At 53.0% G+C, this 115,343-nt stretch carries 100 protein-coding genes and 1 pseudogene (2 of these 101 only partly in view); 70 read left to right on the top strand and 31 right to left on the bottom strand.

From position 1 onward, the window contains the following. The 4 genes from recN to ACFPMF_RS01420 form a co-directional block, all read left to right on the top strand. Window positions 1-452 carry the 3' end of a DNA repair protein RecN gene (gene recN, locus ACFPMF_RS01435; protein WP_379840643.1) on the top strand. 1,207 nt of this gene lie to the left of the window's left edge, so the window shows 452 of its 1,659 coding nt (coding positions 1,208-1,659); its start codon lies beyond the left edge, outside the window; its stop codon occupies window positions 450-452. Between the two features lie 44 nt (window positions 453-496). Continuing rightward, entirely contained in the window at window positions 497-937 is a 441-nt protein-coding gene (locus ACFPMF_RS01430; protein WP_379840642.1) for a hypothetical protein, read from the top strand. 68 nt (window positions 938-1,005) lie between these two features. Next, window positions 1,006-1,653 carry an SCO family protein gene (locus ACFPMF_RS01425; protein WP_379840641.1) on the top strand — a complete coding sequence of 216 codons (648 nt, stop codon included), beginning with the start codon at window positions 1,006-1,008 and terminating at the stop codon, window positions 1,651-1,653. After that, complete coding sequence (locus tag ACFPMF_RS01420; RefSeq protein ID WP_379840640.1) at window positions 1,650-2,093, top strand: c-type cytochrome; 444 nt, start codon at window positions 1,650-1,652, stop codon at window positions 2,091-2,093. The genes ACFPMF_RS01425 and ACFPMF_RS01420 overlap by 4 nt, the downstream gene beginning before the upstream one ends. Here ACFPMF_RS01420 and lptC read toward each other — a convergent pair. The 3 genes from lptC to ACFPMF_RS01405 all read right to left on the bottom strand — a co-directional run bounded on the left by lptC (window position 2,090) and on the right by ACFPMF_RS01405 (window position 4,716). After that, a complete protein-coding gene (lptC, locus tag ACFPMF_RS01415) occupies window positions 2,090-2,635 on the bottom strand; it encodes an LPS export ABC transporter periplasmic protein LptC (protein WP_379840639.1) in 546 nt (181 codons plus the stop codon). The two genes, ACFPMF_RS01420 and lptC, sit on opposite strands and share 4 nt — an antisense overlap. A gap of 79 nt (window positions 2,636-2,714) precedes the next feature. Beyond that, entirely contained in the window at window positions 2,715-3,941 is a 1,227-nt protein-coding gene (locus tag ACFPMF_RS01410; RefSeq protein WP_379840638.1) for a hypothetical protein, read from the bottom strand. Window positions 3,942-3,984: 43 nt separating this feature from the next. Continuing rightward, window positions 3,985-4,716: a type III pantothenate kinase gene (locus tag ACFPMF_RS01405; RefSeq protein ID WP_379840637.1), complete on the bottom strand. Its 732-nt coding sequence runs from the start codon at window positions 4,714-4,716 to the stop codon at window positions 3,985-3,987. Between the two features lie 69 nt (window positions 4,717-4,785). Here ACFPMF_RS01405 and ACFPMF_RS01400 point away from each other — a divergent pair. Continuing rightward, a pseudogene (locus ACFPMF_RS01400) lies at window positions 4,786-5,844 on the top strand (mechanosensitive ion channel family protein); the annotation flags it as partial. Here ACFPMF_RS01400 and ACFPMF_RS01395 read toward each other — a convergent pair. After that, window positions 5,826-5,933 (bottom strand): hypothetical protein, encoded by a 108-nt coding sequence (locus tag ACFPMF_RS01395; RefSeq protein ID WP_379842734.1) that lies wholly within the window; start codon window positions 5,931-5,933, stop codon window positions 5,826-5,828. The pseudogene ACFPMF_RS01400 and the gene ACFPMF_RS01395 sit on opposite strands and share 19 nt — an antisense overlap. 404 nt (window positions 5,934-6,337) lie before the next feature. Here ACFPMF_RS01395 and rho point away from each other — a divergent pair, with 404 nt between their 5' ends. From rho to ACFPMF_RS01375, 4 genes are all read left to right on the top strand, one after another. Continuing rightward, window positions 6,338-8,365, top strand: a complete 2,028-nt coding sequence (rho, locus tag ACFPMF_RS01390; RefSeq protein WP_379840636.1) for a transcription termination factor Rho — start codon at window positions 6,338-6,340, stop codon at window positions 8,363-8,365. Between the two features lie 198 nt (window positions 8,366-8,563). Continuing rightward, window positions 8,564-9,493: an OmpA family protein gene (locus tag ACFPMF_RS01385; protein WP_379840635.1), complete on the top strand. Its 930-nt coding sequence runs from the start codon at window positions 8,564-8,566 to the stop codon at window positions 9,491-9,493. A gap of 32 nt (window positions 9,494-9,525) precedes the next feature. Then, a complete protein-coding gene (locus ACFPMF_RS01380; protein ID WP_379840634.1) occupies window positions 9,526-10,011 on the top strand; it encodes a hypothetical protein in 486 nt (161 codons plus the stop codon). A gap of 33 nt (window positions 10,012-10,044) precedes the next feature. Next, entirely contained in the window at window positions 10,045-10,587 is a 543-nt protein-coding gene (locus tag ACFPMF_RS01375) for a hypothetical protein (protein WP_379840633.1), read from the top strand. Window positions 10,588-10,668: 81 nt separating this feature from the next. On the opposite strand, the gene htpG is transcribed toward ACFPMF_RS01375, so the two are convergent. Further along, on the bottom strand, window positions 10,669-12,498 hold the full coding sequence (gene htpG / locus ACFPMF_RS01370) for a molecular chaperone HtpG (protein ID WP_379840632.1): 1,830 nt from the start codon (window positions 12,496-12,498) through the stop codon (window positions 10,669-10,671). A gap of 383 nt (window positions 12,499-12,881) precedes the next feature. Between htpG and ACFPMF_RS01365 the strand changes: the two genes are divergently transcribed. Continuing rightward, window positions 12,882-13,190, top strand: coding sequence for a rhodanese-like domain-containing protein (locus tag ACFPMF_RS01365; protein WP_379840631.1), 309 nt, complete (start codon window positions 12,882-12,884; stop codon window positions 13,188-13,190). A 4-nt stretch (window positions 13,191-13,194) separates the two neighbouring features. Here the strand turns inward: ACFPMF_RS01365 and dapF are convergent, their stop codons facing one another. Continuing rightward, window positions 13,195-13,965: a diaminopimelate epimerase gene (dapF, locus tag ACFPMF_RS01360; RefSeq protein ID WP_379842733.1), complete on the bottom strand. Its 771-nt coding sequence runs from the start codon at window positions 13,963-13,965 to the stop codon at window positions 13,195-13,197. A gap of 157 nt (window positions 13,966-14,122) precedes the next feature. Continuing rightward, the gene (gene rplS, locus ACFPMF_RS01355; protein WP_379840630.1) at window positions 14,123-14,494 is read right to left on the bottom strand and encodes a 50S ribosomal protein L19; all 372 of its coding nucleotides are present in this window, start codon (window positions 14,492-14,494) and stop codon (window positions 14,123-14,125) included. Window positions 14,495-14,685: 191 nt separating this feature from the next. Here rplS and ACFPMF_RS01350 point away from each other — a divergent pair, with 191 nt between their 5' ends. Both ACFPMF_RS01350 and ACFPMF_RS01345 read left to right on the top strand, forming a co-directional pair. Beyond that, entirely contained in the window at window positions 14,686-16,185 is a 1,500-nt protein-coding gene (locus ACFPMF_RS01350; protein ID WP_379840629.1) for an NAD(P)H-hydrate dehydratase, read from the top strand. A gap of 468 nt (window positions 16,186-16,653) precedes the next feature. Beyond that, on the top strand, window positions 16,654-16,818 hold the full coding sequence (locus ACFPMF_RS01345) for a hypothetical protein (RefSeq protein ID WP_379840628.1): 165 nt from the start codon (window positions 16,654-16,656) through the stop codon (window positions 16,816-16,818). A gap of 83 nt (window positions 16,819-16,901) precedes the next feature. Here the strand turns inward: ACFPMF_RS01345 and feoB are convergent, their stop codons facing one another. Then, window positions 16,902-19,040: a ferrous iron transport protein B gene (gene feoB / locus ACFPMF_RS01340; RefSeq protein ID WP_379840627.1), complete on the bottom strand. Its 2,139-nt coding sequence runs from the start codon at window positions 19,038-19,040 to the stop codon at window positions 16,902-16,904. Between the two features lie 43 nt (window positions 19,041-19,083). After that, the gene (locus ACFPMF_RS01335) at window positions 19,084-19,329 is read right to left on the bottom strand and encodes a FeoA family protein (protein WP_379840626.1); all 246 of its coding nucleotides are present in this window, start codon (window positions 19,327-19,329) and stop codon (window positions 19,084-19,086) included. A gap of 303 nt (window positions 19,330-19,632) precedes the next feature. Between ACFPMF_RS01335 and ACFPMF_RS01330 the strand changes: the two genes are divergently transcribed. The 8 genes from ACFPMF_RS01330 to ACFPMF_RS01295 all read left to right on the top strand — a co-directional run bounded on the left by ACFPMF_RS01330 (window position 19,633) and on the right by ACFPMF_RS01295 (window position 26,789). Further along, window positions 19,633-20,301, top strand: a complete 669-nt coding sequence (locus tag ACFPMF_RS01330; RefSeq protein WP_379840625.1) for a heme exporter protein CcmB — start codon at window positions 19,633-19,635, stop codon at window positions 20,299-20,301. A gap of 7 nt (window positions 20,302-20,308) precedes the next feature. Beyond that, window positions 20,309-21,007, top strand: coding sequence for a cytochrome c biogenesis protein CcsA (gene ccsA / locus ACFPMF_RS01325; protein ID WP_379840624.1), 699 nt, complete (start codon window positions 20,309-20,311; stop codon window positions 21,005-21,007). 42 nt (window positions 21,008-21,049) lie between these two features. Then, window positions 21,050-21,259 carry a CcmD family protein gene (locus tag ACFPMF_RS01320; protein ID WP_379840623.1) on the top strand — a complete coding sequence of 70 codons (210 nt, stop codon included), beginning with the start codon at window positions 21,050-21,052 and terminating at the stop codon, window positions 21,257-21,259. 80 nt (window positions 21,260-21,339) lie between these two features. Then, window positions 21,340-21,780, top strand: a complete 441-nt coding sequence (locus tag ACFPMF_RS01315; protein WP_379840622.1) for a cytochrome c maturation protein CcmE domain-containing protein — start codon at window positions 21,340-21,342, stop codon at window positions 21,778-21,780. 94 nt (window positions 21,781-21,874) lie between these two features. After that, on the top strand, window positions 21,875-24,523 hold the full coding sequence (locus ACFPMF_RS01310; RefSeq protein ID WP_379840621.1) for a heme lyase CcmF/NrfE family subunit: 2,649 nt from the start codon (window positions 21,875-21,877) through the stop codon (window positions 24,521-24,523). Continuing rightward, the gene (locus ACFPMF_RS01305) at window positions 24,520-24,747 is read left to right on the top strand and encodes a hypothetical protein (protein WP_379840620.1); all 228 of its coding nucleotides are present in this window, start codon (window positions 24,520-24,522) and stop codon (window positions 24,745-24,747) included. Before ACFPMF_RS01310 ends, ACFPMF_RS01305 begins: the two co-directional genes overlap by 4 nt. Before the next feature lie 88 nt (window positions 24,748-24,835). Beyond that, complete coding sequence (locus tag ACFPMF_RS01300; protein ID WP_379840619.1) at window positions 24,836-26,137, top strand: hemolysin family protein; 1,302 nt, start codon at window positions 24,836-24,838, stop codon at window positions 26,135-26,137. Window positions 26,138-26,336: 199 nt separating this feature from the next. Next, window positions 26,337-26,789, top strand: coding sequence for a ferritin-like domain-containing protein (locus tag ACFPMF_RS01295; RefSeq protein WP_379840618.1), 453 nt, complete (start codon window positions 26,337-26,339; stop codon window positions 26,787-26,789). Between the two features lie 97 nt (window positions 26,790-26,886). Here ACFPMF_RS01295 and ACFPMF_RS01290 read toward each other — a convergent pair whose 3' ends face one another. Then, complete coding sequence (locus ACFPMF_RS01290) at window positions 26,887-27,231, bottom strand: hypothetical protein (RefSeq protein ID WP_379840617.1); 345 nt, start codon at window positions 27,229-27,231, stop codon at window positions 26,887-26,889. Between the two features lie 306 nt (window positions 27,232-27,537). On the opposite strand from ACFPMF_RS01290, the gene ACFPMF_RS01285 reads away from it, so the two are divergent. Beyond that, entirely contained in the window at window positions 27,538-27,957 is a 420-nt protein-coding gene (locus ACFPMF_RS01285; RefSeq protein ID WP_379840616.1) for a hypothetical protein, read from the top strand. Window positions 27,958-28,016: 59 nt separating this feature from the next. Here ACFPMF_RS01285 and ACFPMF_RS01280 read toward each other — a convergent pair whose 3' ends face one another. Further along, window positions 28,017-28,790 (bottom strand): hypothetical protein, encoded by a 774-nt coding sequence (locus tag ACFPMF_RS01280; protein WP_379840615.1) that lies wholly within the window; start codon window positions 28,788-28,790, stop codon window positions 28,017-28,019. A gap of 180 nt (window positions 28,791-28,970) precedes the next feature. Here ACFPMF_RS01280 and ACFPMF_RS01275 point away from each other — a divergent pair, with 180 nt between their 5' ends. Next, entirely contained in the window at window positions 28,971-30,227 is a 1,257-nt protein-coding gene (locus ACFPMF_RS01275; RefSeq protein WP_379840614.1) for a GTPase family protein, read from the top strand. Between the two features lie 7 nt (window positions 30,228-30,234). Here ACFPMF_RS01275 and ACFPMF_RS01270 read toward each other — a convergent pair whose 3' ends face one another. The 8 genes from ACFPMF_RS01270 to ACFPMF_RS01235 all read right to left on the bottom strand — a co-directional run bounded on the left by ACFPMF_RS01270 (window position 30,235) and on the right by ACFPMF_RS01235 (window position 42,303). Continuing rightward, a complete protein-coding gene (locus tag ACFPMF_RS01270) occupies window positions 30,235-31,092 on the bottom strand; it encodes a prephenate dehydrogenase (RefSeq protein WP_379840613.1) in 858 nt (285 codons plus the stop codon). Between the two features lie 96 nt (window positions 31,093-31,188). Continuing rightward, window positions 31,189-32,346: a pyridoxal phosphate-dependent aminotransferase gene (locus ACFPMF_RS01265; protein ID WP_379840612.1), complete on the bottom strand. Its 1,158-nt coding sequence runs from the start codon at window positions 32,344-32,346 to the stop codon at window positions 31,189-31,191. Between the two features lie 116 nt (window positions 32,347-32,462). Continuing rightward, the gene (locus ACFPMF_RS01260) at window positions 32,463-33,959 is read right to left on the bottom strand and encodes an FAD/NAD(P)-binding protein (protein ID WP_379840611.1); all 1,497 of its coding nucleotides are present in this window, start codon (window positions 33,957-33,959) and stop codon (window positions 32,463-32,465) included. A gap of 609 nt (window positions 33,960-34,568) precedes the next feature. After that, window positions 34,569-37,229 (bottom strand): ABC transporter permease, encoded by a 2,661-nt coding sequence (locus ACFPMF_RS01255; protein ID WP_379840610.1) that lies wholly within the window; start codon window positions 37,227-37,229, stop codon window positions 34,569-34,571. 143 nt (window positions 37,230-37,372) lie between these two features. After that, entirely contained in the window at window positions 37,373-40,009 is a 2,637-nt protein-coding gene (locus ACFPMF_RS01250; protein ID WP_379840609.1) for an ABC transporter permease, read from the bottom strand. Between the two features lie 39 nt (window positions 40,010-40,048). Further along, window positions 40,049-40,390, bottom strand: a complete 342-nt coding sequence (locus ACFPMF_RS01245; RefSeq protein ID WP_379840608.1) for a PadR family transcriptional regulator — start codon at window positions 40,388-40,390, stop codon at window positions 40,049-40,051. A 162-nt stretch (window positions 40,391-40,552) separates the two neighbouring features. Beyond that, a complete protein-coding gene (locus ACFPMF_RS01240; RefSeq protein WP_379840607.1) occupies window positions 40,553-41,218 on the bottom strand; it encodes a hypothetical protein in 666 nt (221 codons plus the stop codon). Between the two features lie 362 nt (window positions 41,219-41,580). Beyond that, a complete protein-coding gene (locus tag ACFPMF_RS01235; RefSeq protein ID WP_379840606.1) occupies window positions 41,581-42,303 on the bottom strand; it encodes a hypothetical protein in 723 nt (240 codons plus the stop codon). Window positions 42,304-42,721: 418 nt separating this feature from the next. Here ACFPMF_RS01235 and ACFPMF_RS01230 point away from each other — a divergent pair, with 418 nt between their 5' ends. From ACFPMF_RS01230 to ACFPMF_RS01190, 9 genes are all read left to right on the top strand, one after another. Continuing rightward, on the top strand, window positions 42,722-43,780 hold the full coding sequence (locus tag ACFPMF_RS01230; protein WP_379840605.1) for a sulfite exporter TauE/SafE family protein: 1,059 nt from the start codon (window positions 42,722-42,724) through the stop codon (window positions 43,778-43,780). An 85-nt stretch (window positions 43,781-43,865) separates the two neighbouring features. Continuing rightward, window positions 43,866-45,059, top strand: coding sequence for a trans-sulfuration enzyme family protein (locus ACFPMF_RS01225; protein WP_379840604.1), 1,194 nt, complete (start codon window positions 43,866-43,868; stop codon window positions 45,057-45,059). 90 nt (window positions 45,060-45,149) lie between these two features. Next, complete coding sequence (locus ACFPMF_RS01220) at window positions 45,150-46,253, top strand: Gfo/Idh/MocA family protein (RefSeq protein WP_379840603.1); 1,104 nt, start codon at window positions 45,150-45,152, stop codon at window positions 46,251-46,253. 51 nt (window positions 46,254-46,304) lie between these two features. After that, window positions 46,305-47,018: a phosphoadenylyl-sulfate reductase gene (locus ACFPMF_RS01215; protein WP_379840602.1), complete on the top strand. Its 714-nt coding sequence runs from the start codon at window positions 46,305-46,307 to the stop codon at window positions 47,016-47,018. Between the two features lie 95 nt (window positions 47,019-47,113). Further along, window positions 47,114-48,025, top strand: coding sequence for a sulfate adenylyltransferase subunit CysD (cysD, locus tag ACFPMF_RS01210; protein WP_379840601.1), 912 nt, complete (start codon window positions 47,114-47,116; stop codon window positions 48,023-48,025). Window positions 48,026-48,111: 86 nt separating this feature from the next. Next, window positions 48,112-49,365, top strand: a complete 1,254-nt coding sequence (locus ACFPMF_RS01205) for a sulfate adenylyltransferase subunit 1 (protein WP_379840600.1) — start codon at window positions 48,112-48,114, stop codon at window positions 49,363-49,365. Window positions 49,366-49,652: 287 nt separating this feature from the next. Beyond that, window positions 49,653-51,830 carry a nitrite reductase gene (locus ACFPMF_RS01200; RefSeq protein ID WP_379840599.1) on the top strand — a complete coding sequence of 726 codons (2,178 nt, stop codon included), beginning with the start codon at window positions 49,653-49,655 and terminating at the stop codon, window positions 51,828-51,830. 105 nt (window positions 51,831-51,935) lie between these two features. Beyond that, window positions 51,936-52,685, top strand: coding sequence for a uroporphyrinogen-III C-methyltransferase (cobA, locus tag ACFPMF_RS01195; protein ID WP_379840598.1), 750 nt, complete (start codon window positions 51,936-51,938; stop codon window positions 52,683-52,685). 78 nt (window positions 52,686-52,763) lie between these two features. Then, window positions 52,764-53,333, top strand: coding sequence for a precorrin-2 dehydrogenase/sirohydrochlorin ferrochelatase family protein (locus ACFPMF_RS01190; protein ID WP_379840597.1), 570 nt, complete (start codon window positions 52,764-52,766; stop codon window positions 53,331-53,333). Here the strand turns inward: ACFPMF_RS01190 and ACFPMF_RS01185 are convergent. Further along, window positions 53,330-53,665, bottom strand: a complete 336-nt coding sequence (locus tag ACFPMF_RS01185; RefSeq protein WP_379840596.1) for a hypothetical protein — start codon at window positions 53,663-53,665, stop codon at window positions 53,330-53,332. The two genes, ACFPMF_RS01190 and ACFPMF_RS01185, sit on opposite strands and share 4 nt — an antisense overlap. Before the next feature lie 135 nt (window positions 53,666-53,800). Between ACFPMF_RS01185 and ACFPMF_RS01180 the strand changes: the two genes are divergently transcribed. Both ACFPMF_RS01180 and ACFPMF_RS01175 read left to right on the top strand, forming a co-directional pair. Further along, window positions 53,801-54,226 (top strand): OsmC family protein, encoded by a 426-nt coding sequence (locus tag ACFPMF_RS01180; RefSeq protein ID WP_379840595.1) that lies wholly within the window; start codon window positions 53,801-53,803, stop codon window positions 54,224-54,226. Between the two features lie 136 nt (window positions 54,227-54,362). Further along, on the top strand, window positions 54,363-55,157 hold the full coding sequence (locus ACFPMF_RS01175; protein WP_379840594.1) for a thymidylate synthase: 795 nt from the start codon (window positions 54,363-54,365) through the stop codon (window positions 55,155-55,157). Between the two features lie 70 nt (window positions 55,158-55,227). Here ACFPMF_RS01175 and ACFPMF_RS01170 read toward each other — a convergent pair whose 3' ends face one another. Further along, window positions 55,228-55,512, bottom strand: coding sequence for a 2TM domain-containing protein (locus ACFPMF_RS01170; RefSeq protein ID WP_379840593.1), 285 nt, complete (start codon window positions 55,510-55,512; stop codon window positions 55,228-55,230). A gap of 143 nt (window positions 55,513-55,655) precedes the next feature. On the opposite strand from ACFPMF_RS01170, the gene ACFPMF_RS01165 reads away from it, so the two are divergent. From ACFPMF_RS01165 to ACFPMF_RS01045, 25 genes are all read left to right on the top strand, one after another. Then, window positions 55,656-57,353: a helix-hairpin-helix domain-containing protein gene (locus ACFPMF_RS01165; protein ID WP_379840592.1), complete on the top strand. Its 1,698-nt coding sequence runs from the start codon at window positions 55,656-55,658 to the stop codon at window positions 57,351-57,353. 110 nt (window positions 57,354-57,463) lie between these two features. Next, window positions 57,464-59,866: a TonB-dependent receptor gene (locus ACFPMF_RS01160; RefSeq protein WP_379842732.1), complete on the top strand. Its 2,403-nt coding sequence runs from the start codon at window positions 57,464-57,466 to the stop codon at window positions 59,864-59,866. A gap of 15 nt (window positions 59,867-59,881) precedes the next feature. Continuing rightward, complete coding sequence (locus tag ACFPMF_RS01155) at window positions 59,882-60,970, top strand: DUF4249 domain-containing protein (RefSeq protein WP_379840591.1); 1,089 nt, start codon at window positions 59,882-59,884, stop codon at window positions 60,968-60,970. Between the two features lie 11 nt (window positions 60,971-60,981). Further along, window positions 60,982-62,034: a DUF4249 domain-containing protein gene (locus ACFPMF_RS01150; protein WP_379840590.1), complete on the top strand. Its 1,053-nt coding sequence runs from the start codon at window positions 60,982-60,984 to the stop codon at window positions 62,032-62,034. A 28-nt stretch (window positions 62,035-62,062) separates the two neighbouring features. Then, on the top strand, window positions 62,063-63,085 hold the full coding sequence (locus ACFPMF_RS01145; RefSeq protein WP_379840589.1) for a glycosyltransferase family 9 protein: 1,023 nt from the start codon (window positions 62,063-62,065) through the stop codon (window positions 63,083-63,085). A 17-nt stretch (window positions 63,086-63,102) separates the two neighbouring features. Then, window positions 63,103-63,975 (top strand): carbon-nitrogen hydrolase, encoded by an 873-nt coding sequence (locus ACFPMF_RS01140; RefSeq protein WP_379840588.1) that lies wholly within the window; start codon window positions 63,103-63,105, stop codon window positions 63,973-63,975. Between the two features lie 8 nt (window positions 63,976-63,983). Then, on the top strand, window positions 63,984-65,612 hold the full coding sequence (locus tag ACFPMF_RS01135) for a hypothetical protein (protein WP_379840586.1): 1,629 nt from the start codon (window positions 63,984-63,986) through the stop codon (window positions 65,610-65,612). Between the two features lie 190 nt (window positions 65,613-65,802). Next, on the top strand, window positions 65,803-66,519 hold the full coding sequence (locus ACFPMF_RS01130) for a hypothetical protein (RefSeq protein WP_379840585.1): 717 nt from the start codon (window positions 65,803-65,805) through the stop codon (window positions 66,517-66,519). 165 nt (window positions 66,520-66,684) lie between these two features. Beyond that, entirely contained in the window at window positions 66,685-67,710 is a 1,026-nt protein-coding gene (locus tag ACFPMF_RS01125; protein WP_379840584.1) for a hypothetical protein, read from the top strand. Window positions 67,711-67,820: 110 nt separating this feature from the next. Beyond that, a complete protein-coding gene (locus tag ACFPMF_RS01120) occupies window positions 67,821-68,858 on the top strand; it encodes a Ppx/GppA phosphatase family protein (RefSeq protein ID WP_379840583.1) in 1,038 nt (345 codons plus the stop codon). A 118-nt stretch (window positions 68,859-68,976) separates the two neighbouring features. Continuing rightward, the gene (locus ACFPMF_RS01115; protein ID WP_379840581.1) at window positions 68,977-69,480 is read left to right on the top strand and encodes a hypothetical protein; all 504 of its coding nucleotides are present in this window, start codon (window positions 68,977-68,979) and stop codon (window positions 69,478-69,480) included. Between the two features lie 268 nt (window positions 69,481-69,748). Continuing rightward, on the top strand, window positions 69,749-70,828 hold the full coding sequence (locus tag ACFPMF_RS01110) for an agmatine deiminase family protein (RefSeq protein ID WP_379840580.1): 1,080 nt from the start codon (window positions 69,749-69,751) through the stop codon (window positions 70,826-70,828). Continuing rightward, window positions 70,828-71,166 (top strand): avidin-fold protein, encoded by a 339-nt coding sequence (locus tag ACFPMF_RS01105; protein ID WP_379840579.1) that lies wholly within the window; start codon window positions 70,828-70,830, stop codon window positions 71,164-71,166. The genes ACFPMF_RS01110 and ACFPMF_RS01105 overlap by 1 nt, the downstream gene beginning before the upstream one ends. Before the next feature lie 10 nt (window positions 71,167-71,176). Then, complete coding sequence (locus ACFPMF_RS01100) at window positions 71,177-71,860, top strand: hypothetical protein (protein WP_379840578.1); 684 nt, start codon at window positions 71,177-71,179, stop codon at window positions 71,858-71,860. A gap of 140 nt (window positions 71,861-72,000) precedes the next feature. Continuing rightward, window positions 72,001-74,328 carry a peptidylprolyl isomerase gene (locus ACFPMF_RS01095; protein ID WP_379840577.1) on the top strand — a complete coding sequence of 776 codons (2,328 nt, stop codon included), beginning with the start codon at window positions 72,001-72,003 and terminating at the stop codon, window positions 74,326-74,328. Between the two features lie 100 nt (window positions 74,329-74,428). Continuing rightward, window positions 74,429-75,790 carry a peptidylprolyl isomerase gene (locus tag ACFPMF_RS01090; protein ID WP_379840576.1) on the top strand — a complete coding sequence of 454 codons (1,362 nt, stop codon included), beginning with the start codon at window positions 74,429-74,431 and terminating at the stop codon, window positions 75,788-75,790. Window positions 75,791-75,916: 126 nt separating this feature from the next. Beyond that, window positions 75,917-76,882, top strand: coding sequence for an AAA family ATPase (locus ACFPMF_RS01085; RefSeq protein WP_379840575.1), 966 nt, complete (start codon window positions 75,917-75,919; stop codon window positions 76,880-76,882). Between the two features lie 234 nt (window positions 76,883-77,116). Beyond that, window positions 77,117-77,893 (top strand): hypothetical protein, encoded by a 777-nt coding sequence (locus ACFPMF_RS01080; RefSeq protein ID WP_379840574.1) that lies wholly within the window; start codon window positions 77,117-77,119, stop codon window positions 77,891-77,893. A 32-nt stretch (window positions 77,894-77,925) separates the two neighbouring features. Further along, window positions 77,926-80,370, top strand: a complete 2,445-nt coding sequence (locus ACFPMF_RS01075) for a TonB-dependent receptor (protein WP_379840573.1) — start codon at window positions 77,926-77,928, stop codon at window positions 80,368-80,370. Between the two features lie 8 nt (window positions 80,371-80,378). After that, the gene (locus tag ACFPMF_RS01070; RefSeq protein WP_379840571.1) at window positions 80,379-83,231 is read left to right on the top strand and encodes a triple tyrosine motif-containing protein; all 2,853 of its coding nucleotides are present in this window, start codon (window positions 80,379-80,381) and stop codon (window positions 83,229-83,231) included. 166 nt (window positions 83,232-83,397) lie between these two features. Next, window positions 83,398-86,430, top strand: coding sequence for a SusC/RagA family TonB-linked outer membrane protein (locus ACFPMF_RS01065; RefSeq protein WP_379840570.1), 3,033 nt, complete (start codon window positions 83,398-83,400; stop codon window positions 86,428-86,430). Window positions 86,431-86,445: 15 nt separating this feature from the next. After that, window positions 86,446-87,939, top strand: coding sequence for a RagB/SusD family nutrient uptake outer membrane protein (locus ACFPMF_RS01060; RefSeq protein WP_379840569.1), 1,494 nt, complete (start codon window positions 86,446-86,448; stop codon window positions 87,937-87,939). A 28-nt stretch (window positions 87,940-87,967) separates the two neighbouring features. Further along, the gene (locus ACFPMF_RS01055; RefSeq protein WP_379840568.1) at window positions 87,968-88,807 is read left to right on the top strand and encodes a LamG domain-containing protein; all 840 of its coding nucleotides are present in this window, start codon (window positions 87,968-87,970) and stop codon (window positions 88,805-88,807) included. Window positions 88,808-88,892: 85 nt separating this feature from the next. Next, entirely contained in the window at window positions 88,893-90,185 is a 1,293-nt protein-coding gene (locus ACFPMF_RS01050) for a serine hydrolase (RefSeq protein WP_379840566.1), read from the top strand. A gap of 134 nt (window positions 90,186-90,319) precedes the next feature. Further along, window positions 90,320-90,640, top strand: coding sequence for a hypothetical protein (locus ACFPMF_RS01045; protein WP_379840565.1), 321 nt, complete (start codon window positions 90,320-90,322; stop codon window positions 90,638-90,640). A gap of 32 nt (window positions 90,641-90,672) precedes the next feature. Here the strand turns inward: ACFPMF_RS01045 and ACFPMF_RS01040 are convergent, their stop codons facing one another. The 4 genes from ACFPMF_RS01040 to purL all read right to left on the bottom strand — a co-directional run bounded on the left by ACFPMF_RS01040 (window position 90,673) and on the right by purL (window position 95,503). Further along, the gene (locus ACFPMF_RS01040) at window positions 90,673-91,275 is read right to left on the bottom strand and encodes a nucleotidyltransferase family protein (RefSeq protein WP_379840564.1); all 603 of its coding nucleotides are present in this window, start codon (window positions 91,273-91,275) and stop codon (window positions 90,673-90,675) included. Between the two features lie 5 nt (window positions 91,276-91,280). Then, window positions 91,281-92,309, bottom strand: a complete 1,029-nt coding sequence (locus ACFPMF_RS01035) for an XdhC family protein (protein ID WP_379840563.1) — start codon at window positions 92,307-92,309, stop codon at window positions 91,281-91,283. Between the two features lie 75 nt (window positions 92,310-92,384). Continuing rightward, the gene (truA, locus tag ACFPMF_RS01030; RefSeq protein WP_379840562.1) at window positions 92,385-93,146 is read right to left on the bottom strand and encodes a tRNA pseudouridine(38-40) synthase TruA; all 762 of its coding nucleotides are present in this window, start codon (window positions 93,144-93,146) and stop codon (window positions 92,385-92,387) included. A gap of 104 nt (window positions 93,147-93,250) precedes the next feature. Continuing rightward, entirely contained in the window at window positions 93,251-95,503 is a 2,253-nt protein-coding gene (gene purL / locus ACFPMF_RS01025; RefSeq protein ID WP_379840561.1) for a phosphoribosylformylglycinamidine synthase subunit PurL, read from the bottom strand. Window positions 95,504-95,680: 177 nt separating this feature from the next. On the opposite strand from purL, the gene ACFPMF_RS01020 reads away from it, so the two are divergent. Together ACFPMF_RS01020 and ACFPMF_RS01015 are read left to right on the top strand one after the other, a co-directional pair. After that, complete coding sequence (locus ACFPMF_RS01020) at window positions 95,681-96,475, top strand: HipA family kinase (protein ID WP_379840560.1); 795 nt, start codon at window positions 95,681-95,683, stop codon at window positions 96,473-96,475. Continuing rightward, window positions 96,456-96,836 (top strand): DUF3037 domain-containing protein, encoded by a 381-nt coding sequence (locus ACFPMF_RS01015; RefSeq protein WP_379840559.1) that lies wholly within the window; start codon window positions 96,456-96,458, stop codon window positions 96,834-96,836. Before ACFPMF_RS01020 ends, ACFPMF_RS01015 begins: the two co-directional genes overlap by 20 nt. Here the strand turns inward: ACFPMF_RS01015 and ACFPMF_RS01010 are convergent. After that, complete coding sequence (locus ACFPMF_RS01010; protein WP_379840558.1) at window positions 96,833-97,189, bottom strand: hypothetical protein; 357 nt, start codon at window positions 97,187-97,189, stop codon at window positions 96,833-96,835. The genes ACFPMF_RS01015 and ACFPMF_RS01010 overlap by 4 nt on opposite strands. Window positions 97,190-97,282: 93 nt before the next feature. Continuing rightward, a complete protein-coding gene (locus ACFPMF_RS01005; protein ID WP_379840557.1) occupies window positions 97,283-98,140 on the bottom strand; it encodes a hypothetical protein in 858 nt (285 codons plus the stop codon). 234 nt (window positions 98,141-98,374) lie between these two features. On the opposite strand from ACFPMF_RS01005, the gene ACFPMF_RS01000 reads away from it, so the two are divergent. The 8 genes from ACFPMF_RS01000 (at window position 98,375) to ACFPMF_RS00965 (ending at window position 105,933) form a co-directional block, all read left to right on the top strand. Continuing rightward, entirely contained in the window at window positions 98,375-98,584 is a 210-nt protein-coding gene (locus tag ACFPMF_RS01000; RefSeq protein WP_379840556.1) for a hypothetical protein, read from the top strand. Between the two features lie 18 nt (window positions 98,585-98,602). Next, a complete protein-coding gene (locus tag ACFPMF_RS00995; protein ID WP_379840555.1) occupies window positions 98,603-99,301 on the top strand; it encodes a hypothetical protein in 699 nt (232 codons plus the stop codon). Window positions 99,302-99,435: 134 nt separating this feature from the next. Next, complete coding sequence (locus ACFPMF_RS00990; RefSeq protein ID WP_379840554.1) at window positions 99,436-100,935, top strand: glycine--tRNA ligase; 1,500 nt, start codon at window positions 99,436-99,438, stop codon at window positions 100,933-100,935. A 53-nt stretch (window positions 100,936-100,988) separates the two neighbouring features. After that, entirely contained in the window at window positions 100,989-101,426 is a 438-nt protein-coding gene (locus tag ACFPMF_RS00985; protein WP_379840553.1) for an SRPBCC family protein, read from the top strand. A gap of 147 nt (window positions 101,427-101,573) precedes the next feature. Continuing rightward, window positions 101,574-102,827, top strand: coding sequence for a dicarboxylate/amino acid:cation symporter (locus ACFPMF_RS00980; protein WP_379840552.1), 1,254 nt, complete (start codon window positions 101,574-101,576; stop codon window positions 102,825-102,827). A gap of 112 nt (window positions 102,828-102,939) precedes the next feature. After that, a complete protein-coding gene (locus ACFPMF_RS00975) occupies window positions 102,940-103,359 on the top strand; it encodes an RDD family protein (RefSeq protein WP_379840551.1) in 420 nt (139 codons plus the stop codon). Window positions 103,360-103,580: 221 nt separating this feature from the next. Further along, window positions 103,581-104,495, top strand: coding sequence for an ABC transporter ATP-binding protein (locus ACFPMF_RS00970; protein ID WP_379840550.1), 915 nt, complete (start codon window positions 103,581-103,583; stop codon window positions 104,493-104,495). Window positions 104,496-104,598: 103 nt separating this feature from the next. After that, a complete protein-coding gene (locus tag ACFPMF_RS00965) occupies window positions 104,599-105,933 on the top strand; it encodes an ABC transporter permease (protein WP_379840549.1) in 1,335 nt (444 codons plus the stop codon). Window positions 105,934-106,121: 188 nt separating this feature from the next. On the opposite strand, the gene ACFPMF_RS00960 is transcribed toward ACFPMF_RS00965, so the two are convergent. The 3 genes from ACFPMF_RS00960 to ACFPMF_RS00950 are packed head-to-tail and all read right to left on the bottom strand — an operon-like array spanning window position 106,122 to window position 108,711. Next, window positions 106,122-106,895 carry a LytR/AlgR family response regulator transcription factor gene (locus tag ACFPMF_RS00960; RefSeq protein ID WP_379840548.1) on the bottom strand — a complete coding sequence of 258 codons (774 nt, stop codon included), beginning with the start codon at window positions 106,893-106,895 and terminating at the stop codon, window positions 106,122-106,124. A gap of 8 nt (window positions 106,896-106,903) precedes the next feature. Further along, a complete protein-coding gene (locus tag ACFPMF_RS00955; RefSeq protein ID WP_379840547.1) occupies window positions 106,904-107,935 on the bottom strand; it encodes a sensor histidine kinase in 1,032 nt (343 codons plus the stop codon). A gap of 8 nt (window positions 107,936-107,943) precedes the next feature. Beyond that, window positions 107,944-108,711 (bottom strand): GIN domain-containing protein, encoded by a 768-nt coding sequence (locus ACFPMF_RS00950; RefSeq protein WP_379840545.1) that lies wholly within the window; start codon window positions 108,709-108,711, stop codon window positions 107,944-107,946. 260 nt (window positions 108,712-108,971) lie between these two features. Between ACFPMF_RS00950 and ACFPMF_RS00945 the strand changes: the two genes are divergently transcribed. Then, window positions 108,972-109,454 (top strand): DUF4494 domain-containing protein, encoded by a 483-nt coding sequence (locus ACFPMF_RS00945; protein ID WP_379840544.1) that lies wholly within the window; start codon window positions 108,972-108,974, stop codon window positions 109,452-109,454. A gap of 78 nt (window positions 109,455-109,532) precedes the next feature. Here the strand turns inward: ACFPMF_RS00945 and ACFPMF_RS00940 are convergent, their stop codons facing one another. Next, entirely contained in the window at window positions 109,533-113,186 is a 3,654-nt protein-coding gene (locus ACFPMF_RS00940) for a CRTAC1 family protein (RefSeq protein ID WP_465262181.1), read from the bottom strand. 384 nt (window positions 113,187-113,570) lie between these two features. Here ACFPMF_RS00940 and ACFPMF_RS00935 point away from each other — a divergent pair, with 384 nt between their 5' ends. Further along, window positions 113,571-115,343 carry the 5' portion of a SusC/RagA family TonB-linked outer membrane protein gene (locus ACFPMF_RS00935; RefSeq protein WP_379840542.1) on the top strand. It continues 1,485 nt past the right edge of the window, so only the first 1,773 of its 3,258 coding nucleotides appear in the window; the start codon lies at window positions 113,571-113,573; its stop codon lies off the right edge, out of view.

The following is a 115,343-nucleotide window of genomic DNA, read 5'->3' as shown; positions in this document are numbered from 1 at the left end:
GCAACGGCATTGACACGATTTCGTTTCTGTTCAGTGCGAACAAAGGCGTTAAACCGCAGCAATTAAAGAATGTGGCCTCGGGCGGTGAATTTTCCCGGCTGATGATGGCCATCAAATACATCCTGGCCAGCAAACGGTCGCTGCCCACTATCATCTTTGACGAAATCGACGCCGGCGTTTCCGGCGAAATTGCCGTCAAGATGGGTAATATGATGCGGGATATGGCGCAGACGCACCAGATTATTGCCATTACCCACCTGCACCAGATTGCCGCTCAGGGCAAAGCGCATTACTTTGTGTATAAAGACAACTCCGGAAACCGAACGGTCAGCCGGGTGAAAAAACTTACGTTTAACGAACGGGTGCAGGAAATCGCCCAAATGATTGGAGGGAATAATCCCTCCGCCAGCGTCCTGAAAAACGCGAAAGAATTGTTGTCCCAGAAGGTTTAGGCCCGCTCCGACATCTCATTTTTTGTCATAATCCCATTTACACCATGAAACGTTTTTTTAATTCCATTCTCCCCATCGGTTTTGTCATCCTGGGCCTAGGTTGCCAGTCAGCTAACGAGAAGACAAGCATCGAACAACTTCAGGAACAGGTCATGATCGTCCACGATGAAGTGATGCCGAAGGACGAAGTTCTGATGACGCTGAAGGAGAAAATAACGCAGCGTATGGATAGTTTATCCAAAATCACCCCGGCTCCGGCAGACCTGAAGAGCCGCCAGGAAGAAAGTATCGTCATCAATCAGGAATTGACCGATGCCAGTACCCTGATGTACGACTGGATGAATCAATACAAAACGGATACACTCAAAGGCATGGACAATGCACAGGCCAAAGCGTATCTGGATGCCCAATTGCAAAAAATCAACGTCGTGAAGGAGAAAATAAATGGCGGAATTGACCAGGCGGAGAAATTCCTGGCGAACTAAGTGTGTTGAATAAATGAGTCCGATGTCACGATTCAGGTCATGGCCTGTTTCTTAGTCCACTTTTCAGTATGTTTTCAGTTATTAACTATAGTACCCTGGTTCTGATGGCGGTTTTCGTGGCCGCCTGTTCCTCATCCGAAAACCGCCTGCCCATCTACGGTGAACGCGATACGGTTACCAAAGAAGTGGATGGCAAAACCGTTACGGATACGGTTTATTACCAGATTCCGCCTTTCCAGTATACCAATCAGGACAGCCTTCCGGTTTCCGATAAAACGTTTGCCGGCAAAATCTACGTCGCCGATTTCTTCTTTACCTCCTGCCCGACTATCTGCCCCAAAATGAAGACGCAGATGAAGCGGGTTTTCGACAAATTCAAGGGCAATCCAGACATCATGCTGCTGTCGTACACGATTGATCCCCGGCACGACACCCCCGCCGTGCTGAAAGAGTTTGCGACCAGTCTGGGCGTAACCGGCCAGCAATGGCAGTTTGCCACCGGGCCGAAGGAGGAGATTTTCAAAACCGGCAAAAGCTACATGGTCGTGGCGCAGGATGATGCCGGGGCTCCGGGCGGTTTGCTGCATAGCGGCCATTTTGTACTGGTGGATAAGGAGAAACACGTCCGCGGCATGTACGACGGTACCACGGAAGAAGGGGCTGATAGGCTCATGGCCGACCTAAACCGTTTACTGGCCGAATACGAGAAGAAATGAGAAAACGGCCGATCTATTTACTCGTCTTACCCCTGTTTTTGCAATTCGCCTGCCAGAGTCAGTCAGAGTTGAAACAGGAGAAATATTTTGTGGAAGGCTATCAGTTGTATACCCAGCATTGCGCCAACTGTCACCAGGAAGACGGCAAAGGGCTGGAAGCCCTCTATCCGCCCATCAATGGGTCGGATTACCTAAAGAACAAGGAAAAGGTCATTTGCCTGATTCGGTACGGCCAGAACGAACCCATCGTGGTCAACGGACGTCCCTACAACCGGCCCATGCCCGCCAACCGTCAGTTAACCGACATCGACATCGCCGAGATCACGACATACATTTACAATAAATGGGGCGACGAAACGGTCATTACCGACGTAAAAGAAGCCAGTAAAATTCTGGATACGTGCCGGGTGCAACGCGAACGGCAGAAATTACAGCCTTAATTCGTACCGGAAAGCCGGAAAATGCCGGAGGTTTTTCGAATAAAATAGTGCGAAAAGCTCTGGTCCGTGTCGAGTCCAATTCCTTCGAGTCGTTCGTTGGTATTCCTGCTCAGCACTTTAACCGGTTTTTCGGTATACACCTTCTTGGTGGTGGGGTTCCAGTTCAGTTCGGGAGTATAAAGTTCTTCGTTTTTTTTCTTGTTGATCACCACCACATTGCCCATGACGCGGTAAAAGTTCTGGGCGTGAACGTACCGACCGGAATCCGCCCGTAACGTTGTTTCAACCTGTCCGTCCGGGCCGTAAAACTCGATGTTGACGGTTTTCGGGTAAACGCGGTCATTGGTCTGGTACTTATACTGCAACGGCGTTTTCATCTTCACCTTCAGCTGGGCCGCTTCGCTGTAGAGAATCTGGACATTGTTGATTTCTTCCGTTGGCCCTGAATACGGTTTTGTGGCTTTAGCCGCCGGCTCGTCCTTACACGCGATGATTCCGAGACTTAAAGCACTTACAAACAGAATAGATAGGGTACGCTTCATGGTATGTTGTTGGTTACTACTCAGGAAACGCAAGTCCGGTTGGCATGGTTCGCAGCCTTTCGTAAACGGTACGGCGGTTTTAGTCAACCTTATACCGCTGGAACCACTGCTGATTCAGCGACAACCCGAGTCCGATTTTGAAATACCGTTCCCGGATCTGACCGTCGGTGATGGTTCCGCGCTGTCCGCCGATCAGCGAAACCGTCACCGAGTTGACAAACTGCCCGACCGGCAACGAAAGCCCCAGGCTGACGTTGACATCCGTCGGTTGTTTTCCGCCCACGGAATACGGCAACTGGGCGTAATTGAACCCAAGCCGATACGGAATCAGATCCAGGTACCGGGTTGAACGGATTCTGGGCGTGTATTCGAGTCCGGCACCGATGGAATAACTGTCTTTCAACTGCCCTGACGTGCCGTCCAGGGCTTTATACTGTGACCAGGGCTGGTAACCAAACTCGACGCCAACGGCCAGTTTCTGTGATTTTTCGAGCACAATTCCGCCCCGAAACTGCGTCGGGAGCGTCACCGCACCGCCGGTACGGGAGCTCACCGTATCCGGATTGGAAATCAGGCTCCCACTGGCATCGATCTGCTGGTAGGTGTCCAGCGACGTTCCGTTCAGTTTTGTCTTTGGATCAATGGTTGCGCCGACGTTCAGGAACCAGTCTTTGTGCAATTTTGGTCGCCAGGCCGCCCCCAAGCGCCAGACGATGTCGCTATATGACGTCAGGGTGGAGCGTTTCACGGTAATATCGTCACCGCCAATCAGCAGACGCGAATCCGAGTCGTTGGTCGTATTTCCGAAAATAAACGCCCCTTCTACGCCCACAAAAATATTCTTTGTCAGGCTGAATCCATTGGTAAACGTAGCCTTGTTAAGCCCCCCTCGACCGCGGTAAATGTATTCGGACTCGTAAATCGTTCCGGGAACTTTCTGGTATTGGGTGGTCTGGTAGTCGACATAGCTATAGGGCCGCAGGCCAATGCCCGCCGACCAATACCGGGTTACCGGAAACGTGAAGGTCAGGTAGCTGAGGTTGGCCCCGAAATCCTGCTGATTCTGCCCCCGGGAATCGGCCAGCTTCTTGGATTGGCCCAACAGCCCGACTTCAAAAATCGTGTAGCGGTTACGAACCAGCAAAGCCGGGTTGACACTGTTCAGAAAGAAGCTGTTGGCGTAGGCCGTCCCCATGCCCCCCATGCCCAAATTGGTAATGTTACTGCTGCCATAAATTTCACCAACACCCAGTGATGAATAGGGAGAATTGCCAATACCTTGTGCCTGAGCGGTAAACGAAGCCATTCCAAGCAGTAAAAGGCAGGTAACCAAGACGGAATACAATCCGTTACGAGAGATAGACATTATGCTGTAAAATTCGATTCAATCCGATCAGTACCAGTTCGGGAACTGCAAAGATGGGGGGTTTCAGGCTACTTTCAAAAAACGGTGCATCTCCCCCGCAGATTAACACCTTTATTGCCGGATGTTCCCGACGATGAGCGTCGATGATTCCGCCCAGTTCGGCCCGTAAACCGTTGATCACTCCGGCCTGCATTGCCTGGCGGGTATTTTTCCCCAGCAGCGACGGCCGTGGTTCGTCCGGCTCTACCAGGGGTAGCCTTTCAGTAAACGAATGCATCGCCCGGAATCGCATACGAAAACCGGGAGAAATCATTCCGCCGAGAAAAACCGAGTCCGCATCCACATAATCGTACGTCACGCAGGTTCCCAGATCGATCACCAGACAGGCTTCATCCGGAAACAGAACCTTCGCTCCCACCGCCGACGCAATCCGGTCGGTGCCGAGCGTATGGGGCGTATCGTAACGCTTCTCCATCGGAACCGGCGTATAGCCATCGACCGCCAGCCAGTACGTTTCCGGTTTCAACGGCAGTTGTTCCCGCAGCTGTTCTGCCGGTCGGTTCGTCGAAGAAACCACAACCGCCGTCGGTTGTACGGTGAGGACCAGATCCTGTAATTCTTCGATGGTTACCTGCAACCGCGTTTCCAGTAACGTTTCGTTTTCGAATAAACCGGCTTTAAGGGCGCTGTTTCCCCAGTCAATAGCAATGTTCATCACTGCAAAAATTGTAAATCGATCTCAGATTCCTCAATTTTGGTACGTTAAAAATGCTTAAAATGTGGCATGGAATCCGTAAAAATGTGGTTTGAGCAACAATTGATGGGTAACTCCGTCGGAAATCTGCTGGTGTTTGCCCTCCTTATCCTGCTGGGTTTGTGGTTGAAACGCGTGCTGTCGATGACGCTCAGCCGGCTTTTTTACAGGCTGGTACGCCCCGATTCCGGTTCGGTAACCATCAGCGATTTTATACGATTGATGCGCAAACCCATCGAATTTCTGATTCTGCTGATTATGCTTTTCCTGGCCTTCGACCGGCTGGCCATTCCCGAACAATGGGGGTTTGTATCCCGAACCGAATTCGGTTACCGACTGATTATTTTCCGGTTGTATCAGACGACCCTGCTGGGCACGTTGGCCTGGATCGCCATCCGGTTTGTCAAATTTGTCGGGTTGATTTTTCAAAAACGGGCGGAACAGACCGAAACCAAGCTGGATGATCAACTGGTGCCTTTTGTTCGCGACCTGATGATTCTGCTGGTGTTAACCATTGCCTTTTTCGCCACGCTGAGCATTGTTTTCGACATCAACGTAATTGCGCTGGTCACCAGCCTGGGCATCGGAGGGCTGGCCATTGCGCTGGCCGCCCGCGAAACGCTCGAAAATTTATTCGCTTCCTTCGCCATTCTGCTCGACCGACCGTTCATTACCGGCGATACCGTCACGGCCGGGACCGGACCTAATCAGGTAACGGGAACCGTCGAAAAAATCGGTTTTCGCAGTACCCGGCTCCGGACCGACGACGGCAGCCAGATTGCCGTGCCCAACCGGCTGATGATTTCGCAATCGCTGGATAACCTGACCCAGCGGAAGCAACGACGCGCCAAATTTTACCTTCGGATGGCCCTCGACACCCCGTCCGAAACACTCCGGGCGATTGTTAGTGATATTCGCCAGTGGCTTGAAAACCACCCGCAAACCAACCAGAATCCCGCTCTGGTCCAGTTCGATGCCTTCGGTGAAAACTCGCTGGATCTCCTGATTCAATTTTACGTCGCTACCGGTGACTGGCGGGAATTCAACAAAGTAAAGGAGGAAGTGAACTATCAGTTACGGGCCATTGTTGAAAAACATGACGGGCAGTTTGCATTTCCATCCAGTATGGTGTATCTTCGAACCCATCCCGAACACCCGCTCGAAAAACAGTCCTGAATTTTTCAGTTTTTTTTGATAAATTGTAAAACATTCACGGGATTTAGCCGTTCTTGTTGACAAAGCGGGATTTAAATCTTAACATTGCGGTCAAAAGTTCCTGACCGGGTTGACTGGTTTCTGCCAATTTATCCATGTAATCTGAGGCCGCAAGCCAAATTCACCTGAACAACCTGTCTTCCACGAAACCATACCGCGCATCCGCGACGATGAGTTTACGCCCCGAAACAGTTGCTGAAAGTGCATAGGTCAAGCAAGTATCTGACTGTAAATTAATAACTATTTAAGCACGACTTTTCCTCATTTGGATTCATTCATCCACCGTTCACCAGGACTATGGTCCGATGCAGCGACAATTCTCTCACACTTATCAAGTAAAGCCCTCTTAGCTTAACTTAGGCTTTTTATGTACAATAAGGAAGACCTCGATCTGAAACTCTTATCAGAATTGAAAGCGATTGCGGAGTCATTCAGCATTCGTGACATTAGTAAATTAAATAAAAAGGACCTGGTTTACAAGATCTTAGACCAGCAATCCCTCCTGCCTGATCCGGTTCCGGCGGCTTCAGAAAATGGGACCAAAGCTGCCGCCAAAGCCTCCCCGACCGTCTCCCCGGAAGCCCCCCGCCGGGGCCGTCGCACCCGTATGGAAACGCCGGCTCCCGAACCGACACCCAGTACTCCGGAACTTTCCACCCCAGCCCCTGAACCGGTGATTCAGCCCGAAATCCAGTTGCCTCCTCCGGCTGCCGTTACCGAAGAAGTTCCGGTAGCCGTTGAGCGACCGAATCGCGATCTGACTCCCCCCCGAAATGGCCGCGTCCCTGAAAACCAACCGAATCGCCCCCAGAATCGCCGTGGGCCGGATGGCCTGACTCGACCACGTGGCGATCAAGCGGAGCCCAATGATCAGCGTCGGATGCGCCAGCGGATTCGGAAAGATAGCGAGGGCGTTTCGGAGAACCCGGTTCCGGCCAGCGAAAAACCGCAGGAACGAAAACCGGATCAGGACCGGCGTCCGCGCAGTAATGATCCGTTCCGAAACCAGAAACGGGAACTCGAACAACCCGCCCTGGATTTGTCACTGGAGCCCGATACCGACGATTTTTACACGGCTCCCGTTGAAACGGAACCCGAAACAATCGAGGTAACCGCTGTCGCTCCATCGGTGCCCGAAAGCCCGGTGCAACCGGCTCAACCGGAAGTGCCCGCCCTGCCCGCTCCTCCGCAACCGGATCGTCAGCAGCGTGATGTGACGCGGCAGGATGAATATACCAACCGAATTCGCCGGCAGTATAACCAACATGTTCGGGAGTTCGACGGCATTATAGAAAACGAGGGCGTGCTGGAAATTATGTCCGACGGAGGCTACGGTTTTCTGCGCTCGGCGGATTACAATTACCTCGCCAGCCCCGACGACATATATGTATCACCGTCACAAATTAAGTTGTTCGGCCTGAAAACCGGCGACACCGTTCGCGGTCAGATCCGTCCGCCGAAAGAGGGCGAGAAATACTTTGCCCTGTTACGGGTTTCGTCGGTCAACGGTAAGACCACCGAGGAAATTCGCGACCGGATTCCCTTCGAATACCTGACTCCGCTTTTCCCGGAAGAAAAACTGAACCTGAGCTACCGCGCCGACCAGTATTCGACCCGGATTGTCGACCTGTTTGCACCCATCGGTAAAGGGCAGCGCGGGATGATTGTGGCTCAGCCCAAAACCGGTAAAACCGTCTTGCTGAAAGACATTGCCAACGCCATTACGAAAAACCATCCGGAAGTTTACCTCATCATTTTGCTGATCGATGAACGCCCGGAAGAAGTTACCGATATGGCCCGTAGTGTAAACGCAGAGGTCATCTCCTCTACCTTTGACGAACAGGCTGAACGGCACGTCAAGGTATCGTCCATGGTGTTGGAAAAAGCCAAGCGAATGGTTGAGTGCGGCCACGATGTGGTGATTCTGCTTGATTCCATCACCCGTCTGGCCCGGGCCTACAACACGGTCGTCCCGTCATCCGGCAAGATTCTGTCGGGCGGGGTTGATGCCAACGCGCTTCATAAACCCAAACGGTTTTTCGGAGCCGCCCGGAATGTCGAAAATGGCGGTTCTTTAACCATTATCGCGACTGCGCTGATCGATACCGGCTCCAAAATGGACGAAGTTATTTTCGAAGAATTCAAGGGAACCGGTAACATGGAACTCCAGCTCGATCGGAAACTGTCCAACAAACGGGTTTATCCGGCCGTCGACGTTCTGGCTTCCGGTACGCGCCGGGAAGACCTCCTGCTCGACAAGGAAACCCTCCAACGGATCTGGATTCTGCGCAAACACATGGCCGACATGAACGCCATGGAATCCATGGATTTCCTGCTCGACCGGATGCGCGGAACCCGCAGCAACGAAGAGTTTCTGGTTTCAATGAATCGGTAAACACCCGGCGTCGAATTTTCGATTCGGTACCTGTAAAAGCCGTGCCGCAGATAGCAGGATCTGCGGCACGGCTTTTTTTATCCGGTTTTAGGATGATGATACTGACGGGGTTACTAAAAAAACATTGCGGTTTGGCATGACTTTCCCGGGTTCTGAACGTCACAAAGAGGATTGCAACCTTCAAATCCCCGTTCTTTCATGTTCACGCATAAAACTCCCTGGGTTGTTCTGTTACTCCTCTGGATGGGCGGTTCAACCTACTGGCATACGTGCCGGATCAAATTGCTCTGCCCGGACGATGCCTCTCCTGCAACGGTTTCTGTCCGGACCACGCCCGAAGCCCCCTCCTTCACGCCCCCCGGTCTGGAATTCACCGACGGAAAAACGGCTTCCTTCCGGTCCCTGAGTAATCTTTCTTTCGCCAAAGCCGGTGCTGAGGCCAATGTCACTAGCGTGAAACCCCTCCTCGACTCGCTTTCCCTATACCTGAAATCGAATCCGAACAAGACGATCCAGCTTACCGGTCTTTATGGTCCGAACGAATCGTCGGCAGAAGCCAACCTGGGTCTGGCGCGGGCGAACAACATCCGTGCGTACCTTATGGGTCCTGGAATCCCGGAAAGCCAGTTCCGGCTGACCGGCGAAGAAAGTAATGCGCTGGCTTTCACACCCGCGGGCGATTCATTGTACGGTGGTATTCGGTTCGCCTTTTTAGATGAGGTGGTGGTCAAAGCCGAAAAACCGGCCTCGGAAGAAGACCTTGCCAAAAAAGCGACGTTCGAATCCATTTTCAGGCCGATGGATCTGTATTTCAATACCGGCAAAACAGATTACATCCATACGCCGGAAACCAACGAATTTCTGAAGAATACGAAGGCGTACCTGAAATTGAATCCGAACCGGAAGCTGGTCGTAACCGGCCATACGGATAATATCGGGTCCGATGAAATCAATCTCATGCTCTCGAAAAAACGGGCCGCTGCCGTGAAAAAACAGTTTATAGCGGCCGGTATTGCCGCCCGCCAGATCGAGATTCAGGGCAAAGGTGAAGCGCAGCCCATTGCCTCTAACGACACGGAGGAAGGCCGCCGAACCAATCGCCGAACGGCAGTCGTCGTCAAACAATAATCATCCCCAATCCATCAAAATCTGTTACCGCTATGTTTGAAATGAATCCCCATCAGTTGCCTGATGCCGTCATGCAACATTGGATTATGTTGCTGGTATCCGGCGCGCTAGGTTTCATTATTGGCTACATTACCCGAAAAGCCGCCATTCGCACGCTCGAGGGGCAACTCAGCCGAACGGAAAGCCAGGTTGAAGAATGTGCCAAATCAAGCCAGACCCAGCAGGAAGAACTGGTGCTCCAGCGGATTTCGGCCCGCGCCAATGAGTTGAATTTCGGCCGCATCGGGCAAGCATCCCTCGCCGATGCTGACGATTTGAAAGAAATCAATGGGATTGGTCCCTTTTTCGAGAAAAAGCTTCACAGCCTGCGCATCTACACGTTTCGGCAATTGGCCAGTTGTACACCTGCCGATGTGGATCAGATCGGCAACATCATCGAGTTTTTTCCCGACCGCATCGAGCGCGAAGACTGGGTGGGCCAGGCCCAGAAACTGTATCGCCGGAAATACAGTGTGTAAAACAAAGTTTGACCACAAAACAGCCACAAAACCATGTTTACTTTAGATCCGTTAAGCCGGGGTGTCGCCATGACCGAAATGCTCCTGTTGCTGGCCTTTGCAGCACTGGTTGGGTACCTTTTAGCCTGGTTACTTACCAACGGCCGTATCAACGAATTACGGACTGCGCTGGCCGAACAGGAAGCATCGTTGGAAGAATGTCTACGCAAGCGCAAAACCACCAAAACGATTATTCAGCCCGTTCCCAAACCGGTAGAAAGAGTTGCTTCGGACGAAGAGATTATGTTTCGGAAGATCAGGGCCCGGGCCTCCGAGCTCAATTTTACCCGCATCGGTACTGCTACACTGAACGAGGCCGATGACCTGAAGGATATTGTGGGCGTTGGGCCTTTCTTCGAAAAGAAGCTGCATACACTCGGTATTTTCAGCTTTCGGCAACTCGCCAATTTTACGACCGAAGATGTGGAGAAGCTCAGTGATATCATCGAGTTCTTTCCCGACCGTATTGAGCGCGAAGACTGGGTGGGCCAGGCCCGACAACTTCAAGAAGCAAAATACGGAAGGCCGGTAAACTAACGTTTTCGGTATCCGGTTTTCGGTCCTAACGCACCTTTTATGAAAGGCCCCAGCGACCGAAAACCGGATACCGGAAATTCTCTACAACGTCTCCGCCGTCCGACGGATAAAGGCTGTCAGGTCGGCGCCGGAAAGCATGCCCTGCGCCAGTTTGGCCAGATCCAGACTTTGTTTTACCAGGACTTTCTGTTCCTCGGCGTCACTTTCCTTCAGAATACGGTCGGCCAGCGGATGGTTGGCGTTTACGGCCACGTTATAGCTGTCCGGCATCGGCCCGAACATATTCCGTTCGCCACTCAATGCCGACATATCTTTCATACGCCGGAAGAATTCGGGCAAGGTGATGATCACCGGCAGTTCGTCGGTCGGCATGGCCTCGACCGAAATCGTGGCGGTTTTGCTGCCGAGGGCTTCTTCAAACAAGGTTTTCAGCGTCGTTTTATCCTCTTCCGACAGCACGGTTTCATTGCTCAGGCCCTTGTCGATCAGCTTATCAAACGTATCCGAATCGACCCGCTTCAGGCTGGTCTTCTCCAGTTTGTACTCCAGTTGGTTGATGAAGTGGCTGTCGATGATGGTATCGAACAACAGCACCTCATAACCCCGTTTCCGGGCTGATTCCACAAAACCGTCCTGCTTCTGGAGGTCATTCGTATACAGCCAGACCACCGTTCCGTTCTTGTCGGTCTGGTTCTCTTTAACGGCAGTTGTAAATTCGTCGAACGTGAAGTATTTACCATCCACATTTTTCACCAGACAGAAATCCTTCGCTTTTTCGTAGAATTTCTCGTCGCTGATGATCCCGTATTTTACGAACAGGCCAATGTCGTCGAACTTCTGTTCAAAACCGGCCCGGTCGTTTCGGAACATTTCGGAGAGTTTATCAGCGACTTTGCGCGTGATGTAGCCGTTGATTTTCTTGACATTACTATCTGCCTGCAGGAAGCTACGCGATACGTTGAGCGGAATATCCGGCGAGTCGATCACCCCGTGCAACATCATCAGGAAGTCCGGCACAATATCTTTTACCTCATCGGTAATAAACACCTGGCGGCTGTACAACTGGATTTTTTCGCGCCGAATCTGAAAGTCATTCTTGACGCGGGGGAAATACAGCACCCCGGTCAGGTTAAAGGGATAATCGACGTTGAGGTGAATCCAGAACAGCGGTTCTTCCGACATCGGATAGAGTTCCCGGTAGAAATTCTTGTAGTCTTCGTCGGTCAGTTCCGAGGGTGATTTGGTCCAGATCGGAGCCGTGTTGTTGATCGTCGTTCCGTCAAATTCAATCGGAACCGGCAAAAACCGGCCGTACTTTTCCAGAATGGTCCGCAGGCGGTTTTTATCCAGAAACTCTTCCGAATCCGCGTTAATGTGCAGAATCACGTCCGTGCCGTATTCCGCGCGGTCCGCTTCAGTAATCTCAAATTCGGTCGAACCGTCGCAAATCCAGCGAGCCGCTTCCGAACCCTCTTTATACGATTTGGTAATAATTTCGACCTGGTCGGCGACCATAAATGCCGAATAGAAGCCCAGGCCAAAATGACCGATGATGGCCCCCTTCTCGTCCAGCTTATCCTTGTATTTTTCCAGAAACTCCGACGCCCCGGAAAACGCAATCTGGTTGATGTATTTCTTGATTTCGTCCGCCGTCATCCCGATTCCCCGGTCGCTGACGGTGATGGTTTTGGCTTCTTCATCGAGAGTAACCGTAACCTTCTGTTCGCCCAGTTCCCCGTTGAATTCGCCAAATCCGGCCAGTTTTTTCAGCTTCTGGGACGCATCGACGGCGTTTGATACCAGCTCCCGCAAAAAAATCTCGTGGTCGGAGTAGAGAAATTTTTTAATGATCGGAAAAATATTCTCCGTATGAATTGAAATTTGACCTTTTTCCTGAATGGTCGAGCTCATGACAATAAAGTGATGTTTAATTGACACTAAAAACCCTGCACAGGCGGTACCAACAACTGTTCCAGAGCGTCCCAGTGTGACAAGTTGGCAGGAAATGACACGTTCTTTTACAGAACGGCTCCCGTTGCAAGGAGGGAAAGCCGTCTTACAGCTGATCCGATGCGTCACGCCCCCCGATCAGTTGGTGTGTAAAGCGGTATTGGTACCCCTCAACCCGGTTTTCCAGGAAACCGCAAAAGTCTGAACCGCGCGACAGAAAGCCGGTTTCCGAAATTTTGACATTCTTCCCTTATTTTCGGACAAAGGGCAAACACCCTTTCATTTTTTTGTGTTTCGTATGCAGTGAAGTCGGGCACATCGCCGTCTATACCAGCCTTGTTACTGTGAATACGAAAACGTATACCGACATTACCACGGAAGAAATGGAGTCACTGGTGATGGAACCCGAAACCGTCATTGTGGACGTACGCGACGAATGGGAGTTTGAAGAATTCAACATTGGTGGCCTGAATATTCCGCTGGCCGAAATTCGGGCCAAACGTCATTACCTGGCTCCTTACGAGAATGTGATCGTGGTCTGCACCAACGGTGTCCGCAGCCGGGTGGCCGTCAAGGACTTATGCCGACATGCCGACATGGATGAGAAACGGCTTTACCACCTGAAAGGCGGTATTCTGGAATCCGACGAATAAACGCTCAGGCTTTGATGGTTCCCTGGTAGACCCGTACGGCCGGTCCCATCAGGTATACATTGCTAAAACCGCCCGCTTCGCCCGTTTCGAACGAAACCCGCAACATGCCGCCGAGCGTCTGAATGGACACCGGACTTTGCATGCCGAGTTGTTGGTGGGCCACCAGCGCTGAAGCCGTCACCCCGGTGCCGCAGGAATAGGTTTCGTCTTCTACCCCACGTTCATACGTCCTGACAAACAGCCTCTTATCGCTGGTCGGTTCCATAAAATTGGCATTGGTGCCGCCGGGCGCAAACCGGTCGCTGTACCGCACCGCCCGCCCTTCGGCCACGACATCCATTGCCTCTACCTCCTCGACAATCTTTACGTAATGCGGTGATCCGGTATTCAGAAAAGTAAAATCCGGTTGCTGGTCGATATGGGTCACGTCGTTCATTTTCAGCGACACTTCGTCGCCATTCACGGCTGCCTGGTGTTCACCATCAACGGCCAGAAACCGGGTTTCTTTCTCAAAAAGACCCAGATCGTGCGCAAACCGGACAATACACCGTCCGCCATTGCCACACATGCTGCCTTCGGCCCCATCGGCATTGAAGTAAATCATCCGAAAGTCATACGCCGGGTGATTCCGGAGCAGAATCAGGCCATCGGCGCCGATGCCAAACCGGCGGTGGCACAGGTGCGCAATGTAGTCCTGCGACACCGGAAACGTTTCTTCCCGGTCGTCGATCAGAATAAAATCATTGCCGGTTCCCTGGTATTTAAAGAAGTCGATCATCGCTTACCTGATGAATGGGAATGATTGAGTAATGGGCCTGGACGCGCACAAACTGGAAACGGGGTTTGTCCAAGGCTAGTTCATCATTCATCGCCCCTATGTATAAAAAAAGCCGTCTTTGCAGACAGCTTCTTCCTTCGAATGCGGTGCAATCTTATGCCTGTGGTGCTTTTGCCTTACGCTCCTTGATACGGGCAGCCTTACCCTGGCGACCACGCAGGTAGAACAGACGAGCCCGGCGCACTTTGCCCAGACGAACGACTTCAACTTTATCGATGTTCGGCGACAGAATCGGGAAAATCCGTTCTACACCGACACCGTTCGAAATTTTACGAACCGTAAACGTTTCGCCGTTGGTGTTCGGATTCCGGCGTTGGATCACCGTACCCGTATAAACCTGAATGCGCTCCTTGTTTCCTTCGCGGATTTTCACATGCACATTGACTGTATCGCCTGCCTGAAAGTCGGGGATATCGCTCCGGCGACTTGCGTTATCAGATTCGACCAGTTTAATTAGTTCACTCATGACCGTAGATATCTTCGGGGGGTATGAAATTTCTTATTGAGCCGCAAATGTAGCGATTCTTTTCCGTTTTATAAATAGTTGACCCGAAATAAATTGAACGGTTGGATGGTTAACGGGTTTTTAGCTATTTAGCCGTTGAAGAACGTAATCCGCTCATCCGTCCCAAAATTGGCACTTCGCTGTCCAGTCGAATGAAAATCCTAACCGTCGAACAAACCCGCGCCCTTGATCAGTATACCATCGAGCACGAACCGGTTGCCCCCCTCAACCTCATGGAACGGGCCGCTCAGGCATTCACCGACTGGTATACCGCCCGTTTTGACAAAAACCGGCCGGTGCGGATTTTCTGCGGACTGGGCAACAACGGTGGCGATGGGCTGGCCATTGCGCGGCTGCTGATTCAACTGGACTATACGGTTCAGACGTGCGTCGTGCGGTATGCGCCCCGCGAATCGGAAGATTTCATGCATAACCACCGCCGGCTGAAACTGCTCGCTTCTATTAAGTATATCGAAAGTGAGCAGGATATTCCCGTGATTCGCCCCAAAGAAGTGGTCATCGACGCCATTCTTGGCTCCGGGTTATCCCGCACTACCGAAGGACTTGTTCAGTCGGTCATTGACGCCATCAACCACAGCCCGGCCACCGTCGTAGCGGTCGACATTGCCAGCGGTTTGTTCGCCGATACGGCCAACGGTCCCAACGCCACCATCGTACAACCGGATTATACCGTTGCGTTTCAATTGCCCAAGCTGGCCTTTCTGTTGCCAACGCTCAGTCTCTACGTCGGCGAATGGCATTGGGTCGATATTGGCCTGAGCCGCGCCTATATTGAACGAACCCCGACTACGTATTTTTATACGACCGATCAGGAAGTCCGGCATTTGCTGCGGACCCGCAACCGGTTTTCGCACAAAGGCTCGTTCGGCCACGCCCTGTTGCTGGTGGGCAGTTATGGCAAAATCGGAGCGGGTGTGCTGGCTTCGCGGGCGTGTCTGCGGTCGGGGGTCGGTTTGTTATCGGTGCAGGTGCCGCGCTGCGGGTATGAGATTCTACAAACCAGCGTACCGGAAGCCATGTGCCAGCCCGACGGCCACCTCCATATTTTAACGGGGCAACCGGAGGTGGAGCAGCCGGAGCTGGATACGTTTTCCGCCGTTGGAGTTGGCCCGGGCATTGGAACGGCCCCGGAAACACTCGAAATGCTCCGAAAACTGCTGGCCAGCGTAAAAAAACCTATGGTCATCGATGCCGATGCGATTAACCTGATCGCCAAAAACCGGGACCTCATTGACAAAATACCGAAGAACAGCATCTTAACCCCGCACCCCAAAGAGTTTGAACGACTGACCCGGCGCTGGACCAGCGATTACGACAAACTGGGTATTCTGCGTGATTTTGCGCAGCGAAACCGCTTCGTGGTCGTCCTGAAAGGGGCCAATACCGCCATTGCAACCCCCGATGGCACCACACATTTTAACTCGACGGGCAACCCCGGCATGAGCACCGGCGGAACCGGCGACGTACTGACCGGTATTCTAACCGCCTTACTCGCTCAGGGATACGATCCGGTGGAAGCTGCCGTACTGGGCGTTTTTGAACACGGCCGGGCGGGCGACCGGGCGGCTGATCTCCGGGGCCAGATTGGCCTGACCGCTTCCGATGTGATCGAAGCACTCCGCTGGGATTAACCCGGTGGCTCTATAACGGACTCCCGAACTCCCTCCTGCCAGCCGCCGACCGAGTCGCTCCTGAAAAATATTTCGACCAAAGTTCACGTTGTCTGCAACCATCGTAGATCTACTTGGGTCTTACTAGTGTGTAATAGGTTCGCACTCGCTGTGGATTTATTTCCCCAAAAATTCCTTTGTTACCGTGTACAAAAAAGTACCAAAAATGCTCTTTTTCAATTTACCAATTCATAACCAACTGTCAATCAGAGGCATATTATCGGCGACACTGATAATTAAACATACAGAAAGGGATTGGAATAATATTTGAAACCTGAATAAGTATACGGATATGAGAAATGTGGAAACTACCTGATTTTGAAATTACGTAGTTGTACGCTTACCCAAATCAACCTGAATACTGAACTTTGCAACTATATCTAACACCACAATAAATACAAACAACCACACCACTAATTGAACGTTACCATGAGAAATGTTGCCCAAAAAGAATGGAGAGTAAATCGCCCGAGCCGCCGGTTTCGTTTTGAGATCGACCAGATTTCATTACTTGGCGTGCTGACGGTTATGATTTTTGCCTACATCCTTTTTCACTTCATTTATCCAATCATTTCGAAAGGATTGCTCTGGTAACCTAGTAATTTGCTCTATATACAAGAACAGATTTCATGACGGAATAGCGGTGAATACCGGGTTTTCGTCACGAAATCTGTTTTTTATTTGAGCAGTTCATACACGAGAAACGCCGACACATAGGCCAGGACGCTCATGTAGGCAAGTTGAATCAAGGGCCATTTCCAGCCTTTTGTCTCGCGGTAAACCGTGGCAATGGTGCTCATGCACATCATCGCGAACACGTAAAACACCAGCAGCGAGAACGCCACCGCCGGGGTATACATCGGGCCGCCCGTGTCCGGATTCGTTTCCGAAGCCAGTTTCTGCCGGATCGTGCTGTCATTTTCCGCATCGGAAGCGCCGATACTGTAGATCGTCGCGATGGTACCAACAAATACTTCCCGGGCCGCAAACGAACTGATGAGTGCAATGCCAATCTTCCAGTCGTAGCCCAACGGTTTGATAACCGGCTCCAGGATTTTACCAAACCGCCCTGCATACGAAGCCTCCAGTTTTTCGGAAGCCACGTGACTTTCCACCTCCTCCGCCGGGCGGCTGGCGTAGTGCCGACGGGCCTGGTTCTCAGCCTGTTCCATCGAGTCACCGGGGCCGTAGGAAGCAAGGACCCACAACACAATCGAAATAGCCAGAATCACCCGCCCAGCCTGCCAGATAAACGATTTCACGCTATCCCAGACCGTAATACCGACATGGTTCCAGCGGGGCCATTTGTAGGTTGGCAATTCCATGATGAACAGTCCCCGTTCGCGCGCCTTGACAATTTTCTTGAATACATAAGCCGCCATCAGGGCCGCCACCAGTCCCAGTAAATACATTCCCATCAGGACAATTCCCTGCAAATTCAGGAAACCAAGGACGGTTTTTTCCGGCACAACCAGCGCAATGAGAATGGTGTAGATCGGCAACCGGGCCGAGCAACTCATCAGCGGTGTCACCAGAATGGTGATCAGTCGTTCACGCCAGGAGCTGATGCTGCGGGTCGTCATGATGGCCGGAACCGCACAGGCCACGCCCGAAATCAACGGCACGACACTCCGCCCGTTCAGCCCAAACTGCCGCATGATTCGATCCATCAGAACCATCACCCGCGACATGTACCCCGACTCCTCCAGCAGGGAAACCAGAAAGAACAGAAAAGCAATCTGTGGAATAAAAACCACAACCCCGCCGATTCCGGCAATGACCCCATCGGTTAGCAGATTGGTGAGCGGTCCTTCCGGCAAACTTTCGTGCAACGTGCCGTTCAGCCAGGCAACGCCCTCATCGATGCCGTCCATGAACGGCTGCGCCCAGGCAAAGATGGCCTGAAAAATCAGCAATAAAATCGTCCCGAAAATGGCGTATCCCCAAACCGGATGAAGCAGAATCCGGTCGATGCGCTGGCTCCAGGTCGGCTGGTCGAGGGGACGCTTGTCGGTCACGACCTCTTTCACCACCCGCCCGATGCGCTGGTAGCGCTCAATGGTTTCCTTCGTCTGAAATTCCAGTTCGTTGAAATGGTATTTCTCGATCAACCGGTCGAGCCCGACCCGCTGCGGATCGTTCAGAAACGAAAACCCGTCGTGCTGGATCACGTACTGGAGGGCCAGGTAGTTATTCGTCAACCGGTATTGCCTCCGAACGTCGGAAATCAGGCCCGGCACATCGGCATTCCCGGTAGTTCCGGCCTGTTCGGGATCAAAAAAAAGTGTTTCCGCCCAAACGGGCTGGGCCAACTGTTGCTCCATTGCCCTTTTGAGCAAATCAAGCCCCTCGCCTACCCGCGCATTGATGTTGACAACCGGTACACCCAGTTGCATCGACAACCGAACGGCGTTGATTTCCAGTTGTTGTTGCCGGGCAATGTCGAGCATGTTCAAAGCCAGGATAAGCGGCACACCCAAATCCCGGATCTGGCTGAACAGCAACAAATTACGACTCAGGTTGGAGGCATCGACCACCACAACCGCCACGTCTGGATAATCTGGATGCGCCGGATTTGCCAGAATATCCGTAACGACCTGCTCGTCGGCCGATTTGGGATAAATACTGTAGACTCCGGGAAGATCGACCACCGTGATTTCGGTAGTTTCGTTCAGGAAAGCCGTTCCGGATTTTTTATCAACCGTAACCCCGGGGAAATTGCCCACTTTCTGACGAAGGCCCGTCAGTTCATTAAACAAGGACGATTTTCCCGAATTCGGATTACCAATAAGCGCAATAACAGGTTTTGATTTCAATGATTCAGCACAGTAAAAACCGTCGGAGAGGCCGACGAATCGTTCAATGAGATTCGACCAGAATGGTGGCCGCTTCGGACTTTCGCATCGACAGACAATAGCCCGATACGTTTAAACAAATAGGGTCGCCGAGTGGCGCTTTGCAGTGAAGCGACACTTCCGTGCCGGGCAAACAGCCCATTTCGAGCAGCTTCAGCGACATCCACGGATCGCTAAACGAGCGAATCACGGCTTTTTCGCCAATGGTTAAATCAGCCACGCTGCGGCTTCCTTCTTTACGATCTGCCATACACCTCACGCATTATTTAGAACCTTTACAAATTAACAGGACACAACCCGGTTTTGCAAGAATGGGGTTAAAAATAACCAGTTTTCAGTCCATTAACACAAACGGCAAAAATAGTTGCACGTCATCGATTCGCCGAATTATCGCCCATTCCATTTCAGGCAAGGGCCGTCCGTGAAAAAACCCGGATTTTTAGCGAGCGGAACTGGGGTTTGTGTTGTAATTTTGTAAAATCTGGTAAAAACGGCGGCAGAAAATTCTGCCATCATCAGATTTTTTGGGTACAAAACCCCTACGAATAGCGCGATGCAACAGATTAGTGTACTTATTGGCAAGGAATTCCGGCTCGAATGGCGGCAACGGTACGCCCTGAACGGAATGCTATTGTACATCGTCAGTACGGTTTTTGTCTGTTACCTGAGCTTCAGTCTGCGCCGGAATCAGTTGACGCCGATGGTCTGGAACGCCCTGTTCTGGATCATTTTGCTGTTTACGGCCTTCAACGCCATCGCCAAAAGCTTCGTTCAGGAACGCTCCGGCCGGCTTTTGTATTATTACACGCTGGTCAGTCCGCAGAAAATCATCATTTCAAAAATTGTGTACAACACCCTGCTGATGCTGGTGCTGGCAGGTCTGGGTTTTTTCATTTATACGCTGGTCATGGGCGTTCCGGGTCAGGATATGGATATGCCCCTGTTCATCGTTAATCTGTTTCTGGGGGCTATCGGTTTTGCGGCTTCGCTGACGCTGGTGGCCGGTATTGCCGCCAAAGCCGAGAACAGCGCAACGCTGATGGCCGTGCTGGGTTTCCCGGTGGTGCTTCCGCTGCTACTTATGCTGATTCGGGTATCAAAAAATGCACTTGATGGATTAGACCGTAGCGTTAGCATCGACGAAATCGGTACTTTACTAGCGATCGACGCCATCGTGCTTGTGTTATCGGTCATGTTATTTCCCTTTTTGTGGAGAAGTTAAAAAGACTATGAAAAAACATTGGTGGAAAGCCCTGGGCGTCGTGATTATGACGTACGTGATCTGGGTCGGTTTGCTGGGCGACGTTCCGCGTCAACCCATTCTGAATGAAAGCATTCGCAACGTTTATTTCCACGTGCCCCTGTGGTTTTCGATGCTCATTCTGATGTTCACCTCCATGGTTTTCGCCATTCGGTACCTGCGGAAAGGACAGCTGAAAGACGATCATGTGTCCGTTGAATTTGCCAATACCGCCATTTTATACGGCCTTCTGGGTTGCGCAACGGGTTCGCTCTGGGCGACGGTTACCTGGGGAGATCCCTGGCCGAACGACCCCAAACTGAACAGCGTGGCGGTTGGGATGCTCATGTATTTTGCCTACCTGATTCTGCGCAATTCGTTTGACGATGAACTGCGCCGGGCCCGGATTTCGGCGATTTATAACATTTTTGCCTTTGCGGTCTTTGTGCCGCTCATTTTCGTACTGCCGCGCCTGACCGATTCGCTGCATCCGGGGAACGGCGGAAATCCGGCTTTCGGCCAGTACGACATGGACAACCGGATGCGGCTGGTGCTGTATCCGAGCGTGATCGGTATGACATTACTGGGTGTCTGGATTACCCAACTGCGCGTACGCCTGCGCCGGTTGAGCGATCGGCTGGATAACGTCAACGATCCGCAACCCAAAGCCCATTCAACGGCGGAATGATTACCCTTTAAAACTTGTTACCACTTTACACTACTCACTAGAATGATACATAAACTCCTCGTTCTCTGCTTTTTGATGTTGCTGTCGTTCAGCAGCCAGGCTCAGGAAATTGAGATGGCTGACCGGCTCCGGGCTGATGGAAAGATCTGGGTCGTCGTGGCGGTTTTTCTGGTCACGTTTGCGGGTTTAATTCTGTATCTCATCCGGCTTGATACCAAAATCAGCAAACTGGAAAAGGAGATTTTGAAATAGCCGTGTGGGATAAGACACGAGTGTAAAGACGGGATTTTCTCTTTACCTTTTGCCTAACTTCTTTATTTTCAGAACAAAAGATGAAAAAGACACATATTATAGGTATTATTATCATTGCCATCGCCATCGGAATCATTATTTCAACCGCAGGCGACGCCAGTTCTTACGTCACCTTTACGCAGGCCGCCGAAATGGCCCAAAGTGGCGAAAAAGACGGGGTGCACGTGGTGGGGAAATTGACCAAAGACGCAAGCGGCCAGATTACCAATATGGTCTATCAGCCGCAGATTGACCCCAATCGTTTTGAATTTACGCTGGTCGATAACGAAAACCACACCCAGAAAGTGGTGTATAACGCCCCCAAACCGCAGGATTTCGACCGGTCGGAGCAGGTGGTCGTGATCGGTAGCATGGATGGTGATCATTTCCGCGCCGATAAAATTCTGTTGAAATGCCCGTCGAAGTACCAGGAAAACAAACTGGAAACGAAGGAGTACGAAGCAAAAAAAGCAACTATTTAGACGATTTTGGACGGTTAAAAGCCTGAATGGCTGGAAGGTGTACCCAGCTAGCCGTATAGTTTTTTAACCCGATGACCATGAAAGCGATTCAAGCATGATTCATACGACACCCGGTGAAATTGGTCACCTTTTTGTCATCCTTTCTTTTGTAACGGCCCTGATATCAACGTTCGCCTACCTGCGGATTTCGTTGGCGGGGACTGATTGGCTCCAGAATAAAACAGAATTAACCCAATGGCGCTGGTTGGCCCGGGGCGCGTTTTTTGTCCACGGCCTGGCGATTATGGGGATTGTCGGCTGCCTATTTTACATCATTTCCAATAACTATTTCGAATACCACTACGCCTGGAACTACTCCTCGCGCGCCCTGCCCACCGAGTACATCATTTCCAGTTTCTGGCACGGTCAGGAAGGGAGTTTTCTGCTCTGGCTGTTCTGGAACGCGATACTGGGGGTGGTCCTGATTTACACCAACCGCGATGATCGCCCGCGCAGCCAGGGGGCGCGCCAGTGGGAAGCGCCGATGATGACGGTTTTTGCGCTGGTTCAGGCGTTTCTGGCCTCGATGATTCTGGGTGTGGTGTTTGGCGATAGCTTCAAAATCGGAAGTTCGCCGTTTTTGCTATTGCGGGAAGCCCTCTCCGATATGCCCATTTTCACCAGCAATCCCAACTACATTCCGGAAGACGGCAAGGGCATGAACCCGCTGCTGCAAAACTACTGGATGGTGATTCACCCGCCAACGCTGTTCCTCGGTTACGCTACCACCCTGATTCCGTTTGCCTTCTGTATTGCCGGTTTATGGAAAAACGAACCGAAAGAATGGATGCGCCCCGCCCTCCCCTGGGCATTGTTTTCGGCCATGGTGCTGGGGGTCGGGATTTTGATGGGCGGTTACTGGGCCTACGAAACCCTCAACTTTGGGGGCTACTGGAACTGGGATCCGGTGGAAAACTCGGTGCTGGTGCCGTGGCTGGTTCTCATTGCGGCCATTCACGCCATGCTGATCGCCAAGAAGAGTTCGACGGGTTTAAAGACCGCCATTATTTTGTCCGTCGCCTGTTTTCTGCTGATTCTGTACTCCACCTTCCTGACACGCAGCGGGATATTAGGCAACGCGTCGGTTCACTCGTTCACGGACTTGGGGCTATCGGGGCAATTGCTGATTTACATGCTGGTGTTTGTGGTACTGGCCATCGCGCTGATTGCCGTGAAATGGAAACTGATCGAAAAGGACGAAGAAGAAACCTCGGTTTATTCCCGCGAATTCTGGCTGTTCATCGGAGCCATCGTGCTTTGTCTGGCCGGTTTTCAGGTACTAAATACCACCTCCTTCCCGGTTTATAACAAGATTGGGGAAGCCTTCGGTTTTAGCCCGAACATTGCCATGCCCGCCGATCAGGTGGCGCATTATAACAAATTCCAGATCTGGTTTTTCTCCGCCATTGCCGCCCTGACGGGAATCGGGCAATTTGTCTGGTGGCGGAAAACCGGTAAAAACAACCTGAACGCCCTGATCGCGCCGGCTGTCGTAGCGCTCCTGATTAGTGGTGGCCTGATTGCCGCCGGGAAAATCACCAAACCAGCCTTCATGGCCCTGCTCACGACTTCGGTTTTTGCCATCGTCGCTAACCTCAGCATTTTGTGGGGCGTTGTTCGCGGAAATTACCGGTTATCAGGCGGAGCCGTGGCGCATATTGGAGCCGCGCTGATGCTGATCGGCGTGCTGTTTTCGTCGGGCTACTCCAAAATCGTATCGCTCAACAATACCGGTATGTTGATTTCGAAGAGCGAAGATTTCACGAAAAATGACAACAAGGAGAACAAAGAGAATGTCATTTTGTGGCTGAATCAACCGCAAAAAATGAGCGGTTATTTGCTGACCTACCGGGGTCAGCGGATTGAAATCCGTGACGTTCCCGACTACGTGCCCCGCAATTGGGTGGAGCCGCTGGTGGGGGCCAGCCCGGAATTCAGTTATCATGGCGTGGCCCTGCGGGATATCGAACAACAGGGCAAACTTTACCATAAAAAAGGCGATACCGTCGCGCTGCACCCCGAAAATACGTATTACGAAGTCGAATACCGCGAACCGGATGGCAAGGTGTTTACCCTCTTTCCGCGCGGACAGATCAACGAGCAAATGGGCGCGGGCGGTTTTCTGCCCTCGCCGGATATCCGGCGCATGCCCGGCAAGGACTTGTACACCTACGTTGCAACGGTGCCCGATCCCAACAGCGAAGATACCTGGAGTCCCACGGAAACCTACCGGATTGCGCCAAGGGATACGTTTTTTGTCAACGATTACGTAGCGGTTTTTGACAATATCGAGCAAACCCGCGACGTCGAAGGCACTCCGCTGGGGCCGAACGATGCGGCCGTGAAGGCCGTTATCCGGGTACTTGACAAGGAACGCGAATACGTGTTAAAACCGGCTTTTATCATCAAAGACCGCATGGTTGGCCGAAAATCGGAAACGAATGAAGAACTCGGTCTGCGGATTCAACTCGACGAAATCGATCCCCGAACCGGTTTATTTACCTTCTCGGCCAATACGACACAGCGGGATTATATCGTCATGAAAGCCAAGGAAATGCCGTTCATTAACCTGCTCTGGATCGGCACGTTTGTGCTGGTGCTCGGTTTTTCGATGGCCGCCATCCGTCGCTATATTGAGTTTACCAAAACGCGGGACAAAAAGAAACCGGCTCCGGTCGGTAAGCCTTCTGTCAATCGCGTATGAAAATTCCTGAAACCATTCTGGGCGCTCTTTCGCTCGGTTGTTTGATTCTGTGGGTGCTGGAGTTCCGCCGGACGGGCACGTTTCGCGAACATTACTGGCTGCTTATGCTGTGTCTGGCGTTTTTGCTGGGTTTTCTGTATGTTCGTGGCCAACGCCTGAATCCGCCCGGTCGAAAACCGGCGGTTCCGGTGAAAGCAACCAAACGAAAGAAAAAAAAGTCCTGAACGGGGATTACCCCGATGAAAGGATGAACCGGGATTCCGTCTCCCGTTCTGTCCATCCTTTCACCGGGGTAATCCGAGTTCTGATGCTATGGAATCATACAGCATTCTGCTTGGCGCACTCGTAGCCCTGGTACTGGCCGGTTTTTTCTCGGCGGTCGAGATGGCGTATCAGTCGGTTAACCGGCTCTACTTCGAACTGCACAGCAAACAGGGGCCATTGGGCGAGAAACTGGTTTCCGCCTTTCTGAAACAGCCCATCCTCTTCGTGGGAACAACGCTCACCGGAAATACGCTTTTCCTGGTCCTGTACGGCGTTTTGGGGGTGACGGTTCTGAATCCGCTCCTGGCCACGTACCTCCCCGAACTGTTTACCCATCCGGTTACGCTGATTGTTATCGAGACGTTCCTGCTGACGTTTCTCTTCATGCCGTTTGCGGACTATGTCCCCAAAAGCCTGGCGCTCATCCATCCCGACGCTTTCATGGAGCGACTGGCGATTCCGATCTGGGTCATTTACAAGGCCATTGCGCCGGTTGTCCGGCTGATGGTCTGGCTGACCAAAGGCATTGTGAAAATCATTCCCGGCAGCCAGTATTCCGAAATCCGGCCGGTTTTCGGACTGATCGATTTAAACCATTACCTCCAGCAGTTTAACCAGCAGAAGCAGACCGACCACGACAACCAGGAGGACGTCAACATCGATATTGATACCGAAATACTCAACAACGCCATCGACTTCCGGAATGTGTCCGTTCGCGACTGCATGATTCCCCGGACCGATATCACGGCGGTTGATGTTGAAGATAGTATTGAGGAGTTAAAACGCTGTTTCCAGGAAAGCGGACATTCCAAGATTATCGTCTACCGCGATAACCTCGACAATGTCATCGGCTATTGCCACGCGCTGGCCCTTTTCCAAAAACCGCAAACGATTGAAAGCATTCTGACGCCCATCCGCGTCGTCCCTGACAGCATGCCCGCCCGGTTGTTACTTGAAAAATTTCTGGCCGAACGCAAAAGTCTGGCCCTGGTGGTCGATGAGTTTGGCGGCACCTCCGGGTTGGTCAGCGTCGAGGACCTGGTGGAAGAAATTTTCGGAGAAATTCAGGACGAATACGATATCAACGAAGACTGGGATGAACGCCAGCTGGACGAAACAACCTGGCTGCTGAGCGCCCGGCATGAGATCGAAAGCCTGAATGAAAAGTACGGCTGGAACATCCCGGAGGGCGATTATGATACGCTGGGTGGTTTAATATTAGCCGTCAACGGTGAGATTCCGGATGTCAATGACGTCATCGAAATGCCACCGTTTACGTTTACCATTCTGTCGATGAACGAAGCCCGGATTGATCTGGTGAGGCTTCAGATCGTCAAAGCGGAGGAGTAAGAACAAACGGCTCCTGGCCCTGGCTTCCGGCTCCAGCGACGAAGCCAGCCGCCCTGCATTTCTCACCATCAGCGGCTCATCCGCGACGTCTAACCTACGCCCGTACCTCCGCTTTCTCCCGGTTTGAGTAACGATTTTTTAATAAACATTCGGCATCCGATGCGGTTAAAATCATATTACTCAAGCAAACAAAACCATCATGACAAACGACGAAATTGTTGACTCGCTCAACGACCTGGTCAAAATCAATAACGACCGCATCAACGGTTTTGAAAAAGCCGCTGAAGATATTGAGGACACCGAACTGGCATCCCTTTTCAAAAACCTGACCTCACAAAGCCGGAAATTCCGGAGCGAGCTGGCCGACAACATTGTTCGCATGGGCGGGGAGGTCCCGGGCATTGAAGAAACCAGCGCGGGGAGCAAAATTCACCGGGCCTGGATCGACATAAAGTCGGCGTTTACCGGAAAAGACCGCCATACGGTGCTGGAGTCCTGCGTATTTGGCGAAAATGCCGCCGTGGAAGAATACGAAGAAGTGCTGGAAGAAGAGGAAATTCCTTCCTACATCCGCCAGACGCTCAGCACACAACTGGACGAACTCCGCCAGACCCGCGACCAAATTGCCACGTTGCGGAACGCTACGGAATAAATCAACCAGGCCTGCTGAATAAGGAACAGTCCCCGAAACGGCGAAATGGTTCCTTATTCAGCAGGTATTCGGATCATTCATACGGTTTCTTTACCAATCACTTTCCTTTTCTTCCCAGGCCGGTCGAAACCGCATCCAGCGTTGTTGCCAACTCCTGAAGTTTTTCTTTGAGTGACTCGTCGGCCCCCTCCAGACTCTTACGGGTCAGTTTGGCAAGCGAGTGAAGCGACTCGGCAATCTGCAGGCTTTTTCCCGCGGCCAGCGCGGCTTTCAATTGTTCCAGTTCATCCGAAATATCATCCAGTACGAGGTGGCCCGAGCCCAGTGCGCGAACCCACTGATCAATAAAACTATTCGCCATTGGCTGAAGATGGCCCGGATCGGTGCTCAGTTCCCGTAGGGTAATGTCCAGCAGCTGGTCGGCATTGTTTGCGTGCGTCATTGGAGTGCAAGGAATGATGAATGCGCACAATGTACGACGAATGGGCATTACTTGTCATTTTCCGGGGTCATTTTTAATTAATCCAAGAGATTTTTTACCCAAAACCGATCCGGTTCGCCTGCTCTTCTCTCCCTTTCTCCCTTAAAAATACGACAACCCTCAAAACCGGCCCGATTTTGGTTAGTCTTTGACTAATCCCGCATTTCCAGACAAAGAAGATGTCCTTTATGTCAAAATAGTCGCGGGTTTACAGCAGAAATGAAGAATAAACGCGTTGTCTATCAAGACACTTTCCCCCGGCGGATCATGAAATTCATCGTCCTTCTTTCTTTTGTCGTGAGTTCGTTCAGCACCTCGGCGACGGTTTTACCAACACCCACGACCCGCCTGGATTCCATTCCAGCAGGGCCTCGGTATGGCGTTCGCATGGGGTCGCCGAATAGCCGGCCAGCCCTGCGTCCGTCCCCGCGTTTTCATACGCTCATTGTTCAAAACCCGGGACAACCGGGCGGGAATGAAACGCTCAAAATCGAAATTTTGCTTCCTCCGGGCATTAACGAAAAAACCATCGCCATTGTGGTCGGCCATACGGCTCTCAAATCCAATGAAGATTACCAGTACAATGCCGCCACCAACCGAATCCAGATCCTGAATCAGGAGGTGCTACGCTCCAATGAACCCATCGAAATTTCGTACGACACGATGCGGTTTTCGTACCGATTCTGACTTTTCATAAAAAAAGGCAGTCCGAATCGGACTGCCTTTCCGGTTTCATAACCCTATTATCAATATTCGTAGCGGACGACTCCGGCGATCATTGCGCATAGAAGCGGATTATTCACTTTGGTTTCTTCCGTAGACAGCCGTCCTTTTTTGTCGTACGTTTTTTCCACCAGCGCAATCAGCTCCGAGTGGTTTGGCATATGCTCGCTAATGTGCCGGCGGTTTCCGGCGAAGGAATGCGAAAAATACCGCATGACTTTATTCGTGTTGGAATACCAGGTTTCGCGGGTCAGCACCTCCCCTTTGTATTCGTACTCGACCCGGTAGCTTGCGTTCCCATTGGCATCCAGCCACTTCTGCCCTACTTTCCGGCCCTCTTTAAACTCGTATTCCACCGACCCGGTCAGCACGCGTTGCTCCGGGTTGCGCTGGTTAAAATAATTCCGCTCGGCTTTCAGCACGCCGTTGGCATACTCGTATTCGGTTTCGTCATAGGCCACCCAATCCCCGTTGCTCCCGTACTTTCCGTACCGAATCTTTCCAACCAGGTTGCCGTGTTTGTTGTATATCAGTTCGCTATACGCCTGCATTTCCAGTCTGTCCGCCGAAACCCGTCCCCAGGTTTCAATCCGGGTGGGTTTGCCCTCCTTGTTGTAGGTATACTGCTCGTAGTTGATCGGCACCTCGCAATTTCCGGTTCCACAGAATACTTTCCGGGCCGGAGAGGCTTCATCATTGTAGGTATTGCCACCGGGTTCGACCCCGAACTCCGAAGCGTCTTTCTGGCAGGCCAGCCAGAACAAAGCAGAGAATAAAAGAAGTAAGCGGTTTTTCATAAAAGATGGGGGTTTGGTCGTCAGATTGGCAGACCCCATTTGAGTATAAACCGTTGGAAATGATGTACTCATCACATCAAAAAACCGCAGTTCGGTACCGGGTTTTAACCGATAATGGAAATTCCGAGAACATTTCAGTCGTTATTTCCCTATACTTGACCACATAAAACCCCAAGCCCGATGAGTCAACCCCTGCAATCCCAACTCAGTGACGTGCTCCAGAAACTGGAAGGGTTACTGGAACGCGTGCCGGAATCGGTCGCGAAGGAGGTTCGTCAGCAGTTGCGCGAATTTCGCCAGTTGCTGGTTGATACCCGGCCTCCCCGCTTTGCCCTGGTCGGTCGGCGCGGGAGCGGAAAATCGTCACTGATCAATGCCATTTTTGGCCAGAAAGTGGCCGAGGTGGGTCACGAAAAAGCGCAAACCGGGGAGGCCACCTGGTGGTCGTATTCCGGGGAACTGGGCACGATCGAGCTGCTGGATACGCGCGGTTTGCAGGAAGGCTCCAGCCCCCGTGAAGCCGATTCGGCCACTTCCCCCATCGAATCGATTCTGGCGGCCCTGAAGGAGAAAGCGCCGGACATCATTCTGTTTCTGATCAAAGCTACCGAAGCGGATGCGGGCATCGACCCGGATCTGGAAGCCCTGAAACTAATCGGCCAAACCGTCGAAAAAATCCATACGTACCGCCCCCCGATCATGGTGGTGGCGACCCACTGCGACACCCTCGAGCCCAAAAACGTCCGCTTGCACCAGCCAGCCGACGAAGACCCCGATGAGTTACAGGAGAAGCTCGATCGGGTGGCCGTCATTGAAAACCACCTGAAAGCCAAATTCGAAGCCGATCCGTACCTGAACGATTCGCTGATCACGGTTTTGGGCGTTTCGTCGTACCAGTCCTGGAAGAACGACATCCGGCGCTCCGACGAACGCTGGCGGATTGATACACTGCTCGACTATATTTTCAACGAAATACCCAGGGAAGGAAAGCTGGCGTTTGCCCGACTCAGCCAGCTTCGGAGTTTGCAGGAGTCGCTGGCCAACCGGCTGACGCAGGTGGTGGCGGCCATTTGTGGGGGCATTGCCGCCGTTCCGATTCCGTTCGGCGACATTGTTCCGATCACGGGTTTGCAAATCGCCCTGATTTCGGCCATCGGCTACGTGGCCGGGCGGCAATTGAGCCAGGAAACCGCCCGGGAGTTTCTAACGGCCATCGGGGCTACGATCGGTGCCGGGCTGGTGCTGCGGGAAGTGGCCCGGGCCTCCATCAAATTTCTGTTTCCGGGCGGTGGAAGCGTGATCTCCGCCGGCATTGCTTCCTCCGCGACCCTGGGCATTGGCAAAGCCGCCATTGCGTATTTCATCCAGAACGCCGGCATCGAACGCGCCCGGCAGATTTTCAAGTCTGAGCGCGAAACCTCCAAAGCGACGCCCTGAGCCGGTTTTATTTCCGGTCGATGCCTTCCAGCACCCGCCGAATCTGGTTGGCCCGGGTCATGAATTCGGAGGAATCCTTTACCTTTTGCTCGTCGATCAGAATTTTAAACTGCTGCAAAAATTCAATGTAGTCGGCCAGGGCCTTCGAAACATTCGTGCGGTTCTGGTCGAAAATTGGTGCCCACATCTGCGGGGAACTTTTCGCCAGCCGGACGGTCGAACTAAAACCGGTACTGGCCATATCGAAAATGGCCTGCTCGTCTTTTTCTTTCTCTAAAACCGTCAGTCCCAGCGCAAACGCACTGATGTGACTCAGGTGCGAGACGTAGGCCAAGTGCAGATCGTGCTCCTGCGGGTTCATGTAGAAGAGCTTCATGCCGATGTCGCTGAAGAGTGCTTCGACCAGTTTCAGGCTGTCGGGAGCGCTTTTCTCCCGATCGCAAACGATCAGGTTTTTGCCCGGCAGCAACTCCCGGAATGCCGCCCCCGGTCCGGAATTCTCGGTTCCGGCCATCGGGTGAACGGCTACAAACTGGGAACGTTTCGGGTGGCTATCCGCCAATTGGCAGATTAACGCCTTGGTTGATCCCAAATCCGTCACCGTTGCGCCTTCCGGCAACTCATCCATGACTTTCGGCAGCAGTTCCAGGATGGTGTTGACGGGGGTGGCCAGCACCACCAGCGTGCTCATCGCCACCGCTTCGTCCAGCGGTTTCATTTCATCGACGATGCCCTTGGCCAGGGCCAGTTGCCCGTGCACGGGCGAAGCGTCAACGCCAATAAATTTCGCCTTCGGGTATTTCTCCCGAACCGCCAGGGCAAACGACCCGCCCAGCAAACCCACACCTACAATCGAAATGACCATGCTATAATTCTCTGATGACCTCTGATACTCCCTGATTAACTCTGATTAATAGTTGTAACACAGCGTTAATCAGAGGGCATCAGGGTCATCGGGGTGTTATTTTGAAATTCGTTGGACCGCTTCCAGGATACGCTCTTTCGGCATGCAGAGCGACAACCGGATGTACCGATTGCCTTTCGGACCGAAGATAAAGCCGGGAGCGATAAAAATGTGCTTGTTATACAGTAAGTCGTCGACCAGCGCGTCGGCCGAGGGCACGGACTCGGGCAATTTGGCCCAGAAAAACATTCCTTCCTGATCGTCGGCGTACGTGCAATCCAGCGCATCCAGAAACGCCATGGCGGCTTCCAGACGGCCTTCGTACACCGCATTACGCTCCCGGTGCCAGCGATCCGAATTGGTTAAGGCTTCGGCAGCCGCATCCATGACGGGCTTGAACATGCCCGAATCGACGTTGCTTTTGATCGACAAAACCGCATCGACATACGGTTTGGCCGCGGCCATCCAGCCGACGCGCCAGCCCGCCATATTGTGCGACTTGCTCAGCGAGTTCAGTTCAATCGCCACCTCCCGCGCCCCGTCGATGGCCAACAGGCTAATGGGCGGTTTTTTATTCAGGATGAGGCTATACGGATTGTCGTGGCACAACAGAATCCGGTGGTCATGAGCAAACCGGACGGCTTTTTCAAACAGCTTCCGCGTGGCCGGGGCCCCTGTCGGCATGTGCGGATAATTCAGCCAGATGATCTTCGTCCGGTCGGAAACCAGTCCTTCCATGGCCTCCCAATCCGGTTGCCAGCCCTGGGTTTCCAGCAGCGGATATTCGTTCACCGTAGCCCCGATCATTTTGCTTACGGCGCGGTAGGCCGGATAGCCCAGTTCGGGCACCAGCACCTCATCGCCCTCGTTCAGAAACGTCAGGGAAAGGTGCGTAATCCCTTCTTTGGAACCCATCAGGGGTAGAATCTCCGTTTCGGGATCGAGGGAAACCTGATACGTATGGTCGTAATACCGGGCAATAGCCGTGCGTAAACCGGGCGTCCCTTTGTACGGTTGATACCCGTGGGCGCTGGCCTGCTGAGCGGATTGAAACAACGTCTGAATGGTGTTGTCAGACGGCATCATATCGGGATTTCCGATACCCATGTTAATCACATCGTGTCCGGCAGCCAGGAGTTTGCGTACCTCGGCCAGCTTGACCGAAAAGTAGTACTCCTGCGTTTGTCCGGCACGATGAGCGACTGGAATAATCACTGGAACTGGAATTAAAAATGATCTGAGCCGCAAAAGTACACTTTTTAGCCATGCGATGGATGAATCGGCGGTTCTTAATCCAGCCTGCTGAACCGTAAAATGAATAGGACGATGTTCTAGGTAGCGGACTTCTGCCTTTCAGACGCCGTGTTCTCAGGTTGTTCCTGTAATTTGACAATTTTCTGTACAATTTTATTGACCAGATCCACGCCAATAAAGAGGCCATTTACAACCGGCATGCCAAAGTTAGCGGCAATACCAGTATACCAAATACGTTCAGGTTCATTGGATCCCGGAAATTTGACTCTGAAATCTTCCGTTAATTCAGGGCTATTCAGCGACCGGGGAGGTTCATCATGCAAGGTGATTGTGTTGGCGGTAGCATGGTAGCTGGGATAATAATAGCCAATTGCGCTAACAATGGCGTCGAAGCTATCTACCTCACCTGAGCGCCATCTGACCAACCAATGGCTTTCGTTTCGTTCTATCCCGACTACCTCCCCGGCACATACCTTTAGGCAACCTTCCTCCATATACCGCAGGAGTTTGTGCGCATTCTCCACTGGCATAGCCGTTACATACCGGGAAAGTAAGCCCTGATAACGCTCCTTCACTTTCTTGACAAATTGCCAGTCCTGAGGATTTATGGCCTGATTTACGGCCCCAACCAGGGCGAAAACCGTATGCTCCCAATGAATCTTGTTCATTTTGGCCAACTCTATTTCCTTACGCAGCAATGCAATCGTATCCTTTTCCGTAGCGATCTGTTCGCTCAAGGGCCCTGGAGCAACCTCCGCGATTGTGTTTAGGACCAGCTCAATTAACTTTTGTTCAATAGTATCACTTTGATAATCAATGGCAAGAGCAGCGGATTTGGCGAATTCAACCAGGTGCTTTGGACTCCGAATAAGGTGGTTGCGCACGGCGGGAAGTTCTCCGGAAGGAGATACCATCGTAACTTTATGATTGTCTCGACAAAGAACTAAGGATGCATCCACTGCCGACAATTTTGAACCCAGGATGAGTATGCGATGATGGGGACTCATTTTCTGGATCAAATTCCGTTCCGGGTACGGAGAAATACAAATAGAGGGTTCAGCAATGTGGGGCTCAAGCGTTTCGGGAATCCGTGGCCGGCTATACCCATTACAGACGAGAACATCCGATACCTGAACGATCTTTTCCGTATTCGTTTCGATCCGGTAACTTCCGTCATTATCGCGGACGATCTGGAGCGCATGATCGCGGACTTGTTTCACTTCAATACCATACCCTTCCGCTAATTCTAAATAATAGTTGAAACGATCCTGCACATAAGTCCCTGCCTGACAGCGAGGAATAAAGCTGCTAGGCATTACATGGCGCTGATTTTGATCATATAAATAGTGTAGTAAATCGTCAAATTCTACAGGTAAGACCGCCATCAAATCTACCGAAGTGTTGCACAATAGTTCGGGGTCCGTACAGTCATAAATTATACCTTGACCAGGCAATTTGGGATCAATCAGGGTAATTCGCTTAGCAGCCTGATGGCGTATTAAAGCGATAAAAGCTGCAACTCCCATTGCACCCGCACCAATGATGGCGACATGATGTAAATCGTTTTTTTTCATATTGATTGCTTTATTGAGTCGCTGATCAGGGCATCTTCTACATACCGTAAATACGTCTGGAGGTGTGGCATACAAAAGATATCAAGACTCATTTGTCAGTTATTTACCAGACTTTATTTGTATTCACAAACAACTATATTTAAATTTCTTTTCCAAATAATTTATCTCTTTTTTGTATTTACTTTTTAATGATTGGCTACATCTGACCGGAAAGTGTCTTACAGATGAAGAGAAGGTGAGCTACTAATCCTGCGTTATTCGATCGGCTCGGTAAACGCGTCAAGCGACGTTTTACCGAACTTTAGCGTCATTTTTTCTCAACGCCTTCCCAATTTGTTTCCATTTGATTGATTCATCCATGGGTCAGACGGCTACGCAGGAACTAACCTCGATACAGGCTGCGGGATACGATCCAACCCGGGACACAGTCTTTACAGGTGTACATTAACAGACTTACCAATATGCATATAGCAATACGCTCACACTTCTATTTAGCGACAAGTTGATGTCTGACAATACTTCGTCTTCACGGCTGCACGATTACCGTCAATAGCCTGCAGACGGAACCCACTTATTCCGTCCGGCTACATATATACGCTGCGTACGCCCTTACTCCATCCGCAGGCTCTTCACCGGATTGGCCAAAGCCGCCCGAATACTCTGGAAACTGATGGTCAGCAGGGCGATCAAAACCGCCAGCCCACCGGCCAGCGCGAACACCCACCATTCGATGGCCACTTTGTAGGCAAAATCTTTCAGCCATTCGGTCATGGCCCACCAGGCAATGGGCGCGGCCAGCAGCAGCGCGACGAAAACGAGTTTCAGAAAATCTTTGGATAACAGCGCGACAATCCCGGCTACCGACGCGCCCAGCACTTTCCGGATGCTGATTTCCTTGGTGCGCTGCTCAGCGGTGAACGTGGCCAGTCCAAACAGCCCCATGCACGAAACCAGGATGGCAACCGCGGTGGCAATTTTGACTAACCGACTGGTTTTCTGCTCTTTTTCGTACAGACTAGCAATCCGTTCATCCAGAAAATCGTACTCGAATTTTTTGTCGGGATGTACGGCTTTCCACTGCTCCTCAATACGGGCCAGGGTCGTTTTTACCTCGTCGACCGACTGGCCGGATAACTTAACCCCGAGGTTACGGGCCTGAGGCATATTGCCGATAAACGTCGGATCAATTTTTGAATGGAAGGATTGTTCGTGGAAATCATCGACTACGCCGACAATAGGGTATTTCTTACCGTTAAAATCCAGAAACTGATTCAAGGCCTCCGCCGGTTTCTGGAAACCGAGCCGTTTGGCAAACGTCGCGTTGATGACCAGTTCCCGCAGTGAATCACTTTGCTGGAAATTCCGGCCGGCCAGCAAACGAATCCCGTACAGAGGAATAAAATTTTCGTCGCCCACTTTCGCCGACACGTCGAGTTCCATTTCCTTTTTGCCGTAATACGTCATTTTGGTTAGCATGTAACTCATGCCCATCGGCGGAAACCACTGCTTCGCTACCCGTTCGACCCCGGAAAGCGTTTTGATTTTTTCGGCCAGCACCTCGGTTTTTCCCGCCCGCCCCGACTTCACCTCAATAATGGCAGCGGTCGAAAAACCGAGGTCCTTGTTACGGATGTAACCGAGTTGCCGCTCCACCATCAGCGTTCCGATGATGAAGACCAGCGAAACCGTAAACTGGAAGATAATTAGCCCCTTGCGCAAATACCCGCGTTGACCCCCCACGAGCGCACTCTGTCCCTTCAGCGTCAGGGCCGGCCGATACGACGACAGCACCAGCGAAGGATAAAAACCGGCCAGCAAAGCCGTCATAACCGCAACCAATCCCAGGAAAAGCAGCGTTGGCAAACTGAACAAATCGAACGTCAGCCCGTTGGGCGTCAGGGATTGGAAGACCGAAAGGATCGGGTCGACCAGCACCATCGCGATTCCCACGGCCACCAGCGTCAGCAGGGCGGTTTCGCTCAGAAATTGAAAAATCAAACTTTTCCGGCTACTGCCCAGTACCTTCCGAACGCCTACTTCCTTGGCCCGCTGAACCGACTGTGCCGTCGATAAATTGATGAAGTTAATGGCGGCAATCAGCAGAATAAAAACCGCAACGCCCATCATCCCGTATAAGGTTGGCAAATGGGCTTTTCGGGAATAATTGTCGACATAGTCCGCATTGAAATGCAGATCGGACAATGGTTGCAGGCCCGGCCAGAACTTGAATTCGCCTTGAAAATGTTTCCGGGAAAACTGCCGGAAAGCGCCGTTGAACTGCTCCGGTTTTGCCCCTTCCGGCAACTTCACAAAGGCCTGTGAGGACGACCAGATATCTTCCCACTGATCGAGGTCGATGCTTTTCTTCAACAGGCTCGTCCGAACCGTCGCCATGGAAATAAAATCGGTAAACGTAAAATCCGTCGGTTTGTCCCACTCCTTCACAATCCCGGCAACATTGACCCGCACGGAATCCCAGTAAATCACCTGCTTTCCCAATAGCTGTTCGAGTGGCAGATTGCCAAAATATTTCCGGGCTTTCTGCTCCGACAGCACGAGCTGGAACGGCTCACGCAGCGCGGTGTTGGGGTCACCCGCCAGCCATTGATACTTAAATAGGTCGAAATACTGCGGATCGGTGATAATGATTTCCGCCGGATCGACACTGTGATTGCGGTGCTCAAACCGCTTCGGTTTTTCCGAACCGTTCGGAATCAGCACTTCCGACTCAATGTTGTGAAAAGCCGCCACCGTCCCCAGCCCGGCCACCTCGCGCCGGATAGCCGCCGGAACCGCATTCGGAACAAAGCCCGCCGGACGGGCGTCGGCCCGGGGATTGAATTTTTCCGTACCGACCAGCCGGTAAATCCGCTCCCGATCGGGATGGAATGTATCGTAGCTCAGTTCAAAATTCGTAATAAGGTAAATCACCAGGCAGGCCGTAACGCCCAAACTAAGGCCCAGCAGGTTAATCAACGCACTGACCTTATGCCTGATCAGGTTGCGCAAGGCGGTTTTGAAGTAATTCCGAATCATGACAGGATGCAGAAAAGAAGGTGAGGAATGCGCATCCGCCCGGTGCCGGCGTTTGAGGGCGAACGGACGAATGAATTTCAACACATTGGCCATAAATCGACGGTTGGCACCGGCAACACCGACCCGCACCACATCCCGCCCGTAGCGTTCGTACAAATCCCCCTGAATCTCCTCCAGCAAGTGGGGAGCACAGAAGGCTTCCAGCAGCCAATCGGCCCAGCGGGGAGGAGTCATGGGAGTCAGGAGTTATGAGTTAAGAGTTATGAATTAAGAGTTGAATGGAAGGCTGTGGACCACGTTGTTCGGTTCTGGATTTCATGGCGAATGGATTTGCGAGTAGCGGAGCTTTTAACTCATCATTCTTAACTCATAACTCCTTATTCCGCCCGCAGGGAGCGCACCGGATTCATCAAAGCCGCTTTGATGCTTTGAAAACTGATGGTCAGCAGGGCGATGCCGACCGCCAGTAGTCCCGATACCGCAAAAACCCACCATTCGATGTCGATCTTATACACGTACCCCTGCAACCACCGACTCATGGCAAACCAGGCTACCGGCGACGCAATAACAATGGCGGCCAGCACCAGTTTGAGAAAATCCTGGGACAATAAGGCGACAATGCTCGGTACCGATGCGCCCAACACCTTCCGAACGCCAATCTCTTTCGTGCGTTGCTCCGCCATAAAAGCCGCTAACCCAAACAAACCCAGGCAGCTAATAAAAATAGCCAGAAATGCGAAGTAATTCGCCAGGGTACCAACCAGGATTTCGCTCCGATATAGTTGCTGGAAAGCTTCATCGGCAAACCGGTAGCGGAACGGGAACTGCGGATTAAATTGCCGTACCAGGGTTTCCAGACTCGCCATCGCCTGTTTCGTCTGACCGGGCTGAATGCGAACAATAATGTTTTTCCGCTGGGCCTGGTTGCTTAATTTGGCGATAAAAGGCTCAATGGCGGTGTGCATCGAACTTTGGTGGTAATCGGCCACCACGCCAACGATGGTCCCGGTTTTGCCCCACATCGTCAGCGGTTTCCCAATCGGATCTTTGTATCCAATCCGTCGGGCTGCGGTTTCGTTGATGAGGTAATTGGTAGAATCGGCACCAAACGCCTTCGAAAAATCCCGTCCAGTAACGGTTACCCGCAACGTCTTCGTGAAATCGTAATCGACCTGAGAAAACTGAAACTGGATGTTGGTCGTCGGGTCCTTACCCGGCCACTGGACGTTGCCCGTACTCCCAAACCCGTTGGTGGGGGTTCCGTCCATAAACGTGACGGACTGAATACCCGGTTTACGCAGCAATTCCTGTTTGAACGTTTCGTATTTTTCCGCCAGTTCCCCTTCGGACGACACATAAACCATGCCCGCCCGATCAAATCCCAAGTTCTTGGTCTGGATGAAATCAATTTGCCGGTAAACGACCATCGTTCCGATCATCAGGAGCATCGACAGGGCAAATTGAAAAATCACCAGCCCCTGCCGGAAATGCCGCGCTCCGGAGCCAAACCGGATGGAGCCTTTCAACACCCGAATGGGGTTGAGCGACGACAGAAAGAGCGCCGGGTAACTACCGGCAATCAGGCCCGTTACGAACGTCATTCCCAACAGCAAAACCCAGAACGAAACCGTGGTAAACTGAAACGTGATCTGTTTCTCCGTTAAGCCGTTGAAGGTCGGCAGCAACAGCCAGACAAGACCCAGCGCAATCAGCAAAGCCAGCGAAGTCAGCACCAGGGCTTCGCCGAGGAACTGCCCAATCAGCCCATTCCGACCGGCGCCGACCACCTTCCGCACACCCACCTCCCGGGCCCGTTTGACGGATCGGGCCGTGGCCAGATTCATGAAGTTGATGCAGGCAATCAACAGAATAAAAACCGCTACAATACCAAACAGCCGGACGTATTCGATGCGCCCGCCATCCTGGTAGCCATTCTTGAAGTTGGAATACAGGTAGGCGTCCTGATACGGTTGCAGAAAAAGCTGAATATCCAACCCGCCCTTCGCCTGAAGACCCGGATTTCGGGTTTTGAGAAACGACTTCATCTTCGCTTCCAAACGGGCCGGGTCCGCCGAAACCCCGTTCCGATCAACGGCAAGCTGGATACGGGTCTCGGGCACGCTGGTACCCCAATCCTTCAGCCATTCGTTATGACTCAGCAGATCCTTCCAGGTCAGCAGATAGTCGTAGGTCAGCGAACTGTTCTCCGGGATTTCGAAAACCGCACTCACCTGATAATCATCCTTGTTATCAATCCGGATGCTCTTGCCCATTGCCGCCTGCGGGCTGCCAAAATACGTTTGGGCCAGTTTCCGGGATATGGCAATGTTCGTCGGAGCATTCAGGGCAGTTTCAGCGGTACCCGCCAGCAACGGAATGCTGTACATCGTAAACCAGTCAGCTCCAGCGGCCCGCCCTTTCTCTTTGTTCAATTGATCGCCGACCCGAAACGTACGCTCCTGCTCCCACGAGAGACTGGCGGCATAGGCAATTTCGGGAAACTCTTTTTTCAGTTCATCCGCGAGTAAACCGGGTGTTCCGGAGCCGGCTTCGACCTTGCCGTCGTAGAACTGGCGCTCCATGACGTTATACAGCTGGGGGCCGTTCGCGTGAAACCGGTCCGTGCTGAATTCGTCCTGAATCCAGAGACCGATGAGCAGGCTGCACGCCATGCCCAGGGCCAGGCCCAGGATGTTGATGGCTGAAAACGATTTGTTGTGGGCGATGTTCCGCCAGGCGATTTTCAGGTAATTGCGAAGCATACTGGGGTTCATTAACGATGTTGTTGAATCCGTTGAGGATGGTTTATTCTGGAAAAACGGCCCGCCAGCCCGGGGTTTCAAAAAACTCAGCACGTCACGGACGTACTGCCGTCGGGCATACGGTTTTCCAAACAATTGCCCATTCCGCACAAACCGCTCGTACAAATCGCCCTTCACCTCCTCCAGCAGGTAGGGAGCGCAGAACTGTTCCAGCAGCCGGTCGGCCCAGCGGGGCGGTTTTTGATTTTCCATAGGGTCCGGGCGTCGGGCAAATGATTAAATGCAGCGCTTTTAAAACAGACTGACAGCGGGTAAGCCGTTTGGCGCAATCGAATCCCAGAGTTGTTCGCGAACACTACGAATATCGTGTAACGTGCGGCTGCCCAACACCGTCACCGAAAACAGGCGCTTGCGTCGGCCTCCGCGCTCGGCGGTGGCGTCGCCCAGGTGTGATTTCAGCATTCCTTTCTCTTCGAGCCGGTGCAAGGCCGCGTGGACGGCGCTGATGCTGACCGCCCGGCCCGTTTGCCGGTCTAACTCGTCGGTGATGGCCACACCGTAGGCATTATCGCCCAGCACCGCGACGGTAAGCAATACGATTTCTTCAAATTCGCCCAAATACGATCGTCTCATGGGGTCGGAGATATAATTAACTTCTGTAGAACAAATCTATTGCCAGAAACAAAAAACGGCCATTCCAGGCCGTTTTAGATATTTTTCAAAAACCGGCTGTCCGAATTCGTACAGTTTGAATGTCCGAACCCGAACAACCGGCCGGTCAGGGATCAGAAAGAGTTACCGGGCGGCTTTTAGTTCATACCGGCGGTTCGGTTTGTCGATGGTTAACCAATAGGCCAGCCGTTCACTGCCCCTTTTCACCTGTAGCCGGTATCGACCGCTGAGCAGGTGCGTCACATCAAAATACCGGTTATAGCCCGCCAGTCGGCTCATTTCGTTGTAATACACCGTTTGGACATTTTCATCGGTGAGTTCAATAACCACCGGTTTTTCGGCAGGATTGGCGAAATTGATCCGTAGTTTCCCTTTTTCGTTCACCAGCGGATTGACCATAAACGTTCGGTTGGCATCCGTCATCACCACCGGCTTCGAATCCGCCGATTCGACGTTCAGCGCAGTACGGCTAAACCGCAGATCGTTGGAAGCCAGTAAATCGTACGATCGCAGCTGCGACGCCAGTAAGTGGCTGTTTATGACGCGGTCCAGCATTTCATCAAACAGCCGCATGTTTCGCCGGGTCAGCTTGACGTATTTTCCGTGCAGCGTTTCCTGGTAAATGGGTTCATTACTGCCCTGGTAAAACCGGATAACCGTGCTCCGGGTGGCATAATCGGTCTGGATTTTCCAGTACCCTTTTCCCGACTCCCGGGTGGAATACGCATCCGGCTGGGCCGAAACGGACAGACTCATGAAAAGAAAAGCGGCCGTCAAAAGGGTAGCCATAACGGGAACAAGTTGTTTTTGAACAGGTTTCATGGGATTGTGCTTGTTGTTTACAGATTATAATTGGGGTTGATTCGTTCGCTAGTTGCCGACCAAATCCGCTGCCAGAAATCAGAAAGGACGTTCTGAGCGACTCCGGGTAGTTTCTGAGCAAATTCACTGTCCGGGACCGTACATCAGTTGTCCGCTTCCGTACCCTTCCTCGGTCCGGCGAATAGTTTACCGTTCAGCGGTTTCGTTTGTTTCCTTCCCAAAACAGCGTAATTCCGCTCGGATTGATAAACTTACTTGACGAATAGCCTTAACAATGTGACAAAAACCGGCTGGCGGCTTTCCAATCGTTTGAATCCGATGGCAATGAGTCATCGAATGGCCCGAATTTCGTAGGTCCGGGGATTCTCGCCGATAATCACCCGGTAGGCGTAATCCCGCTGCGAGCCACTTATATCCAGCCGAAATTTTCCCGCTGGCAACTGGGTCAGATTCAGCGTCCGGTTGTACGACAGTTGCGTCTCTTTCTCCTTGAAAATATGGCGCCCAGCATCGTCTATCAACGTAACCAGCACCGGTTTTTCCAGCAGATTCATCACCAGAAGCCGGAGTTTCCCGGTATTGCTGATGCCGACATCCGAGCGCAGCGGATTAGTTTCGAACGATTCCTTCGTCGATGTCCTGATGTACGAGGTAGCTACCGGCGTTACCGGTGTTGAAAGAGGAGCCGACGCGACGTAATAGGGCAATACAGAACCGGAAGCGAGCAGATCGTGACTCCTGACTTCTGCCGAAAGCAACTGATTGGTCAGTAACCGGTGCAGCATCTCGTCGAACAGGCGGATGTTCCGGTCGGTGAGTTTAACGTACCGGCCTGCCAGGGTTTCCTGGTAAATGGGTTCGCGGTGGCGGTTAAAAAACCGGATGACGGTCTGCTGGCTGGTGAAGTCAGTCTGGACCTTCCAGTAGGCCTGGCTGGAGTCGGTTTTCGTGTAATAGTCCGGTTGCGAGTGGGCCGAAAAACCGGCCAGGAGCAGGCCGGCAAAGAGCATAAAACAGAATCTGCCCTGGGTGAATGGGGATACGGTTTTCATGGGATTGTGCTTGTTGTTTACTGAAAAGAGTGTATCACTTGTTATTATCTCAATATTTGCAGACCAAATAGTCTGCCAGAACATTGATACTGTTTAAATCTGCTTAAAAACCGGATTTTCTAGTTCAGGTCAGAACGGCATCGTCCATTAGTGGACATCAGCGTCCCGGAACGGACATTTTTGCGGACTCAATCGAAGCACGGCTGATGAATTATTCCAAAGATGGATGGTGTCTGGCGAATGTTGCATTTCCGTGTCGATTTTATCTATAAAAAGCACCCGCTTTATCAGCCTGATTCTTGCTTTAATACAATAGTTTGCCCACCTTTGCACTTTCTTTCCCTGAAAAGCACGGCACCATCAAAATGCCGTTTTTCATAAGGGCTTTTCTCCACTAACTATATATACTTAATCAGTTATGCAACCTGTCTCAGCATCCGACTCTTCTTCCGAGGCTACTTCCCCGGTCGGACTGAACTTAAATGGACTCAAGATAACGGTGCAGGGCGAATCAGCGGCCGAGCAGGTTAAAATTCTGCAAACGGTTTTTCCCGACTCCGAAGTCGACCTGGCTCCCAGTTCTCCCGCCCGGTCGATCCTCTTACGCCGGCGCAACCGCACGGAAATCGTCATTTATATTTTCTCGGCCCTAGCGCTGATGATTGTCGGGCATTTACTGTTCAGCTACCTGACGCTCGACCGGGTAACGCTGGTCATGAACTCGCTGGAACTCAACAACGATTTCTGGTATTACCTGGCGGGCGGTTTTGTCGCCCAGATGATCGACGGTGCCCTGGGCATGGCGTACGGCGTGACCGCTTCCACCCTCCTGCTGACCGTCGGAGTTAGTCCGGCGGCCGTCAGTGCCAGTGTTCACAGTTCGGAAATTTTTACGAGCGGGGTTTCGGGGTATATGCATTTGCGGTTTGGCAACGTCAACAGCAAACTCTTCAAAGCGGTTCTGATTCCGGGGGTCATTGGTGCCTGTCTGGGGGCCTACGTTCTGGTGTCGCTGGAACAGTATTCCGTCTATATCAAACCGGCCGTAGCGGTTTATACCGCGGTGCTGGGCGTCCTGATTCTTAAAAAAGCACTGGCCAAACGCACCAAGAAAAAACCGATCAAGAAGATTGGCCTGCTGGCCTGGTTTGGTGGGACGATGGACGCTATCGGGGGCGGAGGCTGGGGCCCGATTGTCTCCTCGACCCTCATTGCCAGTGGACGCCATCCACGGTATACCATCGGGTCGGTCAACCTGGCCGAATTTTTCATTTCCCTGTCCAGCTCCCTCACGTTCGTGACGCTGATCGGTCTGACACACTGGCAAATCATTGTCGGCCTGATTCTGGGCGGTATGATTGCGGCCCCCATTGCCGCCCTGTTATCAACCCGTTTGCCAATAAAAGCCATGATGATCATGGTCGGCGTAGTGGTAATAATTGTAAGTTTGCGAAATATATTGTCGGTCGTATTATGAGACAAAAGAGGTAAGACAAAAGACAAGAGCCTAATTCCTCCGTCTATTTTCTCTTGTCTATTCTCTCTTGTCCAGCTTCTCATTCATGAAAAAACAAACAAAAGCCATCCGTATCCAGACGAAGAAGTCGCAGTACCGCGAACATTCGACGCCTTTGTTTTTAACCTCCAGTTTTACGTTTGAGAGTGCCGAACAGGGAAAAGCTCTGTTTGAAGAATCGGAAGAGGGGAATATTTATTCGCGCTTCTCGAATCCGAACGTATCGGAGTTTGTCGAGAAAGTATGCATGCTGGAAAATGCCGAAGCCGGGATTGCCACGGCAACGGGGATGGCTGCGGTTTTTGCCAGTATGGCCGGTCTGTTGCAGTCGGGCGATCACCTGGTGGCCTGCCGGGCCCTGTTTGGATCGGCCCACCAGATCATCTCCCAGATTCTGGTGAAATGGGGCATTACCTATACGTACGTGGACGCGAGTGCCACGGAAGCCGAGTGGGAAGCGGCCATGCAGCCCAACACCAAAATGGTGTACCTGGAAACGCCGTCGAATCCGGGGCTGGAACTGGTGGATCTGGAGATGCTGGCCCGCCTGAAGCAGAAATACGGTTTTATCCTGAATGTCGATAACTGTTTTGCCACCCCCATCCTGCAAACTCCGCTCGATCTGGGAGCCGATCTGTCGGTACATTCGGCCACAAAATACATGGACGGACAGGGTCGCGTGCTGGGCGGAGTGTTGGTCGGTTCGGAAGAGCTGATGGCACCGATCCGGTTTTTTGCGCGGCATACCGGCCCTTCGATGTCGCCGTTCAACGCCTGGACGCTGTCGAAGAGCCTGGAAACGCTCGAACTCCGCATGGAGCGTCACTGCGCAAATGCGCTGAAACTGGCGCAGGCCCTGGAGGCTCACCCGGACGTGCAGCACGTGAAATACCCGTTCCTTCCCTCCCACCCCCAGCACGACCTGGCCCGGCGTCAGATGTCGGCGGGGGGCGCCATCGTCACGTTTGAAATCGAAGGCGGTTTTGAGCGGGTGAAGGCGCTGTTCGAATCCTTGAAAATCGCGTCGCTTTCTTCTAACTTAGGGGATACGCGCACGATTGTAACGAATCCGTATACGACGACCCACTCCAAATTAAAGCCCGACGAAAAAGCGGTTTTAGGAATCACCGAAGGGCTGATCCGGGTGTCGGTCGGGCTGGAAGATGGCGACGATCTGGTGGCGGATTTTACCCAGGCCCTGACCAAATCGGCCGAAGCCGTGCAGTCGGCCGCCCATTAAGTGTCACCGTCAGGATACGGGCTATTAATTCAGCGTAACAATGTGTACCTTCATTGACCGATTGATCGCCTAAACCCCTTTGACTTTCCCATGCGAATCACGTTCCTTTTATTCGTCCTTGTGCTGGCTTTTAGCTCCGAAAATAACGCCCAAACGGCTAAAAAACCGGTTCGCATCGGGGTGGTGGGACTGGTACACTCCCACGTCGGCTGGATTCTGAACCGGGCCCAAAAAACCGGCGACCCCGATATCCAGGTTGTTGGCATTGCCGAACCCAACCGCGAAGTGGCTGAACGCTACATGAAGCGGTACGGCCTGCCCATGAGTCTGGTGTATCCGACGATCGAGGAAATGCTGGATAAGACCAGGCCGGACGCCGTGACCGCGTTCAACGAGATCAGTCGGCACCTGGAGGTGGTTAAAGTTTGCGCCCCGCGTGGCATTCACGTCATGGTGGAAAAACCGCTGGCCGTGAGCTTCGACCAGGCCAAACAAATGGAAGCCCTGGCTAAAAAGCACAACATCCATTTGTTGACCAATTACGAAACGACCTGGTACGGCAGCAACCATAAAGCCTACCAGATGGCCGTTAAAGACGGTGCGATCGGCCCGATTCGACGGATTGTGGTGCACGATGGCCACGACGGGCCGAGCCGGATGAACAAAGAGTTTGTTGCCTGGCTGACTGACCCGGTGACCAATGGTGCCGGCGCCCTGTTTGATTTTGGCTGTTACGGAGCCAATCTGGCCACCTGGCTGTTGAAAGGCCAGCGCCCAACGTCGGTGAGTGCCTTTACGCTCCAGATCAAACCGGATACGTATCCCAAGGTCGACGACGATGCGACGATTGTGCTGGTGTATCCCAAAACACAGGTCGTGATCCAACCGTCGTGGAACTGGCCGTTCAGCCGCAAGGACATGGAAGTGTACGGCGAAACCGGCTACGTCTTCACGCTGGACGGCACCCGGATGCGGATGCGGCTGAAAGACGACAAAACGGAACAGACGACCGAAGCCGCCAAAACCGACGCACCGGTTTCTGATCCGTTCGATTACCTGGCGCAGGTGGTGCGCGGTGAAACTAAATCGGTGGATGATTTGTCATCCCTGCAAGTAAATATGGTGGTCATGGAGATTCTGGATGCGGCCCGTCGATCGGCCAAAGAAGGAGGCAAACCCATTGCCCTGAAATAGCATACGACTAGAGCACGATAAATAGCACGGACGGACGGCCGTGAATACCCAATGATAGCAGAACCTTCTTATACCATTGAAAGCCTGACGGAGCTACTGGCGGGGAAGACCGAAGTAGAAAGCCTGCGGACGCTGGCCGAGTTGTTTCCGGGCCAGATCGTTTTTTCATCCAGCTTCGGCTACGAAGACCAGGTAATTACGGACATGATTCTGGCCAACAACATTCCGATCCGGATTTTTTCGCTGGATACGGGCCGGATGTTTGGCGAAACGTACCAGGTCTGGCAGAAAACCAACAGCCGCTACGACACCAAAATTGAAGCGTATTACCCCAAAGGTGAGCCGCTCGAAAAAATGCTGAATGAAAAAGGACCGTTCAGCTTTTACGAGTCGATCGAAAACCGGAAGGAATGTTGCTTTATCCGGAAAGTGGAACCGCTGAACCGGGCCCTGGCGGGCAACAAAATCTGGATCACCGGGATTCGGGCCGAACAGTCGCAAAACCGCCAGACGATGACGCAACTGGAAGCCGATGAGGTCCATAACCTGATCAAATTTCATCCGCTGATGAACTGGACGTTCGGGGAAGTGAAGGCCTACGTGCGCCAGCATAACGTCCCCTACAACCCGCTCCACGACCGCGGTTTTGTGTCGATCGGCTGCCAGCCCTGCACCCGTGCCATTCAGGAAGGCGAAGACTTCCGGGCCGGTCGCTGGTGGTGGGAAGATAATTCGAAAAAAGAATGTGGATTACACGCCAAATAAACCCTGATCACCTCTGATGCTCTCTGATTAACTCTGTGTAATAGCTATTAATCAGAGTTAATCAGGGAACATCAGAGGGAAACAGAGATTGCTATATGAGTACTTACAAACTTGACTATTTAGACCAGCTCGAATCGGAAGCGATTCACATCATGCGCGAAGTCGCCGGGCAGTTCGAACGACCGGCCCTGTTGTTTTCGGGTGGGAAAGATTCCATTACGTTAGTGCATCTGGCCCGCAAAGCCTTCCGGCCCGGCAAATTTCCGTTTCCGCTGGTGCACATTGATACCGGGCATAACTTTCAGGAAGCGCTCGATTTCCGCGACTGGCTGGCCGAAAGCCTGGGCGAAAAACTGATCGTTCGCTACGTGGAGGACACCATTCGGGAGAAAAAACTGAAAGAACCGACCGGCCGGAACGCCAGCCGGAATGCCTTGCAGACTTTCACCCTGCTCGACACAATCGAAGAATTTGAGTTCGATGCCTGCATCGGTGGCGCCCGGCGCGACGAAGAAAAAGCCCGCGCCAAAGAACGGGTGTTTTCGGTACGCGACGAGTTTGGCTCCTGGGACCCGAAACTGCAACGACCCGAACTCTGGAACATCTATAACGGAAAAATTCACAAGGGTGAAAACGTCCGGGTGTTCCCGATTTCGAACTGGACCGAACTCGACGTCTGGAATTACATCAAACGCGAAAACATCGCCCTGCCGAGCATCTATTTTGCCCACGAGCGCGAACTGATTCTGCGCGACGGCAAACTGCTGGCAACCGCCAAAGGGGTGATTCAGCGGGAAGAGGCCGATCAGATCGTCACGCGGAAAGTCCGCTTCCGGACGGTGGGCGACATTTCCTGCACGGCCGCCGTCGAATCGGAAGCCGACACGCTGGAAGCCGCCATCGCCGAGATTCAGGCCACGCGCATCAGCGAACGGGGCGAAACCCGGATCGACGACCAGGTGTCGGAAGCCGCCATGGAAGATCGGAAAAAGGGCGGGTATTTTTAAGGTACGAGTTATGAGTTAAGAATGAAGAGTTTCTTCTTTCCATTCCTAGCTCATAATTCCTCATTCTTAACTCTTCATTCTTACAAGTGGACTTACTTAGATTTATTACCGCGGGTAGCGTCGATGACGGCAAAAGTACGTTGATTGGCCGCTTGCTATACGATTCCAAATCCATTCTGGCCGACCAGCTCGAAGCCATCGAACGGGCCAGCAAAAGCCGGGATGAGGGCGAAATCGACCTGGCACTGCTGACCGACGGTTTGCGCTCCGAACGCGAACAGGGCATTACCATTGACGTAGCGTACCGGTATTTCCAGACGCCCAAACGCAAATTCATCATTGTCGATGCGCCGGGCCACATTCAGTATACCCGCAACATGGTGACGGGGGCTTCCAACTGCCAGCTGGCGGTGGTGCTGGTCGATGCCCGTCACGGGGTGGTGGAGCAGACTCGCCGGCATTCGCTGATTGCTTCGCTGCTGGGCATTCCGCACATTGTTGTGGCTGTCAACAAAATGGATTTGGTGGATTATTCACAGGACGTCTTTTCCAACATCTGCATCCATTACAACGAACTGGCGCAAAAGCTCAATTTTGGCGAAGTGACCTATATCCCGCTGAGCGCCCTCAACGGAGATAATGTGGTTGAGAAATCAGCCCAGATGCCCTGGTACGAAGGCGAACCGTTGCTCAGCCATCTCGAAACCGTTGTCCTGGATCAGGATGAGAACCTCACCGATGCCCGTTTCCCCGTTCAGTATGTCATTCGGCCCCAAACCGCCGAATTGCACGACTACCGGGGATATGCCGGAAAAATTACCAGCGGCATTTTCCGCAAAGGCGACGCCGTAACGGTATTGCCCACCGGAGAAACCTCGACCATCGATGCCATTGAAATTGCCGAAGCGCACTACGACGAAGCGTTTGCACCCATGTCGGTGGTATTACACCTGGCCGATGATGTCGATATCAGCCGGGGAAACCTGATCGTCAAGTCCGACAACCAGCCCATCGTCTCCCAAAACCTTGAAGCAATGTTGTGCTGGATGGATACCAAGGCCCTCCAGGTCGGCAGTAAATACACCCTGCAACACGGCACGTTCCGCACGCGTTGCGCTGTTCGTGAAATTGTGTACCAGTTGAATGTCAATACCTACGAGGAAACTACCGGGGTGGACAGCCTGAAACTGAATGATATTGCCAAAATCGTGCTGAAAACCGCCAAACCGGTCAGCTTCGATCCGTACGGATCAAACCGGGTCAATGGCGGTGCCATTCTCATCGATGAAACCTCGAATGTAACCGTAGGGGCACTGATGCTGCAGGGCGAAGCCGAATAATCAGACCAACCTTTTCAGAAACGGAGCCCTGCTAAAAGAGCGGCTCCGTTTTTGCTTTAAGTCAACTCAACCGCGTTACCGGATTTAAGGCCTACCAGGCGCACCTGCGGCATAACCAAAAGTTATGATCAATAATAAAAAGTAGGTCTGGCCAATTCCGGTGAGGAACTCAGAATGCCGTACATTTGTATGTAAACCATAGTTGAACATGCCGGGAGCCAAACCGGCCTTTTGTTCCAACTAGTAGTCTCTTAATTCTATCGACTATCTCACTAAAGCAATACATCATGCCCGTTCAATTCACCGATAACGTCAGTCCCCTGGTCAAACGCGACATTCTCAACCTCGAGAAAAAAATCGGCGTGTTTGCCGAGGGCGAAATGACGGAGGAGCATTTCCGAAAATTTCGGCTGTCACGCGGAGTCTACGGCCAACGTCAACCCGGCGTGCAAATGATCCGGATCAAGTTACCGTACGGGCGCATTACTGCCGACCAGCTGATTCGTATTGCCGACATTTCCGATAAATACGCTACCGGCAATCTGCACGCAACCACGCGTCAGGATATCCAGTTGCACTTTGTCAAGCTGGCCGATACGCCCCAGCTCTGGGCCGATCTGGAAGATGCCAGAATCACCCTGCGCGAAGCCTGCGGCAATACCGTCCGGAACGTAACGGGTTCGGCCAAAGCCGGGATTGACCCCGACGAACCGTTTGACATTACCCCCTATGCGTACAGCATTTTTGACTATCTCCTTCGCAACCCCATTTGCCAGGAGATGGGTCGGAAATTCAAAATTGCCCTGTCTTCGAGCGAAAAGGATAACGCCTACGGCTATATGCACGATGTTGGCCTCGTTCCCCGGCTGAACGAAGAAGGGCAACGCGGTTTTAAGGTGATGATCGGGGGCGGGCTGGGCGCCCAGCCCTACATGGCCGAAACCGCCTACGAATTTCTGGAAGAAGAGAAAGTCATTCCGTTCATCGAAGGCTGTATCCGCGTATTCGACCGCTACGGCGAACGGACGCGTCGGCACAAAGCCCGGATGAAATTCCTGTTGCAGGACATCGGTCTGGAAGAATTCCTGCGCCGGGTGGAAGAGGAACGACTGGCGTTAAAAAACAAAACCTACCGGATCAATACCCAAATACGCGGTACCGCCGAGTCACTGGCTGCGGATTTGAAATTCGCCCCGACTGAAAACGGACTTGTAACTTCTGGTCAGCTCATTCAGGAAAATGCCGATCCGCAGTTTCAGGCCTGGCTGAAAACCAATGTATTTGAGCAAAAACAAAAAGGCTGGTATGCGGTTCAGTTGCGGATTTTACTGGGTGATATGCCTTCCGATAAAGCCCGGGCCCTGGCTTCGCTCGTGAAACAGTACGCCGGCGATGACATCCGGGTAACCGTGAATCAGGGGTATTTGCTGCGGTTTGTAAAACCGGAAAACCTGCCCGCCCTGTATGCAGGCTTGCACGCACTGGGCTTGGCTGACCCCGGTTTTGATTCGACCGCCGATATTACCACCTGCCCCGGTACTGACACCTGTAACCTCGCTATTTCAAGCAGTTACGGCATTACGCGGGTGCTCGAAAAAATGATGAAAACCGAGTTTCCCGACCTGATTTACAACGACGATATCAAAATCAAGATTTCGGGTTGTATGAACGGGTGCGGCCAGCACTCGGTGGCCAATATTGGCTTCCACAGCAGTTCGGTTAAAAATGGCGCTTACGTCATTCCGGCCCTGCAGGTGCTGCTCGGGGGTGGTTTTAACGGCAAAGGGGAAGGGCTGTTCGGCGATAAGGTTGTAAAAGTGCCGACCAAGCGCGGCCCGGATGCCCTGCGTCTGTTGCTGCGTGATTACGAAGCCAACGCGTTCGACGGTGAATACTATAGCGATTACTATGCGCGGCAAGGCAAGAATTATTTCTACTCGATGCTCAAACCGCTGGCCGATCTGAAAACCCTGTCGCAGGCTGACTATACCGACTGGGATCATACGGAACAGTTCGTCACGGAAATCGGGATCGGCGAATGTGCCAGTGTCATGATTGACCTGGTGGCTACGACCCTTACCGAAGCGGCCGAAAAGCTAAGCTGGGCCCAGGAAGCCCTGGCCGAAAACCGCTGGGCCGACGCCATTTATCACACGTACAACGTCTTTATAACGGGAGCCAAAGGCAGTTTGATGACGAAAGACATCAATACCAACACCCAGCACGGTATTGTCAGCGATTTCGACAAGAACTTTCTTGGTGAAGAAGGTTTCCATGACCAGGAAGGCGATTTTAAAGCCCTCGTTTTCAGTATCAATAAAAACGAGCCAACCGAAGCTTTTGCGCTGGAATTCAAGGCGAAAGCCGAATCGTTCATCGAGAAGGTGAAAGCGTACCGCGAGCGGCAGATCGAACAGGATGGTTTGCCTGAATTGCAGGAATTAGCCATTGCAAAAGATAGTTAAGAAGGATGAATTAGGCGGTACGAGTTCAGAAGGATGAGTTGGTTGACACACGCTGAAAAACTCATCCTTCTGAACTCGTACCGCCTAATTCCTAACTTATTTTTCATGAAATTAACGTTGGTAGGTGCGGGTCCCGGCGATCCGGATTTGATTACCCTCAAGGGCGTGAAAGCATTGCAGCAGGCCGATGTGGTCATGTACGATGCGCTGGTTCACCCCGATTTACTGGAATACTGCAAACCGGGTGCCCTCAAAGTTTACGTGGGCAAACGGTTGAATGAATACTCCTGCACGCAGGAAGAAATCAACCCCCTGATTGTGCATTACGCCCGGCAATATGGCAATGTGGTTCGGTTGAAAGGCGGAGACTCCTTCGTGTTCGGGCGCGGTTACGAGGAATTGGAATACGCCCGGCAACACGGCATCGATATTGAAGTAATTCCCGGCCTGTCAAGCAGTTACGCCGTTCCAGCGCTGGCGGGCATCCCGTTGACGACCCGCGGGCTTAGCGAAAGTTTCTGGGTGGTCACCGGCACCACCAAAACCGGGCAGCTCTCGCAGGATTTACATCTGGCGGCTCAATCGACGGCCACGGTGGTGGTTTTGATGGGCATGCACAAACTGGCCGAAATCATGGCGGTTTTTGGTGCAAACGGAAAGGATGACCTGCCGGTGGCCATTATCCAGAACGGTTCGCTGGCGGATGAGCAAGTCGTAACCGGCACGGTTTCAACCGTGGTGGATCTGGTCGCCCAAACCGGCATTAGTTCGCCCGCGATCATCGTGGTTGGCGAGGTGGCCCGGCTGCGCGAATCCCGGTTGGCAGCCCTGCAACAGAGCATCACAACCCACTGAGGTAACCACTCCGGACCGAGTGGTTGTTCAACGTCTATCCCTTTCATCCGCGTTCCTGCCCCTTCGTTCGTTCCGGCCATGAATACGCTTTTCCCCATTTTCGTTAAGATTGAAAATCTGCAAACGCTGGTGGTGGGCGGGGGCTACGTTGGACTTGAGAAAGTAACGGCCTTACTGTCCAACGCGCCCGATGCACCGGTTACACTGGTGTCACCCGCCATTCGGGCCGAACTGGTCACCCTGGCCGAACAGCATACCAACCTGCACCTGATCTACGCCCCGTATCACCCCAATTACTTAGCTGGCAACGACTTGGTGATCGTGGCTACGAACGACAAAGCCATCAACGCGCAGATTCGGGCCGACTGCAAAAACCGCCGGATCCTGGTCAATGTAGCGGACACCCCCGATTTGTGTGATTTTTACCTGAGTTCGGTGGTTAAGAAAGGCGATTTGAAAATTGCCATTTCGACTAACGGTAAGTCCCCTACGTTTGCCAAACGGTTTCGGGAAATACTGGAAGACATCCTACCGGATTCGTTGCAGGAAACCCTGGACAATCTCCAGACAATCCGAAACCGCCTGAAAGGTAATTTTCAGGAAAAGCTGGAACGCTTGAACGAGATTACCAAAGTGATGAAGCCCTAAAAAGCAGGCAGTAAATGAGACAGATCAAGCGGTTCTTTCCGCAGGATCAGGAAGTAAATCAGGCCGGCCAGCACCAGATACATCATGATAAGCCACTTCTTTTTCTGCTCGAATTCAACCGGATGGTGATGATAATCATAGTACATCGATGCCGATAACGCGATGACCATCAGGAAAAAAGAGAAAACCGCACAGTCGGTTCGGTACACCGCTACTTCCTGCATAAACCGGGCGCCCATCAGGATATACAGCAGCCAGAAACCGAATCCGGCCCGGTATAAATAGACACTGAGTCGGCGGTCATTTTTTACATCAAAAAGCTTATCCGACATGATTATCAGGAATTTATTCGAGTGAAATTACGTAATTTGTTAGTAACAAGCAATCTTGAATTTTCCGCCCACTACAATAACGAAAAAAACATGCTAAGTGAGCAATCCAATCCCGTTTCTCCGGCTACAAAAACCATGAAAGTAGAGTTGAACCGGGTCGATGATGCCTTCCATTTCGAAGCAGTCGGGGTTTCCAACGTTCCCATACACATCGATGGTGCCGTCGACATTGGTGGCCATAATGCCGGAGCACGCCCGATGGAAATGTTGCTGATGGGTCTAGCCGGATGCAGCGCCATCGACGTGATTCTGATTTTGAAGAAACAGCGCCAGGTCATCGAGGAGTTTCGGATTTCGGTAGAAGGCCAGCGACCGGCCGATGCCACGCCCGCTCCTTTCCACGCGATTCACCTGCACTATATCCTGAAAGGCAATCTGGACGAAGACAAGGCCCGGCGCGCCATTGACCTGTCGATGGACAAGTACTGCTCGGCCACGGCCCAGCTTCGTCCGACCGCCAGCATCACGTATTCCCTGACGATCGAAAAACCGGTTGCCTGAGAAACCGACTACCGCGACTAGACTTGGGCAAAAAACCATTCTGTTTTTCAATTCGTTGCCCCCCGGTCTCGCGCTTCCCTTCTTTTATTCTGACGAAAGGCTTCCGGTTTCGGAAGCCTTTCTTTATTTTGGCAGTATGAAACAATACCACGATTTACTCCGTCATATTCTGGCAAACGGTACCCAAAAAACGGACCGGACCGGCACCGGCACCCTCAGTATTTTTGGCTACCAGATGCGTTTCGATTTACAGGAAGGATTTCCGCTCGTTACGACGAAGAAAGTACACCTCAAGTCGGTTATTCACGAATTGTTGTGGTTTATCAAAGGCGACACCAACATTCAGTACTTAAGCGAACACGGGGTTCGGATCTGGGATGAATGGGCCGATGAGAATGGCGAGTTAGGACCGGTCTATGGCAAACAGTGGCGCAGTTGGGCCGCTCCCGACGGTCATACGATCGATCAGTTGCAGGATGTGTTAAAGCAGTTAAAATACCGCCCGGATTCGCGCCGGATGATTGTTTCGGCCTGGAACCCCGCCGATGTTCCAAACATGGCTTTGCCGCCCTGCCACGCCCTTTTTCAGTTCTATGTCGCCGAAAACCGGCTCTCCTGCCAGTTGTACCAGCGCAGTGCCGATGTCTTTCTGGGGGTTCCGTTCAACATTGCCTCCTATGCCCTCCTAACGATGATGATGGCGCAGGAATGCGGGTATGAACCCCATGAATTCATCTGGACGGGTGGCGACACCCACCTGTATCTCAACCATCTGGAACAGGTCAATCTCCAGCTTTCCCGCGAACCCCGCCCGTTGCCGGTGATGCAGTTGAACCCGGCGGTGAAGTCAATTTTTGATTTTAAATACGACGATTTCAAACTCGAAAACTACGATCCGTACCCGGCCATCAAAGCCCCGGTAGCTGTCTGACCTCCTGGCGTACCCACGGACTTTAGGCCGTGTTTGCCTATAATTCAAGTAGCCTTGCTAAAAACACGGCCTAAAGTCCGTGGGTACGTTTGAGACGTTCGTATTCCCGTTCGGCCAGGTTCTTTTCGTTGAAACCGTGGTAGACGCTGAAGTAATGGGAAATCAAGCCGATGCCCCAGCCCAGCGTGGCCCAGATAGGCCAGGGGTAATACCCCCATTTTTCCTGAAAAACCAGGGAGATAATCAGCCAGATCAGCCAGAGAACAACGTTGACAAACAGATAGGTCCGCAAATGCATTTTAAAACCGGCACGAGCTTTTGCCTGCTTCCAAAGATGGGGGTCACGAGTGTCCATGCAGAGGGTCTACGATTATTGGGGGAATTAAGTTAGTGAGATTCGGTACATAATCAATGGGTTAACCCAACTTTCTTTTAAAGCGGACCGGCTGGAAACCGGTTTCGTTTCGCGAAAGACACACATATTTCGAAATCAAGCCGATGAGCAATACTGAAATTATTGATATTCTGGAGTTGACGGCCAAACTAATGGAACTCCACGATGGCGATGCATTCAAAATCAGGACGTTTCAGGCGGCTGCGTTCAATCTGGACAAAATCAGCGACGATCTGACGCGCCTGTCGCTCCCGGACCTGATCAAAATACCGGGCGTCGGAAAATCCGTAGCCGGAAAAGTATTGCAGATTGTCGAAACCGGGAGGCTTCAGGACCTCGACGATCTGCTGGCCCAGACCCCCGCGGGCGTGCTGGAAATGTTCCGGATCAAAGGCATTGGGGCCAAGAAAATCCGAACCCTCTGGCGTGAACTCGGCATCGATAACCTCCGCGATTTGCGGCTGGCGTGCGAAAAGGGCGAAATTGCCAAAATCAAAGGGTTCGGCGAAAAAACGCAGCAGGCCATTCTCGACTCCCTGGCTTTTCTGGAGAACCAGACCGGTAAACTCCGCATGGACAAAGCCGAAGCGCTGGCCAATATGTTACTGGAAGTATTTGAACGGGAATTTAACCGGGCGGCAATCAGCGGGCAGGTTCGGCGGAAAGCCGAAGAAGTGGATACGGTCCAGTTTGTTATCAGTACGCCCGATCCAGTGGCCGCTTTCGAATTTCTGAATGCCCAGTCGTACCTCGAACAGAACGAGATGGAATCGTCGCCCTTCGTCTGGCGGGGCCGGGCAAGTGGCTATGACGCCGAAATCGAGATTATTACCGCACCGGCTGACGAATTCGAACGCTATTTATTTACGAATTCGGCGGCCGAAAAGCACCTGGCGGTGGCCGGAACGTCGGGCTGGACGCTGCTCCAGACCAGCCTGGCTTTCCCGGCCGAACCGGAAGAAGCCCTTTATGAGCGAGCTGGTTTGCCCTACATCGTGCCGGAAATGCGGGAAGGGAGCTTCGAATTTGCCTGGTCGCAGACCCATAAACCGGCTGATCTGGTGACCTGGGACGCCCTGCGTGGCATCCTGCACAACCACAGCACCTATTCCGACGGAAAGCATTCGCTCGAGCAAATGGCGGGCTACTGCCGGGAACTGGGCTTTTCGTACTTCGGAATCGCCGATCATTCCCAGGCGGCTGCCTATGCCAACGGGCTGGAACCACACCGGGTCAAGCAGCAGCACGAAGAAATTGACCGGTTGAACGCGCAGTTCGGCGGTTCGTTTAAAATTCTGAAGGGCATCGAATCCGATATCCTGGGCGACGGTTCGCTGGATTACAGCGACGAGATCCTGGCAACGTTCGATTATGTGGTGGCTTCGGTTCATTCGAACCTGAGCATGAACAGCGAAAAAGCCACCGCCCGGCTGATCCGGGCCATTCAGAATCCGTACACCACCATCCTGGGCCACCCAACGGGTCGGCTTTTGCTGGCCCGTGCGGGGTACCCCATCGACTACAAAGCTGTCATCGATGCCTGCGCCCAGCATGGCGTGGTCATTGAAATTAACGCCAGCCCCTGGCGCCTTGACCTCGACTGGCGCTGGGTACAGTACGCCGTCAGTCAGGGTGTTATGCTGAGCATCAACCCGGATGCCCACGAAATGGCCGGTTTTCACGACATGAATTATGGAGTAGCTGTGGCCCGCAAAGGCGGTTTGACCAAAAACATGACCTTCAACGCCCTGCGTTTACCCGAAATCGAAACGTATCTGCAAAGCCGTAAACAACGGCTTTAGGTTGGTACGGATCAACCCTTAAATGGAATTTTAATGGCGTAATTATTCGTTATTTACTATTCAATAATTGATCTTTACAATTATAAACCGATTATTACGACCTGGCCTTGATGCGACTTTTCTACTTCGCCCTGGTGGGCAGTTGGCTCTCTGTGTTTGGGGCCGCTGCCCAGCCAAAAACCGACAAGTCCCATCATTCCCTAACCGGCTACGTGCGGGATGCCGCCACCCGACAACCCATTCAGGGCGTTACCGTCTTTATCACCGAAAACCGTCAGGGCGTTTACACCGGCCGTGACGGTTTTTTTATTCTTCCCCTGCCCACCGGCACGTACAACGTCAAGTTTACCCACCTCGGTTTTCGGCCACAAACGCACACCATTACGGTTAACAGGACGGTTTTGGCGGAAGTCTATTTAGAAGACGACTCGAAAGATCTTGAGGAAGTAACGGTTACGTCCGAATCTCCGGATCGGAACGTCAAAAAAGTGGAATTGGGCGTTTCGCAGATGACCATCAAAACCCTCCGGCGGATTCCGGCGTTGATGGGCGAGGTAGACGTGATACGGAGTCTGCTGTTGCTGCCGGGGGTAACCACGGTCGGCGAAGGGTCACCGGGAATCAACGTCCGCGGAGGGAGTACCGACCAGAACCTGGTGCTGATGGACGATGCCCCCATTTTCAATTCGAGTCATCTGATGGGTTTTTTCTCGGTTTTTAACCCGGATATTGTCCGCGACATAACGCTCAACCGGGGCGGTATTGCCCCGAGTTTTGGTGGACGGGCGGCTTCGGTGCTGGACATTCGGGTCAAGGAACCGTCGGTTGAAAAAATTACGGTCAATGGCGGGATTGGCCTGGTGGCGAGCCGCCTGGGCATTGAAGGCCCGCTGTTTAGTAAAAAAGTGTCATTTCTGGTAGCCGGGCGGGCGTCGTTCAACGATTTTCTGTTCAAACTCATGCCCCGCAGCATTCGGGATACCAAAGCCAACTTCTTCGATATAACGACCAAACTGAAGTTTCAACCCAATGAACAGCATACGGTTACGTTTACCGGCTACACCAGTTACGACGATTTCAAACTGGCTGCCGATTCGCTCTCGACCGTTGAAGTCAACGCATCGTCTACCATTTTCCAGTACCGGACAACCAACGGCACCCTGAAATGGAATTATTCCATCAACGACCGGTTTAACCTCGCGACGACGGCGGTTTTCAGCCAGTATCGCCCCGAAACGTCCGCTCCCGACCCGGCCAATGCCTTCCGCCTGACGTCCGAAATTGTCCAACGCCAGCTTAAAGCCGATCTGACCCTGGCCGCCACGGATGACCATCAGCTACAGGGCGGTATCAGTCTGATCGATTACTATCTCCAGCCCAACCGGATTATTCCCGGTTCCCTGTCGAATGTTTTGTCCAAAAACCTGCCGGTCGAACGGGCGTACGAACTGGCCATTTACGCGCAGGATGAATGGAAAGTAAACGAAGTCCTTTCGCTTCTGGGCGGGATTCGTTACTCGCAACTGCTGAACCGGGGACCGGCCACCGTTCCGGTTTACCAGGAAGGTGCTCCCCGTATCCCCGAGACCACGTCTTCCGCAACGACGTATTCCCGGGGGCAGATTTATCACCAGGCCGGTGGCATCGAGCCCCGGCTGGCCCTGCGCTTGACCGTCGGCGATGGCCAATCGATCAAAGCCGGGTATAACCGAATGCGGCAGTACATCCACCAGATTACGAACACCACGGCTGCCCTGCCCATTTCCCGGTGGAAACTGAGCGACTCGTTTACCAAACCGGTGATTGCCGACCAGTGGTCGATTGGCTATTTCAAAAATACCGACGGAAATGCCCTTGAAGCCTCTGCGGAAGTGTATTACAAAAGCCTGAAAAACGCCATCGATTACAAGGATGGGGCCGAGTTAGTGCTCAACCCGATGCCGGAAACCGAGTTACTCCAGGGGAAAGGCCGGGCGTACGGGCTGGAAACGCAACTTCGGAAAAACAAAGGCCACCTGATTGGCTGGGTTAGTTACACGTATTCGCGGTCGCTCTACACCATCAACGGGGCGTTTCCGGATGAACGGGTCAACAACGGGAAGGAATATCCGGCCAATTTTGATAAACCGCATACGGTGAATGCCATGGCGACGCTCCGGCCCAACAACCGCACGAACGTTTCCTTCAATTTTACGTACAGCACGGGGCGGCCCGTTACGCAGCCGTATGCCCGCGCCAGCATCAATGGCATCCTGGTTCCGATCTATGTCAACCGCAACCAGGAGCGGATTCCGGATTATCACCGGCTGGATTTCTCGGTCGAATTCAATCAGGACCCCGCCAAAAAACGGCGGTATGAACGAAGCTGGGTCTTTTCGATTTACAACGTGTACGCCCGGAAGAACGCTTATTCCGTCTTTTTCAAGCTGAATTCGGCCTCGCTGAACGATGCCTACAAACTGTCGGTTTTTGGATCGGCGTTCCCGTCGCTCACCTACAATTTCAAGTTCTAGCGCGGCTACTCACCCATGAAACGGATAAAAAACAGCGGCCCGGTTTTATCGATGCTCCGGTTGAAGCTCGGCATTTTGTGGGTATGCGGTTTCGTCAGCTCCTGTCTGACGCCCTACCAGCCGGAAACGCAATCGATTGGGCGGGCGCTGGTAGTGGAAGGCATGATTACCGACCAGCCGGGGCCGTATGTGGTCAACCTGACGTATACGGCCGATTACACCTATACGGGTCTGAACCTGCTCGTTCAGGGTGCTACGGTAACCCTTGCGGATAACGCGGGCAATCAGGAGGTTCTGACAGAAATCCATCCGGGTAGTTACCAAGCCCTTAGCATGCACGGCATGGCCGGCCGCAGTTACCAGCTTTCGATCCGAACCGCCGATGGGAAGCAGTATGAATCGACACCCGAACGGCTGAAGGCCGCTCCGCCAATCAGCCGGCTAACCTACGAATACCAGTACAACCCGGTTCCGTTTGAAAACGACAAACGCAACACCTGGGAGGTCTACCTCGACACCAAAGACCCCGAAACGCCCGGCGATTACTACCGCTGGATCTGGAAAAATTACGAGTTTACGGCGGCCTGTCGGTTGAGTCCCAGCCTGAATGCCGACGGTTTTTATACCGGGCTTCCGTGTTGTTCGGACTGCTGGGACATCAACCAGTGCTACAGCAACTGCATCAACATCAGTTCCGATGCGGCTATCAATGGAAAATCGATCAGCCGCCAGTACATCATGAGTGTGCCGTTTACCTCGCGCGGGATGTACTACCTGGAAGTGGAACAACAGGCCATCAGCGAAGGGGCCTTCCGGTTTTTCAACAGCGTCAGAAAACTCGTCAGCAATACCGGCGGTTTGTTCGACGCGGCTCCGGCCACGATTGGCGGCAACCTGAAATGTGTCAGCCATCCCGACGAAGCGGTTTACGGCTATTTCGGGGCCGCCGGGGTGAGTGCCACGTTTCTGAAAGTAGACCGTTCGAAGGAGGCTGTTGGCCTTCCCAACGGAAAAAATGTGCAACTCGATAACCTGGCGCCCTGTCTCGCCTGCGAAAATAGCCGTTACCGAACACCGAACAAACCGCGCTGGTGGGATCAATAACCGCAAACCCGATGCTGTTTCGATTGTTTTTTCTCTTCGTGCTGTTGAATCTGGGAACCGGTTCCTGCATCTCGCCTTACCAGCCTACCACGCAGTCCATTGGTCCTGCACTCGTGGTGGAAGGCATGATTACCGACCAGCCGGGGCCGTATGTAATCAAGCTGACCCAAACCAGCGATTATTCCTACAAAGCGTTAAATCTTCTGGTCACCGGTGCTATCGTAACGATTTCGGATGATAGGGGGAATCAGGAAACGCTGAAGGAAGTACCGGAAACCGGGCAATACCAGACCAGCCGGATGCAGGGGGTTGTAGGCCGGCGTTATCAAGTTTCCATTCGGACCTCAACCGGCAAACAGTATGAATCGGATCTGGAGTTGCTGAAAGCCGCCGTACCCGTTCAGAAGCTGTATTATCAGTTTCGGGCCGACCCCTATGGGCTCAAAACCGAAGAGACCAATGGCTGGGATGTGTACGTCGATACCAAAGATGCGCCCGGGCCGGGCGATTATTACCGGTGGGTCTGGACCCATTACAACCCGATTTCCGTATGCAACACCTACCGCCCCTCCCGATCCGACACGATATATTCCCAGACGTGCTGTTCGCCCTGCTGGGACATCGTCCGTTGTGCCAACTGCCTGACGGTGCGGTCCGATGCGGCCATCAACGGGCAGACGATCAGCGGGCAATTCATTACCCGGGTTCCGTATTCGTCGACGGCCCGGTATTACCTCGAAGTAGAACAGCAGGCCATCAGTCTGGGCGCGTACCGGTTTTTCGACAGTGTGCACAAACTGACGTCCGGCACCGGCGGTTTATTCGATGCCGCTCCGGCGGCCGTGCGGGGGAACATCCGGTGTACGAGTCACCCCGACGAATTGGTTTTTGGCTATTTCGGCGCAGCGGGTGTTTCCGTTCAGGCTATTTCGATTGACCGCAGCGGTTTGGCCGTTCCGCCGACACTCCCTCCCGCGCCCATCTTTAAATACAATCCGCCCGACGCCTGTTTTCCCTGCGCCAACGGTTTAATCCGGACAACGCAGCAACCGCGTTGGTGGTAGTGCTGATTTTATTGTATTTTTGCCCGAAATGCGCACCACTCCTGGCAAATTTCTGCTAATCCGGTTTTCGTCCATCGGCGATATCGTGCTGACGACGCCCGTTATGCGCTGCCTGAAACAACAGGTTCCGGGGGCGGAGGTCCATTTCTGCACCAAACGCGGTTTTCAAACCCTCGTCGAATCCAATCCGTACATCGACAAGGGCATCTACCTGGACGGCAACCTGAACGACCTGATCCGCCAGTTGCGGACCGAACGCTACGATTATATCATCGATTTACACAACAACTTGCGCACGACGCTGATCAAACTGCGGCTGGGCGTGCCGTCGCGGAGTTTCGACAAGCTGAACTGGGAAAAGTGGTTGTACGTGCGGTTTAAGCTCCCGTCGATGCCAGACCTGCACATTGTGGATCGGTACCTGAAAACCGTTGAACCATTCGGCGTTGTCAACGACGGCAAGGGCCTGGATTACGTCATTCCGTACAAAGACATGGTGGAAACTGAATGGCTCCCTCCTACCCATCGCCGGCGGTTTGTCGCATACGCCATAGGAGGTCAGCACAATACCAAAAAATTACCCGTGGCGCGAATGGTTGAATTATGCCGCAAAATCAATTTCCCCGTGGTGCTGCTGGGCGGAAAAGAGGACACCGCAGCCGGGGAAGAAATTCGCCGGGCGCTGGGCGATCACCTAATTTACAACGCCTGCGGTAAATACAACCTGAACCAGTCGGCTTCGCTGTTGCAACAGTCGGCTCTGGTGTTCAGCCACGACACCGGTCTGATGCACATTGCGGCTGCGTTGAAGAAAAAAGTCTATTCGATCTGGGGGAGCACCACGCCCCAACTGGGCATGTATCCGTACAAAACACAATTTATTGCCCTCGAAAATAAACCGTTACGGTGCCGTCCGTGTTCTAAAATTGGCTACGACCGCTGCCCGCTGGGCCACTTCAAATGCATGAACGAACTGCCGTTTGATTTCGACCTGAAGGAGCTCAAGCGCGGAGCCGGTCCGTCGACCCGGCGAACGGGACCCGAACGTTAATTCCATTTTACAATCCGATGTCAAAGAAAGTAAACATAGGCCTGGTGCAGATGTCCTGCTCGGCCGATCTGGATGCGAATCTCGAAAAAGCCATTGCCGGTATTCGGGAAGCGGCCGCCAAAGGGGCTCAAATCGTTTGTTTGCAGGAGTTGTTCCGATCGCTGTATTTCTGTGATGTGGAAGACCACCACAATTTCAGTCTGGCCGAAGCGATTCCCGGCCCGACCACCGAGCGACTGGCCGAAATTGCCCGCGAAACCCAAACGGTCATTATCGCGTCGCTGTTCGAAAAACGAACGGCGGGATTATACCATAACACCACGGCGGTTCTGGACGCCGATGGTACGTATCTGGGCAAATACCGGAAAATGCATATTCCCGACGATCCCGGGTATTACGAGAAATTTTATTTCACGCCCGGCGACCTTGGTTACAAGGTTTTCGATACGAAATACGCCCGAATCGGCGTTCTTATCTGCTGGGACCAATGGTATCCGGAAGCGGCCCGGATTACGTCCTTAATGGGTGCCGAAATTCTGTTTTACCCCACGGCCATTGGCTGGGATACGGAAGAAACCGACCCCAAAGTGGATGAAGAACAATACAGTGCGTGGCAGACCATTCAGCGCAGTCACGCCATTGCCAACGGAGTCCACGTGGTGTCGGTCAACCGGGTCGGGCAGGAAGGCGGTCAACGGTTTTGGGGTGGTTCGTTCGTAGCAAACCCGCACGGTTCGTTGTTGTATTTGGCCCCCCACGATCAGGAAACGGTTCATGTACAGGAAGTTGACCTGGGCTTAACCGACAAATACCGCACCACCTGGCCCTATTTCCGCGACCGGCGTATCGACTCGTACCAGCCGATCACGAAACGGTATTTAGACGAATGACCCATCGTATGAAGCTATTTTTGATCTCGCTGGTGGCCGGAACACTGGGAGCCGGATATTGGTATACCCGTTCCACCCGTGGCCCGGAGCCGGTTGTGGTTGTTCATCAGGGCGCATTGCCCGCGCAAACGGCCCTGAATCCTACGCCCCGGCAGGCTTTTACCCCCACGACTCGAAAAGGCTACTGGAATCCGGATGTCGTTGGTGATTTTACCTTACCGGCCACCAAATCCATCACGTTTAGTGGGGCCGGTCGAAACCTCCACGTCAATCAGGACTGGTCCAAACTCTTCCGGCGGGGCTTTTCGTCGATTGATAAAACCCGGATGTCGCCCGACGAATACCGCAGCGAATGGAATCCCAAACCGGAAGGCTGGACGAGCCGGCTGAAACCATCGCAACGGGCGCTGACCATCGGCCAGGGGTATCTGGCGGACGCTCCCTTCCATATCGGCTGGGCCCGGACCAGCGACCGGGCTCCGGACACCTGGTACACCCGTCCGTGGGGGGATAACAATTACAAAAACAGCGTTTCCTGGGCCATGCTCGAACTGAGCGGAGGCTGCGTAAATTTCGGCGATTGCCCGCCCGATAAAAAACGCAGTACGTACGGCAAAATCTATTTTGATATTGAAAACGAAGGCGTTGGCAATGTTCTGCTCCGGCAGGAACAGGTCAACCTGTACGTTTTCATGTTGAAAACGCTGCGGCAGTGGCTCAGCCCGTACACCGAAGTCGGTTCCATTGCGCCGGTTCCCCGCAACGGATACGGGTATTCCAGCGCCCGCGATTTCAACGCTGCGCCCGACTGGCTTTGGGCCATGCCCGCCAAGCATACAGCAACGTCGCGGCAACGCGGGATGCCCGACGAGATTGTCGGAAAAACCGTGGCTGATTACGTTGATTTCCAGATGCCGGGCACTTATTATCTATACCCGGAATTTGACTATTCCATCCCCCATAACGACGACGGTTCGCGCCATTGGCTGGCGGCTCTGCTGCACGAGCAGGAAGTCAACAGGCGGTTATCGCCGAAAAAACGGATTGCGTGGCAATGGCTGTTCAATACCCAGAGCCGTGATTTTCCCAACAGCGAAAAAGCCAAAAATGCCGCTCCGCCCGCCATTGCCGAAGGGATTGCGGTTTTTTACTGGTTTACGGGTGCCTACGGTGTCATGTTCTGGGACGACGCGACGGACCTCAAACCGGATCAGCCAACGCCGGCGGATGTCAACCAGCAGGGATTGGGCAACGATCGGGTGTATGCCTGTTACGAACACTACCTTCACGGCCTCTGGCGGCTGTTCAAACACCACGGCGACCTGTTCAACGGCCGCGAAAAATACCTCAATGAGCAAACCGAATGCTCGGTCGATGGCGGAAAAACCTGGTACAAATACACCGGCAATCAGCTAAAAACCCATGATGTTCCGTTTGTTCGGGCCATTGTCAATGGCAATCAGATTCTGGTGGCAGCCACGCAGCCGTATGGGAAAACCGGCGAAAAAAAGCAGGTAATGGTTCGGTATGTCGACGATGGGTATCAGTTTTACAGCACCATCAACCTGACGGGTGATTCGATCTATCTGGGCCGGGCCACCATGCCCAAAACCGCCGGAGCCCGCAAGAAAGCCTGATTTTTCTGCCAGCTTCTCTTCGAAAAACCGGTAGAGCCGGTTTTTCGTGTTCCTCTTTGCAGTTCGGCCCGTTTTTTTTCCTTACAGGCCATTAGGGAACCGTTTGGCTTAAAACGGTTATTTTATCATCTTGCACCCACCTAATATTGTTCCGTCTTTTATCCGAGAGCGCACGTTTAACGACCATACGATGGCAGAACAAGAAACCACTTCCGGGCTGGAGGGCTTCGGAAAAAAAATCCTGAATCTCTTTATCAAGGACGCGCCCCCCACCGGGCAACCGGCACCGGCTCCCATCCCAGCCTCCACGGGGCCAACCCCGCCACCGGTTCGGCCGACCAGTCCGGGGCCCGCAACGCCCGTCGGACAGGCGCCTGCCGAGGGGTCGGTGGATACCAAGTTTGTGGATCATTTTGCAACGGTGCTGTCCAGGGCCAACCAGCCGGGTCCCGATTATTTCGAATTCCGGGAAACGCTGAAAAACCTGTCGAACCTCAACCTGAGCGAGGACCAGCAGTACCAGGCGGCCTGGGCCAGTTTTAAGGCCATGGGTGGTTCGGGCGATGTTTCGGTGCTCATCAATTCGGCGAATCAATACCTGACGGCCCTGAACAATGATCAGGCGGCTTTTTCGAAAACCGTGGATGCGGCCCTGAATGAGAAAGTCGGTGGCTTGTCAAACGAGCAGAATCAGTTGCAGGCGGAAAACGAACAGCTTGCCAAACAGATTCTGGACCTCCAGCGGAAAATCGATACCAACAACGGTCGGCTGGTCCAGATTGGTGGCGAAATCAATGAGCAAAGTCAGAAAATTGCCCAGAACAAAAGCAATTACGAAGCCACCCTGGCCGTCTTTATCGGCCAGATCAAGCGGGATCTGCTCAAACTGGGCGAATACATAAAGTGACCGTTTACGGTTTTCAGTTTACGGAACTCGGTTGCCAGCCGGATACCATAGGCCGTAGTTGAAACGGATCATACCCTGCTTGTTCACTCCTTTCGAATACCATAAACTGAAAACCGCATACCGCAATATCCTTAAACGTTAAACCTTAAACTTCAAACGATAGAAATGGCATCAACTCCTGATTTTTCACAAGTGGGTGGCCGAACCGACGACGGCGACAAGCGCTCATTCTGGAGCCGCCCGGAAGGCATCGTAGGGCTGTTTTTTCTGGCCGCCATCGGTGCCATGGGATTGGTCTATTTTAACCGGATCGTCGAATTTCTGATCAAGGTTACTGAAAATACGCTGTATCTGGCCGGTTTACTGGCAGTTCTCGGCTTTCTGATTTTTCTGTTTACCAGCAAGGATGTTCGCACGGCGGTTTTCTTCCTGTATAAAACGCTGATGCGGAAACTGACCGGCATTGTCATCGAACTCGATCCGATTGCCATCATGAAGATCTACGTCAATGACCTGAAAGACAAACGCCGTCGGATGCAGGGACAAATCGACACGCTGGCGGGCCAGCTGGTCAAGCTGAACCGGAAGATTGCCGAGAACAACGAAGTCATCAAACAGAAGTTTGCCGAAGCCAACAAAGCCACTAACATGGCCGACCGGCCGGGCATGCGGGAAGCGGCCCAGCTGGCGACCATCGAAGGGGCCGGTTTGCAGGAAATGAACGAAAAGCTGCAACCTCTCCAGCGCAACATGCGCACGGTCCTGGAATTCATGGAGAAGGTCAACAAAAGTGCCGACTACATTATCAAGGAAACCGAAATCAAGGTCAAGCTGAAAGAAGCAGAATATCAGATCGTTAAAGAAAGCTCCAATGCCCTGCGGACGGCCATCAGCATTTTTAAAGGGGATCCCGACAAGAAGTTTTACTTCGATGAATCGATGGAATACATCCAGGATGACATGAGCAAAAAACTGGGCGAAATGAAGCGGGCCATGGATATGTCGATGGACTTCATCAACTCGGTGGACATCCAGAACGGTATTCTGTCGGACAAAGGCCAGGCCCTGCTCGAAGCCTACAACCACGGCGATTTCAAGCTGATTCAACTGGACGACAAAACACCGGCCACTCCGCAAAACCGTCCGATCAATCCACCCAAAGACGAAGGCTACCGGAGTCTGCTGGAATAATGGCGAAAGAGCGAAAGAATTAAAGAGCGCAAAAGCAGCCTTATCGCACCCGCACTTTCACTCTTTCGCACTTTCACTCTTTCTCTCATCCACTCAATTACAATAACACTATGCAACGCTTAACCGTAGCCGGAAGGCTTTTAATTACGGCCCTGATTCTGGCCGGTATTTACTTCGGTTTTAAATACATCGGCGGAGTCGATTTACTGAAAAAATTCGCTTCAAAACCGGCTTCCGAACAATCGTCGGAATCGCCGACCCTGCCGTCGGGTTCGTCCGAATCGTCGGACGAAACGCCAACCAGCTCGTCGTCGGACAATGAAGCAACCGACAACGGTGGCTCGCGGTCCACATTTAACTACACCCCACCTGCCCCCGAAAACGGCAAGTTGAAGGGGGTCGTGGAACTGGGAGCCAGTGGCTTTAATTCCTTCATTATCAACGTTGACCCCAGGAAAAACTGGAAGCTTGAAAAAGCCGAATTCGGCAACAGCCTCGTGCTGGAAAATATGGCGACCGATCAGGACATCCGGGAAGGTTTGAAAAAATACATTGCCCAGATGCTGAATTTCGGGGTCGCCGGCCGGGATATTCACTTCGTGGTGAGCTCCGGTGCCGTGAAAGCCGAGAATACCCAGAAAATTATCAAGGCGCTAAAATCCCTGAATTACGTGGTCAATACGGTTACACCCGAGCAGGAAGGCAAGCTGGCGCTGCGGTCGGTTTTACCGAAAGATTTTGAGAGCAACGCCTTCGTGGTGGATATTGGGTCAGGCAACACCAAGATTTCGTGGAAAGAGGGCGGCCAAACCTCCGCGCTCGAAAGCTACGGTGCCAAGTATTTCCAGAACGGCGACGACGACACCAAAGTCTATAACGAGGTAAAAGCCAAGGCCGGGGAAATTCCGTCGGCCAACCGCAAAACCTGCTTCATCATCGGCGGGGTGCCGTTCGAGCTGGCCAAACAGGTCCGCAACGGAAAAGAACGGTACACGGTTTTGAGTGCGCCGTCGGCGTACAAATCGACGGAAGCCAAAACCAAAGCCGGGGTGAACATCTACAAAGCCATCGCCGACGGCACCAACTGCGACCAGTTCGTCTTCGACTGGGATGCTAACTTTACCATTGGTTACTTGCTGACATTGTAATACAATATTGGAATACTATTTCGCGGAGTTAAGCGGAGTTTTAATGAGTTTAACGGAGGCTCCGCTCAACTTTGATAACTCCGCTTAACTTCGCGAAATAATTGTTATTACCGTTTCAATGACGCTCCAGGATTTCTTTCAATTTGTTTCGTCCAACCCCGCCCTGCTGACGGTTTTTCTGCTGTCGATTCCGGCGCTGGCGTTTATTGTCAACGTGTGGTCGGGCGAAAAAGCGGAGGAAATCTGGCGGTGGCGGTTTGTCTACGCAACCTTGGTCTATCTGGCCTGCATTCCGGGCATTTTTGCCGTCACGCTTAACGTCTACCTTTTCCTGTTTGAGCGGCAAAGCATCTGGCAAATGAACCTGATTACGCAGGTATTGCCCGTCCTGACGATGGTGGCGACCCTGATGATTATCAAGCAAAAACTACCTTTTTCCTACATTCCCGGTTTCGGAAAGCTATCCGGTTTTATGACGCTCATTGCGGCTGCCATTGGCATTCTCTGGTTCATCGACCGCACCCGGATTTACGCCGTTACGTACATTCCGTTCGTTTACATCATTGTCGGATTTGTCGGATTGCTGCTCCTGATCCGGTTTGCCTGGAGCAAATTATTCTAATTCATTTTCGGCAGCCGTTCTTTGGTAAGTTGGGTCAATTGCTGTAAAACCGCCGGCCGGTTGATACGGTCCCCGCACACCACTGCGGACCGAAGGAAGCGGTCTGGCAAGGGGATACCAGGTTTTCAGCCCATCCAGTTCCGCTTCACGCAACCGCCGGTCCTGGGCCAAAGCGCCCGAAACCAGTCCGAACAAACCGATCATTAGAAAGATTCGCAACCCGTATGCCGACATATTTTGTAGTTTTGTGGTGTGATCCAAAAATTGCATGAATATACAATCGCAACCCCATTCGTCAAATCCGCACTTCATCCCGGCCCAGAACGGTTTTTTCTTTCCGGCCGAATGGTATCCGCACGTCGCGACCTGGCTGAGCTGGCCGCATACCGAAGCCTCCTGGTCGAACGAGCGGCAGGAGCAGATGTTTCCGGCCTACATCGAATTCATTCGCGCGATCAGCGAAAGCGAGCAGGTGTGTATCAACGCCCATAATGAAACCGTCATCCAGACGGCGAAAATGCGGTTACTCCTGGCGGGTGTCGACCTGTCGAAGGTCACGCTTCTCCCCCACCCGACGAACGATTCCTGGTGCCGCGACCACGGCCCGGCGTTTCTGATCAACCCGGTTTCAAAAGAAAAAATGATCGTCAACTGGGGTTACAATGCCTGGGGCGACAAGTACCCCCCCTACGACCGCGATGACCTGATTCCGGTCGAAATTGCGCATTACCGACAGCTTCCCTACGTCAATCCGGGAATCGTCATGGAAGGCGGATCGGTCGAGTTCAATGGGAAAGGGACGGTTTTGACCAGCCGGGCCTGCCTGCTGAATCAAAACCGCAATGCGCACCTGACGCAGGCGCAGATCGAGCAATACCTGTGTGATTATTACGGCGTTCAGCAGGTGTTGTGGGTCGAAGAAGGCATTGTGGGCGACGATACCGACGGCCACATCGACGATACGGTACGGTTTGTCAACGAAGACACGGTGATGGTGGCCACGGAATCGAATCCGAACGACGAGAACTATCCGTTTTTGCAGGATATACACCGGGAGGTTAGGGAAATGCGGCTTTTGAACGGCAAACAACTCAACATCATCGAGTTGCCGATGCCCGATCCGGTTCTTAGTGAGGGTCAGCGATTACCGGCCTCGTACGCCAATTTTTACATCACCAACGGCGCGGTCATCGTGCCCACGTTCCGGTGCAAGAAAGATCAAACGGCCATCGACATTCTCGAAAGCTGTTTTCCGACCCGGAAAGTAGTCGGCATCGATGCGACCGAAATCGTGTGGGGTTTAGGTACCTTTCACTGTCTCAGCCAGCAGGAACCCGCCATCGACTGATGCAGTACGATCAGAAAATTTTCCGCTCCGTCGCCAATACGGATAACGGCGAAGTCAGCGCAGCCACCACCTTCTGGTACCACCAGGAGGGCGAAGTGGTTTGGGCCGACTACCGGGGCGGTTCGGTCGTCAGGGGGTCTCTTATCGCCAGGGTGCTGGCGGATGGCGAATTGGACATGGTGTACCAGCACCTGAATACGGCAGGCGAGTTTCGGACAGGCATCTGTCGTTCCACTCCGGAGACGCTGGCCGACGGACGCATTCGGCTGCATGAACGCTGGCGCTGGACCAACGGCGACGGGTCCGAGGGCGCATCGATTATTGAGGAAATTTCCTGATTTGTAACGAATGAAAGCGTATTTTTGGGTATTGATTCTGCTCCTTTCGGCCTGTTCCAGCCAAAAACCGCTGACGGCCGAAATGCGGTTAAACAGCCTGAAAGCCATTAACCTGGAGGAAACCATTACGCGCCGGGATGAGCTGATGATGACCTGGTCGCTAACCGCGTTTGACCGGCAAAACCGCCTGATTGGTGTGGCTTCCAGCGCCTGGGGAGTGGAGACCGTAAAAAAAGGAGCCGTACTTTCCTTTGAGAAGCAGGCACCGGTTCAACTGACGGTTCCGAAAGGAGGCAAAGTGGTGGCTTCGCTGGTGTTGATCGAAGTCGATGATTATTCGAAGGCCCAGCAGTTGATCAAACGCATCCGCGACATCAACGGCTGGATTCAGGTACCCGCCGGTTTTTTTGAACTGGGCACCGAGTTGCTGACCCCGTTGAAGTATGTTACCACCGCCCTGACCGCAGCGGGCCTGGGTGTTCAACTGACCGATCGGCTGGACAAGGACGACGTGCTGGGGCAAAGCAGCGTAGAGTTGCGCGACAGTACCGATTCCCGGAAAAGGAAGCAGACATCGGTGATCCACGTGCCCGCCCGGTTTTCGGGCCGACATCTGCGCGACTCGTTTGAATACCAGGTTGAATATGATATTCAATTAAAACGATTAAAAATAAAGCCGACCGCTGGTCGTTAAAAATTGATAGATCCAACATTCAAGAAATTAAACCACGGGAAAAGGGTAATCCGAATTTTTCGCCCCGGTTTCCCGTTTATTTAATGCCGTATTAAATTGGATAGCACAGTTCAAACCATCCAACACAATCCATTCCTGTTTTGACTTCCACTGATTTTTCAAAAAAAGCACCGGGTATTTTGCTGGCTATCGGTTTGCTGGCGGGTTGTAAGCCCTCGGCTCCCGTAGTCACCAAAGCCCCCGAACCGGTTATTTTAAGGTTAGGCAATAAGGCATTTACGACGGACGATTTTTTTCAGTCTTTCACCAAAAACCAAATCAACGGGGATTCGTCGCGCCGGACCGATCTCCGCGAATACATCGATTTATATACCAACCTGAAACTCAAAGTGATGGCCGCCGAGCAGGAAGGCCGGGATACCACGGAAGGTTTTCGGGAAGAAATTGCGACTTACCGCAAGCAACTTGCCCAGTCGTATCTGAACGACAAGGAGGTTATCGAACACCTCAGCGCCGAGGCCTACGAACATTTGAAGGAGGAAGTCAATATTTCACACATTTTGTTCGCCGTAGCGGAAGATGCCGCCCCGGCCGATACCCTGGCGGCTTACCAGCAGGCGCTCGACGTTCGGAAAAAGCTGCTGGAAGGCCTGGATTTCCCGGCGGCCGCCCGGCAATACTCCAACGATCCGACGGCCGCCACCAACGGCGGGAACCTGGGGTATTTAACGGCTTTCCAGGTGGTTTATCCGATCGAAACCGCTGCGTATTCGACGCCGGTGGGCAGTGTTTCCGCGCCGGTTCGGTCGCGCTCCGGGTATCACCTGGTGAAGGTTCTCGACAAGCGACCCAGTCGGGGAAAAGTACAGGTCGCCCATATTCTGGTGCGCATTAGCCCGAGTGCAGCCGCTTCGGGCGGGGGCGACGAAGGACAAAAAGCCGCCAAAGCACGGATCGACGAAGCCTATAGCCGCCTGGAAAAAGGGGAACCGTTCGAGCTGCTGGCGAAAGAATTTTCGGATGACCGGGAGTCACGCAACAACGGCGGAATTTTGCCCGTCTTTGGCGTGGGACAGATGGTGTTACCCTTTGAGGAAGCCGCCTACAGCCTGAGGCAACCCGGGAGTTATTCCAAACCGTTTCAGACCAACTACGGCTGGCATATCGTCCGGCTGGTTGACCGGCAACCGCTGGAATCCTTCGAATCGATGGCCGGAACCATCCGGCAGAAGGTAATGACCGATACCCGGGGCGAAATCGTCCGCCAGGCCTTGGCGCAACGGCTGCGCAAAACGTACCCCGTAACTGAATCGCCCGACGTGCTGGTTAAAACGCTGGCGCTGGTCGATACCAGTTTGCTGGCCGGAAAATGGAAGCTGCCCGCCACGCTCGACCCGGCCATTGATAAAAAACCGATTGTGCTGATCAATAAACAACCGTACACGGCCAACGATTTTCTGGAAACCGTCCTCCGCCGTCAGCAACCCCGTCGGGGACCGGGAGCCTCGGCGACCGTGCAGGTGGAGCGCCTGTTCAAACGGTTTGTTGACGATAAACTGATCGAACAGGAAGAAGCAGCGCTGGAGAAGAAAAATCCCGAATTCCGGGCGCTGATGAACGACATTCGCGACGGGGTGCTGCTTTCGCAGGTGATGGAAATCAACGTCTGGGAAAAATCCCTGACCGACTCGCTCGGCCAGCGGACCCACTGGGAGGCCAATAAGGAGAAATACCGCTATGATCAGCGGGCGGTGGCGTCGGTGCTGGTGGCGTCGAACGACGAAACCCTCAAACAGGCGTCGCAAATGTTGACCCGAAGTCCGTACCAGCTCCGCCGGTCGGTCGAAGAATTGACCTATAACGTCAACCAAACCACCCTGACCCCCAAGCAACGGGAAATCCTGTTTGACCTGATTGTGTTGATGATCAAGAATCCGGACTATCTAGTCGAAGTCTCCGGCTCGGCCGACGCGACGGAGCGGGACACGGTTTCGGCCAGTCGGATCCGGACCATTGTTAACCTGCTGACAGCCAACCGGATTCCCATCGTTCGGATTATGGAGAAAGATCACGGCAAATTCCGGCCCGGTACGTCGGGAAAGACCGACAAAGCCCGGCGCGTGACCTTTCAGCTGTTCACGACGTCCAAAAAGGACGTGGAGAAAATCCTGAACGCGAAAGATCCTGGAGCGGTGAAACTGACCGAAGGTATTTTTGCCAAAGGAGCAAATCCGTATCTGGATGCGGTCAACTGGCAGCCGGGAGAGACGACCCTCCGGCGCGATGGCAAAGTAATTTTGGTAAAGATTGACCAGGTTGAAGCGCCCCGGCTGAAAACGTTTGATGAAGCCCGGGGAGCGGTCATCAATGATTATCAGGCCCTTCTGGAAAAGCAGTGGCTGGATCGGCTGAAACAGCAGTATCCGGTGCAGATGAATGAAGAGGAAGTGCGGAAACTGGCTAAATAGCCGGATTCTTAACATCATTTAACACATTCGCAGAAACCGCATGGCGATAAATCCTGCCGAAATACGTAATATTGGATAATAAACCTGAATGAAGTTTTTAATGAAATCAAGCCTTCTCTCATTTTGTACACTGACGGCGTTGCTGGCTCTGGTGGCATCGCCCGGTTTTTCGCAGGGAAAAGGAGTCAGTTTGAACAAGATCATTGCCAAAGTCGATAATTATTTCGTGCTGAAATCTGATCTCGAACAGACCCGCCAGTCCTACGCCCAGCAAAACCAGAAAGCCCCGGCCGATTGTCAGATTCTGGAAAGTCTGGTCGTCCAGAAAGTATTGCTGGCGAAAGCCGAAATTGACTCCGTCACGGTTGACGACAAGCTGATCGACAATCAGATGGACAGCCGGATGTCGTATATGATTCAGCAGTTTGGCTCGGAGAAAAACCTCGTTGAAGCCTACGGAAAAAGCATCGAAGCCCTGAAAAGCGAATTGCGCTCGGAGGTGAAAGAGCAGATGCTGGGCCAGCGGATGCAGACCAAGATTACGGATGAGGTAAAGATCAGTCCGAATGATGTCCGGAAGTTTTTCAACGCCATTCCGACCGACAGCCTGCCGTATATTCCGGCGGAAGTGGAAATTGGCCACATCGTCCGGCTGGCGAAAGTTACCAAAGAACAGCGGGATGAGCTTCGGAAACGCCTGCTGGGCCTGAAAGAACGCGTGGAGAAAGGCGAGGACTTTTCAAAATTAGCGACCGAATTTTCGGAGGACGTGGGCTCCGCCCAGAAAGGCGGAAGCCTTGGTTTTGCCAAGCGCGGTCAGATGGTACCCGAGTTCGAAGGAGCCGCTCTGAAGCTGAAACCGGGTGAAATGTCGGATATCGTTGAATCGGAATTTGGTCTTCACCTGATCCAGCTCATCGAGGTGCGGGGGGCGGAATACCACGCCAAACACATTCTGCTCCGGCCCGATTACAACCGGCTCGACCTGACCGAGCCCCGGCGGTTTCTGGACAGCCTGCGGACAATGATCGTAGCCGACAGTATCAAATTCGAAAAAGCCGCCAAAGACTTTTCCGAAGACAAAGCCACCGCCGATGCCGGTGGGGTCATTCGCGACCCGCAAACCAACAGTTCCCTCATGCCGCACGATCAGAACATGGATTATACCCTGTATATGACGCTCGACACGATGGCCGTGGGAACGATCAGCCGGCCGCTGGACTACCGGCTGGAAGATGGTAAAAGCGCCGTTCGCCTGTTGTATTACAAGCGGAAAGTGGCTCCCCATACCGCCAGCCTCAAAGACGATTACGAGAAGATTGCCAACATTGTTCTGGTCAACAAAAAGAATAAAGCCATCGACGAATGGTTCAAAAAAGCTGTCAGTGATGTCTACATCAACGTCGATCCGGAATACGAGAGTTGTCGAATATTTGGCACCAGTAAAACAGAAGGTCCCTAAAGCAGTTAAGGGTTAAGAGTTAAAAAGTAAATGGACGCTGCGCAAACAGCTCATGGCTCTTAACTTCGACCGCATCGGAGGCTTTGTGTTAACTCTTAATTTTTAACTCTTAACCCTTAACTGCTTGTGGTACAATTCAATTCTGACGTTGCGGCTGCTGAAGCGCTGAATGAAGCGTATAAAAAATTAAAAAATGAAATTTCAAAAGTCGTTATCGGACAGGAAGAAACCGTACGGCTTTTGCTGACTGCTATTTTCTGTCAGGGCCACTGCCTGCTGGTGGGCGTGCCGGGCCTGGCCAAAACCCTCCTGATTCAGACCATTGCGGGCGCCCTCGACCTGAGCTTCAACCGGATTCAGTTTACGCCGGACCTGATGCCGTCGGATATTCTGGGTTCCGAAACGCTCGATCAGGAGCGCCGGTTCAAATTCATCAAAGGGCCGGTTTTTGCCAACATCATTCTGGCTGACGAAATCAACCGGACTCCGCCCAAAACCCAGTCGGCGCTGCTGGAAGCCATGCAGGAATACGCCGTAACGATTGCCGGTCAGAAATACCCGCTCGATCGCCCCTTCTTCGTTCTGGCCACCCAGAACCCCATCGAACAGGAAGGAACCTATCCCCTGCCCGAAGCCCAGCTCGACCGGTTTATGTTCAATGTTTTCCTGGATTATCCGTCGTACCAGTCCGAGTTGGATATCGTTAAATCCACGACGAGCGACGAGCGGTATCAGGTGAAGAAAGTGATCTCGGGCGACGAAATTACGGCGTTCCAGCACCTGGTTCGCCGGGTTCCGGTGGTCGACAATGTGGTCGAATACGCCGTCAAACTGGTTCACAAAACCCGCCCGAATACCGAACTGGCTTCGCCCGATGCCAATACGTACCTGGAATGGGGCGCCGGGCCGCGTGCCTCGCAGAACCTGATTCTGGCCGCGAAATGCAACGCCCTGCTCAACGGCAAATATTCTCCGGACATCGAGGATGTGCGGGCGGTAGCGTACCCGATTCTCCGCCACCGGATCGTCCGGAATTTCAAGGCCGAAGCCGAAGGCATTACGGTGGATCACCTCATCAAACGACTGCTGTAAAGACCGTTTACGGTTTTCTGTATCCGGTTTACGGTAGTGGACCGGATCAACTCCATGCAAACTTGAATGCCTGAGCGCCGAAAACCGGATTCGTTCATAACCACTCAGTAAATCGATTTTATTTTTCCGGGATTGTAACAAAATAGTAGCAAACTTGATGGATAATGACCGATCCATCGCTTCGGATTTGGCCGACGTCAACGAAGAGGCTCGTTTGATATTACCTGTCAATCCATGACCACAACTACTCTTACGGCTTTTGCGAGCCGACACTACCACCTGGCCCGGGGACTGATTGTCCTTTCCGAATTCTGGAATGCGGCCATTGGCCTTATTCTTGGTAGCGCCCTGCTGACCGACCGGCCCGGCTGGTATTTGTCGGTTTGGCTGGCTGGACTGGTTCTGATCCGGTTTTTATTGACGCGTTACATTACACTCCGGCTACCCGACCTGAAATCCCACCGGCGGTTCTGGTTTCAAAAACATAGCTATTCCCTGCTGTTCCTGATTAACTTTCTGGCCTATACAATTGCCGGGGGGATCGGCGGGCGGGCCATCCTGCATCCGGAGCCGACGGGAAGCGTCGCCAGCGAACGGTATGAATCCTACGCAGAACTGAGCAAGAAAGACACCCTGGTGACACCTTCTTCCCTGCCAACCACTAGCCCACCTGCCGCTCGTAACACAGGAGTATCGTCCGGAACTCGAATTGCCTACATTTTGCTCTTTCTGGCGAGTATTCCGGCTTTCATTCTGTCCGGTCGTCTTGCATGTAACCTCGCCTGTGCCAATCAGGGATTTGCGGCCGTCATGGTCAGTTTGCTCGGGCTGGGCGTGCTGGTAGGCGGTGTTTATTTCCTGGGCCGGGCCCTGACCAAAGTGTTGAAACCGTATCGGGACATGACCAAAAGTGACCGTAAACGGGAAGGCCGACGACTCCTGCGCGCCTTACTCATCACCGTGGCCGGCCTGTTCATCCTAGGGGCCATTCTTTCTTTAACTAACAAGTAGCAGCCCTACCATCGAACCATTTGACGAATTCTATGAAATACCTCTATGGCCTGTTATTGTCTGCAGGAATTCTAACTTCCGCCTTTTCTCAATCCCCTTTTAACCAGACCATTCGCGGTCGAATCATCGATAAAGAATCCAAATTTCCATTGAGTGACGTTACGGTTCAGCTGCTGGAAGGCACTTCGACCGGCACCCTCACGGACTCCCTGGGCCGTTACCGCATTGCCAATGTCCCGCTGGGCCGCCGAACGATCCGCATTACCCGAATCGGTTACAAGGAAGCCTTGTTGAACAACATCATCGTCGATGCCGGTCGCGAAACCATACTGGACGTTGAACTGGAAGAATCGATTACCGAACTGGCCAGCATCACCGTCAAAGCCCAGCGAACCGGCGACGCCCGCAATGAAATGGCCATGGTGTCGGCCCGGCAGTTTACCGTCGATGAAGCCGACCGCTACGCCGGAAGCCGGGGCGAACCCGCCCGGATGGCGTCGAACTTTGCCGGCGTCCAGGGCGCCGATGACTCCCGGAACGATATTGTGATTCGGGGCAATTCGCCGAGCGGAGTGCTCTGGCGGGTTGAAGGCATCACCATTCCGAACCCCAACCATTTTGCTATTGCCGGAACGACGGGCGGACCGGTGAGCATCATCAACAACAAAATGCTGGCGAACTCCGATTTTTTCACAGGTGCCTTTCCGTCGGAATACGGGAACGCCATCGCTGGCGTGTTCGACTTGCGGTTACGCAACGGGAACAATGAAAAACACCAGCGCATGTTCCAGTTCGGCTTTTTAGGCACGGAAGGATCGCTGGAAGGCCCCATTTCGAAAAAGAAGGGCTCTTCGTATTTTGTTTCGTACCGGTACGCCAACCTCTGGCTCTTCAAAAAAGCCGGTATCGACATTGGCACCCAAGCGGTTCCGTCGTACCAGGATGCCTCTTTCCGGCTGAATTTTCCGTTGAAAAACAACGCCAAACTCGCCCTTTGGGGCTTTGGTGGGACCAGTACCATCGACCTGCTCATCAGCGAACAGGAAGTATCAGACCGGAATATTTTCGGGCAAAATGACCGCGATCAGTATTATACCTCCCGCATGGGCGTGGTGGGTCTGACGTACGAAAAACCGCTCAGCCGACAATCGTTTCTGAAAATAACGCTGGCCGAATCGGGTAACGTTCAGGATGCGAACCACGATTATGTATTTTTTCAGTATGACGCTAACGGATTGCCCGTAGTCGAGAATAACCGCTACAAGATCACTGGCAAAGCCCCCATTCTGGACTACCGGTTTGCCGAAATCAAAACTTCGCTGGCCGCTTCCATGAACCACAAATTCAGTCCTCGAAGCATCCTGAAAGCGGGTTTGAATACCGACCTTTTTTCCTTCCATTTCCTCGACAGCGTCCGCGTCGTGACCACTCTGCCCAACACCCCGGCCCAGCTAGGCCCCTGGGAATACCGCTGGGATTCCCGCCAAACCGCCCTGCTGGTCCAGCCGTATGTGCAGTGGCGCGTCAACCTCGTCGATCGGCTAACCCTGAGTGCCGGTTTGACGAGCCTGTATTTTTCGCTCAACAACCGCAGTTTCTCCCCGCTCGAACCCCGGGCCGGACTGGCCTGGGATCTGCCGAATCGCCAGAAGCTCAGTGTGGCGTTGGGGTTGCACAGCCAGATCCAGCCGACGTACACCTACTTTTACGGCAACGACCTGCACCACCCAACCAAAGCCACTTCCCTGTTCAATCAAAACGTCGGATTGACCAAAAGCTGGCATTATGTCACCTCCTACGACCGGTTGCTGGGCCGGAATCTCCGGCTGAAACTGGAAGCGTATTACCAGAAATTGTTCAACGTGCCGGTGGAGGAACAACGCAGTTCATTTTCTATTTTGAATACCGGGTCCGGTTTTACCCGGGTTTTTCCGGGAAAACTGGTCAATTCCGGAACCGGGCGCAACTACGGGGCGGAGGCAACGCTGGAGAAGTTTTTCAGTGAAGGCTATTATTTTCTGGTAACCGGTTCGCTGTTCGATGCCAAATACAAAGGGTCCGACGGGGTTTTGCGGAATACGGATTTTAACGGAAAATACGCCTTCAATGCGGTTTTTGCGAAGGAATTCACCTTTCGAAAAACCAGCCTGAACGTCGGCGCCAAGTTCACCGCCATCGGCGGACGCCGGTATGGGCCGGTAGACGTTGCGAAGTCACAGGCCGCTCAGGAAATTATTTACCAGAGCGACGGCCGAAATACGCTCCAGTTTCCGGATTACCGGCGGCTGGACCTGAAGGTCGATTACAAAATCAACCGCAACCGCCTGACGCACACGATTGCGGTCGATCTGGTCAACATTCTCGGCACTCAAAATATTCTGACCTTAAGTTATGCTCCGCAACCCGACGGTTCGTTTATCAAACAGGAATACCAGCTCGGTTTTCTGCCGGTTTTCTATTACCGGATTGATTTTTAATTTTATGAATGAATACACCTGTTGACGTTGGTAGAGGCCGTGGTTGGACGCATTTCGGCGGGGTTTTCTGGCTGTATCTATTGAGTTTTTTTCAGGGTGTTTTTGCCCAGGAAACACCACCGCTGACGAATTATACATCTGCGGTTTACAATGCCCACAATCAGAACTGGGCGGTTTCCCAGAGTTCGGATCAGCTGTTATACGTTGCCAATTCCGACGGTTTGCTGGAATACGATGGAGCGAACTGGAAGGTGTACCCCCTCCCTGACCATCAGATTGTGCGGTCGGTTTTATGCGATGACGTGGTTAAAACCGGGAAGAAGCCAACCGTGGAACACCGGATTTACGTGGGCGGTTTTGCCGAATTTGGCTATTGGCTGAAAGGTGTTGATGGGGAGCTTACGTATCATTCCCTGAGTAAAACCGCTGCGTTTAAAAGCCTGAAAACCGAGGAGATCTGGCACATTCTGAAAACCCCGGATTATATTTATTTTCAGTCCTTCTCCAGAATTTACCGGTACGACGGCCATAACCTGACTGAAATCAAGGCCTTCGGTAATTTCATGTTTCTGCGGTACGTCCGCAACCGGTTACTGATTCAACTGATCGGGCACGGTTTATTTGAACTGAAAGGGGAAACCTTCTCCCCGGTTCCGAACACCGACGTTCTTTCCCCGTCCACGGTTTCGTCCATTTTGCCTTTCCCGGGCAACCGGATTCTGATTACCACCACCAAAAACGGACTATACATTCTGGAGGACGATCGACTTCGTCCCTGGACGATCGGTATTTCCAGGGAGTTGCAAACCAATTTGCTGAACCAGGCAATTCAGTTGCGGCCGGATAGCTCGTACGTTTTCGGGACCATCCAGCAAGGGGTGTACCTGGTATCCGCTACGGGGGTGCTCCAACACCAGTTCAACCAGAAAAATGGCCTCCAAAATAATACGGTGCTGGCGCTGGGTCAGGACAATAGCCATAACCTGTGGATTGGTCTGGATAAGGGAATTGATCTGATCAAAACCTCGTCCCCGATTGTCTATTCCCAGGCCAATGACAACCCTTTGGGCTCCACCTATGCCGCTGCCATCTGGCGGGGGAATTTTTATGTGGGCTCCAATAACGGTGTTTTCGTCAAAAAATGGGGTGCGAAGGAACCGTTTAAACCGATACCCGGGCTGGGCGGGCAGACCTGGAGTCTAAAAGTTATTGATGATCAGCTCCTTTGCGGACACAACGACGCAACCTTCCGGATTGACAAAAAGGGGGCCCGGCGCATCTCGGACGTAACGGGTGGCTGGGTTTTTCTGCCCCTCAAGACGCCCACCGATTCGGTAATCCTGCAGGGAGCGTATAACGGCCTGCACGTCTACCGGAAAAACCGGCAGCAGGAATGGTCGTATTCCCATTCCGTAAAAGGCATCCCTCCCCTTCCCATCCGGCAAATCATTCAGGATCAGGACGGTTCGTTCTGGCTGGTCCATGCCTACAAAGGGTTGTACCGTACCCGGCTGACGGTTGACCTTGATTCCGCCCTGAGTTGGCGCGATTACAAATCCCCCCGCGATCTTCCCAGCGAATTTTCGATCGAACTGACCGAATGGGCGGGTCAACTGCGCATCCGGGCGGGAAGCCGGTTTTTCGTTGCCGATGCAGCGGGGAATCTAAAGCCCGATACGACCTTGCCCATGGATGAGGAAGATGCTTTCAAAATTCGGGCCGGGCTGGCGGGCGACTGGTTTAAACTCTACAAAAACCGGGTGCTCTATTACCGACGCGATGCCAAACCGCAGTCGTTCGACCTGTCCCTCGTGCGGAACTACGAAACGATTCTTCCGATTTCTGCCAATGATTATTTGTTCTGCCTCGACAACGGCTACGGACTGTATAACCGCCTGCACGACAGCCTTTCGCTGACGGCTATGCCTCAACCGATCATTCGAAAAGTAGCCAATTGGCGCAATTTGACGGAAGTATTCAGCCTTTTACCGAAGGTCGTCCTGCCCCCGGATGTGCGTTCCATTCGGATTTCGTATGCCCTGCCTGTTTACGGGCAAAACGTCCAGTACCGCTACCGGCTGTCGGGCTTGTCGGACCAATGGTCAGAGTGGACGTCGCAGAGTTCGGTGGAATACACCAATCTCGAAGCTACTTCGTACACGTTTGAAGTCCGGACGAACCTATCCGATCGGGTAACGACCTACGCTTTCGCCGTGGCACCCCGGTGGTTCGAAACCTGGTGGGCCAAAACCGTATTCATCATTTTGGTTAGTCTGGCGTTGATCGGGCTAATTATCTACCAGGAAAAACGACTGGTGCGCCACCGCCAAAAACTGCTGGCCGAGCAGGAAGAAAAGCTCCGGCAGCAGCGACTTTCCAGCGAACGCAAGATTATTGAACTGCAAAATGAAAAGCTCCAGAGCGAAATAAAAAACAAAAGCCAGCAGTTGAGTAACGTGGCCATCAACGTGGTTCGAAAAAACGAAATTCTGGAAGAAATCCGGGATGAGCTGAAGCAGGTGAAAGATGAAATGGGACAGCAATTCCCTAATATTCACTACCAGAAATTACTGAACAGCATCGAACGCAACGTTGCGGGCAAAGAAGACTGGGTATTATTCGAAGAGAACTTCGACGAAGTCCACGAAGAATTTTTCAAGCGGCTCCGTGCCCTTTGCCCGTCCATCACCCCCACCGAACTCCGGTTGGCGGCCTGTTTGCGGATGAATCTGTCAACGAAAGAAATGGCCCCCGCCATGGGGATTTCAATTCGGGGGGTGGAAATCAAGCGGTATCGTTTACGGAAAAAACTGGGACTCGATAACCACGCCAACCTGGTTGAGTTCATGATGGAGGTATAATTTTCCCGATAAGCCTAAGCAGAATATCAGAATTTTATTGTATATGCAATTGTATTATTCTTATTGATGTAGTAGTGATGTATTGCAATTTTTGAAAAAAGGAGTTGGTCCATTTTACCTTTGGTTCAATAAATTCTTTTAATAATTCAATCATCCATATTCATCAATGAAAACTATTGTACGATTTTCGTACCTGCTGGTTTTTCTGATCTGTAGCACGGTTTCCTTTGCGCAGCAAGTTAGTGTGTCCGGAAAAGTCACTTCATCCACAGACGGCACGCCACTTCCGGGCGTCAGCGTTCTGCTTAAAGGCACGACGACGGGCGTTCCGACCGATGCTGACGGGATGTATACAATCAACGTTCCATCACCCAATTCCGTCCTCGTCTTTTCCATGATCGGGATGGTTACGCAGGAGATTCCGGTGGGTACACAGACCACGATCAATGTCGACCTGAAGGATGATGCCCGCTCGCTTAATGAGGTGGTCGTGGTCGGCTACGGAACGCAGCGTAAACTGGATGTGACCGGCTCAGTCGTTCAGATCAAAGGGGATGAAATTCTGAAACAGCCTTCCATGAACCCCGTCAGCGCGCTTCAGGGAAAGGTGGCCGGGGTTCAGATCAACAATTCCGGCAAACCGGGTGAAGCTCCCCAAATCCGCATTCGGGGCGTCGGGACGGCCTACGGAAGCCCGAACCCTCTGTATGTGGTCGATGGCGTGTGGTTCGATGATATCAGCTTCCTGAACTCGGGCGATATTGAGAGCATGAACGTGTTGAAAGATGCGTCCAGTCAGTCAATTTACGGCGTCCGGGCGGCCAACGGCGTGGTCCTGATTACCACTAAAAAAGGGAAATCCGGTAATGCGGTCGTCAACTATAACGGTTTTGTGGGTTATCAGAAAGTAACCAACCAGATCAAAATGGCCAACGCCAACGAGTACGCCACGATGGTCAACGAACTGAGCGCCATTAACGGCAAAGGGCAGGTTCTGGACCCGGCCCAATTCGGCGAAGGCACCGACTGGTACCGCCAGATTCTGCGGAATGCCTTTGTGACCAATCATCAGCTTTCGGTAAGTGGCGGTGGCGAAAAATCGACTTATAACTTCTCGCTAGGCTACCTCAATCAGGATGGTATTGTTGAAAAGAACAATTTCAAGCGGTATACGGCCCGCGTTCAAAATGATTTTCAGATCCTGAAAAATCTGAAAGTGGGGTATACGGCCACCGGCGCGTTCAGCCAGTCGCAGGACGAAGCCGGCGGTATTTTCCGGCAACTGTATGCCGCCGGGCCGGTCGTGCCGGTTTATTACGCCGACGGTGCATACGGTGATCCGACCGACTATAACCTGGGGGATGGCAACAACTTCAACCCACAGGCCACGATCGATTTCTACAATCAGGTTACCAGGAAAACCCTGCTGACGGCGAACGTATACGCGGACCTGGAAATCCTGAAAGGCCTGACATTCAGAACAAGTTTTGGCGGCCGGTATTCGCAGGACGAAACCCGGACGTATACACCGGAATATGTGGCGACGTTCAAGCAACGGAACACGACCAGCAGCCTGCAATTTGTACGGCCCCAGGCCCGCTACTGGATTCTGGAAAATACGTTAACCTATACGAAAGATATTGGCGATCATACTTTCACGGCCCTGCTCGGTCAATCGGCCCAACGGGATCAGTCCTATAAAGTAACGGCCTCGGCGCTGAACGTGCCGTATACCCGCGAAGGCGATCTTTACCTGGCACTGGGCAGTGCCGACGGCCGGAACGTTGTGGATGAGGGCGATCTGGCAACCTATGCGTCGTATTTCGGGCGGGTCAACTATTCGTACCAGGATCGGTATCTGCTCAATGCCTCCCTGCGGGCCGACGGGTCTTCCAAGTTCTTTCAGGGTGGCAATGCCTGGGGTTATTTCCCGTCCGTTGGGGTGGGCTGGGTGATCAGCAGCGAGCCTTTCATGCGGAATCAGGCGGTTTTCGACAACCTGAAATTCCGGGCCAGCTGGGGTAAAATCGGGAATGCTTCCGTTCCGTCCAACCTCTCGACGCTGACGGTGGCCAATGGGGCCGATCTGGCGGCCATTTTTGGCGGACAACTCTACACCGGGGCCAGTATCAACTCCATCATTCCACCGGTTACGTACTGGGAACGCGGGGTTGGAACCGATGTCGGTATTGAAGCGGCCCTGCTCAAAAACCGCCTGAGTGTGGAACTGGATTATTACATCAAGAAAACCGAACGCGCTATTTTCGACATTCCGGTGCTGAGTTCCATCGGTACGTCGTCGAGCCGGATCATCGGGAACCAGGCCACTTTCCAGAACCAGGGCTTCGAAGCCGCCTTAACCTGGCGGGATGAAATCGGTCAAAACGTATCCTACAGCATCGGTGTCAATGCCGGACTGAACAACAATACCGTCTTGTCCGTGTCGTCGGGTGCCAATCCGATTTACGACGGGGGCGTCGGCCTGACCGGTGGGGCGCTGGCTACCCGCACGAAGGTGGGTGATCCGATTGGCTCGTTCTACGGCTACATCGTCGATGGTATTTTCCAGAATCAGGACGAAATCAAAAATTCGGCCCAGCCCAATGCCAAACCGGGCGACTTCAAATACCGCGATATCAGCGGAACCGACGGCAAACCGGACGGCGCCATCACCGGGCTGGACCGGCAGGTGATCGGCAATCCGAACCCCAAATGGACATACGGTATCAACACCAGTTGGAACTACAAAAACATCGACCTGATGCTTGACTTCCAGGGTGTTGCGAAAGTGGATATCTACAACGCGAACCTCGGCTGGCGGTACGGTAATGAAAATTTCACCAAGGATTTTTACGACAACCGCTGGCATGGTGAAGGCACGTCCAATACGTATCCGTCAACGAACATCGGTGGTGGCTCCAACTACATGCCGAACTCGTTTTACGTCCAGGATGGCAGCTACTTCCGGGTTAGAAATGCCCAGATCGGCTATACGTTTGCGCAGGACCTGACGCAGCGCCTGAGACTGAAAAAACTACGGGTGTACGCCAACGCCCAGAACGCCCTTAACTTCTTCAAATACAAAGGGCTTTCACCCGAGGTACGGGCTAATGAAAACAAACCGACACAGGCCGGAATCGATGCCAACGTCTATCCGCTGTCGGCGACCTATAACTTCGGTGTTAACGTTACTTTCTAATTCCTGTCTAATCGAATGAAAACGATATTTCAAAAGACGCATCTCCGGCAACTGGGCCTTTATTCCGGTCTGGCGGTCTGTTTACTTTTTCCTTCCTCCTGCAAGGAGGAGTTTCTCGACGTAGATCCCCAGGGCAAACAGGCCGATACGGTTTTCTGGGCCAGTGAAGACGATGCGACCAAGGCGGTGAACGCCATGTATGCCAACCTTCGGGGCTGGAACAATACCGCCTTTGCCGCCATCGCCCTCGAAAGTGTGGGTTCCGACGAAACCGAAAAAGGCAGCACGGCCTCCGATGCAACATTTTTCAATGATTATGACACCTTTACCGTTGGATCGAGCGACGGTCAGCTGGGCGGTTTCTGGTCGGGTCAGTACCAGAACATCAACTATGCCAATCAGGTACTGGACAACATTCCGGCCATTCAGATGTCATCGACGCTGAAGGAGCGCTACCTGGCCGAAGCCAAGTTTGTCCGGGCTTACTCGTATTTCCGCCTGGTTCGGGCTTTCGGCGATGTTCCGCTGCGGCTCAAATTACCGGCGGATGCGAGCGAATACAACCTTCCGCGAACGCCCAAAGCCGAGGTCTATGCCGCCATCGAAAAGGACCTGACGGAGGCTGTTGCGGTTTTACCCTTATCCTACGGACCCGCCGACCTCGGCCGGGTGACGAAGGGTGCGGCACAGACCCTGCACGCCAAAGTCTCGATGTACCAGCAAAAATGGCAGCAGGTATACGATCTGACCAATCAGGTCATTACGTCGGGCCGTTATGCGCTGGTTAAAGATTTCGAACAACTGTTTCGGCTGAACAACGAAAACTCTTCCGAGTCGATTTTTGAAATTCAAAACGAATTGCTTCCCAACAACAAAGCGGCTTCGAACTCCCAATACTCACAGGTACAGGGGGTCCGGGGCGTAACCGGGGGCGGCTGGGGCTTCAACGTTCCCACCAAGGAACTGGCCGATGCGTTCGAAACCGGCGATCCCCGGCGCGATGCAACCATTATTTTCCGGGGCGAAACCACCCCCGAAGGCGATGCCATTCCGGCCGTGGGCGACAATCCGATGTATAACCAGAAATCGTACGTACCGTTCAACCTGTTTGTCAGCGGTTTTAACGAAGGCGCGCAGCAAAACATCCGGGTGCTTCGCTACGCCGAAGTCCTGCTGATGAACGCGGAGGCTGCCAACGAACTGGGGAACACGGCCCAGGCGCTGGCATCCCTCGAACTGGTTCGGGCCCGTGCCCGCGGCACCAACACCGCCATCCTGCCCAAAGTGACAACCACGGATAAAGCCGCCCTCCGGCTGGCCATCTGGCACGAACGGCAGGTCGAACTGGCCCTGGAATTCGACCGCTATTTCGACGTCATTCGCCAGGGTCGGGCTGCCCAGGTCTTTGGTCCCAAAGGCTGGAAAGCCGGAAAAAATGAAGTCTGGCCCATTCCCCAAACGGAACTGGATCTAAGCGCCGGGGTGCTGACGCAAAACCCGGGTTATTAAGTTTCACCCTTTCGATTGACGATTCACCATGATGATTCACCATAAATGGGCGCTTTTCCTCGGCGTTCTGCTAACGATTGGCCTGTCAGCCTGTTACGAAAAATTCGATCCGGAGAGCTATGCCCCCAGCGTTTCAATTGGCGGTTTTACCGCTTCCGGCGACATTGCCAAAGCCAACCTGGTGGCCTACTGGCCTTTTGACGGCGACTACGCGGACAAAGTGTCCAATACCGCCGGGGTCAACACCGGAACCACGTTTACCAACGGCCTGAAAGGGCAGGCCATGAAAGGGGCCCAAAAAGGCTACGTCCTGTTCGAACCAACCGACGCGATCCTCAAGCTGCAAAGCTTTACGCTGGGCTATTGGGTGAACTCCCCATCGACTACGGCGGCCGGGGGCATTATCGGGATGGTGGGGCTTTCCCAAAAAACCGCCTTCTGGGGGAATATCGAAACGTTTTTCGAGAACGGCGGAACAAATACCGACGGCATTTTCAAGGCGCACATCCAGAACGACTCCCTCGATACCTGGGTGGTCAAGGAAGGAATCGTGAATATATACAACACCTGGAACCACATTGCGCTGACGTACGACGCCCCCAGCTCGACATTCAATCTGTACATCAACGGGACGAAAGCGGCCACATCGACGGTGGCGAAATTTGGTGCCATCAAGTGGAAAAATCCCGGCAAACTGGTGTTTGGGACGGTGCAGTTCCAGACCGACCCCAGCCTGACCACGGCGGCCCAAACCCAGGACTGGGCCAGCTACCTGACCGGTTCGTTGGACGAAGTTCGGATTTATAATACGGCTTTGAAGGAGAATGAAATCAACGCCCTGGTGAAACTCGAATCCCGCGGAAAATGAGGCATGTCCCCCGATGCTAACGCAGAAGGCAGAAAGACCCCGGTTTTTCTGCCTTTTTTATTCGGTCGCGTGCTTATCTTCGTCCATGAAGAAATGGATTGGACTCCTTGCCGCTGTCTTTACGGCTTTTACCGCCCAGAGCCAGGCCCGAACGGATGCGTTCCTGGCCGGGCTATTGGCCCGAAATACCCACCCGGTTTTTCAGGAAGTGCTTCGCCATCCGGACACGTACCGGCTGCAAATTATCTATACCCGGATCGATCGGGACCGGAACAACGTTCCCACGTTTACCCACTATTATTTCCACGCCGACAGCACGGCCTACTTCAACCCGGCCTCGACGGTGAAACTCCCCCTGGCGCTGCTTTCGCTGGAAAAGCTGAACGATCTGAACAAACCGGGTGTCACCTCCCGGACCGCGATGCAGTTCGACAGTGCCCATCAGGGCCAGACGAAAGAATGGACCGACAACACCTCCGAAACCGGGTTGCCGTCGATTGCCCATTTTATTAAAAAAGCCTTTCTGGTGAGCGACAACGACGCCTACAGCCGTATGTATGAGTTTGTGGGCCAGGCCACCACCAACCGGACACTGCACGCCAAGGGATATGCCGACACCCGGATTACGCACCGTTTTGTGCGGATGACGCCCGAGGAAAACCGCCATACCAATCCGGTTCGTTTCATCCGGCCCGACGGCTCGCTGATTTACGCCCAGCCAGCGGCCTACAATTCGGATGCCTTCGATTTCCGGCGCACGGCCCAAATCGGGAAAGCGTACCGGACCAACCGGGATAGTCTGGTGCACGAACCCTTCGATTTTACGACGCGCAACAAATACCCACTCGAAGCCTTTCAGCAGACCCTGCAATCGGTCCTGTTCCCACTCTCGGTGCCGGAAAAACAACGGTTTCGTTTGACCCCTGCGGACTATGCGTTCCTGCACCAGTACCTCTCCCAGTTCCCGGGCGAGACGAATTACCCCAAGTACGACGCTACGCAGTACTACGACAGTTACGTCAAGTTCTTTTTTCGGGACAGTCTCCACCGCCAGTTGCCCGCGGGCGTCCGGGTGTTCAACAAAGTGGGCTGGGCTTACGGTTTTATGACCGATGCTTCGTACGTGGCCGATTTCAACAACCAGGTCGAATTTATGCTCGCGGCTACGCTTTACGTCAATAAAGATGAAATCCTGAACGACAACACCTACGAATACGATAGCGTGGCGCATCCGTTTCTGTACCAGCTCGGCCAAACGATCTACCAGCACGAACTGAAGCGGGAAAGAAAAAACCGCCCGAATTTGAAGGCATTCCAGCTTGTGTACGAAAACCGGGTAAACGATAACCGGCCCACAGTGAAGGATGTCGACAACTGAGGAAAATCCATCGGAGGCCATGCCTGAACCGGAAACATTGTCATTCAATAAGTTATACTCTACCCCTATCAAACCTATTGGTGAATTCCCTATATTCGAGTCTTACTTTTCCTTTGTCTGAACGTAAACACGCTATGAAAGCCAAAGACTACGATTTCGAAGAAAAATGGAAAGAGCTGGAAGAATCGAGTAAGGAGCTAAGCGGCACCATCGGGGCCGTTGTCGGAACAGTGGTGGGGGTATCGCTGCTCGGTCTGAGCGCTCCGGTTCTGTTTTTGAACAAGCGGGCCGCCGGCAAGGAAACGCAGGATGCCCTGAAGGAAATCGGCGCGACGGTCACGGAAAGAGCGGAATGGATGCGGGAATTTGGCCGGTTTGCCGGGAAAAAGTACGGTCCTAAAATTCTCGGTGCCATGCTGTTTGGGGTCGTGGGCGGAGCTGCCGGTCAGGAATAGAGTAGCTATTCCGGTGGAAAACCGTTACGGTTTCATCCTTTCGGCTCCCTGCCCAAAAACCGCTCTACATCCTGATCGGTATCCAGATCTACTTTGCCGGACGAAAACGGCACTTCTGCGCAGTCATCCGGGTGACTTTTGATGACGTTCCGGGCTCCCGTATCGCCTTCCAGACTCAACAGTTCGTGGATGTATTTCCGATCGAACAGGGCTGGAACGCCCAGGCTATCGGCATAACCGGCGGCCACAATCCCCTTACCGGTTTCCTGGTATACCTGCACCAGCTGCAACAGCAGCCCCCGATCGACATACGGCTGATCGGTGAGCAGAAACAGGACCGCGTCAATGTCTTTTCGGGTGAGGTACACGGCCGCCAGTCCGGTTTTTACGGACGACGAAAGGCCCTGCTCCCAATGCTGGTTATCGATAATGGTTACCGGCAAGCCGTCCAGTTCGGGCAACACCTGTTTTTTGTGAGCCCCCACCACCACGACTACCGGGCGTAGTTCGGTCGAAAGCGCCGTATCGACCACCCGCCGGAGCAACGTCTGCCCTTCCCATTCAATGAGTTGCTTGGGTTGATGATTCAGCCGGGAGGAACTGCCGGCGGCTAAAATGACGATGGCAATAGTCATACGAATCAGTTCGCACAGGTCAATCCATTCTCAAAGCCTGACAGGGTTTCCGGCTCGCCCCCGGCCAGCGAACTGATGCCCGGAACCGGCTGATGAATGGGTGCATTTTTAAATTTTAGCGGTTGTGCGGAGGTTTCCCGAAAAACCGCCTGAATCTCGGCCAGAATCGATAACGCAATTTCCGGCGGATTATCGGCCCCCACATCCAGGCCAACCGGCCAGAAAAGCCGGTTTTGGTCGGCGGGTTTCACCACCTCGGCCACTTCTTCGAGCAGCGCATCCCCCCGCTTTTTCGGCCCCAACAGCCCAATGTAGCGGATATCGGTTTGGAGCAACTCGCGCAAAACCGCCTTATCGTAGTTGAAATTGTGGGAAATCAGCACCGCAGCGGAATACCGGTCGATAGGAACCTGCTGGCGAATGTTGTCGCGCTGAACGGCCAGCAGTTCGTCTGCTTCCGCAAACCGCCGGGGTTGCAGGTGGGCCACGCAATCATCGGTTACCACGACCCGCCAGCCAATTTGCTTCGCCAGTTTGACCAGCGGAACCGCATCGTAGCCGCCCCCAAAAACCAGTAATTGAATGTCGGGCTTAAGCGCTTCCACGAACAAACCGGCCTCGTTCGGCAAAACCGTTTCAAAGGTCAGGGGCCGCCGTTCCTGCATCACGCGATCAAGAGTTTCGAGCGGATTTTCCGGATCGTTGGGATCGATGGCCTGAATCAGCACATCCAGAATGCCGTTGCAGCCCAGTCCAATGCCGAAGTTCTCGCCTTCCGGGTCCGTCGTGTCGTACGTCACCAGCCGCGCCCGTTGCGTTTGCATGACTTCGCGGGCCTTCCGCAACGCATCGCCTTCCAGACAGCCCCCGCTGATGGCTCCCACCCATTGCCCGTCGTCGGTGATGTACATCCGCGCGCCCGGTCGGCGGTATCCCGAACCGCTCAGCCCCACAACCGTTGCCAGGGCGGCTTTGCGTTGACTGAAATCGGTATTCCGGTAGGCCCGAATAAGCTGCTGAAATTCGTTGATCACGATTCGGAAAGATGGCTAATGGACAATGAGCGATGAATCTTTCTAAAATTACGCGAATTCATCGTTTATCGTCTATCAATCCTCATTTTTCTTCTGAAAGGCTTCCGGAGGATAGCCCACTTCGACCAGAAACAAACCGCTGGCGGGCGCTGACCGGCCCGCCTGGGTCCGGTCTTTGGCGAGTAGAATCCGTTCAAATTCAGCCAGCGTCATGCGCCCCTGCCCCACTTCCAGCATCGTTCCCACCAGCGTGCGGACCATGCCGTATAAAAACCGGTTGGCCTTGATGTGGAATGTCAACTGATCGCCTTCCACCAGCCACTCGGCCCGGTGAATGTCACAGCGAAAGTGTGAAACTTTCGTCCGGACCTTGCTAAAGCTCTCAAAATCGTCGTATTTGAACAACAAGCGGGCGGCTTCGTTCATGCTTTCTACGTCCAGCGTGGGCTGAAAAACGTACAGGAGCATATCGAGAAACGGGCTTTTCTGTTTGCGAATCCGGTACTGATAGTAGCGCGAAACCGCCGAAAACCGGGCGTGAACGCGGGGGCCAACCGGGAAAATGGTCTGGACGGCAATATCGGGTGGCAGGATACAGTTCAGGGCGTGAATAAAGGAATCCGTGAGCTCAAGGATCCTATCAATCTCAAAATGAGCAAATTGCTGTTCAGCATGAACCCCGGCATCCGTCCGGCCGCTCCCAATAATCGAAATCTTTTCCCGCAGCAGTGTACTCAGTTTTTGTTCGAGAACTTCCTGGACCGTAAGCCCGTTGGGCTGAATCTGCCAGCCTTTGTAAGCTGTTCCCCGGTACGAAAGCTGGATAAAATAGCGCATAGAATGCAAAAATAACGCCCCGCTGCGGAAAACCGCTGGAAACAAAATTCCGTATTCATCCGGCAGCAGGCTGAACGGATGAATACGGAATTTTCAGTTCAAAATCAGGCTTCCAGTTTGCGGCTCAGGGCGTTGTCGTACAGGTCTTTAGTGGTAGAAACCGCTAAAACCGACTCGCCATCGATCACAAAATGTTCATCGTTGACCGCCCCCAGGCGACTGAACGCCGTCTGGCTTTTCTGAAGCGCTTCCTCGAACTCGGCCTGTTTTTCGCGGGCCACCGACACCACGACCCGGCTCTGGCTTTCGCCAAACAGGAAGGCGTCTTTCCGGAACCGGCTGTCGGTTTCAATCGTAAAACCAAGATCCCCAGCCATGGCTGATTCAGCCAGCGCGACGAACAACCCGCCGTCGGAAATGTCGTGCGCCGAGACGATCAGTTTGTTTGTGATCAACCCTTTGACGGCCTGCTGCACGGCAAACTCCTCTTCCATCTCGAAAGCCGGGGCCGGCGATGCCTTCACCCCCCGGTACGAATACAGGTATTCGGACGAAGCAATATCGTCTTTCGACTGACCGACCAGATAAATCAAATCACCCGCCTGCCGGAACCGGAGCGTCATGCGGTTGTCGGGATCTTCCATCAAACCGAGCATTCCGATGGTCGGGGTCGGGAAAACCGGCCCTTCGTCGGAGCTTTGGTTGTAAAAACTGACGTTACCGCCCGTAACCGGCGTCGCAAACCGCTGGCAGGCTTCACCCATGCCTTTGACAGCCTCCACAAACTGCCAGTATACCTCGGGTACGTACGGATTGCCAAAATTCAGGTTGTTGGTCACCGCCAGTGGTTCGCCACCGGTGCAAACGATGTTGCGCGCGGCTTCGGCCACGGCGATTTTCGCGCCGGTGTTCGGATCGGCATTGACGTAGCGGCTGTTGCAATCGACCGTAATGACAATGGATTTATCGGTGGCCGGCAATCCGGTTCCCTTCACACTGACGACGGCGGCATCCGACGGAACGTTGGTGCTCCGGTTCGCCGTTCCCACCATCGAATCGTACTGCTCATACACCCAACGGCGCGAACAGATGTTCGGATGCGACAGCAGATGTTCGGCGACTTGCTTGAGCTCAGCCGCTTCCACATCCGGTACATCCGTAAGTTTAAATTTCTTAAACTCCTGGAAATAAGCCGGTTCTCGGTATTCGCGGTGGTATTGCGGAGCGCCCCCGCCCAGCACCAGATCGTGCGCCGGAACATCGGCCACCAGTTCGCCGTAGCGGTAGAAATGCAAACGACCGGTGTCCGTGACCGTTCCGATCTGTTCGCAATTCAAATCCCATTTATCAAAAATACCCTGAATAACGTCTTCTTTGCCTTTTTCAATCACCACCAGCATCCGCTCCTGTGATTCCGACAACAGGATTTCGAACGGGTCCATGTTCGGCTGGCGGGTCGGCACCTTATCGAGGTCGATGATCATTCCGTGTTCGCCCTTGGCGCTCATTTCGGAGGTGGAGCAGATGATTCCGGCCGCGCCCATGTCCTGAATACCAATCACATGGCCCGTGCCGATGATTTCCAAGGATGCCTCCAGCAGCAGTTTTTCCATGAACGGATCGCCCACCTGCACCGCCGGGAGTTTCTCGGTCGATTTGTCCGAAATATCCTCCGAAGCAAACGTCGCCCCGTGAATCCCGTCCTTGCCGGTCGCCGAGCCCACGATGAAAACCGGGTTGCCAACGCCGTACGAGGTCGCCTTGGCCACTTTGCCCACTTCGACAATTCCGGCCGAGAAGGCATTCACCAGCGGGTTGACGTTGTAGCAATCGTCGAAGTAAACCTCACCGCCCACGGTTGGAATCCCGAAGGCATTGCCATAATCGCCGATTCCTTTGACCACCCCTTTCAACAGCCGCCGGGTTTTGGGCAAATCCAGGTTTCCGAACCGCAGCGAATTCAGCTGCGCAATGGGCCGGGCGCCCATCGTGAAAATATCGCGGTTGATCCCGCCTACCCCCGTAGCGGCCCCCTGATAGGGCTCGATGGCCGAGGGGTGGTTGTGCGACTCGATTTTGAAACTACACGCCAGTCCATCGCCGATGTCCACCAAACCGGCGTTTTCTTCGCCGGCTTTCGCCAGCATCCGATCCGAATCACGGGGCAGGGTTTTCAGCCAGACAATCGAATTTTTGTAGGAGCAGTGCTCCGACCACATAACCGAGAAAATACTCAGTTCAGTAAAATTGGGTTTACGGCCCAGTATGGCAATAATGCGATCGTATTCGTCGGGAAGCAGGCCCAGTTTGCGGGCGGTTTCGAGCGTGGGTAAATGGTCGGTCGTTTCGGCAGACATGCGGATTGAGCAGAATGTTCGTACCACAAAGGTAAGGCTTTTCGTTCATTCGGGCCGAACGAATCCGCAATTCGGCCCGAATTCTCAAAAAAATGGTCTAAATTTCCCGCCAGTTTTTGCGAAACCCGGCGACTGACTTCCGCCTGTCAGGCCATTTCCTTTAATCCATCTGGACTTGTGATCCATCCCGAAGCCCAAATCCGAACGGTTGAGGTCATCCGTTACGTTACGCCCCTGCGCGAAGGCGGTTCCCTGCCCGCCATCGTTGAAGCGGACGACGATTTTTTGTACGTGCTGAAATTCCGGGGAGCCGGACAGGGCGTGAAGGCCCTCATTGCCGAACTGATTGCCGGGGAACTGGCGCGGGCACTCGGTTTTCGGATTCCCGAAATTGTGTTCGCGGTTCTTGATCCGGCCCTGGCCCGCACCGAGCCTGACGAAGAAATTCAGGATTTGCTCCGGGCCAGCGGTGGGCTGAACCTGGGGCTGCATTTTCTGTCACGCGCCCTCACCTTCGACCCGATACTGAATACCGTCAGCGCCCGGCTGGCTTCCCAAATCGTCTGGTTCGACTGTTTCATCACGAACGTAGACCGCACCGCCCGCAACACCAACCTGCTGATGTGGCATAAGGAATTGTGGCTGATCGATCACGGCGCTTCGCTTTATTTTCACCACGCGGGTCTTAACTGGGAAGAGCAGGCGAAAAAACCATTCGGAGCCATTAAGGATCATGTTTTGTTACCCGGGGCCACTGAACTCGACGCCGTTGATGCCGAATTTCGCCAGATCCTGACACCGGCGGTCATTCAATCCATTGTGGAGCTGGTCCCCGACGAATGGCTGGTTAGTGACGATCCGTCCGGGTCCGTAGCCGAACGACGCCGGATGTATAGCGGTTTTCTGGAAAGCCGCCTGGCCCATTCCGAAATCTTTGTCAAAGAAGCGCAGCATGCCAAAGCACGTATTTGAATACGCCGTGATTCGCGTCGTGCCGCGCGTCGAACGCGAGGAATTCCTGAATGTGGGTGTTATTGTTTACTGCCCGGCGCAGGGCTTTCTGCAAACGGCTTTTGACCTCAACGAAAACCGGCTGCGGGCGTTTTGCCACGATCTGGATTGCACCGAACTGGAAGCGCGGCTGCGGGTGTTCCAGAAAATCTGCGCGGGTCGACAGGAAGGCGGGCCGATTGGGCAGTTGCCGATGGCCGCCCGGTTTCGCTGGCTGGCCGCCAACCGCAGCACCATCGTCCAGACCTCGCCCATGCACACCGGTTTGTGCGACGATGCGGCCGAAACCCTGCAGAAGTTGCTGGAGCAGTTGGTCCTTTAACGGGTTCCCTGTTGCGCCAACTGCTCCAGTTTCATCACCAGCTTCACCATTTCCCGGGTTTCCGGCGAATTGCCCAGGCGAAGAAAAACCGGCCCGTCGCCGGGCTCGAACACGAGTTGAAATTTCAACCAGGGACAGCACAGCCGCTCGAACTGAATGAATTCCATCAATTCCGCGTAAAGCCCCCGATCCGGTTTCTGAAAAACCAGGTCGTAGCTCGTTGCGTGTTCCACCAATTGCGTTACTTTTTTGAACAGCGTCTGGTGCAGTTCATTCATCCGCCGGACTTGGTCGGGAGCCGTCAGCTGGCAGGCCAGCGCAATCTTCGCTTTCAATGTTACCGGATGGTTCATACAGTTGGGAGGGGTAAATGGCTCGAAACAGATGAACAACCGGATTGCGGAAACGGTTTCAGGAAACCGGGTCGTTATTCTTCGGTCTTCTTGTTAATACGATGTGGGGCAATCCTGTTTATAGCCCGTTATAAGATACCGATCCGGCTCATTGCTCCTGATTAAGATACGAATCACGTAGTTGAGATGACCTTCCGCATCAAAAATGTATTGGTAATCCAGCCGAGCGTTCCCGTCCCGGTCATATTCTTTAATCATTTTATTCTGATTCGGTTTGCCCAAATAGGGGAAAAGGGTAGGAATTGGGTTTGGTGCCGTTACGTCAAATTCATAATCGGTTGTCCGCGGTGGCAGTCCGTCGAAACCTCCGCCCGGCTTAGCCGTCCAGACCCTTTTAATCGTATTCCCATTCTGAAGGGTATACGTATGTGTATAGCTCTCAAACCGCTCTTCGGTCACATAGCCGTTGGTATAGGTAATGTTGTCGCGGATGGCCACCCCGTCACTGTTCAGATTATAAACCTGCGTGGTTACCAAGGTGTCCGGAAACGTTTTCATCCACTGCTTGTAGACATCGGTTACTTTATTGGGAGCATAGGAGTATTCATGAATAAAGATGCCATTGGAAAGACTCCGCCCACTTGTGTGGGAACGTTTAACCCGTCCATCCGGGCCATACGTATAGTGTGTTGAGTATTCAGGGCCGCCAACGGCATAGTTACTACCATTGATCGTGATTATATCCATTACCGGAAAGGTCGTAAAAAGCCCCGTCACGATATCGCCAATGTTAACGGTCTGCCCATTCGGGATTTTATAGTAATCAAGCTCGTAGTTGATCTCACGCACTTCACACGAACTGGATTGCGGAACGATATGATCCTTTAACGAACAGGACCCAAACAGAAGCACAAAGCCGAAGCCTAACAGGGAACGGAGACGGAGTTGCATGACAGGAACGGTTTAATGGTAGGAAATGGATTTAACTCCTATGACACCTCTCACCTGCAAACCGTTGTAAATGATTGAAATTAATTATTTTACAACGATTTTTCGCCCTCCGGTTTACGTCCAGAACTCCCGATCTGATTTCGGAGAGAATACCGGGAATTTATGCGCGGAGACCCAATCCAATACTGACGAAAAACGCGTATCTTCGGGCAGAAACCCCTTCGTCGATCTGCCATGCGAAAAGCCGCCGGTTTTGGGCTGATTCTGATTGCCTTCGCGTTTGTGTATATGTCCGTTCAGGTGTACGCGAACGACGAAGCGATGCGGGCCATCAACGAATACGGCTGGATGGCCGTGGTCGCCAAGATTGGCAGCGTCATCCTGTTTACGTACCTGGCTTTTGTGGCGTTGCGAAGGGGGATCGCCCTGATTCGGGAAGAATAGCTAATCGGCCGCACGATGATGAAACGTTTCCTTCTGGGCTTAATCGTAAGCTGGCCGTTGGTGAGCCCCGGCCAGTGCGTCGTGACGGAGGATCGCCAGAAACGAGTCGTCACCATTTGCGAAACCTACGTCCCCCCCAGCGGTCTGTTGATCAACCGCCCGGATCGGAAGCAGGTACTGGCGCAGACGACCTACCTGGGTAGCGAATACCTCACCTACCCGGTTTGGCAAAACGGCAGTCTGGAATTGGCAAATCACCGAAATTCCATTCCGTGCCGGATTGCTTTCAACCTGATGACCCGGCAGGTGCTTTGCCAGTTCGAAGGCGATTCGGTGGTCCGCGTCGTAATGCCGGATGCGTTCACGATCAACGGGATGCATTTCGTAAGTTTGCCCGAAAACAAAACCGAACGGATTTATTACCGGGTGCTGTACGCGGGTAAAACCCGGTTACTGGCCCAGTATAAATGCAGCATCCGGCGCGTCAGCAACGAACCGTATGCCGCCGAGCAGGCCTTCGACGGCACTTATTTTACCCAGAAAAGTTTCTACCTTCAGCGCGACAACCAACGGCTCCGGCGCATCGGTTTATCCCGAAAATCCCTCATCAACGCCCTGGATGTTGCGCCGGGAACACTGCCGGCCTACCTCACCAAAAAGAAAATGAATGTGCACGACCTGGTGGCTGCCGTGGCGTATTACGATGGTTTTCAGTAGCCAAGCGGTTTTTCGGCTTGTGGGTTCATTCTGCTGACTTCCCGGCGGGGCAGTCTTTCCATCCACAACTTAATTCACACAGTTTCTGAAAATTTTGCTATGCGACTGGGCTAAATCCGTATTTTTGCGGCATTATGGAAGAAGCAAAACCGACTCAGGCTCCGGCCACCTCGCTGCAAGACATTATCTCCCACGCTAAAGAATACGGTTTCGTGTTCCCGTCCAGTGAAATTTATGACGGATTACAGGCTGTTTACGACTACGGTCAGAACGGCGTGGAACTAAAAAATAACCTCAAAACGGTCTGGTGGAAAGCCATGACCCAGGTCCACGAAAATGTGGTGGGCATCGATGCCGCCATTTTCATGCACCCGCTGACCTGGAAAGCCTCGGGGCACGTCGATTCGTTCAACGACCCGATGATCGATAACAAGGATTCCAAAAAACGCTACCGCGCCGATCAGTTGCTCGAACTGAAAGCGGAAGAATACGCGGCCAATGGGGAGGCCGAGAAAGGCCACGCCCTGCTGGTTGAAATGGGCCGGCTGCTCGATGCGGGCGACCTCAATGGTGTTCGGGAGCTGATCATCAGCGAAGGCATCGTTGACCCGATTTCCAAAACCGCCAACTGGACCGAAGTCCGGCAGTTTAACCTGATGTTTTCGACGCAGGTGGGCTCCGTGGCCGAAGACGCCAGTCTGATTTACCTGCGCCCCGAAACCGCCCAGGGGATTTTCGTTAACTTTCTGAACGTGCAGAAAACCGGCCGGATGAAAATTCCGTTCGGCATTGCGCAGATTGGCAAGGCGTTCCGGAACGAGATCGTGGCCCGGCAGTTTACATTCCGGATGCGGGAGTTCGAGCAGATGGAAATGCAGTTTTTTGTGCGCCCCGGCACCGAAATGGAATGGTACGAAAAGTGGAAAGAAACCCGGCTGAAGTTCCACCGGGCTGTTGGTCTGCCCGCCGAAAAGCTGAAATTCCACGTTCACGAAAAACTGGCGCACTACGCCAATGCCGCCGTCGATATCGAATTTAAATTCCCGTTTGGTTTCCGCGAAATCGAGGGTATTCACTCCCGCACCGATTTTGACCTGAAAAGCCACCAGGAACTGAGCCGCAAAAAGCAGCAATATTTCGATAACGATCTCGACGAAAACGGCAAACCGTACGGCAACTACATTCCGTACGTCGTCGAAACCTCCGTCGGTGCCGACCGGCTGTTTCTGGCGGTTTTCTGCAATGCCTACACGGAAGAAGTGGTTGGCGAAGGCGAAACCCAGAAAACCCGGACCTACCTGAAACTGCACCCGGCACTGGCCCCGGTGAAAGCCGCCATTTTTCCGCTCGTCCGGAAAGACGGTTTGCCCGAAAAAGCACAGGAGATTGTGAAACAACTGCGCAGTGAATTCCGCGTCATCTACGAAGAGCGCGACGCCATCGGTAAACGGTATACGCGGCAGGATCTGATCGGAACCCCGTTCTGTATCGCCGTTGATTACCAGACACTGGAAGACGATACGGTGACGATCCGGTATCGCGACACCACCGAACAGGTCCGGGTTCCGATCAGCGAGCTGAAAAGCCGCATCGGTCAGGAAGTTTCCATCGAGCGGATTCTGGAGCAACTATAGGTTACTTTCGTACCCACGGACCGGCAGGCGTTCGTCCGTGGGTACTCATACCGATGAAAATGGCCCTCGATACCCTCGTTGAGCAGGACTTCCGACGCGTCTGGGCCGGTTTCGACCGGCGGTTATTCAACACGCTGAGTCCGCCGTTTCCGCCCGTCCGGGTCGTTCGGTTCGACGGTTGTTTACGGGGCGATACGGTGCATCTGCAACTGAATTTCCTGTTTTTCAGGCAGGACTGGATCAGCCGGATCATCGATCAGCAGGAAACCGGGCAGGAAATCTATTTCATTGACGAGGGCACGAAACTGCCCTTTTTTCTTTCGTACTGGCAGCACAAACACCGGATTATCCGACACGGAAGCCAGACCCGGATTGTCGATGAAATCACCTATCGGACCCCGACCCGGTTTACGGATTTTCTGCTGTATCCCGTACTGTACGGTTTGTTTGCGTACCGAAAACCCGTTTACAAACGGTATTTCCACGGCTGACGGGGTAAGAGTTGCCATCGGAATCCGCAAGTCGTGCCCCAATCATCGCCTTATCGCCGTAAAACTGCCCGGATTCGGAATTTTCTCCTATTTTTGTTACCGTTCACCCCCGTATAGATTCCCATTAAAATCTTCTTCGTCATCTGAATGAAACTAAATATCACTACCAAGATTGTCATCGGCTTTACGCTGGGTGTCATCATCGGTCAAATTTTACACAGTACTTCCGACCCGGCAACCGCGGCAGAAATTGGCAATAAATTCCAGATTGTCAGCAAAGTATTCCTGAAACTCATTAAAATGATTGTTGGACCGCTGGTGTTTTCCACGCTGGTGGTCGGGATTGCCAAGCTCGGCGACTTCAAGGTGGTCGGTCGGATTGGCATCAAAACGCTCGGTTATTTTTACTTTGCCACCATTCTGTCGCTGGTCGTTGGTCTGGTGGTCGTGAATATTACCCGGCCCGGAACCATTCAGAGCTGGCCCCGCCCGGCTTCCGGCACCAGTATTGGTATCGAAGGCAAGAAGCTCAACAGCGTCGAAGAATTTATTCTGCACATTTTCCCGGATAGTGCGTTCCGGGCGCTGGCCGAGAACGAAATTCTGCAAATCGTCGTCTTTTCGCTGTTTTTCGGTATTGCATTAGGGGCCATTGGTGAAAAGGGGAAAGGATTGATGAAAGCCCTCGATGCCCTCAGTGAACTGGTTTTCAAGATGGTGGGCTACGTGATGCAACTGGCTCCCTACGCGGTTTTGGGCGCGATGACCGCCGTTGTTGCCGCCAAAGGGCTCGAAATTCTGGTCTCCTACGCCTACCTGCTGCTGTGTTTCTACGGGGGATTGCTGTTCTTTGTATTTGTTATTTTGGCCGGTATTTGCACCTTCATGCGCATCCCGTTCTTTAAGCTGCTGGCCCAGATGAAAGAATCGCTGCTGCTGTCGTTCAGTACGGCCAGTTCGGAGGCTTCGCTTCCCCAGCAGATTAAAGCCCTTGAAAAGTTCGGCATTTCGCCCCGGATTATCGGATTTGTGCTGCCACTAGGCTACTCGTTCAACCTCGATGGATCGATGATGTACATGACCTTTGCAACCGGTTTTCTGGCGCAGGCCTACGGGGTGACGCTCACGCTCGAACAGCAGATTCTGATGCTGCTCACCTTGATGGTCACCTCCAAAGGGATTGCGGGCGTTCCGCGGGCGTCGCTGGTGGTCATTGCCGGCACGATGGCGATGTTCGATTTGCCACCGGAAGGACTCGCCCTGATTCTGGGGGTCGATCCCTTTCTGGACATGGGCCGTTCGGCCACCAGCGTGGCGGGTAATGCCGTAGCGACCTGTGTCATTTCCAAGTGGGAAGGCGATTTTGTCAAACCCGCCGACCCAATTGCGGTGGAAGATTGACCGCTTACACAAAAGGTAGTTACGAAAATGTAACATTTTTGGCTTGCAGTTGGATTTATTGTCTTGCATTCCGTAGGTTGGGCTGTTTTTCAAATCCTTACCTTCCATTTTTATGCAACCCACATTCAATCCACCTTCAACCCAGGTGAAAGCAGACCCGCTGCAACGTTTTCTGGCGGCCCTGATCGATGGTCTTGTAACGTACATTCCGTTTTTCATTTTCACCTTCATCAGTTACCGGCTCGCCATGCTGGGCTGGGTCTTTATGCTGGGTTATCAACTCACGAAAGACGCTCTGCCCGAAGTCGGCGGTTTTCTGGGTGGTCAAAGCATCGGCAAAAAGCTGATGAACATTAAAGTTATTCGGGAAGATACCGGACAGGGCATTCTGGGCGACTACGGCACGGCCATCGTCCGGCAAGTCTCGCTGATGATCCCGATTTTTGGAATTATCGATGCCATCATGGTATTGGGCGACGAGCGAAAGCGATTCGGTGATAAATGGGCTAAAACAATCGTCGTCAAAGCCTGATAGTTTAAAAAGCGAAGGGCTGCGGTTGGATAACCGCAGCCCTTCGCTTTTTAATGGAATACGAGAGATAGGATCGTTATTGTATTTTCAGAATTCACTTTTCCCTAATTTACACCGCAAAACCGCCTTCGCGCCCATTTGTCCAAAAAGCTCCTCCGTTTAACCAGGCGGTTTTATCTTCGTGTCTAATCCATTTTATGTAGCGGCTTTTTAACCTATCTATGAATATTCTGGAAACCCGCCATATTGTCAAACAATATGCGCAACACCGGGCATTGGATGATGTCAGCATCGATATTCCACGCGGTCAGATTTTTGGCCTCCTGGGTCCAAACGGCGCCGGAAAAACCTCCCTCATTCGCATTATCAACCAGATTACCGGCCCCGACCAGGGCGAGGTTTTTTTTGATGGAAAACCGCTCGGCCAGGAACACATCCGCCGGATCGGTTACTTACCCGAAGAACGGGGGCTGTATAAGAAGATGAAAGTGGGCGAACAACTGCTGTATCTGGCCCAACTGAAGGGGCTGAGCGAACGGCAGGCGATGGATAAACTGCGGGATTGGTTCGTCAAATTCGACATCAAAACCTGGTGGACCAAAAACGTGGAAGACCTCTCGAAGGGAATGCAGCAGAAAATTCAGTTTGTGGCCACGGTCATGCACGAGCCGGATCTGATCATCCTCGATGAACCCTTCTCCGGTTTCGACCCCATCAACGCCAACCTGATCAAGGATGAAATTCTGGAATTGCGGCAAAAAGGCAGCACCATTATTTTTTCCACCCATCGGATGGAATCCGTGGAAGAACTTTGCGACCATATCGCCCTGATCAACCGTGCCAAAAAAGTGCTCGATGGGCCCAAAAAAGCAATCAAGGAACAATTCAAAACCAACACCTACCACGTTGAGTACCAGGGCGTTTTAAACGCCCTGAATCCCGCTTATACAGTTTTGGACACCAAACCACTCGAAGACGGTTTTCACCGGGCCAACATCAGGATTCCGGCCGGTTCCGCCGTCAACGATCTGGTCCGCGACCTGATCGATCATGTTGCGGTCCGCTCGTTTGGCGAGAATATTCCGTCCATGAATGATATCTTTATCAAAGCCGTCGGCGAAATTCCAACCACTTAACTAATTGTGAATGAGCGATTGAGTGAATGAGTGAATCGCTTCGCTGGAAGCAAAAAATGGCGGTACTATTCACTCAATCGCTCATTCATCCACGCATGACACTATGAAAACAATTTTCCTCATTCTCAAACGCGAATACCTTGTCCGGGTCAAGAAGAAATCCTTTCTGATCATGACCTTCGTGACGCCCCTGCTGGTTTCCTGCCTCTGGCTCGTTCCCATTATTTTCGCCATGCGGGACATCGACCAGAAGAAAGTCGAAGTAATCGACGAAACCGGGCAGTTCGAAAAGGCGTTCAAAGACACCAAAGAACTGGTTTTCAAGCCCGTCCAAGGTTCTGTCGATCAGGCCAAGAAAGAGTTTGGCAAAAGTGGCTACGACGTCCTGGTGCACATCCCGAAGAATATTCTGGAGAATCCCAAAAGCCTGAAAATTTACGCCGAAAAGAACGTGAGCCTGGAGGTGAAACGCGGCATTGAAAACGCCGTGGAACAGGAAATCGAAAACATCCGTCTGCTAAACGCCGGAATTGACCGCAAGGTGCTGGAAAGCACGAAAGCCAATGTGTCATCGGATACCTACAGCCTGAGCGAAGAAGGGGAACGGGACAGCAGTTCGGGCGCGGCCACCGGCATCGGCTATTTCTGCGCATTCGTGATTTACATCGCCATTTTTATTTACGGGGTGCAGGTGATGCGGGGGGTGATGGAAGAAAAAACCAACCGCATCGTCGAAGTGATCATTTCTTCCGTCAAACCGTTTCAATTGATGGCAGGCAAAATTACCGGCGTCGCTCTGGTCGGTCTGACGCAGTTTTTGCTCTGGATTCTGCTGACCTTCGGGATTTCCTCCGTGGTATCGAATCTGATCGGCCAGAGCGTCGGACCGCAGCAACGGGTGGAGATGATGACCCGGGAACCCGCTCAAAACCAGGCGGTAGCCACTGAAAAACCCAAGAAGGAACAGACGGGCAACAACCCGATGGGGGCCGTCATGAAGGCCATCAGTACGCTGGACATTCCGCTGATCATCGGCTGTTTTCTGATTTACTTCATCGGTGGCTACCTGATTTACAGTGCCTTATTCGCGGCTGTCGGCTCAGCGGTGGATAGCGACACGGACGTGCAGCAGTTCATGTTCCCGATCACGATTCCGCTGGTGCTGGCATTCATCATGGCGCAGTTTGTGATTCGTGAACCCGATGGCGCGGTGGCCTTCTGGATGTCGATGATTCCGTTCACCTCGCCCATCATCATGATGGTCCGGATTCCGTTTGGCGTACCATTCTGGGAAATTGCGGTTTCGGTGCTGCTGCTGATCGGCGGTTTTCTCGGCACAGCCTGGCTGGCCGCGCGGATCTACCGCGTGGGCATCCTGATGTACGGCAAAAAACCGTCCTACAAGGAACTGGTGAAATGGCTGTTTTATAAAGTGTAGGCTGGAAGGTTTTTGATGCTGGATGCTAGATACTGGATTCTTGATACTAGATGCTGGATGCTGGAGTAGTTAGCCAAATTCCAGGCACATCCAGTATCAAAAACCATCCAGCATCAAAACCTTCCAGCATCTAGTATCAAGAATCATCAAGCATGCAGCATCAAAACAACCCTGCTACCAATCGATTTTCAGGTATTTAGCCAGGTTTTAAACGAGTCGGCACGCTCCCGGCTGACCGACACTTCCTCGTCCGACGGGCGATGTTTCAGCCAGATGCGAAGCCGGCCGTTGAAATACGGTTCGATGCGTTCGATGGCCGACAAATGCGTAATGTATTTCCGATTTACGCGAAAAAACAGGCGCGGGTCCAGTTTGCCTTCCAGTTCATCCAGCGTCTCATCGACAATATATTTCCGGTTTTGGCTGGTGATCAGAAAGACCACCTTGTCGTCGGCGTAGAGGTAGAGAATCTCGGATGTTTCGACCACATCAAACCGCCCACCTTGTTTGATTAGAAACCGGTTTTTATACGTAACCGGCTTAATTCCAAACTCTTCCAGCATTTTTACGAGATTTTCCGATGTATCGGAAGGCCCTACACCATTTTGCCGCTGGTGCCGGAATTTTTCAATGGCTTTCGCCAGTTCTTCCTGTTCGATGGGTTTCAGCAGGTAATCAACACTGTTGACCTTGAAGGCCCGTAAGGCGTACTCATCGTAAGCCGTCGTAAAAATAACCGGCGTCTTGACATCCACTTGCTGAAACACTTCAAAGCTCAGTCCGTCAGCCAGTTGAATATCCATCAGCAGCAGATCCGGTGCCGGATTGGTTTGCCACCAGCGGACGAAAGCCCGAACCGTATCAATTTTTGCCAGAATTTCGGCATCAGGTGCTACCTCCCGGATCAACCCCTCCATTCGCTTGACGGCCAGCGGCTCGTCTTCCACAATAACAATTTTCATTTCCGTAATCAATTTCCAACCGAACGGTGGGCCGCCGGTTCCAGTAAAGGCAGTTTAACAATAAATTCACGGTCGGTCTGATCGATCGCAACCGGTCGATCAGCGGCCAATTGGGTGTACCGGTTTTGCAGGTTTTTCAGGCCAATCCCGGTCGAATCCGTGCGTAACCGGCTTTTGGGTTGAAACGAATTGGCCACCACCAGGCAATCTTTTTCGGTGAAAATCCGAATGCAGAGCGGTTTTTCCAGCGAACACTCGTTATGTTTCACCACGTTTTCGAGCAAGGTCAATAAACCCTGCGTCACGATCTGGCGGTTTCGGTCGTCTTCGGACAGCGCAACGGAATACCGAAAACTTTCGCCAAACCGCATCTGATTGATAAATAGGTACGATTCGGCGACTTTCAGCTCCGTCGCCAGTTCAATCGTATTCTGCTCGGAATGCTGCAAACTGTACCGAAACACCTTCGAGAGCCGCTCGACAAACTGCACGGATTTGCCGGTATCTTCCGGAATTAACGCACTCAGAATGTTGAGTGAATTAAACAGAAAGTGCGGATTGACCTGGTTTTTCAGCGATTCAAACTCGGCTTTCAGGACGGCCTGTTTCAGCCCTTCTTCCATCAGCAGCAGGGCTTTCCAGCGTTGCACGAACGATTTCAGCGAATACACGGCCGTGATGCCCGCCGTGATCAGGGCAAATAACCCGCCGATCGAACAATAGTCGATTGGGCGAAAGTCGACATTTCCGAACCAGTCGAGGCTCAGGGTGGCGATAAAACCGGTCATGGCGGCCAGAATACCGCTCGAGGTAACCGTCAGCGAAACCAGTTTCTGGGGGGAGAGCTGCTCCGCCGAATGATTCAGAATATAGGGGATGAACCAGGATAAAGCACTGTAAATCAACAAGCCGCTCCCAATGACGATCCCGATAATAATCCATTTCATCTCGTACGGAATCGTCGAATCGGTGGACAGCAAACCGTATATCAGCAGCAGCAGCAAACTCAACAGAATACACAATCGCAGTTTATTTCTCATGGGGGTCGTTATACTCTTTTGATGGAACCGGCTCCAGAGCTCTCGAAATGGACGCTCGGTTCGCCCTGGTACTGGACTTTGCTTGCGCCGGTGGCCTCGGCTTTCAGAATTCGGGTGGCATAAATCTGGGCCGTACAGGCGCCAGTCACTTCCACGGTGGCGTCTTCGACCGGATATTGGAGGGCGTGGAGCGTCGATGCGCCGGTCAGGTCGGCGGCCAGATTCGTGCCCCGGCCAATGAGGCTGAGCCGGGAAGCGCCCGTAATGTCGATGTTCAGCGTCTGCACCTCCCCTTCCAGCGATACGTTGGAAGCGCCCGTAATATCGATGTCGAGGGCGGGCAATTCGCGGAAGCCGTTGAGTTGAATCGTACAGGCTCCCGACACGTCCAGTTTACTCAGCGTGGGCGTGGTCAGCGTCAGGAGCAGGTCGTACTGCCGGTGCCAGAAGAAAAAACCGCTTCCGACTTTCAGCCACTTGCCGCGTTGCCGGACCTTGACGTTATGAATAGCCTGGCGCGACCCACGGGCCGTCAGCGAATAGGCCGGGCCGTCGGTCACCAGCACGTTCAGCATGCCCCAGATCTCCAGTTTTTCGAAGGCCGTAATGGGCAAATCTTCGGTCACTTCTTCGTACGACTCCTTATCGGTTTGCCACCAGATGGTGGTCACCAGCGCCAGCAGCCCCACCGACAACAGGGTCAGGTGCAGGTAATTTTTAACCGGCTCGACTGGCAGCGCATCCGCCAGCAACAGTAAGTTCGTTAAGTCATTCATTTTCAACGGCGCATTTTTCGCAACAAAGATGGCAGGACGGATGGCGGGCTACAACTTCCCGGCGACGAACTAACTAAAAAGCTGGATGAGCCGTCGAACCTACCGAAAGATAGGCTTTTTCTGTACTTTTGAATGTGGGTTATTACACAGAGATGATCAGAGGAAATCGGAGTTTATCTGAGAAATCCGATGATAGAAAGCGCTGATCAACGCGGTGCAATAACGCTTAAAAACTCTATTACATTTTATATCAACGAGTTATGCCAAGCTGGTATCAGGGAAAAATTCGCTACCAACAACAAGACCCGACGGGAAAATTCAAAACCATCAATGAAGCGTACTTGATTGATGCGGTTTCGTACACCGATGCCGAAGCCCGGTTGTATAAGGAGGTTGCCGCCAACACGCCCGATTTTACCGTGACGGCCATCACCCGGATGCGGCTGGCCGATCTGTTCCATTTCGAAGAAGGCGGAGAAACCTGGTTTAAATGCAAAGTGGTGTATGTCACCGAAGACGACAAAGGCCGGGAGAAACGCATTGTGAATCAGATGCTGGTGAACGCCGAAAACGTCAAGCAGGCTTACGAACGGATCGAAGAAAGCCTCCGTACCATGCTGATTCCGTTTGAGACAACCGACATTAACACCACGAAAATCCTGGATATTTTCCCCTATGTGGAAGAAGAACGCCTGCCCGCCAACCTGCGCCCGCTGAGCGAAGTGGTGGGCCAGGAGGAATAAATCCGGTTTTCCGTTTAACGTTTACAGTGGCTGACGCAAGCCCAAAAGGGCGTCAGCCACCGTAAACCGAAACTCCCCCTAGCGTCCCGCCAGTGGCTGCAACGTCACCATCCGTTTCTGGCCTTTTGAGTCGGTAATTTCCAGCGAATTCACATGCTTGCCGAGAGCAATTTCCCGGGCGGTCTGGGACAGGAACGACTGGCCGTAGTAAAATTCCAGCTTCTGTTTTTTGCCGTTGGCATCGGTCAGCGTGGCGGACACATCGGTCGGTTTTAACCGGATGGTTTGGGTTGGCTGGCAATACCGGAACACCTTCAGCGGCCCCCGGTTTTGGGTCGCAACCAGGAGGGAACGCGCGGCTCCGCCGGAACCGGCGGCCCCCGATAGCCGGACCAGTCCCTTCGCATTGCCGGGCACATAAAAACCGCTGGCGGCCGGATTCAGCGCGGTAAAACCGCCTTTCCCGTCGCCTTTCAGCAACAGCCCATTCAGAGCGTCCAGCCGTCCCGCCAATAACTCGTTGCCGTAATCATTACCTACCAGCAGCACATCCGGGTTGCCATCCTGATCGAAATCGTCGGCGATCATGCCAAAAACCGGGGCCACCTGCGCCTGAATGGGCAAATCGCGGAGTTCAAACACCCCATTGCCCTTATTTTCGACATAGGCCGATTTCATGTAATTGGCTTCCAGCACAATAGCGTCTTTCAGCTCTTCTTCTTTCAGTAATTTGTCGATGGTGGCCGTGGCAAAATCCTTGTGCAGCGGAAACCGGGCCCGCATCGAAATGATTTGCCGAATCAGGTCTTCGCGCCCATTGAACGGGTATTCCCGGTTTTCGCCGGTTTTGGCATCCGGAAAAAACACCGTCGGAATGGCGTCGTAAAACCCGTTGTTGTCAAAATCCTTGGCATACACCCGCACCGGTTCTTTTTCGCTGGCGTGGGCGAGCGTGTTCAACCCCAGGTTGCCGGCGATGTAATCCATATCGCCATCCTTGTCGAAGTCGGCAGCTACCAGCGAATTCCACCAGCCTGTCGGAATCATTTTGGAATTTCCCAGCTTCGGCGTATGGAGGGGTACGCCTTCCGTTTTCTCGATTCCCAGTTTGCCGTTTGTATTTTTCAGGATCGTCAGCGGCATCCACTCGCCGGCCAGCATCAGATCCAGCCAGCCATCGTTGTTGGCATCCGTCCACAAGGCGTCGCACACCAGACCGCAATTCTGTAAATCCGGCGCCACGGTTTTTGTCACATCGGTAAATTTCGGCTCACCCGGTTTCGAATCATTCCGAAGAATGAAACTCGACACGGGCCGGGGATACTGATTGGGGACCACCCGCCCGCCGACAAACAGATCCAGATCCCCATCGCGGTCGTAATCGGCCGCCTTGACACAGGATTTGCTGATGCGGTTTTGGGGCAGTGCCAAAGGCGAAAGCACAAACCGCCCTTTGCCATCGTTAACGTAAAACCGGTCCTGGTAGGCGGGCGTGTTGGCCTCGCTCTCAAAGCCTCCGCTGGCCACGTATAAATCCAGGTCCCCGTCGCCGTCGGCATCAAAAAGCAGCGTTCCCATGTCTTCTTCCGGTTTGCCGTCGCCCGCCAAACCGGGCAGCAAATCCTGAGGAACCAGTTTACCGGCCGCCGTCTGCACCAGAAACGTGCCTTTCTGGGTACGCGATCCACCAATGAACAGATCGTCCAGTCCGTCGCCGTTAATATCGCCGGCGGCAATGGCGGGTCCGTACTGCGACAATTTATGCGGCAACAGTTTTTGCAGATTGAAATCGATGTATTCCGGTTCCTGATGCACCAGCTGTAGTTGGAGCGAATCCGTAATATCCCGGAACAGATTTCCCGCCGGTGGGGTTGGCGGCTGGCTGGCCGGTTCCGTCGCGTTTTTCACATCGACCGTCAGCACCTGATTGGCTTTGACATTCCGCAGGATCTGCGTCCGGGCCGGTTGGCCTTTTTGGGCGGGCCAGGTAATCCGGACTTCATCCACCGTGTTCACCGGGCCCAGTCCGAAATGGGCCGCATTTTCCATCGTCGACAGGTAACCGCGGTAAATGGTATGCTCATAAATCTGTTGCTGGCCGTTGCCGTAGCGCAGTTCCACAAACGCCCCCAGCCCCATGCGGTTTTGTTCGGTGCCGTTGAACCGGATCCGCAGGTAATTGGCCTGTTGCGGTTTTTGCTCGACGAGGTTGTTGCGGTAAACGAAGGCCGAATCGTTGATGTTGTTGATCACCATATCCAGATCCCCGTCGTTGTCGAGATCGCCGTAAGCCGCCCCACCCGAAAACGCCGGAGTCATCAATCCCCAGTCTTTGGAAACATCGGTAAACGTCAGGCCCGGTCCGTTGTTTTTGAAGGCGTAGTTATTGATTTTGATGACCGGAATCTGACTCAGCATGAACTGCGTGGTGGCCACAGAAGAGTTGTCGGCGTAGTACTGCATGAAATCGCGGTCGGTCACGTCTTTCGGAAAACCGTTGGTTACCACAATATCCCGGTAGCCGTCGTGGTCGAAGTCCACCGCCAGCGGAGCCCAGCTCCAGTCGGTAGCCGCCATGCCCGCCATCAGGCTGATTTCGCTGAAAACCGGGGTCCGGGTACCGGGCCGAAATCCCTGATTGAGTTGCAGCGTATTCCGCATGTACTGATAACTAAACTTGAATTCTTCGTTGTTGAGATAGGTCTGGTAGTTGTTCGGCGGAATGAACATTTTCTTCCGCTGGTTATCCTTCGGCAACATGTCGAGGACCACGATATCCATCAGCCCGTCGTTGTTCAGGTCGTTGACGTCGTTGCCCATCGCCGTGTTGCTGGTGTGTTTGAAGAAATCAGCCGCCTGATCCGTAAAACCGCCTTTCTGGTTGTTGATGAAGAAGTGATCTTCGGACAGAAAATCGTTCGTCACGTAAATATCCTTCCAGCCGTCGCGGTTGATATCGCAGATGTTCAGGCCCAGGCCGTAGCCTTCGAGTTGAATACCGGCCTCTTTTGAAACGTCGGTAAAAACCGGGTGCCCCAGTTGCGGATTAAAATCATTCCGGTACAACCGGTCGGTGGTGGGCGATGAGCCGTCCGTGAGTTTTTTATGGTACGAGTTCGGATACCTTTCCGCCATGTTGGTCAGCAGAAAAAGGTCCAGATCGCCGTCGTTGTCGTAGTCGAAGAAGCCCGCATTGGTCGTATAGCTATCATCGGCCAGGCCGTATTCTTTCGCCATTTCCCTGAAAACCGGCACCCCGTCTTTCGACCCGTTCCAGCCCTGGTTGACATACAGTAAATTCTCCCGATCGCGGGCCGCTTTTTTGATCGTTGCAGTGACGTATATATCCAGCAGTCCGTCGTTGTTGATGTCAATGACCGCTACCCCGGAGCACCATTTGCCGCCCCCGCCAATCCCCGCCTGCTCCGACACGTCCGCGAACTGGAAACCGCCCTTGTTAAGAAAGAGCTTGTTAGCCACCAGATTACCGGTAAAAAAAACATCCTGAAGGCTGTCGTTATTAAAATCGCCGATGGCTGCTCCCCCACCGTTATAGAAATAATCGATATCCAGAATGCTCAGCGTGTCGCGTTCATCCATCCGGTTGGAAAACGTAATCCCGGTTTCGCCGGCCGGAAGCAGGCTGAACAGGGGATTCCCGGAATACTGGCAGGCACTGAAAAAACCGACGAAGAGAAGTAGCAATAAACAGCGAACGGATTGGCGGAGCATAAAACAAGATAATAAATCAAATTACTAAAGTACAAAAACGGATTCAAACCAAAGTCAATAGATCTCGAAACAATGCCCCCGTTTGGGCGACACCATCGGCCCTTGTTGTTTCCCTCAAACGGCCGGACAAAATAAGGGAAATCACTCGTAAAAAGTGGGTATTTGCTTATTAATCAAATCTTAATGAAAAAAAATCACCCCCTATATGGGAAACATCAGAAAAGCTTAATTTATTAAAAGTCAATCGCATACAAAAAAATAAAACCAACTTATAATAAACGGTTGTAATACTGATTTTTATAATATTCCTGAGAAAATTTTGAAGAATGTTCAAACTACTCTTATTTTAGTACGAAAATAAAACCAATTATTACAAAACCTATTATGAAAGCACAATTCTACAGATTGTTCCAGTCTGGTGTTCTGTGCGTGTTTGTGTTGCTATGGAGCACGAACGCGATGGCACAGGACCGCCGGATTACGGGAAGGATTACCGGCAACGACGGCCCTGTACCCGGAGCAAACATTGTTCTAAAAGGAACGACCACCGGTACCTCATCCGACGCCGAGGGGAACTATGCGATCAATGTCAGGGGCAATGATCCGGTTCTGGTCATTTCCGCCATTGGTTTCAAATCCACCGAAGTGGCCGTTGGCAACCGTAGCACGGTGGATTTAAAACTGGAGGATGATGTTACCGCCCTGAGCGAAGTGGTCGTCACCGGTTATACCACCGACAGCAAACGCGATAACGCAGCCGCTATTTCCACGGTTAAATCCCGCGACTTAAAAGTTACACCATCGGCCAACATCGAAACCCAGTTACAGGGCCGCGTCGCCGGGGTAACGGTTATTGCCAGTGGTCAGCCGGGCGCCAACAACACCGTCCGCGTCCGCGGTTTCGGAGCCTTTGGTGGTAACCAGCCGCTATACGTTGTAGACGGGGTCCCCATCGGTACGACCAACTTCCTGAACCCGGATGATATTGAAACCACCACCGTTCTGAAAGATGCCGCTGCGGCTTCCATTTACGGAGCGCGGGCCGCCAACGGGGTGATTGTCTATACGACGAAGAAAGGGGCCCGCCGGGCGCAGAAACTGACGGTTACCTACGACGGGTTATACGGTTTTACGGACCCGGGTAAAGCGCAGACCATCCTGACTCCGCAGGAGCAGGCCGACTGGACCTGGGCCGCCGTTCATAACCGCCAGGCTTCCCTCGGACTCCCCGATGATTTCACGGGCATCGCCAATGGGCAGTACGGCTCAGGGACCAAACCGGTTTTGCCGGACTACCTGATGGTCGGAACCCGCTACGGGGTAATCGGTAATGTGGACCTAGCCGCTGAAAGACCCAAATACAACATCAACACCGATGCCGGGGCGGTTTATCAGGTGGTTAAAGCCAACAAGGCCGGAACCAACTGGTACGATGCCATTACGCGGACAGCACCGATTCTGCGGCAGACGCTGGGCTTCTCGGGCGGAACCGAAAGCAGCCGGTATTTTATCAGCCTGGGGCAGCAGAACCAGAACGGTATCCTGAATTACAACAACTTCAGCCGGTATGATCTCCGGGTCAACACGGAATTCGACATCCTGAAAAATCTGCGGTTTGGCGAGAATGTGCAGTTAACCTATGCCAACACCTCCGGTTTGGTGGGTGGCAACACCGGTCAGAACCTGTCGCAGGAAGAAAGCGACATCCTGAGCGCCTTCCGGATGGCCCCGATCCTGCCGATCTACGACGAATTCGGTGGCTGGGCCGGCACCTCGGCCAAAGGGTTTAACAACCCGACCAATCCGGTTGCCGCCCGGGCCGGAGCCAAAAACAACAACAATTTCGGGGTGGGACTCTTCGGCAACGCCTACCTGGAATTCGATCCGATTCAGGACCTGACCCTGCGCAGCAGCATCGGTGGGATGTTCTTCAACTTCTACAACAAAACGACCTCGCAGAACACCTACTGGAACGCGGAAGGGAACGGACGGGGTTTGTCGCTGAGCGAAGGGGGCGGTTACACGCTGGCCTGGACGTTCACAAATACGGCCCAATACCGGAAGAAGTTTGGCATGCACAGCATCGATGTGCTGGCCGGGATTGAAGCCCTGAACGACGGGCGGGGCCGGAACCTCAGCGGGACGGGATCAAAACCG

This window comes from Larkinella bovis (genome assembly GCF_042655385.1).
GTDB classification, from domain to species: Bacteria; Bacteroidota; Bacteroidia; order Cytophagales; family Spirosomataceae; genus Larkinella; species Larkinella bovis.
Note: the sequence above shows the minus strand (reverse complement) of the source record. Positions and strands in the feature narration are given on the sequence as shown.

Excerpts from the sequence above, each read along its gene's own strand:
- ACFPMF_RS01185 (WP_379840596.1), bottom strand. The coding sequence starts at position 53,665 with ATGTCGGATAAGCTTTTTGATGTAAAAAATGACCGCCGACTCAGTGTC.
- ACFPMF_RS01350 (WP_379840629.1), top strand. The coding sequence starts at position 14,686 with ATGAAAATCCTAACCGTCGAACAAACCCGCGCCCTTGATCAGTATACC.
- rho (WP_379840636.1), top strand. The coding sequence starts at position 6,338 with ATGTACAATAAGGAAGACCTCGATCTGAAACTCTTATCAGAATTGAAA.
- ACFPMF_RS01130 (WP_379840585.1), top strand. The coding sequence starts at position 65,803 with ATGGCAGAACAAGAAACCACTTCCGGGCTGGAGGGCTTCGGAAAAAAA.
- lptC (WP_379840639.1), bottom strand. The coding sequence starts at position 2,635 with ATGAAGCGTACCCTATCTATTCTGTTTGTAAGTGCTTTAAGTCTCGGA.
- ACFPMF_RS00990 (WP_379840554.1), top strand. The coding sequence starts at position 99,436 with ATGGAAGAAGCAAAACCGACTCAGGCTCCGGCCACCTCGCTGCAAGAC.
- ACFPMF_RS01230 (WP_379840605.1), top strand. The coding sequence starts at position 42,722 with ATGCAACCTGTCTCAGCATCCGACTCTTCTTCCGAGGCTACTTCCCCG.
- ACFPMF_RS00950 (WP_379840545.1), bottom strand. The coding sequence starts at position 108,711 with ATGAATGACTTAACGAACTTACTGTTGCTGGCGGATGCGCTGCCAGTC.
- ACFPMF_RS00995 (WP_379840555.1), top strand. The coding sequence starts at position 98,603 with ATGAAACGTTTCCTTCTGGGCTTAATCGTAAGCTGGCCGTTGGTGAGC.
- ACFPMF_RS01305 (WP_379840620.1), top strand. The coding sequence starts at position 24,520 with ATGAAAATTCCTGAAACCATTCTGGGCGCTCTTTCGCTCGGTTGTTTG.
- ACFPMF_RS01180 (WP_379840595.1), top strand. The coding sequence starts at position 53,801 with ATGAAAGTAGAGTTGAACCGGGTCGATGATGCCTTCCATTTCGAAGCA.
- ACFPMF_RS01260 (WP_379840611.1), bottom strand. The coding sequence starts at position 33,959 with ATGAAAAAAAACGATTTACATCATGTCGCCATCATTGGTGCGGGTGCA.
- ACFPMF_RS01295 (WP_379840618.1), top strand. The coding sequence starts at position 26,337 with ATGACAAACGACGAAATTGTTGACTCGCTCAACGACCTGGTCAAAATC.
- ccsA (WP_379840624.1), top strand. The coding sequence starts at position 20,309 with ATGAAAAAACATTGGTGGAAAGCCCTGGGCGTCGTGATTATGACGTAC.
- ACFPMF_RS01010 (WP_379840558.1), bottom strand. The coding sequence starts at position 97,189 with ATGAACCATCCGGTAACATTGAAAGCGAAGATTGCGCTGGCCTGCCAG.
- htpG (WP_379840632.1), bottom strand. The coding sequence starts at position 12,498 with ATGAGCTCGACCATTCAGGAAAAAGGTCAAATTTCAATTCATACGGAG.
- ACFPMF_RS01270 (WP_379840613.1), bottom strand. The coding sequence starts at position 31,092 with ATGGTCATTTCGATTGTAGGTGTGGGTTTGCTGGGCGGGTCGTTTGCC.
- ACFPMF_RS01425 (WP_379840641.1), top strand. The coding sequence starts at position 1,006 with ATGTTTTCAGTTATTAACTATAGTACCCTGGTTCTGATGGCGGTTTTC.
- ACFPMF_RS01015 (WP_379840559.1), top strand. The coding sequence starts at position 96,456 with ATGCCAAAGCACGTATTTGAATACGCCGTGATTCGCGTCGTGCCGCGC.
- ACFPMF_RS01110 (WP_379840580.1), top strand. The coding sequence starts at position 69,749 with ATGAATATACAATCGCAACCCCATTCGTCAAATCCGCACTTCATCCCG.
- ACFPMF_RS01385 (WP_379840635.1), top strand. The coding sequence starts at position 8,564 with ATGTTCACGCATAAAACTCCCTGGGTTGTTCTGTTACTCCTCTGGATG.
- ACFPMF_RS01315 (WP_379840622.1), top strand. The coding sequence starts at position 21,340 with ATGAAAAAGACACATATTATAGGTATTATTATCATTGCCATCGCCATC.
- cysD (WP_379840601.1), top strand. The coding sequence starts at position 47,114 with ATGAGTACTTACAAACTTGACTATTTAGACCAGCTCGAATCGGAAGCG.
- ACFPMF_RS01430 (WP_379840642.1), top strand. The coding sequence starts at position 497 with ATGAAACGTTTTTTTAATTCCATTCTCCCCATCGGTTTTGTCATCCTG.
- ACFPMF_RS01310 (WP_379840621.1), top strand. The coding sequence starts at position 21,875 with ATGATTCATACGACACCCGGTGAAATTGGTCACCTTTTTGTCATCCTT.
- purL (WP_379840561.1), bottom strand. The coding sequence starts at position 95,503 with ATGTCTGCCGAAACGACCGACCATTTACCCACGCTCGAAACCGCCCGC.
- ACFPMF_RS01065 (WP_379840570.1), top strand. The coding sequence starts at position 83,398 with ATGAAAACTATTGTACGATTTTCGTACCTGCTGGTTTTTCTGATCTGT.
- ACFPMF_RS01235 (WP_379840606.1), bottom strand. The coding sequence starts at position 42,303 with ATGAAAACCGTATCCCCATTCACCCAGGGCAGATTCTGTTTTATGCTC.
- ACFPMF_RS01190 (WP_379840597.1), top strand. The coding sequence starts at position 52,764 with ATGAATACGCTTTTCCCCATTTTCGTTAAGATTGAAAATCTGCAAACG.
- ACFPMF_RS01005 (WP_379840557.1), bottom strand. The coding sequence starts at position 98,140 with ATGCAACTCCGTCTCCGTTCCCTGTTAGGCTTCGGCTTTGTGCTTCTG.
- cobA (WP_379840598.1), top strand. The coding sequence starts at position 51,936 with ATGAAATTAACGTTGGTAGGTGCGGGTCCCGGCGATCCGGATTTGATT.
- ACFPMF_RS01405 (WP_379840637.1), bottom strand. The coding sequence starts at position 4,716 with ATGAACATTGCTATTGACTGGGGAAACAGCGCCCTTAAAGCCGGTTTA.
- ACFPMF_RS01075 (WP_379840573.1), top strand. The coding sequence starts at position 77,926 with ATGAAATACCTCTATGGCCTGTTATTGTCTGCAGGAATTCTAACTTCC.
- ACFPMF_RS01165 (WP_379840592.1), top strand. The coding sequence starts at position 55,656 with ATGAGCAATACTGAAATTATTGATATTCTGGAGTTGACGGCCAAACTA.
- ACFPMF_RS00945 (WP_379840544.1), top strand. The coding sequence starts at position 108,972 with ATGCCAAGCTGGTATCAGGGAAAAATTCGCTACCAACAACAAGACCCG.
- ACFPMF_RS01055 (WP_379840568.1), top strand. The coding sequence starts at position 87,968 with ATGATGATTCACCATAAATGGGCGCTTTTCCTCGGCGTTCTGCTAACG.
- ACFPMF_RS01105 (WP_379840579.1), top strand. The coding sequence starts at position 70,828 with ATGCAGTACGATCAGAAAATTTTCCGCTCCGTCGCCAATACGGATAAC.
- ACFPMF_RS01280 (WP_379840615.1), bottom strand. The coding sequence starts at position 28,790 with ATGAAAAACCGCTTACTTCTTTTATTCTCTGCTTTGTTCTGGCTGGCC.
- ACFPMF_RS01160 (WP_379842732.1), top strand. The coding sequence starts at position 57,464 with ATGCGACTTTTCTACTTCGCCCTGGTGGGCAGTTGGCTCTCTGTGTTT.
- ACFPMF_RS01115 (WP_379840581.1), top strand. The coding sequence starts at position 68,977 with ATGACGCTCCAGGATTTCTTTCAATTTGTTTCGTCCAACCCCGCCCTG.
- ACFPMF_RS01225 (WP_379840604.1), top strand. The coding sequence starts at position 43,866 with ATGAAAAAACAAACAAAAGCCATCCGTATCCAGACGAAGAAGTCGCAG.
- ACFPMF_RS01420 (WP_379840640.1), top strand. The coding sequence starts at position 1,650 with ATGAGAAAACGGCCGATCTATTTACTCGTCTTACCCCTGTTTTTGCAA.
- ACFPMF_RS00965 (WP_379840549.1), top strand. The coding sequence starts at position 104,599 with ATGAAAACAATTTTCCTCATTCTCAAACGCGAATACCTTGTCCGGGTC.
- ACFPMF_RS01080 (WP_379840574.1), top strand. The coding sequence starts at position 77,117 with ATGACCACAACTACTCTTACGGCTTTTGCGAGCCGACACTACCACCTG.
- ACFPMF_RS01175 (WP_379840594.1), top strand. The coding sequence starts at position 54,363 with ATGAAACAATACCACGATTTACTCCGTCATATTCTGGCAAACGGTACC.
- ACFPMF_RS01125 (WP_379840584.1), top strand. The coding sequence starts at position 66,685 with ATGGCATCAACTCCTGATTTTTCACAAGTGGGTGGCCGAACCGACGAC.
- ACFPMF_RS00955 (WP_379840547.1), bottom strand. The coding sequence starts at position 107,935 with ATGAGAAATAAACTGCGATTGTGTATTCTGTTGAGTTTGCTGCTGCTG.
- ACFPMF_RS01170 (WP_379840593.1), bottom strand. The coding sequence starts at position 55,512 with ATGGACACTCGTGACCCCCATCTTTGGAAGCAGGCAAAAGCTCGTGCC.
- ACFPMF_RS01345 (WP_379840628.1), top strand. The coding sequence starts at position 16,654 with ATGAGAAATGTTGCCCAAAAAGAATGGAGAGTAAATCGCCCGAGCCGC.
- ACFPMF_RS01040 (WP_379840564.1), bottom strand. The coding sequence starts at position 91,275 with ATGACTATTGCCATCGTCATTTTAGCCGCCGGCAGTTCCTCCCGGCTG.
- ACFPMF_RS01200 (WP_379840599.1), top strand. The coding sequence starts at position 49,653 with ATGCCCGTTCAATTCACCGATAACGTCAGTCCCCTGGTCAAACGCGAC.
- ACFPMF_RS01320 (WP_379840623.1), top strand. The coding sequence starts at position 21,050 with ATGATACATAAACTCCTCGTTCTCTGCTTTTTGATGTTGCTGTCGTTC.
- ACFPMF_RS01220 (WP_379840603.1), top strand. The coding sequence starts at position 45,150 with ATGCGAATCACGTTCCTTTTATTCGTCCTTGTGCTGGCTTTTAGCTCC.
- ACFPMF_RS01150 (WP_379840590.1), top strand. The coding sequence starts at position 60,982 with ATGCTGTTTCGATTGTTTTTTCTCTTCGTGCTGTTGAATCTGGGAACC.
- ACFPMF_RS01000 (WP_379840556.1), top strand. The coding sequence starts at position 98,375 with ATGCGAAAAGCCGCCGGTTTTGGGCTGATTCTGATTGCCTTCGCGTTT.
- ACFPMF_RS01335 (WP_379840626.1), bottom strand. The coding sequence starts at position 19,329 with ATGGCAGATCGTAAAGAAGGAAGCCGCAGCGTGGCTGATTTAACCATT.
- rplS (WP_379840630.1), bottom strand. The coding sequence starts at position 14,494 with ATGAGTGAACTAATTAAACTGGTCGAATCTGATAACGCAAGTCGCCGG.
- ACFPMF_RS01285 (WP_379840616.1), top strand. The coding sequence starts at position 27,538 with ATGAAATTCATCGTCCTTCTTTCTTTTGTCGTGAGTTCGTTCAGCACC.
- ACFPMF_RS01155 (WP_379840591.1), top strand. The coding sequence starts at position 59,882 with ATGAAACGGATAAAAAACAGCGGCCCGGTTTTATCGATGCTCCGGTTG.
- ACFPMF_RS00960 (WP_379840548.1), bottom strand. The coding sequence starts at position 106,895 with ATGAAAATTGTTATTGTGGAAGACGAGCCGCTGGCCGTCAAGCGAATG.
- ACFPMF_RS01375 (WP_379840633.1), top strand. The coding sequence starts at position 10,045 with ATGTTTACTTTAGATCCGTTAAGCCGGGGTGTCGCCATGACCGAAATG.
- ACFPMF_RS01045 (WP_379840565.1), top strand. The coding sequence starts at position 90,320 with ATGAAAGCCAAAGACTACGATTTCGAAGAAAAATGGAAAGAGCTGGAA.
- ACFPMF_RS00940 (WP_465262181.1), bottom strand. The coding sequence starts at position 113,186 with ATGCTCCGCCAATCCGTTCGCTGTTTATTGCTACTTCTCTTCGTCGGT.
- ACFPMF_RS01250 (WP_379840609.1), bottom strand. The coding sequence starts at position 40,009 with ATGGAAAATCAAAAACCGCCCCGCTGGGCCGACCGGCTGCTGGAACAG.
- ACFPMF_RS01090 (WP_379840576.1), top strand. The coding sequence starts at position 74,429 with ATGAAATCAAGCCTTCTCTCATTTTGTACACTGACGGCGTTGCTGGCT.
- ACFPMF_RS01120 (WP_379840583.1), top strand. The coding sequence starts at position 67,821 with ATGCAACGCTTAACCGTAGCCGGAAGGCTTTTAATTACGGCCCTGATT.
- ACFPMF_RS01050 (WP_379840566.1), top strand. The coding sequence starts at position 88,893 with ATGAAGAAATGGATTGGACTCCTTGCCGCTGTCTTTACGGCTTTTACC.
- ACFPMF_RS00970 (WP_379840550.1), top strand. The coding sequence starts at position 103,581 with ATGAATATTCTGGAAACCCGCCATATTGTCAAACAATATGCGCAACAC.
- ACFPMF_RS00985 (WP_379840553.1), top strand. The coding sequence starts at position 100,989 with ATGAAAATGGCCCTCGATACCCTCGTTGAGCAGGACTTCCGACGCGTC.
- ACFPMF_RS01300 (WP_379840619.1), top strand. The coding sequence starts at position 24,836 with ATGGAATCATACAGCATTCTGCTTGGCGCACTCGTAGCCCTGGTACTG.
- ACFPMF_RS01215 (WP_379840602.1), top strand. The coding sequence starts at position 46,305 with ATGATAGCAGAACCTTCTTATACCATTGAAAGCCTGACGGAGCTACTG.
- truA (WP_379840562.1), bottom strand. The coding sequence starts at position 93,146 with ATGCGCTATTTTATCCAGCTTTCGTACCGGGGAACAGCTTACAAAGGC.
- ACFPMF_RS00975 (WP_379840551.1), top strand. The coding sequence starts at position 102,940 with ATGCAACCCACATTCAATCCACCTTCAACCCAGGTGAAAGCAGACCCG.
- ACFPMF_RS01135 (WP_379840586.1), top strand. The coding sequence starts at position 63,984 with ATGAAGCTATTTTTGATCTCGCTGGTGGCCGGAACACTGGGAGCCGGA.
- ACFPMF_RS01060 (WP_379840569.1), top strand. The coding sequence starts at position 86,446 with ATGAAAACGATATTTCAAAAGACGCATCTCCGGCAACTGGGCCTTTAT.
- ACFPMF_RS01275 (WP_379840614.1), top strand. The coding sequence starts at position 28,971 with ATGAGTCAACCCCTGCAATCCCAACTCAGTGACGTGCTCCAGAAACTG.
- ACFPMF_RS01070 (WP_379840571.1), top strand. The coding sequence starts at position 80,379 with ATGAATACACCTGTTGACGTTGGTAGAGGCCGTGGTTGGACGCATTTC.
- ACFPMF_RS01140 (WP_379840588.1), top strand. The coding sequence starts at position 63,103 with ATGTCAAAGAAAGTAAACATAGGCCTGGTGCAGATGTCCTGCTCGGCC.
- ACFPMF_RS01145 (WP_379840589.1), top strand. The coding sequence starts at position 62,063 with ATGCGCACCACTCCTGGCAAATTTCTGCTAATCCGGTTTTCGTCCATC.
- ACFPMF_RS01330 (WP_379840625.1), top strand. The coding sequence starts at position 19,633 with ATGCAACAGATTAGTGTACTTATTGGCAAGGAATTCCGGCTCGAATGG.
- ACFPMF_RS01100 (WP_379840578.1), top strand. The coding sequence starts at position 71,177 with ATGAAAGCGTATTTTTGGGTATTGATTCTGCTCCTTTCGGCCTGTTCC.
- ACFPMF_RS01240 (WP_379840607.1), bottom strand. The coding sequence starts at position 41,218 with ATGGCTACCCTTTTGACGGCCGCTTTTCTTTTCATGAGTCTGTCCGTT.
- ACFPMF_RS01255 (WP_379840610.1), bottom strand. The coding sequence starts at position 37,229 with ATGACTCCTCCCCGCTGGGCCGATTGGCTGCTGGAAGCCTTCTGTGCT.
- ACFPMF_RS01245 (WP_379840608.1), bottom strand. The coding sequence starts at position 40,390 with ATGAGACGATCGTATTTGGGCGAATTTGAAGAAATCGTATTGCTTACC.
- ACFPMF_RS01410 (WP_379840638.1), bottom strand. The coding sequence starts at position 3,941 with ATGGCTTCGTTTACCGCTCAGGCACAAGGTATTGGCAATTCTCCCTAT.
- ACFPMF_RS01380 (WP_379840634.1), top strand. The coding sequence starts at position 9,526 with ATGTTTGAAATGAATCCCCATCAGTTGCCTGATGCCGTCATGCAACAT.
- ACFPMF_RS00980 (WP_379840552.1), top strand. The coding sequence starts at position 101,574 with ATGAAACTAAATATCACTACCAAGATTGTCATCGGCTTTACGCTGGGT.
- ACFPMF_RS01290 (WP_379840617.1), bottom strand. The coding sequence starts at position 27,231 with ATGACGCACGCAAACAATGCCGACCAGCTGCTGGACATTACCCTACGG.